This window comes from Flavobacterium luteum, from assembly GCF_008806775.1.
In the GTDB taxonomy this organism is placed as follows: Bacteria; Bacteroidota; Bacteroidia; order Flavobacteriales; family Flavobacteriaceae; genus Flavobacterium; species Flavobacterium luteum.
The window spans coordinates 459,981-575,323 of sequence record NZ_WAEM01000001.1; the positions used below are offsets into that span (position 1 = coordinate 459,981).

The 115,343-nt window shown below is 31.0% G+C and carries 83 protein-coding genes, 2 tRNA genes, 1 other RNA gene and 1 pseudogene (2 of these 87 cut by a window edge); 51 read left to right on the forward strand and 36 right to left on the reverse strand.

From position 1 onward, the window contains the following. The 10 genes from F6464_RS02180 to F6464_RS02225 form a co-directional block, all read right to left on the reverse strand. On the reverse strand, positions 1-1,592 hold the 5' portion of the coding sequence (locus F6464_RS02180; RefSeq protein WP_151106109.1) for a discoidin domain-containing protein. It extends 166 nt beyond the left edge of the window; only the first 1,592 of its 1,758 coding nucleotides appear in the window; it begins with the start codon at positions 1,590-1,592; its stop codon lies off the left edge, out of view. A 12-nt stretch (positions 1,593-1,604) separates the two neighbouring features. After that, positions 1,605-3,704 carry a glycoside hydrolase family 97 protein gene (locus F6464_RS02185; RefSeq protein WP_151106110.1) on the reverse strand — a complete coding sequence of 700 codons (2,100 nt, stop codon included), beginning with the start codon at positions 3,702-3,704 and terminating at the stop codon, positions 1,605-1,607. A gap of 106 nt (positions 3,705-3,810) precedes the next feature. Beyond that, entirely contained in the window at positions 3,811-6,105 is a 2,295-nt protein-coding gene (gene bglX, locus F6464_RS02190) for a beta-glucosidase BglX (RefSeq protein WP_394349386.1), read from the reverse strand. A 15-nt stretch (positions 6,106-6,120) separates the two neighbouring features. Beyond that, positions 6,121-6,819, reverse strand: a complete 699-nt coding sequence (locus F6464_RS02195) for a carboxylesterase family protein (RefSeq protein WP_151106111.1) — start codon at positions 6,817-6,819, stop codon at positions 6,121-6,123. A gap of 159 nt (positions 6,820-6,978) precedes the next feature. After that, positions 6,979-8,361 carry a glucoamylase family protein gene (locus F6464_RS02200; RefSeq protein WP_151106112.1) on the reverse strand — a complete coding sequence of 461 codons (1,383 nt, stop codon included), beginning with the start codon at positions 8,359-8,361 and terminating at the stop codon, positions 6,979-6,981. A gap of 71 nt (positions 8,362-8,432) precedes the next feature. Then, positions 8,433-9,338 carry a LamG-like jellyroll fold domain-containing protein gene (locus F6464_RS02205; protein WP_151106113.1) on the reverse strand — a complete coding sequence of 302 codons (906 nt, stop codon included), beginning with the start codon at positions 9,336-9,338 and terminating at the stop codon, positions 8,433-8,435. A gap of 23 nt (positions 9,339-9,361) precedes the next feature. Then, a complete protein-coding gene (locus tag F6464_RS02210) occupies positions 9,362-10,819 on the reverse strand; it encodes a RagB/SusD family nutrient uptake outer membrane protein (protein WP_151106114.1) in 1,458 nt (485 codons plus the stop codon). 21 nt (positions 10,820-10,840) lie between these two features. Next, positions 10,841-13,858 (reverse strand): SusC/RagA family TonB-linked outer membrane protein, encoded by a 3,018-nt coding sequence (locus F6464_RS02215; RefSeq protein ID WP_151106115.1) that lies wholly within the window; start codon positions 13,856-13,858, stop codon positions 10,841-10,843. A 218-nt stretch (positions 13,859-14,076) separates the two neighbouring features. Next, positions 14,077-16,854 carry a helix-turn-helix and ligand-binding sensor domain-containing protein gene (locus tag F6464_RS02220; RefSeq protein ID WP_225318017.1) on the reverse strand — a complete coding sequence of 926 codons (2,778 nt, stop codon included), beginning with the start codon at positions 16,852-16,854 and terminating at the stop codon, positions 14,077-14,079. A 22-nt stretch (positions 16,855-16,876) separates the two neighbouring features. Continuing rightward, the gene (locus tag F6464_RS02225; RefSeq protein ID WP_151106116.1) at positions 16,877-18,076 is read right to left on the reverse strand and encodes an NAD(P)-dependent oxidoreductase; all 1,200 of its coding nucleotides are present in this window, start codon (positions 18,074-18,076) and stop codon (positions 16,877-16,879) included. Positions 18,077-18,274: 198 nt separating this feature from the next. Here F6464_RS02225 and F6464_RS02230 point away from each other — a divergent pair, with 198 nt between their 5' ends. Beyond that, positions 18,275-19,471, forward strand: a complete 1,197-nt coding sequence (locus F6464_RS02230) for a serine hydrolase domain-containing protein (protein WP_151106117.1) — start codon at positions 18,275-18,277, stop codon at positions 19,469-19,471. A 122-nt stretch (positions 19,472-19,593) separates the two neighbouring features. Then, positions 19,594-19,989: a transfer-messenger RNA gene (gene ssrA / locus F6464_RS02235) on the forward strand. Between the two features lie 574 nt (positions 19,990-20,563). On the opposite strand, the pseudogene F6464_RS14755 reads toward ssrA, so the two are convergent. Together F6464_RS14755 and F6464_RS02250 are read right to left on the reverse strand one after the other, a co-directional pair. Next, a pseudogene (locus tag F6464_RS14755) lies at positions 20,564-21,499 on the reverse strand (recombinase family protein); the annotation flags it as partial. A gap of 216 nt (positions 21,500-21,715) precedes the next feature. Next, a complete protein-coding gene (locus F6464_RS02250) occupies positions 21,716-22,630 on the reverse strand; it encodes a hypothetical protein (protein ID WP_151106118.1) in 915 nt (304 codons plus the stop codon). Between the two features lie 266 nt (positions 22,631-22,896). Here F6464_RS02250 and F6464_RS02255 point away from each other — a divergent pair, with 266 nt between their 5' ends. From F6464_RS02255 to F6464_RS02315, 13 genes are all read left to right on the forward strand, one after another. Then, complete coding sequence (locus F6464_RS02255) at positions 22,897-23,337, forward strand: hypothetical protein (RefSeq protein ID WP_151106119.1); 441 nt, start codon at positions 22,897-22,899, stop codon at positions 23,335-23,337. After that, positions 23,327-23,671, forward strand: coding sequence for a hypothetical protein (locus F6464_RS02260; RefSeq protein WP_151106120.1), 345 nt, complete (start codon positions 23,327-23,329; stop codon positions 23,669-23,671). Before F6464_RS02255 ends, F6464_RS02260 begins: the two co-directional genes overlap by 11 nt. Before the next feature lie 1,198 nt (positions 23,672-24,869). Continuing rightward, positions 24,870-25,427: a restriction endonuclease subunit S gene (locus tag F6464_RS02265; protein WP_151106121.1), complete on the forward strand. Its 558-nt coding sequence runs from the start codon at positions 24,870-24,872 to the stop codon at positions 25,425-25,427. Positions 25,428-25,432: 5 nt separating this feature from the next. Then, entirely contained in the window at positions 25,433-26,965 is a 1,533-nt protein-coding gene (locus tag F6464_RS02270) for a type I restriction-modification system subunit M (protein WP_151106122.1), read from the forward strand. 1 nt (position 26,966) lies between these two features. After that, positions 26,967-28,199 (forward strand): nucleotidyltransferase domain-containing protein, encoded by a 1,233-nt coding sequence (locus F6464_RS02275; protein ID WP_151106123.1) that lies wholly within the window; start codon positions 26,967-26,969, stop codon positions 28,197-28,199. Beyond that, on the forward strand, positions 28,183-28,629 hold the full coding sequence (locus tag F6464_RS02280) for a hypothetical protein (protein ID WP_225318018.1): 447 nt from the start codon (positions 28,183-28,185) through the stop codon (positions 28,627-28,629). Before F6464_RS02275 ends, F6464_RS02280 begins: the two co-directional genes overlap by 17 nt. Positions 28,630-28,695: 66 nt before the next feature. Further along, complete coding sequence (locus F6464_RS02285; RefSeq protein ID WP_151106124.1) at positions 28,696-29,511, forward strand: hypothetical protein; 816 nt, start codon at positions 28,696-28,698, stop codon at positions 29,509-29,511. A gap of 15 nt (positions 29,512-29,526) precedes the next feature. Continuing rightward, the gene (locus tag F6464_RS02290) at positions 29,527-30,768 is read left to right on the forward strand and encodes a restriction endonuclease subunit S (protein ID WP_151106125.1); all 1,242 of its coding nucleotides are present in this window, start codon (positions 29,527-29,529) and stop codon (positions 30,766-30,768) included. Further along, positions 30,765-31,895 (forward strand): SAVED domain-containing protein, encoded by a 1,131-nt coding sequence (locus tag F6464_RS02295; protein WP_151106126.1) that lies wholly within the window; start codon positions 30,765-30,767, stop codon positions 31,893-31,895. Before F6464_RS02290 ends, F6464_RS02295 begins: the two co-directional genes overlap by 4 nt. Positions 31,896-31,915: 20 nt before the next feature. Further along, the gene (locus F6464_RS02300; protein ID WP_151106127.1) at positions 31,916-35,140 is read left to right on the forward strand and encodes a type I restriction endonuclease subunit R; all 3,225 of its coding nucleotides are present in this window, start codon (positions 31,916-31,918) and stop codon (positions 35,138-35,140) included. Beyond that, positions 35,140-35,850 (forward strand): M48 family metallopeptidase, encoded by a 711-nt coding sequence (locus F6464_RS02305; RefSeq protein WP_151106128.1) that lies wholly within the window; start codon positions 35,140-35,142, stop codon positions 35,848-35,850. The genes F6464_RS02300 and F6464_RS02305 overlap by 1 nt, the downstream gene beginning before the upstream one ends. 60 nt (positions 35,851-35,910) lie before the next feature. After that, positions 35,911-37,488, forward strand: coding sequence for a hypothetical protein (locus F6464_RS02310; RefSeq protein ID WP_151106129.1), 1,578 nt, complete (start codon positions 35,911-35,913; stop codon positions 37,486-37,488). A 2-nt stretch (positions 37,489-37,490) separates the two neighbouring features. Then, entirely contained in the window at positions 37,491-40,304 is a 2,814-nt protein-coding gene (locus tag F6464_RS02315; RefSeq protein ID WP_151106130.1) for a phospholipase D-like domain-containing protein, read from the forward strand. Between the two features lie 258 nt (positions 40,305-40,562). Here the strand turns inward: F6464_RS02315 and F6464_RS02320 are convergent, their stop codons facing one another. Then, entirely contained in the window at positions 40,563-40,979 is a 417-nt protein-coding gene (locus F6464_RS02320) for a hypothetical protein (RefSeq protein WP_151106131.1), read from the reverse strand. A gap of 1 nt (position 40,980) precedes the next feature. Then, positions 40,981-41,961 (reverse strand): helix-turn-helix transcriptional regulator, encoded by a 981-nt coding sequence (locus F6464_RS02325; protein ID WP_151106132.1) that lies wholly within the window; start codon positions 41,959-41,961, stop codon positions 40,981-40,983. Positions 41,962-42,136: 175 nt separating this feature from the next. Between F6464_RS02325 and F6464_RS02330 the strand changes: the two genes are divergently transcribed. The 9 genes from F6464_RS02330 to F6464_RS02370 all read left to right on the forward strand — a co-directional run bounded on the left by F6464_RS02330 (position 42,137) and on the right by F6464_RS02370 (position 47,561). Next, the gene (locus tag F6464_RS02330) at positions 42,137-42,352 is read left to right on the forward strand and encodes an HTH domain-containing protein (protein ID WP_151106133.1); all 216 of its coding nucleotides are present in this window, start codon (positions 42,137-42,139) and stop codon (positions 42,350-42,352) included. An 84-nt stretch (positions 42,353-42,436) separates the two neighbouring features. Then, on the forward strand, positions 42,437-42,898 hold the full coding sequence (locus F6464_RS02335; protein ID WP_151106134.1) for a hypothetical protein: 462 nt from the start codon (positions 42,437-42,439) through the stop codon (positions 42,896-42,898). Positions 42,899-43,032: 134 nt separating this feature from the next. Continuing rightward, on the forward strand, positions 43,033-43,419 hold the full coding sequence (locus tag F6464_RS02340) for a hypothetical protein (protein ID WP_151106135.1): 387 nt from the start codon (positions 43,033-43,035) through the stop codon (positions 43,417-43,419). Between the two features lie 17 nt (positions 43,420-43,436). Beyond that, a complete protein-coding gene (locus F6464_RS02345) occupies positions 43,437-43,907 on the forward strand; it encodes a hypothetical protein (RefSeq protein ID WP_151106136.1) in 471 nt (156 codons plus the stop codon). Positions 43,908-43,916: 9 nt separating this feature from the next. Next, the gene (locus F6464_RS02350; protein ID WP_151106137.1) at positions 43,917-44,420 is read left to right on the forward strand and encodes a hypothetical protein; all 504 of its coding nucleotides are present in this window, start codon (positions 43,917-43,919) and stop codon (positions 44,418-44,420) included. Next, complete coding sequence (locus tag F6464_RS02355) at positions 44,417-44,671, forward strand: hypothetical protein (protein ID WP_151106138.1); 255 nt, start codon at positions 44,417-44,419, stop codon at positions 44,669-44,671. Before F6464_RS02350 ends, F6464_RS02355 begins: the two co-directional genes overlap by 4 nt. Before the next feature lie 444 nt (positions 44,672-45,115). Further along, positions 45,116-45,697 (forward strand): Zn-dependent protease, encoded by a 582-nt coding sequence (locus tag F6464_RS02360; protein WP_151106139.1) that lies wholly within the window; start codon positions 45,116-45,118, stop codon positions 45,695-45,697. Between the two features lie 173 nt (positions 45,698-45,870). Continuing rightward, the gene (locus F6464_RS02365) at positions 45,871-47,133 is read left to right on the forward strand and encodes a DUF2130 domain-containing protein (RefSeq protein WP_151106140.1); all 1,263 of its coding nucleotides are present in this window, start codon (positions 45,871-45,873) and stop codon (positions 47,131-47,133) included. Positions 47,134-47,156: 23 nt separating this feature from the next. Then, on the forward strand, positions 47,157-47,561 hold the full coding sequence (locus F6464_RS02370; RefSeq protein ID WP_151106141.1) for a 5-fold beta-flower protein: 405 nt from the start codon (positions 47,157-47,159) through the stop codon (positions 47,559-47,561). A gap of 455 nt (positions 47,562-48,016) precedes the next feature. On the opposite strand, the gene F6464_RS02375 is transcribed toward F6464_RS02370, so the two are convergent. The 15 genes from F6464_RS02375 to F6464_RS02445 form a co-directional block, all read right to left on the reverse strand. Next, positions 48,017-48,544 carry a hypothetical protein gene (locus tag F6464_RS02375; RefSeq protein ID WP_151106142.1) on the reverse strand — a complete coding sequence of 176 codons (528 nt, stop codon included), beginning with the start codon at positions 48,542-48,544 and terminating at the stop codon, positions 48,017-48,019. A gap of 47 nt (positions 48,545-48,591) precedes the next feature. After that, a complete protein-coding gene (locus tag F6464_RS02380) occupies positions 48,592-50,604 on the reverse strand; it encodes a penicillin-binding protein (protein ID WP_151106143.1) in 2,013 nt (670 codons plus the stop codon). A 32-nt stretch (positions 50,605-50,636) separates the two neighbouring features. Further along, on the reverse strand, positions 50,637-51,080 hold the full coding sequence (locus tag F6464_RS02385; protein ID WP_151106144.1) for a hypothetical protein: 444 nt from the start codon (positions 51,078-51,080) through the stop codon (positions 50,637-50,639). A gap of 210 nt (positions 51,081-51,290) precedes the next feature. Further along, positions 51,291-51,665, reverse strand: a complete 375-nt coding sequence (locus tag F6464_RS02390; RefSeq protein ID WP_151106145.1) for a hypothetical protein — start codon at positions 51,663-51,665, stop codon at positions 51,291-51,293. 12 nt (positions 51,666-51,677) lie between these two features. Then, entirely contained in the window at positions 51,678-53,750 is a 2,073-nt protein-coding gene (locus tag F6464_RS02395) for an Lcl domain-containing protein (protein ID WP_151106146.1), read from the reverse strand. Positions 53,751-53,779: 29 nt separating this feature from the next. Beyond that, positions 53,780-55,672, reverse strand: coding sequence for a BACON domain-containing protein (locus F6464_RS02400; RefSeq protein WP_151106147.1), 1,893 nt, complete (start codon positions 55,670-55,672; stop codon positions 53,780-53,782). Between the two features lie 9 nt (positions 55,673-55,681). Further along, positions 55,682-56,674 carry a coiled-coil domain-containing protein gene (locus tag F6464_RS02405; RefSeq protein ID WP_151106148.1) on the reverse strand — a complete coding sequence of 331 codons (993 nt, stop codon included), beginning with the start codon at positions 56,672-56,674 and terminating at the stop codon, positions 55,682-55,684. A 16-nt stretch (positions 56,675-56,690) separates the two neighbouring features. Beyond that, the gene (locus F6464_RS02410) at positions 56,691-57,611 is read right to left on the reverse strand and encodes a hypothetical protein (protein ID WP_151106149.1); all 921 of its coding nucleotides are present in this window, start codon (positions 57,609-57,611) and stop codon (positions 56,691-56,693) included. Next, complete coding sequence (locus tag F6464_RS02415; protein WP_151106150.1) at positions 57,598-60,117, reverse strand: hypothetical protein; 2,520 nt, start codon at positions 60,115-60,117, stop codon at positions 57,598-57,600. The genes F6464_RS02410 and F6464_RS02415 overlap by 14 nt, the downstream gene beginning before the upstream one ends. Positions 60,118-60,121: 4 nt before the next feature. Beyond that, positions 60,122-61,474, reverse strand: a complete 1,353-nt coding sequence (locus tag F6464_RS02420) for a hypothetical protein (RefSeq protein ID WP_151106151.1) — start codon at positions 61,472-61,474, stop codon at positions 60,122-60,124. Between the two features lie 11 nt (positions 61,475-61,485). Then, the gene (locus F6464_RS02425) at positions 61,486-62,451 is read right to left on the reverse strand and encodes a hypothetical protein (protein WP_151106152.1); all 966 of its coding nucleotides are present in this window, start codon (positions 62,449-62,451) and stop codon (positions 61,486-61,488) included. Positions 62,452-62,471: 20 nt separating this feature from the next. Then, positions 62,472-65,300, reverse strand: coding sequence for a S8 family serine peptidase (locus tag F6464_RS02430; RefSeq protein ID WP_151106153.1), 2,829 nt, complete (start codon positions 65,298-65,300; stop codon positions 62,472-62,474). Positions 65,301-65,303: 3 nt separating this feature from the next. After that, positions 65,304-68,138: a virulence factor SrfC family protein gene (locus F6464_RS02435; protein ID WP_151106154.1), complete on the reverse strand. Its 2,835-nt coding sequence runs from the start codon at positions 68,136-68,138 to the stop codon at positions 65,304-65,306. 17 nt (positions 68,139-68,155) lie between these two features. Beyond that, on the reverse strand, positions 68,156-71,254 hold the full coding sequence (locus tag F6464_RS02440; RefSeq protein WP_151106155.1) for a virulence factor SrfB: 3,099 nt from the start codon (positions 71,252-71,254) through the stop codon (positions 68,156-68,158). Positions 71,255-71,660: 406 nt separating this feature from the next. After that, the gene (locus tag F6464_RS02445; RefSeq protein ID WP_151106156.1) at positions 71,661-71,843 is read right to left on the reverse strand and encodes a hypothetical protein; all 183 of its coding nucleotides are present in this window, start codon (positions 71,841-71,843) and stop codon (positions 71,661-71,663) included. 977 nt (positions 71,844-72,820) lie between these two features. Here F6464_RS02445 and F6464_RS02450 point away from each other — a divergent pair. The 25 genes from F6464_RS02450 (at position 72,821) to F6464_RS02565 (ending at position 105,740) form a co-directional block, all read left to right on the forward strand. Next, positions 72,821-73,579: a hypothetical protein gene (locus tag F6464_RS02450; RefSeq protein ID WP_151106157.1), complete on the forward strand. Its 759-nt coding sequence runs from the start codon at positions 72,821-72,823 to the stop codon at positions 73,577-73,579. Between the two features lie 451 nt (positions 73,580-74,030). Then, on the forward strand, positions 74,031-74,516 hold the full coding sequence (locus F6464_RS02455) for a thermonuclease family protein (protein ID WP_151106158.1): 486 nt from the start codon (positions 74,031-74,033) through the stop codon (positions 74,514-74,516). Between the two features lie 164 nt (positions 74,517-74,680). Further along, the gene (locus tag F6464_RS02460) at positions 74,681-77,854 is read left to right on the forward strand and encodes an Eco57I restriction-modification methylase domain-containing protein (protein WP_151106159.1); all 3,174 of its coding nucleotides are present in this window, start codon (positions 74,681-74,683) and stop codon (positions 77,852-77,854) included. A gap of 10 nt (positions 77,855-77,864) precedes the next feature. Beyond that, positions 77,865-78,890 carry an HNH endonuclease gene (locus F6464_RS02465; protein ID WP_151106160.1) on the forward strand — a complete coding sequence of 342 codons (1,026 nt, stop codon included), beginning with the start codon at positions 77,865-77,867 and terminating at the stop codon, positions 78,888-78,890. A gap of 33 nt (positions 78,891-78,923) precedes the next feature. Further along, the gene (locus tag F6464_RS02470; RefSeq protein WP_151106161.1) at positions 78,924-80,402 is read left to right on the forward strand and encodes an ATP-binding protein; all 1,479 of its coding nucleotides are present in this window, start codon (positions 78,924-78,926) and stop codon (positions 80,400-80,402) included. A 438-nt stretch (positions 80,403-80,840) separates the two neighbouring features. After that, positions 80,841-85,688, forward strand: a complete 4,848-nt coding sequence (locus F6464_RS02475) for an AAA domain-containing protein (RefSeq protein ID WP_151106162.1) — start codon at positions 80,841-80,843, stop codon at positions 85,686-85,688. A 314-nt stretch (positions 85,689-86,002) separates the two neighbouring features. Then, positions 86,003-86,269 (forward strand): phospholipase D-like domain-containing protein, encoded by a 267-nt coding sequence (locus tag F6464_RS02480; RefSeq protein WP_191963309.1) that lies wholly within the window; start codon positions 86,003-86,005, stop codon positions 86,267-86,269. Further along, positions 86,266-91,068: a RecQ family ATP-dependent DNA helicase gene (locus tag F6464_RS02485; protein WP_151106163.1), complete on the forward strand. Its 4,803-nt coding sequence runs from the start codon at positions 86,266-86,268 to the stop codon at positions 91,066-91,068. Before F6464_RS02480 ends, F6464_RS02485 begins: the two co-directional genes overlap by 4 nt. Before the next feature lie 270 nt (positions 91,069-91,338). After that, positions 91,339-91,842: a DUF1905 domain-containing protein gene (locus F6464_RS02490; protein ID WP_151106164.1), complete on the forward strand. Its 504-nt coding sequence runs from the start codon at positions 91,339-91,341 to the stop codon at positions 91,840-91,842. A gap of 424 nt (positions 91,843-92,266) precedes the next feature. Continuing rightward, a complete protein-coding gene (locus F6464_RS14760; protein ID WP_394349387.1) occupies positions 92,267-92,491 on the forward strand; it encodes an alginate export family protein in 225 nt (74 codons plus the stop codon). A 396-nt stretch (positions 92,492-92,887) separates the two neighbouring features. Continuing rightward, the gene (locus F6464_RS02495; RefSeq protein WP_151106165.1) at positions 92,888-93,955 is read left to right on the forward strand and encodes a sensor histidine kinase; all 1,068 of its coding nucleotides are present in this window, start codon (positions 92,888-92,890) and stop codon (positions 93,953-93,955) included. Further along, on the forward strand, positions 93,948-94,643 hold the full coding sequence (locus tag F6464_RS02500; RefSeq protein ID WP_151106166.1) for a LytR/AlgR family response regulator transcription factor: 696 nt from the start codon (positions 93,948-93,950) through the stop codon (positions 94,641-94,643). The genes F6464_RS02495 and F6464_RS02500 overlap by 8 nt, the downstream gene beginning before the upstream one ends. Before the next feature lie 61 nt (positions 94,644-94,704). Then, positions 94,705-95,268: a MepB family protein gene (locus F6464_RS02505; protein ID WP_151106167.1), complete on the forward strand. Its 564-nt coding sequence runs from the start codon at positions 94,705-94,707 to the stop codon at positions 95,266-95,268. Between the two features lie 99 nt (positions 95,269-95,367). Next, entirely contained in the window at positions 95,368-95,622 is a 255-nt protein-coding gene (locus F6464_RS02510; protein WP_151106168.1) for a hypothetical protein, read from the forward strand. A 55-nt stretch (positions 95,623-95,677) separates the two neighbouring features. After that, on the forward strand, positions 95,678-97,105 hold the full coding sequence (locus tag F6464_RS02515) for a C1 family peptidase (RefSeq protein ID WP_151106169.1): 1,428 nt from the start codon (positions 95,678-95,680) through the stop codon (positions 97,103-97,105). Between the two features lie 47 nt (positions 97,106-97,152). Further along, positions 97,153-99,564: a TonB-dependent receptor gene (locus F6464_RS02520; protein ID WP_151106170.1), complete on the forward strand. Its 2,412-nt coding sequence runs from the start codon at positions 97,153-97,155 to the stop codon at positions 99,562-99,564. A gap of 11 nt (positions 99,565-99,575) precedes the next feature. Next, positions 99,576-100,400 carry a DUF4249 domain-containing protein gene (locus F6464_RS02525; RefSeq protein WP_151106171.1) on the forward strand — a complete coding sequence of 275 codons (825 nt, stop codon included), beginning with the start codon at positions 99,576-99,578 and terminating at the stop codon, positions 100,398-100,400. A 98-nt stretch (positions 100,401-100,498) separates the two neighbouring features. Then, complete coding sequence (locus tag F6464_RS02530; RefSeq protein WP_151106172.1) at positions 100,499-101,176, forward strand: DUF4386 domain-containing protein; 678 nt, start codon at positions 100,499-100,501, stop codon at positions 101,174-101,176. Between the two features lie 130 nt (positions 101,177-101,306). Next, positions 101,307-102,170: a CPBP family intramembrane glutamic endopeptidase gene (locus F6464_RS02535; RefSeq protein ID WP_151106173.1), complete on the forward strand. Its 864-nt coding sequence runs from the start codon at positions 101,307-101,309 to the stop codon at positions 102,168-102,170. A 172-nt stretch (positions 102,171-102,342) separates the two neighbouring features. Further along, positions 102,343-102,537 (forward strand): hypothetical protein, encoded by a 195-nt coding sequence (locus F6464_RS02540; protein WP_151106174.1) that lies wholly within the window; start codon positions 102,343-102,345, stop codon positions 102,535-102,537. A 207-nt stretch (positions 102,538-102,744) separates the two neighbouring features. Next, a complete protein-coding gene (locus F6464_RS14610; protein WP_151106175.1) occupies positions 102,745-102,843 on the forward strand; it encodes a universal stress protein in 99 nt (32 codons plus the stop codon). Continuing rightward, the gene (locus F6464_RS02550) at positions 102,801-103,418 is read left to right on the forward strand and encodes a universal stress protein (RefSeq protein ID WP_225318026.1); all 618 of its coding nucleotides are present in this window, start codon (positions 102,801-102,803) and stop codon (positions 103,416-103,418) included. Before F6464_RS14610 ends, F6464_RS02550 begins: the two co-directional genes overlap by 43 nt. Continuing rightward, a complete protein-coding gene (locus F6464_RS02555; protein ID WP_191963311.1) occupies positions 103,327-104,292 on the forward strand; it encodes a SprB repeat-containing protein in 966 nt (321 codons plus the stop codon). The genes F6464_RS02550 and F6464_RS02555 overlap by 92 nt, the downstream gene beginning before the upstream one ends. Before the next feature lie 17 nt (positions 104,293-104,309). Further along, positions 104,310-104,657 (forward strand): T9SS type B sorting domain-containing protein, encoded by a 348-nt coding sequence (locus F6464_RS02560; RefSeq protein WP_151106178.1) that lies wholly within the window; start codon positions 104,310-104,312, stop codon positions 104,655-104,657. Between the two features lie 12 nt (positions 104,658-104,669). Continuing rightward, positions 104,670-105,740, forward strand: coding sequence for a PorP/SprF family type IX secretion system membrane protein (locus F6464_RS02565; RefSeq protein WP_151106179.1), 1,071 nt, complete (start codon positions 104,670-104,672; stop codon positions 105,738-105,740). Between the two features lie 307 nt (positions 105,741-106,047). On the opposite strand, the gene F6464_RS02570 is transcribed toward F6464_RS02565, so the two are convergent. From F6464_RS02570 to F6464_RS02590, 5 genes are all read right to left on the reverse strand, one after another. After that, positions 106,048-106,121: transfer RNA gene (locus F6464_RS02570), tRNA-Arg, on the reverse strand. A gap of 36 nt (positions 106,122-106,157) precedes the next feature. Next, a tRNA-Pro gene (locus tag F6464_RS02575) sits at positions 106,158-106,232 on the reverse strand. Positions 106,233-106,501: 269 nt separating this feature from the next. After that, positions 106,502-108,517 carry a protein-disulfide reductase DsbD family protein gene (locus tag F6464_RS02580; RefSeq protein ID WP_151106180.1) on the reverse strand — a complete coding sequence of 672 codons (2,016 nt, stop codon included), beginning with the start codon at positions 108,515-108,517 and terminating at the stop codon, positions 106,502-106,504. Beyond that, positions 108,514-109,827 (reverse strand): tRNA lysidine(34) synthetase TilS, encoded by a 1,314-nt coding sequence (gene tilS, locus F6464_RS02585; RefSeq protein WP_151106181.1) that lies wholly within the window; start codon positions 109,825-109,827, stop codon positions 108,514-108,516. The genes F6464_RS02580 and tilS overlap by 4 nt, the downstream gene beginning before the upstream one ends. Before the next feature lie 27 nt (positions 109,828-109,854). Continuing rightward, positions 109,855-111,150 (reverse strand): anthranilate synthase component I family protein, encoded by a 1,296-nt coding sequence (locus tag F6464_RS02590; RefSeq protein ID WP_151106182.1) that lies wholly within the window; start codon positions 111,148-111,150, stop codon positions 109,855-109,857. An 819-nt stretch (positions 111,151-111,969) separates the two neighbouring features. On the opposite strand from F6464_RS02590, the gene F6464_RS02595 reads away from it, so the two are divergent. Then, a complete protein-coding gene (locus tag F6464_RS02595; protein WP_151106183.1) occupies positions 111,970-112,344 on the forward strand; it encodes a DoxX family protein in 375 nt (124 codons plus the stop codon). 69 nt (positions 112,345-112,413) lie between these two features. On the opposite strand, the gene lpdA is transcribed toward F6464_RS02595, so the two are convergent. Beyond that, positions 112,414-113,817: a dihydrolipoyl dehydrogenase gene (lpdA, locus tag F6464_RS02600; protein ID WP_151106184.1), complete on the reverse strand. Its 1,404-nt coding sequence runs from the start codon at positions 113,815-113,817 to the stop codon at positions 112,414-112,416. A gap of 276 nt (positions 113,818-114,093) precedes the next feature. Here lpdA and F6464_RS02605 point away from each other — a divergent pair, with 276 nt between their 5' ends. Continuing rightward, positions 114,094-115,161, forward strand: coding sequence for a T9SS type A sorting domain-containing protein (locus F6464_RS02605; protein ID WP_151106185.1), 1,068 nt, complete (start codon positions 114,094-114,096; stop codon positions 115,159-115,161). A gap of 101 nt (positions 115,162-115,262) precedes the next feature. Here F6464_RS02605 and F6464_RS02610 read toward each other — a convergent pair whose 3' ends face one another. Next, positions 115,263-115,343: the end of an amino acid permease gene (locus tag F6464_RS02610; RefSeq protein WP_151106186.1), read on the reverse strand. Its footprint extends 1,599 nt past the window's final position; 81 of the gene's 1,680 nt are visible here — the last part of the coding sequence; the start codon falls outside the window, past its right edge; its stop codon occupies positions 115,263-115,265.

Sequence of the window (115,343 nt, forward strand, 5' to 3'; positions counted from 1 at the left end):
ATAACATAACCATCAGCATTAGGTTCTTGTTGCCATTTGAACCAAACATTTCTTCTTTCTCCTTTTACTTTTGGACCTGAACGCAAGGGGACGAAATTTTGAACTGTTTTTGGTTTTTCTCCACTTCCTTTTCCAAAAACTCTAAAACCGCTAATTGCAAATTTCCCAGTTGGCATTTCAATATTTTCTAGTTTCAAATACCTTGCTATTGATGGATTTTGAAGTTCAATATAATCATGAGGAACATCAGTTATTTTTTTACTTTTATCAATTAAAGTCTTCCAATTTTTTCCATCACTAGAAGCGTAAATAATATACTTGTGACCTAATGTAGTTTCAGGTTTTCCCATAATTTCAACGTCTTGATCCGCATAATTAATTTGAATTGCATTAATGGTACTAAGCTCTCCCAAATCTGAAATCAAATATTCTCCTTTATTTGCAGTTTTTGCTGACCAATAGGTTTTTATATCTTCATCTACAGCATAATTTGCCTGATAGCCTCCAAGAGAAGATGAAACTTTAATGGGTTTGTTGTAATTCAACAACATCCAACCTGAAAAGTTTTCATTAAGATGATTCTTTTTTTCTGAGGGTAAATACGTTGGATAATCGCCATAAGCTGTATTACTATATAAAATATCATCTTTATCAAAACCAGCTGGCCAAATGCCAATACGTCTTTCGAAGTTGTTTTTAGTACAAATTCCAATAGTTGAAACATGCCAATATTGATTATTCATATCCTGAAAAGTAGCACCATGCCCTGCTCCTCTTGCAAATCCTCCTGGTTTATAGGAGAAAGGATTATGAGACTGATATTCAAAAGGACCTAACGGATTTTTACCAACATATACACCATCTGCATACCCACTGAATTCGGTTCCAGGTGCTCCGTATTGCAAATAATATTTATTGTTGTACTTAGTCATAAAGGCGCCTTCAGTAAAAGGTTGCAAAAAGGTATTGTCATTATGTTCGCCAAAACGTTCCCAACCGTGTTCATCATCATTTAAAGCTAAAATTGGAATGCGTTCTCCTTCTGGCTGAAAAGTCTTTCGATTGAGTTTTACTCCGTAAAGTGGATACAAATTACTGGAACCATAATATTCATAGACTTCATCTTTTTCCTTATCCCAAAAAATCTGAGGATCCCAAGCAGCAGTTTCAGATTTATGAACTAGTTCCTTCCATTCGTTTTTTTCTGGATTGGTACTCATCCAAATGGGAAATTCTTTGCCTTGAGTAGAACCAACCACTAATAAAGTATCATTAACAAATGACAATGATGGTGCACACAATTCATCGTATACTTTATGTTCTGGGCGAAGGAATTTTCGGGAGGTAAATTTCCAATTTAGCATATCTTTACTATGCCAATACCCCCATTGATTGGTAGAAAAAAGAAAATATTCTCCTTTAAAAAAAGTGATTACCGGATCAGCAGTAGCGCGGTGTTTTCCTTGGGTTATAAAATTGGGAATTGGGCAATAGCCATAATCAATATTAATGGGATTACAATAGGTTTTTTGTTGGGCAATTCCATAAGTTGAATTGATTAACAGTAAAAATAGTGCAATCCGATATTTCATTTAGATGTAGTTTTAATTAATTGGAAAAAAGCTTATTGCTGTTCCTCCACCAGCGGCTAATACTAATTTTAATTTTGTTTTTGAGGTTACTAACAATGATTTAATTTCATAATTAATTGGATTCTTTTGCCAATCAGCTGTTTTCCCATCCTGATAAATAGTCGCTTTGTATTTTTTATTTGGTGTTAAAAAATCTAATTTTATTTCTGTTTTTCTAGAATTTTCATCAGTAATTGCTCCTAAAAACCAATTTTCTGTTCCTTTTGCTTTTCTGGCAATCGTAAGATAATCCCCAGGTTCAGCTTCTAAATATTTACTGTCATCCCAATCAGCGGCTACATCTTTTATAAACTGAAAAGCATCTGGATATTTCTCATAGTTTTCAGGTAAATCTGCAGCCATTTGCAATGGAGAGTACATGGTTATATAAAGTGCTAATTGTTTTGCTAAAGTAGTGTGAACCTGCTCTTTTTTTGAAGCATTATAGTAGCTCATCTTAACTTCAAAAATCCCTGGTGTATAATCTAATGGCCCACCCAATAGTCGTGTAAATGGCAAAATGGTTTCATGCATAGGAGGATTTCCTGTACTCCAAGCGTTAAACTCATTTCCACGAGTAGCTTCGGCTGCGATATAATTAGGATAGGTTCTGTTATAACCAGTAGGTCGAGAACTTTCATGCGAATTGACCATCATTTTATAATCGGCAAACCGTTGCGCTACAAAATTATAATGATTGACCATAGTTTGCCCGTCATGAAACTCTCCTCTTGGAATAATTCTTCCTACATATCCCGTTTTGGCTGCGGTATAGCCATATTCTTTCATTAAGTTTAATGACCGATCTAAATGCCTTTCAAAATTGGCTACAGAACCTGAAGTTTCGCTATGCATGATCATTTTAATCCCTTTTAATTTAGCGTAATCATTCACTTCTTTTAAATTAAAATCAGGATAAGGAGTTAGAAAATCAAAAACATTTTCTTTCCAATTGCCAAACCAATCTTCCCAACCTACATTCCAGCCTTCAACCAGTACACCGTCAAAACCATGTTTAGCAGCAAAATCGATATACCGTTTTGTATTGGCGGTTGTTGCACCATGTTTTCCTGAGGGTTTCAACTCTTTATCTAATGCATTTTGAGCATTTTGAGAACCTGCATAATCCCAAGTCGATTTCCCGACATGCATTTCCCACCAAACACCAACGTATTTCATTGGTTTTATCCAAGAAGTATCATCAATTTTTGAAGGTTCATTTAAGTTTAATATCATTTTAGAACTTACAATATAACGAGCATCATCACTAATCATTATGGTTCTCCAAGGAGAAACACATGGCGTTTGCAAATAGGCTTTATCTCCCAATGCATTTGGTGCTAAACTGGATTTCAATTTATATGTTTGCGTTTCTATATCCAGCTGCATGACTGGATAATTGACAACGGCTGCTTCAAAAACATTTAAATAAATTCCATCAGAAGATTTCATCATTAATGGTGTTTGCACCATAAATTTTTTATTGATTGCTTTAAAACCAATTCCATTATTTAAATTAACTTTATCGGTATTTATTTCTGAAAAAAGAGTTTCCTCATAAATGTACTCGTTGGTATCAAAATCACCAGGCAACCAAAAAGTTTTATGATTTCCAGTTAAATTAAATTCAGAAACTTCATCAGAAATGATAAAATAATTCAGTTTTTGTTGTTTTGGAAAATCATACCTAAAGGCAACTCCTTCATCAAAAACTCTGAAAATAATATTTACTTTAACGTTAACTTTAGTTTGAGAAAGAGTAATTGTTAGCTCATTATAATGATTCCTAATTGTAGCTTGCTCACCCAAAACAGGTTTCCAAGTTTCGTTGAAAGTACTTGTTTTTACAGAGTCAATTTTAAAATTGGAAGCCAAATCAATTCCGCCTTTTAATTTTAAACCTTGAAAACTTTCTAGAATTATGGGTTTGTTTTTATAGGTTACAGCGTAATTGGGTTTTCCGTTTTCTGAAAGTTTAAAATTTAATGTTATAGCTTTTGATGGAGATTGAACACTCTGAGAATTAATATTTCCCATTGCCAAAAGGAATACTAAAGAAAAAATAAATTTCATATGTTTTGTTTTAAGAAAGTATAAAAGTAATTAAATTAGTTTGGTATTTAAATAACCCTTCATTTAAATCATGAAGGGTTTTCAAACATAAACACCAAAAAAAAAATCAATTTACTAATTCAAATTTTTCTTTTAATTGGGTATCCGAATTTCCTCCAATAAAAACTTCAAATTCACCAGTTTCAGCAACAAATTTTAAATCAGAATTATAAAATTTTAAATCCTCTTGTGAAATTTGAAAAGTTACTGTTTGCTTTTCTCCTTTTTTTAAAGCAATTTTTTGAAAACCTTTTAATTCTTTTAAGGGTCTTGTAACAGTGCCTACTAAATCTCTTATATACAATTGTACTACTTCTTTTCCATCATAATTTCCAGTATTAGTAACATCAACTGATACTTTCAATTTATCATTAGTATTCATTTTTGAAGAAGAAAGTTTCATATTACTGTACTCAAAAGTAGTGTAACTTAATCCGAAACCAAAAGGAAATAATGGTTCATTTCGTTCATCAATATAATTAGATTTGAACTTTTCAAATTTTCCTTCAATGTTTCCTAACGGTCTTCCTGTATTTTTAGAAGCGTAATAAATGGGTACTTGACCTAAGCTTCTTGGAAAAGTGGTAGTTAATTTTCCTGATGGATTTTCATCGCCAAACAAAACATCTGCAATAGCAAACCCAGCTTCGCTACCTGCAAACCAAACCTCTAAAATAGCAGGAACGGTTTCGTTTTCTTGCTTTAAAACTAATGGCCTTCCGTTAAATAGAACTAAGACAACGGGCTTACCCGTTTTTAATAATTCTTGTAATAAATCTTTTTGGGCTTGAGGAATTTCAAGATTGGTTCTACTACTGCATTCACCACTAAATTCAGCTGATTCTCCTAGTGCAGTAATAATTACATCTGATTGATTGGCAATTTTCAAGGCCTCAGCTATTAACTCTGCTGCAGTTCTTTTATCTCTGTGTAATGTTTTTCCAAACATAGTCCCTTTTTCTTCAAGAATAGGGTCATAATCGAGGTTACTTCCTTTTGCATAAAGTACATTAGCAGAAGTTCCTACCACCGCTTTTATACCAGCTATCAACGAAATGGAATTTTCTTGTTTAGTAGCAACACTCCAAGTTCCCGCCATATTTTCTTTAGCATCGGCCAATGGACCAATAACAGCAATAGTTCCAGATTTTTTTAAGGGCAACAATTGATTCTGATTTTTAAGTAGAACTAAAGATTCAGTGGCAATTTTTCGAGCTTCACTCCTATTTGAATTAGTGAAAATTTCTGTTTTTGCTCTATTACTATCACAATATTTGTAAGGGTCTTGAAATAATCCTAAATCGTATTTTGCATTTAAAATTAATCGAACGGCGTTGTCTATTTTGTCTATAGTTACTTTTCCTTCTTCTAATGATTTTTTTATGGTGTTTAGGAATCCCTCACTAACCATATCCATTTCTACACCTGCGTTTAGTGCTAAAGCTGATACTGTTTGCAAATTGCCTATACCATGATATTCCATTTCCATAATTGCGGTATAATCTGTAACTACAAAACCTTTAAATCCCCATTGCTTTCTCAGAACATCGGTCATTAACCATTTATTTGCTGTAGCTGGAATTCCATCTACTTCATTGAAAGAAGCCATTACCGAACCTACGCCAGCATCAATAGCCGCCTTATAAGGTGGAAAATAATCGTTGTACATTCTAATTCGGCTCATATCAACTGTATTATACTCTCGCCCTGCTTCTGGAGCTCCGTAAAGCGCAAAGTGTTTTACGCAAGATAAAATAGTACTGTTTTTAGATAAATCATCGCCTTGGTAACCTGTAACCATTGCTTTTGCAATTTGACTTCCTAAGTATGGGTCTTCTCCGCTACCCTCAGAAACTCTGCCCCAGCGCGGATCACGAGAGATATCTACCATTGGAGAGAACGTCCAATTTATCCCATCTGCACTGGCTTCTTGGGCTGCTATTTGCGCACTTCTTTTTATTAAATTCATATCCCAAGTACAGGATAATGCAATCGGAATTGGGAATGTGGTTTCGTAGCCATGAATAACGTCCATACCAAAAAGTAATGGAATTTTTAATCGCGTTTTTTCAACAGCTATTTTTTGTACTTCTTTTATTTTTTGAACTGATTTGATGTTGAATAATCCTCCTACTTTTCCTTGTTCGATATTTTTAGCAACGTTAGAACTATTGGCTTGACCAGTTGTAATATCTCCAGAAGTAGGCAAATTCAATTGACCTAATTTTTCTTCTAGAGTCATTTTAGCCATTAAATTGGTGACAAAAATATCTTTAGTCTCAATTATTTTATTTGCTTTTGATTTTTGAGAATAGGTGGAGATTACTCCAAATAAAATTAACGGTAGTAGTATATATTTAATTTTTATCACTTTAATTTATTTTTTTACTTGAAGAAACATCCAATTGTATATTTCAGGATTATTATACACTCTTGTCCAAGAGTCGTGACCAGCGTCGTCAAAAATAGTCAGTTTAACAGTAGCATTACAAGATTTTAATGCTTTATATGCAGAAATTGCAAAATCAACATTTACAACATCATCTAATAAACCATGAAAAATTTGAGTAGGTATTGTTTTTATTTTACAGATATAATCCATATCATATAAATCAACATAGCCTGAAATTGGAACTACTGCTGCAAATAATTCAGGATAAGCAATAGCCAAATTAAATGTTGCCCATCCTCCTGAACTTAATCCAGTGACATAAATTCTATTAGCATCTACATTATTCTCTTTTTGAATTTTTAAAATCAATTGATAGATTATATTGACATCCCAATCTTCATTTTCTAAACATTGAGGTGCTAGAATATAAGCATCTAATTCGTTATTTTTTAAATATTTAAAAGGACCATTTGTTTTTACTTTTTCAATATCTGTTCCTTTTTCTCCATCACCAGATATAAATACAATTAATGGCTTCTTTTCTAAACTATTTTTAGGAATGTGCAATGCATATCGTACTTGTTTTTTTACAATAACTTCGGTTTTAAAACTTCCTTTTTCATCTGATTGTGAAAAACAAAATTCGGTGATAATAAAAAATAGCAGTAATACGATTTTATTCATTCAAATAACTTTATTAATCTTAATGATTGTGAAATTATTATTCGAAGCGTTCTCGATACATTTTTTGTTCCTCGTCTCTTCGAGTTTTTCAAAATTGTAAATTTTGAAAAGTATCGAGAAGTGCTAAACAAAAAACACTCGAACTGACGTTTTTAATTACTAAAAACCATGTTGAGTTGATTTAAAACCTAAATCAATTAAACCTGCTTTTACTTCGGGAGCTTGCATAAATAAATTCCATAACATTCCTGTTCTATAATTTTCAATCATTGGTGCAATTGTTCCTTGATCGATTGATAAATAGCGTTTAGTTACCCAATTGTAATGTGGGGAAATAGCATCATAAGGTCCTGCAACACCAACATATTTTGCTTTATTTTCTTCATACAAATAGCGCAAAAATTTCATTGATTCTACTGGCGTATAGGGAAAGTTAGATAATGCTGCTGTTGGTGAAATTACTCCTCTGTCATTTCCAGGCTTATGATCAGTATATCCAACTGAACCATTAGAATTTCTGGTATAACTTGCTGTTAATCCCCAACATTTATCACCGTATCCTTTCCAAACCAATGGATTTGAAACACAATACTGATACATAATTTTAGCATGATTTTGAGTTAGTTCCCAATAATTTGCATATTGATCTGATAATCCTCGAGGATCAAGACCTAAATAAGAATAATGAGACCAAAACATAGGGCCTACATTTCCTGACGCACCGTTGTAATTAAATACTACTGGAATATTATATCGTATAGCAGCGTTCTTAATAGTTCCGTTTCTTGTCCAACCTTTATTGTAACATGCATTCGAAATAGGATGTGTTGGCGAACTTTTAGCCATTATATAAGTAATTAAACATTCATTATACCCTTCTAACTTAAAATTCTTTTTCCAAGCATAGTTAGGTGACCAATGCCAATATAAAACCTCTTCGCCTTTAGTATACCAATCCCATTCTACGCCTTTCCATAACCTATCTGCTTGTTCAGCTAAGGCAATTTCTTCGGGAGTTCCGTTTTTAAAGTACTCTCTAACACAAATTAAACCTTGACATAGGAAAGAAGTTTCTACTAAATCGCCTCCATCATCATCAGAACCAAAAGGAATTACTTTTTTTGTGTTTCCATCTATCCAATGTGGCCAAGCTCCGTGAAAACGATCGGCTTTTTCAAGAAAATCAAGCATTGTTGTTAGTCGACTAACGGCATCGGTTTTACTTATAAAATTTCGTTCTATTCCTACTAAAAGTGTCATTAAACCAAATCCTGAACCACCAATTGCCACAATATTGGCATCATTACCAGTATCGTCTACATGATAGCGCTCTCGGGCTAACTTAGAATTAGATTGTGCATATTCTACAAAATATTTTAATGCATCTTTTTGAGCCATATTCAATAATACTTCTTCAGATAATGGAGGATCTACCACTACGGGAGGATCTACAATAACCACTGGATCTGGAGTAGTGCTATTATCACAACCAGAGCAAGAGACGAATAAAAAAAATATAAGAAATAAACGAATGATTTTCATTTTGAAAAAATATTGTTTTAAAAAATATAACACCTAATACAACAGCATTAGGTGTTATGAATTACTACTATTTATCTTCCTGCTTTTTCAAGCTCGTATAAAGAGTTTATATCAGCTGCTGTTAGAGCTTTATTCCAAATTCTAATCTCATCTAATTGTCCAGTCAATGGTTTATTCCAAGTATCACTTGTTGTTGCAACATTACCAAAAGCTCCAATTACAGGATAGGTTGGAGTAAAGAAACTCAATGGTAAAGAATCACCACCATTTCTAACTTCCCATGCATTATTAGAAATTTCAACTCCATTTACCCAAATTTTGAAAGTTCCAGCGGTGCCGTTCCAAACAATTACATATTGAGCCCATTGACCACCAACTTTATTTGGAGCCCATGAATGAGCATCATCCATCCATGGCTCTTGTTTGATCATGTTTACAACATCTTGACCATTTTCAGAACCGTCTTCTTTTTTAATTTTTACCAGTCCTTTTACTTGAATTGAATCATTTGATGCTTCACGTTGACCTGTTTCTAAAATTAAGTTTACATTCCCTGCCCAATCACTTCCTGGACGAGTTAAAGTTAAAATACATGAAGCAGAACTTGAAACATCTGTTTTATTATTAGAAATTTTACCCCAAGCACTTATCGTCATACTTCCTGATGAAGTAGCAAGTGCTGCTATTGAAGGATAAACCATATACCCAGCTGCAAAATTAGCTGCTTGACCTTTTGCTCCAGCAACAAATGTTGTTCCAACTGTGGTTGTTGGTGCTGTACTAGATTTACTTTCAGTTCCATTTCCGTCTAAAGGCCAATAGGCTACTAAGTTAGATGCGCCTACTTCGTTTGCATTGTTATACCCACCAATTGGAGGTAGTGGTGCTGGTGCATCGTCATCTGAACCGCAGCTCGTTAGTAAACCAATGCTTAAAGCTAGTGCTAAAGCGAAACCTGATAATTTAATTGTTTTCATAGTGTTTAATGTTTAAAATTAAGTTAATTGTATCCGTTATTTTGAGTTAATCGTCCACCACTTGCGGTAATTTGTTGTTGTGGTATAGGAAAGACTTCGTGCGTGCCGACAATAAATGTTTTTCCGTTGGCAGCCATTGCAGCTTGTGCCTGACCAGTTCTTACGATATCAAACCAACGGTCGTGCTCCATTGCCATTTCTAGTCTTCTTTCTTTTAAAATAGATTCTAGCGTTACATCAGTCGCATCTGCTAGACCCGCTCTTTTTCGGATCACATTAATTTGTGCAAGTGCTTCTCCAGAATTTCCTAATCTAAAAGCCGTTTCTGAACGTATCAATAAAATATCACTGTATTTTAATACTCTTAAATTTTTAGCAGTATCATCTCTATTTCCGTTCCAAGGTTCTAGAGTTTTACTTTGATAAGCTTTGTAGTTGTATCTTGGATTGTTTAATGTATTTGGAGCCACGAATCCATCCCACAGAGTGGATGGGATAAACATTATGGTAGCTGCTTTTCTAACATCGCCAGGCTCATAGGCATTGGTTAAACTTAAAGAGGGTGTATTAAAACCCCAACCCAAATCTGGTGTTCCTCTTGGTTCTTGAACATAAGAATATACTTTTAAACCGTTATCGAATGTGGCTTGTATTTCAAAAATTGATTCTGATTTGTTTTCTCCTACTTCTCGCCAAACATCAGCATAATTATCTAATAAGTCATATTGTAAGGAGTTTATTACTTCACCACACAAATCAAAGGATTCTTGCCATCTCTCTTGGTACAAATACGATTTGGCTAATAGTGATTGCGCTGCTCCTTTTGTTGCTCTGCCCACATCAATAGATTGATATTGTACTGGCAATTTTTTAATGGCATCTTCTAAATCTAATTCGATTTGAGTATACACTTCTTCTTTGGTTCTTCTGGTAAACACCACACGGTTTACAGTTTCAGTATCATTAAGATCAACTTGAGATACCACAATGGGAACTCCACCAAAACATCTTACCAAATCAAAATACCACAAGGCTCTTAAAAATTTTACTTCGCCAATTAGTCTGTTTTTTAATGCCGTATCAATAGAAAGTTGTCCGAGATAAAATAAGGCCTTATTGGCTCTACCTATACCTTGATATCTTGCTTCCCAAACATCTAAAAACGAAAGTCCAGAAGCATTAAATGTTAGGGCATCTAGTTTGTCTTTGTCGGCACCCGAATCACCGGGAGTTGATCCTTTATCGGCATCATCAGAGGTAATACTTGTGATTCCTATCCAAGAAAATGAATTAGTATTATAATCTAGATTTTTATTGTAAACCCCATTTACTAATTGAATTGCATTGCCGGGATTGTTTAAAAAATCAAGTTCACTTTGAGAATCTTGAGGTAGTACTTCCAAATCAGATTCACATGAAAAATTAAATAAAGAAAGTAATACTACTCCTAAAATTAATTTATATGGGTTAAAATTTTTCATTTTATTCTTTTTTTAATTTTTTTAAAAACTAGCATTTACTCCAAACAATAACGACTTATTTGTAGGATAGGCATCCAGTTCAATACCAGCACCTTGCAAAGGATTTCCGTTATCACTACCTGAAATTTCAGGAGAAAATCCTGAATAATTCGTAAAAATGAAAGGATTAGTTGCCGTAATATAAATTCTAACTTTATCTATTGTATTCATGATTTTAGGAACTGTATAGCCTAAAGTAATATTGTTTATTCTAAGATAACTTCCGTCTTCAATATAATAGGTTGATGGTCTTGGAACAGCGTTAAATGGTTTTGGATTTAACGCGTTGGGAGTTGAAGGTGTCCAGAAATTATCTAAAACTGCTGATTCAACATTTTCACCCACAAAACGTTGGGCTTTCTTACCGTTGTAAATTTTGTTGCCCCCTACACCATACGTATCAACAGAGAAATCAAAATTTTTGTAGTTCATTCCTATGTTTATTCCATAGGTATAAGTAGGTATATAGGAACCTGCATTTATACGATCGTTATCGTTTAAACCCGCAATACCGTCTACCATTTCATTAAAAATAGGTTCTCCATCAGAATTGTACCCTAGTAATTCGAAAACGTAAAAGCTTCCTAGTGGCGCTCCCAATTTTACTAGTTTCGTATATTCACCATTGTTAGTATTACCACTGCCAGGGAGATTTCTAAAATAGGGACTTGTTATTTCTGAAACTTCGTTTTTGTTGGTAGAAAAATTACCGCCTACATAATAGTTGAAATTATCTCCAATTTTGTTGTCATATCTTACCGTAAACTCTAAACCTTTGTTCGTAACTACTCCAGAATTGATAAATACATTTTCCTCTGAAAGCACTTTGGGAATGGAAAGTGGCAATATTATATCATCCGCTTTTCTGTTGTAATAGTCAATGGTTCCAGTTAAATGATTATTAAGTATTGTAAAATCAAGTCCAAAATCAAATTCTTTCATGGTTTCCCAAGTTAAATTTGGATCTACTGCATTTCTAACATAATTTCCTGGTTGGCTTACAGGATTTATTCCGAATGGGTATTGAATATTTGAAAAAGTAATATTATTAAAACTTGGACCATTTCCATTCCCCACTTCACCATATCCGGCTCTAATTTTTAGAGAATTAATAATCTTTACATCTTTTAAAAAATTTTCATTACTTACAATCCACCCTGCAGAAATAGCTGGAAAAACGCCCCACTTTTTATCGCCTTGAAAAACACTGATTCCCTCTCTTCGAATAGAACCAGAAAGTAAATATTTGTTGTTGTATTCGTATTCTAATCTTGTAAAATAAGCAATGGAAACTCTAGGGTTACTATGATTATTGGAAACTACTGATCCAGGAGCAATAATATTATTTTGATTAGAAATATCTAAATACCAATAGTTCGTTTGCTCAGGAACATTTAAACGGGTACCATTTAAAACTTCACCATTGTTACTCGTAGTCCTAGACATTCCTGCAACAACAGTAAGGTTGTGCAGCCCAAAATCTTTTTTATAGGTCAAAAAATTATCCCAGTTCCAGATATACGAATCGCTGCGTCTTTGTTGTAAGGTGTTGATTGGATCTTTTGGCCTTTGAATAGCATAATCATCTGCATTTAATGAAGGGTTTTGTGTAAGATACAACTCTCTGTTAGGAGTAAATGTATAGCCTTTTCCCCAATCGGCGGTTGCCCCAAAATTAGTATTGAATTTTAGATTGTTAATTAATTTTAATTCTGCACCTAAGGAACCAAATAAAGTTACATTTTTATTTTTCTCATACGTATTAAACAATTGCGCAACAGGATTTCCTACATTATTCATTACTTGACCGGTAATATCATTCAAGCCCGTTAAAGGGTTTACTAATGGAGCGCCGAATCTTCCGTTCGCATATCTTACTGGTACTATTGGCGATTGCTTGTAGGCATTTGTAAATGCACTTAAAGGCTTAGGAGTATTGTCGGCAATAGACAAACTTACAAATTGTGTTACTTTAAATTTTTCTGAAAACTTGTATTCGTTTTTATTTACTATGTTATTTCTTTTAAACTCTGTACCCAATAAAATTCCTTTTTCAGTATAATTAGAAACACCTAAATAATAACTTATCATATCATTAGCGCCAGAAATGGAAATGGCATTATTGGTCACTTCGCCTTTTCTTGTAATTTCGTCTAACCAATTTGTATTTACGGGTTGGTTAAAATTATAGAAACTTGAAGATCCTAATGCTGTGTTGTTATAATAAGCATATCTATAAGAATCCGCCATTTTTACTTTTTTAAGAATGTCTTTTTGACCGTAAAAGGCATCGTAAGAAATAGTTACTTTTCCTTTTTTCCCTTTTTTGGTGGTTACAATGACAACACCATTTGCACCCTTTTGTCCATAGATTGCTAAAGAGGAAGCATCTTTTAAAATATCAAAAGAAGCAATATCATTGGCGCTCAACCCATTTAGGCTGGTTGACTCTACTCCATCGATTACGTACAGAGGACTTCTTGCTCCTAATATAGTTCCCAAACCTCTAATAACAATTGTTGGGTTTGCACCTGGCTCATCATTAGTAACAATATTAACTCCCGCCGCTTTACCTTGAATGGATTGAATTGCAGATTGCCCAGGATTTTTTAAAATATCAGCTGATTTTATTTGAGAAACTGAACCTGTAATAGCTCCTTTCTTTTTGGTTCCATAACCTACGACCACTACTTCATCTAATATTTTAGAAACCTCTAATAATGTAACATTTAAGAACGAAGTTGAAGCGAGCAATGTAATTGTCTCAAATCCCACCATTGAGAATTTTAATTTATCTCCAACCTTAGCTGAAATGCTAAAGCTACCATCTAAATCAGTGGCTGTTGAACTTTTCGAATTTTGGTTAACCACATTTACACTTGGAATAGGAAGTCCGTCATTATCGATTACTTTTCCTTTTGCTTCTTGAGCATTTATTTGTGAGAAAAAAATAGTAGTAATTAAGAATACAATAAAATGAATGTAATTTTTCATGTTCATTAATTAATTTTTGGTTTCTCAAATTTAGCACATTACAACGATATAGTTTCATTATGAATAATACTACAATTGTACATCATTATAATTTTATGACAATAAACCTAAAGAAATTCAGATATAGACTAGGTTTTAAGTAGTTTAAAAACTTTTAAATGATGTAGTAATGATGTAGTAGAAGCGAGTTTCGAAAACGTAATAGTGATGTGTTTTAGACAAATTTAGATTTCAAGAAGAAATTTATTTAGGTTTTTGTCTTGATTTAGTGCTAATTTTTTTCTCAATCGGTAACGATGAAGTTCTACACTCCTAAAAGATATGTTCATTAATGGAGCAATTTCCTTTGATGAAAGATTCATTTTTAAATAGACACAAAGTTTTATGTCTTTTGAAGTGAGTAATGGATACTTTGTAGATAAAGATTTTATAAATTCATTGTGAATTTGATTCAGATTATTTTCGAAAACTTTCCACTCTTGTTTGTTTACTGCATTTATTTTAATTGCCTTTTTAATTTCACTTTTAAGTTTATTAATATCAAATTCATTATCTAAAATTTGCTGAATGTTTTCAATCATTTCGCTTTGCTTTGCAATAGAAAGTGATTTACCCGCAACTTCTGATGATTTCGTTTGAATTTCTAATTCTAAAATATGTTTTTCATATTCTTGAACATTCAATTCGTTTTCAGCTTGTAATTCAATTTCTAAAATTCTTTTTTGATGGCGCAATTCCTCTTCTTTCAAGGCTAATTTTTGATTGTATCGTATTTTATTCCATTTATAATATAAAAATAAGATTATTGCTATGGCTAAAAGATAAAAAGCAATCATCCAAAATGAAAAATACCAAGGCTTATCTACTTTAAATTGGTAGTTAGAAACTTCATATAAGGTTATACCATCGCTAAAATATATTACTATTTTATGTGAACCACTATTCAAATTATTTAAAATTATTGTTCCATCTTTAATAGGGATTAATTCCTTTTGATCGTTTATTTTATAAAATAAATTGGGTTTATCCGAACCATAAATTCCTGAAACCACGTGCAGTTCTATTTCGGTATTGTATTTAATACCCGATTTGTTTGAGACTAATTCTTTATTATTATAGGCTTCAACTTTTATAACTGGAATTGCTTTATTGTCTTTCTGTAGTTGCAAAATAATGAACCCATCGTCAAGATTTAATAAATATTGATCATTATTCCTGAAAATTTTAAGGTTATCATTGATGAGTTTTCCTCTATAATATTTTTCTTGTATTAAATTCCAAATGAATTTAGTATCGCTTGAATGAATAACATATAACAAGCCCGATTTTAGTACTAAAAAATTGTTGTTGTCAATTGCTACTATGTCAGAAATATTTTTGAAATAAGAATTAAAGAGACTGTTTCTTTCTAATAAATTGGTAATTGAGTTATAGGTATACCAAGTGTTATTTATAAAAAATAGAATTTCATTTCTAAACTCAAAAATTTTAACTCCAAAATCATTTGAAATATTGTTTTGTTGAGCAACATTTATAATTTTTTTGGTATTGTACTTTTCATCAAATATAACCCGATACAATCCTCTATAATTATCGGCAGCCCATATTTCATTCATTTTATTTTGAGCGACATACTTAATAGGCTTATAGAAATCTTTAATCTGGGTATATTGAGAAAAATCATTTTCGTTTTTATAAATGGTAACTCCACTGTATGAAGCTTGTAAAAAATTGGTATATAAATTACTTTTTGTAAAATTCCAACCACCATTAATAGCATTAATTTTTGTTAATGTTTTATTTTTATACAAAAAGGTACCTTCATTATGACCTATCACATATTGATTATTAATTTTTGAAATATTCCAAGCTTGTCCTTTAGAATTTGGCAATAACGTCAAACTATTGTTTTCATAATTAAAAATACCATGATTAGAAGCCAATAGAAACCCGTTATCTTTTGCAGCAACAGAATAAACAGATCCTAATGTTCCTGTATTATCTGTAAAAATAGAAACAGGAGAATTGATCTCTACATGAGCAACTCCATTATCTAATCCTAACCATAAATCATTTTCTTTATCAAAAGCTATACTTAGTACTGAATTATTCATTAACATATTATTCCTATTGATATTAATATAGGAATTGTTTTTCATGTCAATAGAATAAACCCCTTCGCTGGCGGTTCCAACTATAAGTTTATCTTGATTTATAAATTTTGCGCAATTAATAATAGCGCCTTTTAGTTTGGAATTTAAAGCATTATCCCAAAGGCGTATTCCTGATTCATCAGCTACATAAACGCCATTTTTTTGAGTAAAAATGTATGTATTATTTCCGTTTTTTTCAATAGAATGAACAACATTACCTTTAAGAATACTCCAGTTTTCTATTTCTTCGTAACTAGTTCCATTCATCTTAACTATGCCTTCATTAATTGTTGCTAAAAGCAATTCGCCATTAATAGGAAAGCAGTACGAAATTTGAAATGGTAATTTTACATCCGTTATTTGTCCGTTCTCAAGAATATAAATTTCATTAAATGATTGGAAGTATATTTTATTGTTTAATTGTACTATTTTCCAGATTTCTTCATTTCCAGTATCTTTAAATATCTTATTGCTTTTAGAAATAGAAAAATAAATCATTTTGCCATTACTCCTATGCCAATATCCAAATTCTTTATAAGACCCTGTATAAATTTTATTGCCTACAACAAGTACCGATCGAATGATGGTTTTGTTAGGGAGCATATATTTTTCCCATTTTACACCATCATATCTTAAAAAATAATGATTATTCGCAAAATAAATAGCATTATCTTTTCCTTGAGATAAGCTCCATATTTGATTGTCTCCCTGATAATTATACTTACTATAGTTCTCGACAAAAGGAAGTAAATCCTGAGAAAAAGTATTCAAAGAAAAGAGAATAAAAAATAAGATTTTAGCTGATTTATATTTCAAAATAATAGTATTATTTATCAAATATAATCTCATTTTTTATAAAATCAATATTTTACTACAAGGAAACAAAATCTTGAAGATATTGAAATCGTTCCGTTAGTTTCCCGTTTTCTGTCATTTTGGCTCGTTGAAGGACTCCGTCTTTATCACCATTAAAAAAAGCCGGCACTACATGTTGCATAAACATTTCTCCAAAACCTTCACTTGCGTCTTTAGGCAATTCGCAAGGTAAATTATCAACAGCCATAACAACAATTGCAGCAGGATGCGTATAAGGTACTTCTTTGTTTTCTATGGGTAAATAGCCATAGAATGGTTCTGCTATTGTTGAAGATCGTAGCGTACAAGCAACTGGGCCGTTTACATCGCAAGAGATATCAGCCACCACTTTTATTTTGCAATCTTTAGATTGAAGCATCTGCTGAGTAAGGATAACTGGAGCATCATTTCCGTAAAAATGAGCTGCAATATAAATATCGGACACTTTTGTAAAACGTTCAAAATCGGAAATATAATCAGTTGGGTTTTTGTAGAAATCACTATTTCCAAGCACTTGCCCATCTTTTCTCTTATTGTAATCTAAAACATCAATTTGAACATAAACGGGTTCAGAATATATTTTAGTTAGATAATTTTCGATAGAAACTTGCTTGATTTTGATTCCATCAAGAACTTCTTTAACACCAGAACCTGCTTTACCGCATCCTGTAACAACAATTTTTATGGGTGGCAAAATTTGTCTTTTCAGCTTTTCTATTAAAGCTTCTTTTCCAGAAAGTGTTTCTGCTTTAGGTAGATTGAATAATTCAAATTTAATTCCAAAGGCTCTAATCGCATTATAAGCACCTACTAATCCCGCATATTTTCCAAAACCAATTAGTCGATTACCGTTTTTATCTACAATCGTTTCGTGGTCATACAATTCAATATTTTTGGCTAAGATTGCCTGAAGTAACTTTCTATTATGAGGCTGTTTTTTGATAGTGTGAGAAAAGAAAAAATATTTTTTATTAGGTAGTAAAGCATCAATTGGCACTTCTTTTATACCGAAAAAAATATCACAGTCTGATATGTCATTTGTGACTTCAATACCCAAATCTGCGTATTGCTTATCTGAAAAAACTCTATTGTCTGAACTTTCTACTTTTATTTCAACATTTGGATAGGTATTTTTTAATCGGACTAATTCCTCTGGAGTAAAAACAACTCTTCTATCAGGTGGATTTTTTCTTTCTTTTATAATTCCGAACTTCATTTTCTATTTAATTATCTATATTTTGAGACCAAATGTACATCTTTACTATATCGTTTTCAAAACTTTTTAATTAAAATTGACTATTGATTATTGAAAACGAATAGGAAGAAAAAAGTTAATAAATAGTGTATAATAGTTAACAAAGCATTATAATAATAAAATATAACTTTGATTATATTTGTTTTAAGCTAAAAAACAATGACTTTAAAATATTCCTTATCAAATTATATCTTTCTCTTTTTATGCACGCTAACCATTGGCTGCACCAAACAAGATAAAACGGATACTTTAGATTCAGAACTGTCTGAAAGCGGATTGCCTATGATGCAACCATCTAAAGTAGATTATCCGTCAGTTAACGCTAATTATAAATCAACAAAAAAAGCAGCTATAGAAAACTATTGTCAAAAATACTGGCGAAATGAAAGTAGCAATTTGAGTTTTCTGGTAGCAAAAAATGGCCAAATTTTATATGAAAGATACCAGGGAATTGGTAATAGAAGAACACAAGAACCGATAACTAAAGATACTCCTCTACATATTGCGTCAGTGAGTAAAGTACTAACAGCAACTGCCGTTTTACTATTAATTGATACTGGTAAAATTGATTTGGATCAGAAGGTAAATACTATTTTAAAAAGTTTCCCTTATCCAGATATTACCATACAGACCTTATTGAATCACCGAAGTGGGTTACGGAATTACGCCTATTTTACAGAAGATAAGGGAGTTTGGGATCGTAAAAAAACATTGACCAATCAAGATATTTTAAATCTCTTTACAGAAAAAAATATTGAGTTAGAATCTCCAACTGATAAAAGATTCTGTTATTGCAATACCAATTATGCCATGTTGGCTTTAATTATAGAAAAAGTAACAGGATTAAACTATCGTGAAGCTATGCAGCAAATGATTTTTAAGCCTTTAAAAATGAACAATACTTTTGTTTTTGACATTGATAAAGACAAAGAAAGGGTTACTCCGTCCTACAAAGGAAATAATATGGAGCTAGCCTTTGATTATTTAGATGGTATTTATGGTGATAAGAATATCTATTCCACACCAAGTGATTTACTACAATTTGATTTAGCCAGAAATGCGCCCTCTTTTTTAAACCCTGATTTGAGAGCAAAAATTTATAAAGGGTATAGTAACGAGCACAAAGGCACAAAAAACTATGGATTGGGCATTCGCATGATAGAGTGGGAAACGGGACAGAAATTTTATTTCCATAACGGATGGTGGCACGGAAATACTTCTTCCTATATTTCACTAGGAAAAGAAGGAGTTACCATTATTGCATTGTCTAATAAGTTTACTAAAAATGTATATTCGGTTCGAAAATTGGCACCGCTTTTTGGAGATTATCCTTTCGAATTTAATGATGAAGACTAGTTTGGATACTTGTTAATTTTTATTACTACATTTTACGATTTCGTTAACCTAGAAATCTCGTATTTATACTTATATTTGCACTCCAATTGATAATTATACCTTTGTAATTATGAATTGTAAATGGGGTCGACTGGTTTTGACAGCAAGTCGAATTGAAAAGTAAGCACGTCGAGAACTGGGACAATTCTCGTTAATAAAAGGTTTCAAAACACATACACGGCGAAGGAAACTACGCTCTTGCTGCATAATCTGAATTAAAGTAAGATTAGCCACGTCCTACAAGGTAGGAAAGTGAGATTTCTCTCAAAAGCCTTGGTTTGTGGCGGTTGGTTAAGAGGAATCGTAAAAATAAACCTAGATTTCCATAAGCTTCGGGTGGATTTCGAAATTAAGAAGCTAAGCGTTTGGTGGTTGTTTCTGTCCTAGCCCAACGTCGAAAACCTAAACAGGAACTAAGCGTGTAGAAAGTTTTTTAGTTGCTTGTTTGGACGGGAGTTCGACTCTCCCCGACTCCACTAGAGTGGACAACTCGATTTTTTTCGATAATTGTCCACTTTTTTTATTTTTTAAATCATTGTTAATCAACAAGATATACCTTAAAACATCGTTGATTCTAGTAGTTCGACATTTTTTTCCATCAAATTCAAATTTTTCGGGGAATATCGAACTAATTAGTTGTTGTTTATCTCTAATTGCTGCGTTAGCATAGTGGACTTTTAGATTTGACAAGGCATCTACCCCATTTTTTAGCCAAGTCAAATAATCACTATTCATCTTTTTAATGTTATTAATTTCATCAGTAAGACTAAACTTTTGCGCAGTATATCTGGCCATTGTATCACTATATTGCTTGTGTTCAATTTTACCGTCTATAAATAAATCTTGTAATTTTTCAATACGTTCTAAAACATCATTTAAAGTTTTGACTAATTGAGTATGTTTTAATTTGGAATCTTTTGCATCAACCGATAATAAATCTTTAACCATCAACTGATAAATTTCTTTTGACTCTTTAGTGAAAGTAAAATCATCTAATATGCTTATAAATAAATTATTAACTAAATCCTTTGGATAACGCTCATTACTACAATAATTACAATGGTAGTAGAAATAATGATTCCCCGTTGCGCTTTTAGAACGACTTCCAGTTAACTTTTCGCCGCATTTAGAACATGAAAGTAAACCTCGCAAAGGCAATTCCTCTCTTAGTGACTTATAAACAGGTAATTTTCTAATTTTCTTATTGTCCGACAACATTTGCTGCACTTCAAAATATAGATTTTCGGGAATAATTGCATCATGAATACCCTCAATAATCATCAATGGTTCATCTTCGCTTTTGGGAACAATTATTTTACCCATGTAAATTGGATTTCGCAATAACTTTGAGAAATTACTTCTACTTATCTTAATTCCTTTTTTATAAACTTCTTCCCTTAATTCACTTTGCAATTTACCTATAGCTATCTGCTCAAAAATATATTTAATATGATGTGCTTTAGAAGAAGGAACAATTATAGGTTTATTATTTTGGTCTCTTATGTTTTTATATCCTAAAGGTGCAATCCTGCACCATCGACCAGCTTTTAATGAGCCTCTTATACCACCTTTTATTTTGATAGACCTTCTATCGTTATCAATTTCTGGTATAGCAAGAAAAATAGCGAGCATGGCTTTATTTTCTGGAATACTCATATCGATTGGTTGCTCTACTGCTTGAACTTTTACACCATACTTTTCTAGAGTTCTTAACATTACTAAAGAATCTGTTAAGTTGCGGGAAAATCTGTCCCACGAAGTAATTAATAACAAATCAACTTCCCCTTTATTCTTTTTTACAAATTGTAAAAAATTTTGAAATTCTGGTCTATTAAAGTCTTTTGCAGAATGGTCTTCTCTGTAGTGTTTAACTATCGAAATACTATTTTTATCACAATACCTAGTAAGTTGTTCAAATTGAACATCTAAACTATACCCTTTAGCTTGTTCTTCGCTACTAACCCTGCACATTATTACCGCTTTCTTCATATTTGTTAAGAATTATTATAACTTCTTACTGTTTGTTTTGCTACTAGCTCCAAGAACTCCAAAATTTTTTCAATTTCCTCATTCGTAAGTTTAGGATTTCTTTTTAGTAAAATTTTTTTATATTTTTCAAATAATACCACATTTTATTTAATGTGCTTCACTTTCGGTTTTTCCGATAAGCTTACTATGTAACTTAAAATCTGAGTTCTTCAGTATTTATAATTTTATTTTTTGTGTATTCTCAAAATTAACAATTTTTCCATCAACCGTATCAATAGAAATGGTTTGATAATCTCCTTTCTTAATATGCTCTAAAAGTCTACTTTCCAATTTTACTTTTTTTAAAGTGGTCACTTCAATCATTTCCATTTGGTCATTTTTAAATCTTATTTTGATACTTTTTACATCATTGTACCCTTTTCTAATCTGTTTCAATAATTTATGCTCATTTTTAGTTAATATAGAGATGGTTCTTTCTTCATAAGAATTTTCGCCATCAACTAAAAAATTGGATATGATGTCACTTAAAGAAACACTAAGGAAAGTTTTTGATAATAATTCCATTGGAATCCCAGGCTTATTTATTAGATCAAAACCTCTGAATGCTTCTGTTGAAATAGGAAAGTAAAATCCAGGCATTTCTTTAAAAAAAAGGAAAGACCATTTCACACCACTTATTATAGCACTTGCCATAATAGTTTCAAAAATACTAATCTCAATATTCAAGTTTTCATCATAGTTTGAATCTGAAATCGCATTTAATTCTTCAATAGCTTCAGATCCAAGTTGCTGTTTTACATTCTTGCTATCGACTTTACTTGCCTCTATTAGTTCCCCTTGTTTTACAAGCTTAAATATTTCAGTTTTACACAACAAAATTTCATCATAAGTAAATCCGTATTGCCTTAACTCCTGGATAATTTTAACCCAAGTATATTCGATATAATTTAATTTCTTCCAATCGCCCTTATCAGAATCTCCCCCTATAGATAGTAAATTATATCGCTCCCAATTGACTAAATCTGAATAAACGATGTCAATTTCCGTTTTTAAAAAAACACGTTCATTAAGTACATTTAGTAACTTTTCAACTTCAGATGGGTTATTTTCAAAACTCACTCTATTAATCATATTCTATTTTTTTTCAAAGATATGTAAAAAAGATTGTAATATTAATAACTTTTATTATTTTTGTTTTTTTTAACAATAAATTCTTGTGAAAAAAAACTATCTGAACAAAAATATCGAAGTCACGACTTCAAGTATTTGAATTGGTTATCCAACCAATCGATAATAAAGCATAGTGAGAAAGAAATTTTGATTTCACTAGATCAGGAGATATTTAGGTGGTACAGGAATCATTTCTCGAAAAAATATTAACCAATAATAAACTTAAAATGAATCAGAAAAAGAATATTTTAAAAAAGAGGGTTTCAAATAGACGTTACCCTTTACGTAAGTGTAAAAAACCAGATTGTCAAGTAAATTATGTGCCTACAGATGCTCGGCAAATTTACTGCTGTGAACAACATAGGGTTGATTTCAATAATGATAAGCGAAAAGAAAAAGAAGCAGTTACTTTATTATTTTTAAATAAGGTAAAAAGCAATGAAGCCATTTTAAAGAAAGTTAAAACAAGTGACCATTATACTAAGTACAGATGTGTAAAAAAAGATTTACTTGATTACGAAGGATATGACTTTACTTATTACCATCAAATATTGATTAACAAGAAAACGGGTTGTGAAGGTCATGTTTGCTTTGACTATATTCTAGAATTAGTAGACCCTATTGAACTTTTATTTATAATTAAAAAAAAATCAGAAAATGAATTATAGAGAACCAAATTTTAACGAATTATTTCTGTCGTCCTACCACAAAAAGTTGATAAATATACAGTCTACTCACTTTGTAAACAATTCACTTGCTAAAGGAGGCATTACATCCGGTTTTGAAGGTATACCAACAAGCGTGCCTATTAGCGAAACATTGGATAATGATTTGCTTAAAATTAAAATTGCAGAATCATTAGTCGGAACCTATTTTAAAAACAACTGGAAAGTAATGCTAACTTGCGCAGCTCTTGGAGCAGCAGCAATTTTTGTGCTAATCAAAATTGACGAAGAAAACCAAAAAAAGAAGAAGCAAAAAATAATTTTTTACAAAAGCTAAAAAAATCAATACACTTCAAATTGTATCAGTATACATCGATATTTGTCGATATTTATAGTTACAAATCAAAACAAATCAATACGTAATTATTTGTAAATTAAAGTGTCAATTTTCAGCGATAATTTATAGATTATCTTTACTAAAATAATGACACAATCTACTGCAATAACAAAATTCTACTTGAAGCAGTATTCATGATTATGTATGATTTGTTAGGAGATTTGAACTTTGAGCATTTGGGGCAAATACCAGATGCTGATAGCAATCTTGTAAGACTACATGAACTGCAATCCAACATCGAACAATTCAACAAAAAAAGGTATTTCTAAAAATTCAAAAAAACTAAACTGTTAACAAAAAAATTAATGCCTACAAGCATCTGTTTGTTTATGCCCTACTTTTGAAGAAAACATATAACAATGAAAAAAATAATCATTACCGCCCTTCTAATTCTCACGATATACAACGTTCATGCGCAAACCATGCTAACTGGAACGGTAGTGGGTGTTTAAGATGGTGACACCGTTGAAGTTCTCGACGACCAAAACAAAACCACCATTTTATACCGATTATGTATTCAATATAGTCCAATAAAGATGGTCTATATTCATACTATACAGGCATTACACCATAAACTATTGGACTATTGGACTATTTTACAAATGTCATTGGTATTACTTGCTTAATGCGGCAAGGAAAACCAGTCTACGCAGTTAAAGAATATAGTTACGAAGAAGTCGATGCAAAAAACAAAGAAGTTGAGGAATAAAAGTCAACTAGAAAGTGGAGCTGAAAAGTTCCACTTTTTTCTTTTTACTCATAAAAAAACTTATCATTAAAGACTATTTACTTTTCACTAAAAAGCACCATTTTACTTCAATTTTAGGGTGTAAGGTGGTGTAACCAAATTTCAACACAAACATTTTTTATTTTTTTAAAAAAAAACTTTCAGGCTACATAAGACATAAACAAGGCAAACTAATAAACCACTCGTCCCAATTTGCACCAAAAATCCCATATAAATCGGATGTTTTAGTGGTGTAAAAAATAAAAAATGTTTTACACCTTTTTCCCTTACACCCTACACCCTAAATTAAAATTCACACTTTTGAATAACTCTACAATAAAATAAATTTGCATATTTCATTATTTTGCGTATATTTGCACCAGAAACGAATAACATTACAAAAATAATCAAATGCAGGTTAAATTAAAAGAAATTGCAAATATTCAGTTCGGTTATTACGGAAAACCTAGTAAAGACGGTACAATACCATATTTACAAGCCAAGCATTTCAATGAATTTGGACAATATATTGGAGAGAATGACACTTTTTTAGAAGAAGACCCAAAAGCAATGGCAAACCTACTGCAAAACGAAGATATACTTTTCGTAGCAAAGGGCTTTCGTTTTTATGCTACATTATACAAAGAAGAGTTTGGAAATGCCATAGCATCTTCAATATTTTTTATTTTACGGACAGATAAAACAAGAATTATACCCGCATATTTGGTTTCGGTACTTAATCTTCCTAAAAACTTACTGCACTTTCAACAGTCTGGAGCAGGAAGCACAATTCCTTCTATTCGAAAAAACGAGTTAGCCGACTTTACTTTTAATTTAATACCATTAGAACAACAACAGAAAGTGGTAGTATTACAAGAACTATATCTAAAAGACATTGAGCTTACAAATAATATAATCAAAGAGAAACAAAAACTATTTCAAACAACTATTTCAAAAATTATAAATTAGGAACTATGGCAGAGAATAAAATTACACAAAGGGAAATCAACAATATTGTTTGGAAAGCTTGTGATACTTTACGCCCAGTAATGGGAAGCGAACAATACAAGGATTATATCCTTACACTATTATTTGTAAAATACTTGTCTGATGTGTGGAAAGATAAGGTAGAGCAATACCGAATTAAATATCCAGGCAATGAGGAAATGGTACAACGCCAATTGCAAAGAGAGCGGTTTATATTACCAGAAATATGCAATTTCGATTACCTATATCAAAACCGTAGTGAAGCCAATATAGGTGAAATTATTGATATTGGCTTAACGGCTTTAGAGGATGCCAACCGTGCTAAATTAGCAATGGTATTCCGCAGTATTTCTTTTAATTCTGAAACTGTCTTTGGTCAAACAAAACAGCGTAATGCAATTATGAAAAACTTATTAGTTGATTTTTCAGCTTTAGATTTACAACCATCACATTTAGAAGGGAACGACATTATTGGAGATAGTTACGAGTTTTTAATTTCAAAATTTGCTGGGGAAAGTGGTAAGAAGTCTGGCGAGTTCTACACGCCAGGTGAAGTTAGTACTTTATTAGCCAAATTAGTTGACCCACAACCCGGTAATAGAATATGTGATCCAACAGCAGGATCGGGTTCTTTATTGATAAAAGTGGCTAATGAAGTGGAGGGAAAAAACTATTCGCTTTACGGTCAAGAAAACAACGGAAGTACTTGGGCATTGTGTCGTATGAATATGTTTTTGCACGAACAAGACAGTGCAACAATTGAATGGGGTGATACTATCAATAATCCAAAACTATTAGAAAAGGACAATCTAATGAAGTTCAACATTGTTGTAGCAAATCCACCATTTTCTCTTGATAAATGGGGTGCAGACACAGCAAGTTCAGACCAGTTCAACCGTTTTCACAGAGGCGTTCCTCCAAAAAGCAAAGGAGATTATGCTTTTATCAGTCATATGATAGAAACCACCTATGAAGATGTTGGAAAAGTTGGGGTTATTGTTCCTCACGGCGTATTGTTTCGTAGCAGCAGCGAAGGTCAAATTCGTAAAAAACTAATTGATGAAAACCTTTTGGAAGCAGTTATCGGCTTACCTGCCAATCTCTTTTTTGGCACAGGAATTCCAGCAGCCATATTAATTTTCAACAGAGGAAAAGGAGCAAATAGAGACATTTTATTTATTGATGCAAGTCGTGAATTTGAGAGTGGCAAAAATCAAAATAAGTTAAGAGAAATCGACATTGAACATATTGTAACAGCTTTCAAATCTTTCAAAGTAGCTACACCGCTTACTTCAGAAAAAGGAGCTATTGTAGAAGATAAATACAGTTACCGTGCTACAATGGCTGATATAATTGAAAACGATTACAACCTTAATATTCCTCGTTATGTAGATACGTTTGAGGAAGAGGAAGAAGTAGATATCAAAGCCACACACACCAATATTACTGAACTAAAAAAACAACTAACCGAAGTAGAAAGCCAAATGGAAAACTACTTGAAAGAACTAAACTTAATCTAGTATGCTAACAACACAACAAAAACAACAATTCAGCGAGATACTTGATGAATTAGGACAAACGCTAGACATTTCTGAAACAGAATTTAATGCAGCCGTTACCAGTTACAATGCAGTAGGAAACTGGCTATCTAGTGAAAATTCAGCATTAGCACCATACAAACCAGAAATCCTTCCACAAGGTTCGTTTTTATTAGGAACAGCTATTAAACCGATTTCAGATAAAGATGATATAGATATTGATATTGTATGCAAGCTAACAGGTAAAAATTCCAATTGGACACAAGCCCATTTAAAGAAGATTGTTGGAGATCGTTTAAAAGAAAACGATACCTACAAACAAATGTTAGACAAAGAAGGTAGAAGATGTTGGACTTTAGAGTATAGAAAATATTCTCAAAAGAACGACCAATACCATATGGATGTGCTTCCAGCTATAATTGCTAGTGGATATAGTATTCTATTAGAAAAAGCATTTTCTAATATGCAGGACACCAATGTAGATGCTCTTGCAATTCGTATTACGGACAATTTAGAAACAAACTATCCATACGAAACAAATCAAGATAATTGGTTAAAAAGTAATCCGTTTGGTTATGCGAAATGGTTTATCAATCAGGCAACGGTTCCAACTACAAAAATATTTTCATTAAACGAGAGCGTAAAACCAGTTCCTAAATACCAGTCAAATAAGTTGCCATTACAACGTGTAGTCCAAATTCTGAAACGTCATAGAGATATTATGTTCAATGGTCACGACGAAAAACCAATTTCTATTATTATTACAACTTTGGCGACAAGAGCTTACAAAAAACAAACTAATATTTTAGAAGCTTTAGTAGATGTTATTGATAATATGCACAATTATATCTTAGACAAGCAAGACGAAAAAACAGGGAAGTGGTATAAATTTATTGGTAATCCTGTAAATCCAGAAGAGAACTTCGCTGATAAGTGGAGAGAAAATCCTAACAAGCAGAAAAGATTTTATGATTGGTTAGCAGCAGCTAAAAAAGACATTCAAGATGCTACGCAGCAAACAGGAAGTCATAATATTATGGAAAGACTTTCAACCTCATTTGGAGATAGAGAAGTTAGAAAAGCATTTAGTAATATTGGTGACAGAGCAAGACTTTTAACAGAACAAGGCAACAATCGTTTTGACACAAAAGTTGGGTTGTCAACAGCAGGAGCAAGTACAATTAAACCACATAAATTTTATGGCTCAGAAGATTAAACCTATTTCAATAGCAATTCAGGCACTTAACATAAAAAAAATGTTTCCTGATACAAAAGTTATTAATCAACGTGACCAATTACTAACTTGGACACATTCCTTGACGCCTTCACCGTTAGGGGATAATTATGATATAAAATTAGTGTATCAAATAACGGATAAACCCAAAATATATGTAACAAAACCTAAACCTTTAGCATTAGCAATTGATGAAACAAAATTGCCACATTGCTATGACCAAAAATTACAATATTTGTGTTTGTATTATCCTGATGGTACTGAATGGAATAAATCAATGCTTATAGCTACAACAATAATTCCTTGGGCTTATGAGTGGTTGTATCATTACGAAATATGGTTAGGCACTGGAGAATGGACTGGTGGCGGTGTTCATCCAATTAAAAACAGACCAAAAGTATCCGACAAATAGAAACCATTCAAGAAACAAAAAAATTAGCCTATCAATTTATTGGGTTACTAAAAAACTAAAATTACTATGAGTAATAAACCAACCGCAGAAACAAAAAGAGATATTGTTTCGGAAGTACAAGAATTAATTAAAGAAGGACTAAAGAAAGGATATTTAGAAAACATATACTTCACGCAAAATTATTCTGATTTACAATCAAGGGTAATCGAATATTTAATAGTAGTTAATGTAGCACAAAAATTAGAGCATTTTGGTGTTCAAAATAATATTTTTATCAATTTAGAATATTCGTTAAATGATTTTTACAACAATGCATTTCCTTCTTTTATTTTTGAAGGGGAGATTTTTGCCCAACAGCATAAAAGCAGAAAACAACATTCGCCAAAAGACAGCAAATCAAAAAGAATTGATATAGCATTAACTGAAGAGAATAAATCTAAAGGGGAATGGTTTATTACTCAAAAATCGTTAATAGGTATAGAGATTAAATCAATTAATCAATCTGATAAAAAAATCCAGAAAGATATTGAGCGAATGGCTAAAGCAATTACCTTAAAAGATGATATAAGTCAAAATAATATTCAAGCTTGCTTTGCCTGTTTTTTTAAAAGGTTTGATAAAGACAATACAACCTTGACAAAGCCACAGATTGAGAAGAAAACATCTGCCGAAAAAAAGAAATGGGAAAAACATTTTGAAGAGATAAAAGATATTTATCCTGACTTGATTTTTGAATTAATTGATACAAGTATTGTTAATATTCCAGCAGAGGAATTTAAAAATATTTCTTTTGACCCTGAAGCTAATTATGAAGATTTAATAGCGAATACAGGATGCATAAACGCATATATGATTAAAATTACTAGAAAAGTATTATCCTAAACAAAAATAATAATTATGAAAAATGATGCTTTAGGTTATAAACAAACTTCATTTGGTTTTATCCCAATTGATTGGGAGGTTAAAAAATTAGGTGATTTAGGAAAAGTTATTTCAGGCTTAACGTACAGCCCTGATGATATTTGTGAAGAAAGTGGAACTTTAGTTTTGCGTTCATCAAATGTTCAAGATGGTCAAATAAAATTGGGTGATAATGTTTATGTAAAAGTAAAAACAGGCGAATATAATCCTGTAAATAAACAGGATATTTTAATTTGTGTTAGAAATGGAAGTAAATCTTTAATTGGAAAAAATGCCTTAATAACAGAAGAAGCAGCAGGAATGGCTTTTGGAGCTTTTATGGCAATTTATAGAAGTGATTTTAATAATTATTTATATCAAATATTTAACACAGATATCTATTATAGAGAAATTCACAAAAATCTAGGTGCAACCATAAATTCAATTAATGGCAGTGATTTAAAAGAAATTAAAATTCCTATTCCTCCTCTTCCCGAACAAAATAAAATAGTATCAATACTATCTACTTGGGATAAAGCAATTGATAACTGTAAAGGGATTGTTGATAATTTGAAAAATAGAAATAATGGCTTAAGTCAACAATTACTTTCAGGAAAAATGAGAGTTAAAGGGTTTGAAAAAAGTAAATGGACACTTGTTTCAATAAATAGATTTGCAAAGGATAGTTCTACAAAAAACCCTATTGACAAAGAATTGATTGTTTTGTCTTGCACAAAACATAATGGGCTGGTCCCTTCATTAGAATATTTTGGCAGAAAAATTTATAGTGATGATCTTACTACCTATAAAATTGTTTCAAAAGGTCAATTTGCCTATGCTACAAATCATATTGAAGAAGGCTCTATTGGTTATCAATCAGAGTATGACGAAGCATTAATTAGTCCAATGTACACCGTTTTTCAAACAAACGAAACGGTTAATGATAACTTCCTTTTTAGAGTTTTAAAATCCAGTAATTATATACACGAATATCAAAAAAGAATGGAAGGTTCTATTGATAGAAGAGGTGGATTGCGTTGGAATGAATTTTCAAAAATAAAGGTTCCAGTTCCTGAGATTAAAGAGCAAATTGCTATAAATGAAATTCTCGATAAAGCAACAGAGGAATTAAAACAATACCAAGATAAACTACAAACCTTGCAATTACAAAAGAAAGGATTGATGCAACAATTATTAACAGGTAAAGTGAGAGTAGAAACCAATAACTACAAACAATGAGTGTAACAAGCATAACAGATAAAAATAAATATTTGCTTTGGGTAAAATCTGGAGGAAGGTGTCAATACAGAGGATGTAATTGTTCTTTAACACAAGATATTTTAACAAAAAGAAATTTTAACAAAGCATATATTGCTCATATTGTAGCTGATGTTCCTGGTGGTCCACGAGGAGATGCTGTTCGTTCTCCTTTGCTAAAAGATGACATTACTAATTTAATGTTGCTTTGCGATGCACATCATCGGTTAATTGATAGAGCTGATGTTGCTGGTCATCCTGAAAAGCTATTACTTGAAATGAAAAAAGAACACGAAAATCGTATTGAAACAGTTACTGCGATAGATCAAGATAGACAAAGTTACATTCTAACTTATAAAGCCAATGTAGGTGTGTTTACACCTGAATTAAGTTATCAAACGGTTAGTCAATATCTACAACCAGATTATTTTCCTGCGATGGCTGATACTATCGATTTGAGTTTATCAAACAGCATACAAAAAGATAGCACTCCGGCTTATTGGACAACAGAAGTTGAAAATTTAGAAGCACAATTTAATAAAAGACTATCACAAAATTTTGCTAAAGGTGAAATTAAACATTTGTCTGTATTTGCCTTCGCTCCAATTCCATTGCTTATAAAATTGGGAACATTAATTAATGATATTTATACTTGTCAAATTAACCAAAAAGTACGAAACCCTGATACTTGGAAACTAGATGATGATATGACTGAAGTAAAATATACAGTTGTAGAACCTGAAAATAATCACAAAACGGTAGCATTAAATATTTCATTGAGCGCTAGTATAACTAATGACAGAATAACTGAGGTTTTGGGTGATGAATGTGATATTTATACGATTAAAATTGATAATCCATTCAATGATTATTTAAAAAGCAAAAGGCATTTAGAAGATTTTAGTATCACAATTAGACAATTATTGAATAAGGTAAAAGCGCAATATGGAGAAAAAACACCTTTGCATATTTTTCCTGCAATGCCAATAGCTAAAGCAGTCGAATTAGGAAGAGTTTGGATGCCAAAAGCTGATATGCCTTTATTTCTTTACGACCAAAATACTGCTAATAGTGGATTTTCAAAAGCTATTGAAATAGTAAATAAATAACTTCAAAAAGTTAAAAAAAAATGCAAATACCATCTTACATAGAAGACCACATCAGTCAAATTCCGGCATTGCAATTACTCATCAAAATGGGTTATCAATATTTATCGCCAGACGAAGCAATGGAGTTACGTGGCGGTAGAACAAGTAATGTATTGCTGGAACCAATTTTAAAAAAACAGCTCGAAAAGATAAATAGCATTCAATACAAAGACAAAGAGTTTTCTTTTTCAGAGAGTAATATCAATGCAGCAATTATTGCTTTGCGAGAATTACCAATTCAAGACGGTTTTATAAAGGCAAATTTAGCTTTTTATGACTTAATAACTTTGGGTAAAAGTTTAGAACAAACCATTCAAAACGATAAAAAAAGTTTCTCTTTTCAATACATCGATTGGAAGAATATAGAAAACAATACATTCCACGTTACTGAAGAATATGCTGTATTGCGAAGTGAAAGAAATGATACCTATCGTCCAGATATTGTTTTGTTTATTAATGGTATTCCAATGGTAGTAATCGAATGTAAAAGCAATGTAATAAAAGATCCAGTTAACGAAGCCATTTCTCAACATTTACGCAACCAACAAGAAGATGGAATAAGAGGGTTATACCAATATTCTAATATAGTGTTGTCATTAGCAGTAAACGAAGCAAGATATGCCACAACAGCTACACAAAAGGAGTTTTGGAGTGTGTGGAAAGAAGTATTTCGTACCAAAGAAGAAGGAATGCATTATGGTGATACAATTAGGCAATTAAAAAATAGTGAATTACCCAATACGGAGCGAACAGCCATTTTTAAACAACGATTTTATAATGTATTGCATTATTTTAATCAACTGGAAAAAGAAGAAGTAATCGTAACCGAACAAGATAAGTTAGTTTTTAGTTTATGCCAAAAATCAAGGATTTTAGACCTTATTTTCAATTATATAGTATATGATGATGGTGTTAAGAAAATAACCCGATACCAACAATATTTTGCCATCAAAGAAACACTTAAAAAAATCAGTGTTGCCGATGCTAATGGTAAGAGAACTGGTGGTGTAATTTGGCATACTCAAGGAAGTGGTAAATCATTAACAATGGTTATGTTGGCCCAACTAATTGCAACCCAAAAAGACATAAAAAACCCAAAAATAATCCTGGTTACAGATAGAATAGATTTAAACACACAAATTACAGAAACATTCCAAAAATGCCACGTTGATGTTGAAGAAGCACAAACAGGAAAACATTTAGTAGAATTAATCAACAGCCCAACAGATGCAGTAATTACGACACTGATACACAAATTTGAAGCGGCTATAAATCAATCAAAAGACGGTTTTACTTCACCTAATATTTTTGTATTAATTGATGAAGGACACCGCAGCCAATACGGTACGTTTAATGTAAAAATGCAAAAAGTTTTCCCGAATGCTTGTTTTGTAGCATTTACGGGAACGCCTTTGATGAAAAAAGAAAAAAGTACTGCCAACAAATTTGGTGGTTTAATAGATGTTTATTCTATAAACGATGCCGTAGAAGACAAGGCAGTTGTTCCATTATTGTACGAGGGACGACACAATGTAATTGAAGTTAATGACAAGCCATTAGATACATATTTTGATAAAGTTGCGGAACCTGCTACACCTTATGGAAAGGTGGCATTAAAAAGAAAATTTAGTTCAACCAATCAAATTAACAAAGCCGATCAAGTCGTGTATGCAAGAGCTTGGGATATTAGTGAACATTTTGAAGCCAATATTCAAGGAACAGGATTTAAAGGGCAGTTAGTCGCTCCAAATAAAACTACAGCTATAAAATACAGAGAATATTTGAAAGAAATTGGTAAAGTAAGCTGTGAAGTGTTAATCTCTGCACCCGATACAAGAGAAAATTACGAAGATGCTTTTGAAGAAAACGAAGATGTAGTATTGAAGTTTTACAAAGCTATGATGAGTAAATACGGTAAACAATCCGATTATGAAAAATCAGTAATTAGTGCCTTTAAAAAACAAGAACATCCCGAAATAATTATTGTTGTAGATAAATTACTTACTGGTTTTGACGCTCCAAATAATCAGGTTTTATATGTAACTAGAGCATTAAGAGAACATACTTTGCTTCAAGCTATTGCAAGGGTAAATAGAGTAGCGCCAGATAAGGAATATGGTTTTATCATTGATTACTTTGGGAATTTGGAAAACCTAGATAGTGCTCTTAACACATACAGTGGCTTAAATGATTTTGAACAAGAAGAATTATCAGGTACTATTATAAATATCAATAAAGAAATTGAGAAATTACCACAAGCTCACAGTGAGTTATGGGAAATTTTCAAAACAATAAAAAATAAATACGATGCAGAAGCTTACTCAGAATTATTAAATGACGATAGTATTAGACATCCATTTTATGAAAAATTATCTGCTTTTGTTCGTTTGTTTAAATTAGCAATGGCTTCAATTGAGTTTAATGATAGTAAGAACGAAAAAACCATTGACAAATACAAAAAAGACTGTAAATTCTTCTTGCAATTACGAATAGATGTTAAACGTAGATACTATGATGATATAGACATTTCAGCTTTCGAACCACAAATCCAAAAATTAATTGACAAACATATTACCACAGAAGGCGAAGTATTAAAAATAACGGAACTAGTAAATATTTTTGATAAAGACAAAAGAGAAGCAGAAGTAGAAAAAGTAATGGGTAAAGCTGCTAAAGCCGACCATATTGCTACTCGAACTGTTAAAGCAATTAATGTTAAAATGAATGAAGATCCAATCTTCTACAAAAGTTTATCCGCATTAATAAGAGAAGCTATTAACGATTACCATCAGCACCGTATTGATGAAGCATTATATTTACAAAAAGCCAAAGAATACGAAAATCAATTCCTAACCGGAAAACAAAACAATGTTCCAAATGCTATTCAAGAAAAACCTAATGCAATTGCTTTTTACAATTTGATAAATGCAGTATTAGAGAATAGTTTTAGTAATGCACCAGAACCAAAAGAAGTACAAGCTAGTACAGCATTAGAAGTAGAAGATTGTATCAAAAATATTGTTTATGAAAACGGTACATTAATTATAGATTGGCAAACAAATACGGAGATTGAAAAAGAATTAAAAAACTGCTTGGATGATTTACTTTTCGAGAAACAGCAACAATACGATACGCAATTCTCATTTGATAAAATTGATGAATTGATAGAAGAAGTAATAAAAATTGCTAAACTAAAATACGTTTAATGCTACATTCAATCCAACAAGTTAATTACGGAAGCAAAAGCATCAAATATAAATTGTCTTTTGCTACAAGAAAATCATTAGGCATAAAAGTATTGCCTGATGGTTTAGTAAATGTTATTGCACCCAATGATACAAGTATAATAGACATAAATAAAAAGGTAAAATCTAAAGCCAATTGGATATTAAAGCAACGAGCATTTTTTTGTAGTTACAAACCAAATACACCAGAGCGTAAGTATGTTAATGGGGAAACACATTTGTATTTAGGTAGACAATATAAGTTGCAAATTATTGAAGATACTATAAATGAAATAAAGATTTATAGAGGCGCTATGATTATGAAAACTAAAAAAACCAATCCCAAATATTTAGAAAAAAAACTAAATGAATGGTACAAGGAAAAAGCAATCATTCATTTTGAAGAATTGATAAATAGTTCATTAGAAAAATTCAATAAATATAAAATTGAAAAACCAGTTTTAGATATAAGATTAATGCAAAAACGCTGGGGCAGTTGTACTAAATCTGGCAAAATAATTCTAAATACAGAGTTAATAAAAGCACTAAAAGGAAGTATTGAATATGTAGTAATTCACGAACTATGTCATTTGATACATTACAATCACAATAAGGATTTTTATGATTTACAAAATAGATTATCTCCCAATTGGGAAAAATGGAAAGAAAAATTAGAACACGCACTTTCATAGATTTTTTAAAATTATAAATGTAATTGCAAACCATAAAAAAAAGATAAAAAGAGAAGTGAAATGAGCGTTCAACAATTCGAGAAAAATAAAATAGCAGCACCATTTTTAGGAGAGCCATTAGTTCATATTGTTGGGCAGGATCCTTTGGGACTTTTAAATACAGGTGGCAAAACTTTTGATTTAGTACTACCAGGATTAAACAACGTAACCGACCGTATTAGATATTACTCTTTTTACTGTTGGTTTTTTCATTGTTATGCAAAGTATATCAGTAAACCTAGTAAGAAAGAACAGTTTGACCACTTGCGAAGAGCAGAATTTATTTTGTCTTTATTAGCAGCTAAAACTGGCGTTCAAGGCATTGGTGGTATAACCAAAGCTTTAGAACTTTATAACACTTCACAAAACGCATTTGATTTAACAATTGGCACAGGCGAAGAAAAACAAGCCAAAGACGGAACCTATTGGAAAAACCCACGAGGTATTTTTGGACAAAATTATGTCAGTTCTTTAAAGCAGCTCAATCTAATTAGAGAGTATGAAATCAATAGTGAATTTTTTATAAGAACAGAATTTGAAATTGAAAATAAAATTTCAGGGTATCAACTAGCAATAGCATTTGAAGAAAATTTAGGTTCAGAAATTGCTCAATTATTTGTTGAGATAATGAAGAAAGGAGTTATTACCCAATCAGAAATTGATAAACTTATTGGACCTTTCAATATGCTTAAAATTCCAACAAATACAACCGAGCATAGTTTAATTTGGCAATTAATAACAGGTAATGATGAGCCAAAACAAGATAATTCAAATTTATTCAGAAAAAGAACAATTCAATTAGTATTAGAGAAAGTAAAAAAGTATGATGATGCTTTTTTTGATTATAGATTAACTTTTGATGCCTACCATTCTAAAGGTTTAATTGACAATGAAATAGACGAAACATTTTCATTGTGGTACTTTTATCAGTTAGAGCAATTCTGGCATATGGCGTGTACAGGTTCATTATCAACATTATTAAAAATTTTAAATAAAGAAAGTAATGGTAATTGGATTGACGAAGAAATACTAATTGATGATATTGCAAAACAAGTTGAAGGGTTTTTAATAAAAGAAAATTTTATTGCTAAAAATCAAACGTTCAAAGAACTAAAAATTATTGATTTATCGGAGGAAGAAGTAGTTGAAGAAACCAAAAAAACAAATAACAACTTTGAAAAAGTTGGTTACAATATACTCTTGGTTAAAAAGTTGATATTCAATAATAAATCCGAACTTGAAAGACTTGTTCGACTTACTAAAACCTATGAGTTAAATTCAAATAGTAGTTTCCTTTCTTCAATAGTTGCAATGCAAAACAATGAAGAATTATCAATAAAAGATTTTGTAAAATATTATTTAAAAAAATATGTAATTATAAGACATCAATGGGTTTCACTAAAGAAAATGAATAACACACAATCAACTGAAAAATTCATTCGTGAAGATGGATTAATTCGTTTTATAGATGATGTAGATTATGCTTATTCTTCTCCAAGATTGAATACATTGATTGATTTTTTAAGGGATATGCAGCTCATAAATGAGGATAAAAAAGACTTAACAACAATTGGTCTAGAACTTTTTAAAACTCTTTAATTATGATTGATAGACATAATATTTTAGACTTATTAGGTGGTGATAAAAGAAAATACCATAGCTGTATAATAACTTGTTTCTCATTCGATTTTATATTTTTTGAGCAAAGAGTTTTACCAAAATTAAGACAAGCAGGAATAACAAATATCAATATCTATGTAGATGCTTATCAGTTTGAAAAGCAAATAAATAGTTTTGTGGGTAGTGAATTACTGGATAACAAAGCTGGTTATAGTATTACGCCAATCAAAATGATTGGAGCTTTTCACCCCAAAGTATTATTAGCAGTAGGTAAAACAAAAGGTTTTTTAGCTATTGGCTCTGGCAATCTTACAAGTTCCGGTTTAAGTTCCAATGAAGAAATTTGGGGAAGTTTTCATTTTACGGAAACAGATAAAATAACAGAGCCATTTTTTAAAGAAACAGCCAAATATTTAAAGAAATTAGAAGCTTTTGTATTTGGAACCAACCTATTAAAATTAAATTGGATAAAAGAAAATTCAAATTGGTTCAATAATTTATTAGACAATGATAATAATACTAATGCAGTTGTAAATAAAGACGAAACTTTGGAAATGCTATTTACCTATCAAGAAGAAAGTATTTATAAATCAATTGTTGATAAATTACCAAAGAAACCTAAATTCATAAAAATACTATCGCCATACTACAATACTAATGGTTCCTTTTTAAATAAATTAATCCAAGATATCCAACCAGATAAAATACATTGTATCGTTGATCCTCTTTATGGTTCTGTTCCTTATAAATATGAAAACAAACATAAAATTGAGTTTTCAGATTGGAATAATTTGATAAGAGCTGAAAAGTATAGTAGTAACAGGTTGCACGCTAAAGCAATTCAATTTGAATATGAAAATGAAACGTATTTTCTTTTTGGTAGTGCTAATGCAACAAACGAAGCCTTTGGAAGTAATACAAATAATTTAATAAATGCAGAAGTTTCAATTCTTACACACAACAAAAAATCAAAAGATTATTTCAAAGAATTGGGTATTAATTTTCCAAAAAAAGGGAATTATTTAATCCAAGATTATGATTTCAAAGGTCAAATTGCATCTAATGAAAACGAAAAATTTAAATATATAGTTTTCATAAATAATGTTGAAATCGATGGTAATGAAATAACTATTTATGTTGAAAGTAAACTCGATACAAAAGTAAATATTTGCATTGAAGATGCTAATGGACTAAATATTTTCAGTCAATATATTGATTGTTTAAATGAAAAAAACATCATAAATATTGAAAACTTAAATCTTATAAAACCCTTTAGATTAGCAATATTTAATTCGTCAGAAAGAATATCTAATTATGCTTTAATTCATCAAAAAGCATTTCTATTAAATACCAATCCCGACGCTAGGATTGCACATTTCAACTCATTATTAAATTCTGACTTCTTTGGTGATTTTGAATTAGAAGAATTGATTGATTTTATTTCTTTAAAGTCTGATTTTAGTGAAAATAAAAATTCTAAATACGTTCAGAATAATAAAAAAGAGGAAGAAGATATTGAAGAAGTTGAAGCAATATCAGAAGAAGAATTCAATAAAAATAGTGCTAATTTTATTGGGAACGAAAGCTTTAATAATTATACAACTTCACGGATTGAGGAGTTTCTTAATAGTTTAAATTTTGAAGCAAATTCTGTAGAAGATGTTTCTGAAAGTATTGAAGATGCTGCTTTAGTTGCTGGAGTAAATGGTTTAGACGATGAAGAACAAAGTATTCAAACAAAAAGAATTGATATACCATTTGAAACAGGTTTGAGAATTGGATATAAAATTGAAAAAACTATAGAAAAAATCACAAAATCATTATATCCTCAAAAAGCAAATCATTTAAAAATAATAAAACTTCCAGAAGCTAACAGCTTAGCTACATTGCATCAACTAAATGCACTATTAATTGGGTTTCACATTATTTTAAAGAAAAGGCACGAAAGCTATTTTGAAAATAGATCATTGTTAAAATTACAATATTCAGATAGTAATATTTTGTACACTATAGAAAAACAATTTTTAATTGAAAAGCTTGAAAAACAAGTGGGTAATCTTAAAAATGAGGTCAGTTATACAATCAATGAAAATAAGGTTAATGCGCTCAAAGAATATGTAAAAGACAAAGCAGCTATTAAAATTAAATATGTTGACGAAACAGCAAGCCAAACACTTACACACTCTTATTTTTCACCTAGATTTTGGAGTAATGAGAGCAATCATCTTTGTATAAATGATTATCTAAAAGACGGTTTAGGATCTTATTTATTACTTCTTACAAAACAAATTGAAATCAAAGACGACAAGGAAAATGTCGTTTGGGTTGAGAAAAAAAGAAGGTTGAAATTATTAAGTATTTGTACTATTTTAAATTACAATTGGACCACAATACATCAAGACACTAAGAAATTATTACTCTTAAACATTTTCCATTATCTTGGTAACAAAGAAGATTTTGAAACACTTTCAAAAGATTTAGATAATTATATTGAAAAACTAAATTTGAATTCATATGTAAAGCCGGATAGCATTAAAGAAGTCATTGATTTATATAAACAATATTTTAAATGGCTAAATCAGTACAATTCCGATTTAAAAGTCTTAAAAAGAGAATTAAATAACTGGAGTGAGAATAACATTATTTATAGTAAAACCTATGGTTTTTCAAAAATTGCCAATTTCTATAAAAGCAAATTAGTAAATCTTGAAACACCTCTAGGAATATATGATCAGGAAAGGAATGTATTTGGTTTTGTAGAAGTATTTGTCGGTTTGCAACCTATATTCTTTTAAAAGTAGTGTTAAAATATAAACTCATTATCTCATTCATCTGCACAAAATCCTCGTTTAGTCCAAGTATTCCTAAACTCACATCTTTGTTTGCTTCATTTCGCTAATTTCATTTCCAATAGCGAGAATATATTTTTTCATTCGGTGGTAAAAAGGAAGTTTTACATTTCAATTGCCACTCCTTCGCCAACGCTCCAAAAAAATGTACTTATTTAAAACTATCGAAAATTAATTAGTTGTAGTTCAACAACAAAAAAATGATTATAAAATTTCTACCCCCTCGCCCATTTTCATATCCACATTGTAATAATTAAAGTCATTTGGAGTGCCATTTTCAACTTCAACTATACTCAGCACACAATCTTTTTGAGGAATTGGAGGAAAATATAACGAAAAATATTGCCAGTCTTTTTTAGACTCAAAATTTCGCAGTTCAGGTGCAACTGTTATTCCTACAGCTTTTGTCATGGTATAACGCTCTTTATAAGCTACATTTTCAATAAAAGTATCAGGAGCTATTTTAATCCAACCTCCGTTATCGTATAGTTCAGTTGTACTGTATCCAAAATCAACTTTTGTAAATTCTGGAAATAAATTAATTCTAAGCAATATTGGATTAGACGGACCATGTCCTAGCATGTTTAAATGAAATACTAGTTTTTTGTTTTTCTTTGTCATATTACAATAATGTTTTTGTATTTTCTCTTAACCATTGTGGATTAATAACTTCAAGGTTTTTGCCGTAAGAACGAAATAAGCGAATTAACTCCACACTAGGAACCACATCGATTGTAAAAAAACAAGAACCTGATTCGTTTTTCTCAGACTTCTGACTACTGTGAATTGGATAGGCTTCAAAGTAGTTCGTTATTTTTATGGATGTTAAAAATGTGATGGATTGCTTGGGTTGATTCTCAATAGGATAAACTCCGTAAATATCATTACAATAGCTTTCAACCTCTTTTTCATCACTATCAACATATTTCCTTTTTAGATGCAATGGCTCATAAATTCTATCCAATCCAAAGGTTCTGATTGATTTATCAGATTCTGAATAACCTACTAGATACCATCGGTTTTCAAATTCTTTTAATGAAATAGGATGCACAATAGCTACTTTAAATTCTCTATTGGTGTATGAGTAATGAGAAAATGATACTGGATACTGATTCTTACAAGCGATAAACAATGTATTAAAATTATCATATCCTTTAGCTCCTTCTACATAATCGGTCAGGATTATTTTTCTTTTAGTATCGCTGTCTGGAAATTCTTCTTTGTAGGTAGCTAATATCTTTTGAATAGCATGACTAAATCGTTCATTTACCCTATTTCCTCCTCCAAGATTTTCAACTAAATCAAGAGCTTCCTTAATGCTTGATATATCACTTTCTGTTAATGGAATAGAATTGATGGAGTATTTGGGATTTGAATAATAATAGCCTAGATTTTTTCTACAAAAAACTATTGGAGCATCAAAAACATCCGAGTGCTTCATGTTTCTAATATCCTTTTCAAGTGTATGTAAAGAAAAGTCTATATCCAAGTTCCTCTGACAAGCTTCTTGAATATCCAATAAACTTGGATAGGGCCTATAAATGTTTTTCAACATTTTATCTATAACTCTATACCTACTGTAAGCAGATTTTGAAATATCCATTGTTGATTTTTTTTATAAAAATACAAAAAAAAATCATTCCGCATAAAAATTACGGTTTGGTTGTAAATCTTTACTCGATGCTATGAGTAAAATAAAAATAGTATAAAAATTATAAATAAGAGGTATTCCTACACTGAATTTCAGTTTCAGTTTTGTGTACTAAAATTGCAATAATTTGGATATACGAATTATCATAGAATTAGACAACCTTATTAATAAGGAGATAACAGGAAGCCCAAAACAATTGGCTTCCAAACTTTCTATGACTGAAAGAACCGTATATAATTATATTTCATTTATGAAAAAAACCTTGAATGCTCCTATTGTTTATGATTACCAAAGAATGTCTTATGTCTATAATAGTGATGGGGAGTTTAAATTTATTAGATAACAAAAAGTGGAGTTCAGAACCCACTCAAAAAAACGAGGCGGAACCGAAAAGCCATAAGAGTAGGAATAAATAAAACCAAAAAAAATGAAACAAATTAAATTTCTAACTTTATTGTTATTAGCATTATCTTTTATCTCTTTATCGAGTTGTAGTAAAGACGATGTTGTGGAGCAAGATGTAAGAGACCAATATGTTGGAACATGGAGTTCTACATCAATAGGTAGCTTAACCTTATTTCAAAATGGACAAAGTGTAATAACAAAACCTGTAAATGAAAGTGGTTCTATTTCAATTACAAAATCTGGAACTAATGCTTTAATAATTGACGGTACAAGTTACATTGTTAATGGAACTAATTTAAGTTCAAATCCAACGCCCGTAAATGTAAATTCTGATGGAGTTAATATTGTTGGTACAGCACTCAGTAATGGCACCTTAAGTTCGAACATTATTTCATTAAATGATGCAATAACAGGTACTTGGAATGAAACTAATGGAGCTTCAGGAAATCTATCTGGGAATATAATTACAACTTTGACAAGATAAAGAACTTTTAATTATCTATAAAAAAATAATTATTTAAAAAGACTATCAATAAAAGATAGTCTTTTTTTATTCCGTATATATAATACGGAATGTAGATTTACATTTGCTTAATAATTAAAAAATTACAATAAATTATGAAAGCCATTAAAAGAAAATTCCTAAATTTTAATGAAAAAATTATACTTAGTAAGATAAACAATTTTCAAGTAAGTAGGTATTTCAATCCAAGTCATTTTAATTTCGAGGATTCATTAAATCTTCATTTTGATTATTCAGAAGGTCGCGGTACCGATTACATTCGAATACTAGCAGTATATATTGATACTTCAAAAAGTATGGAATCTTATGAAGGATTAGATTTTACCGAAGATTTCAAGTTGCCGTTTCCTGAAGGTGGTATAACCAAACAGAATGAACTATCAGTTTCGCTGAAGTTAAAAGAAGATTCTAAATTACTCTGGAAAATTGGGATTCAAATTTTCCCTAAACTCGAAACATTACTCCATTTATCAGTATCATAATTTAAAAAATTAACAATATGGAAATTAAAATTGACGAAAAAACCAAAGAGGTATTACTAATTGATATTGAAACGTATGTATTCATAAATCCTGTTTCAGAACATGTTCCAGAGGAACATGTTGGGATTGAGTCTATTAGTTTTGATGATGAACTAACCCGAATCGATTTTGTTTATATCGCAAAACAGGAACATGGAAATGTTAGTTGGGTTCATATCGAACGAAACTCATTCATAAGACCTGTAGGGTCAGATGTAAAATATAAATTAATAAAAGCAATTAATATTCCTTATGCGCCAAATAAACATTTTTTTAATTGTTCAGGACAAGTATTAAGGTATACTTTGTTGTTTCCGGCTTTGCCTAAAAACACAAAAGAAATCGATATAATTGAAAAACTAGCTCCTGGCACTTATTTCAATTTTTTTAGGGTACAACTCAATAATAAAAAACCTTTATTAGTTTCAGTAGGAAATAATTTTAATTAATACAAAACCATGCAAAAATTACCTGACATTGGAGATGTTGTTATGATTAAAAAGAACAACACTATTTGGGCTGACGAGAAGGATTGTTTTATAATCTCAAGACTTGATAAATACAATATACCTATTGAAATCATAGCGTTGACTAAAAGTAAATTACACCAAGTTGGCGATATAATTAAGAACAAAAAACTAATACCCTATATTTATCCTGTAAAACTCAATGCGGCTTATTTAATAAATAAAGTGTCTTTATTGATGGTTAACAACAAATTTGAATCATTGCCTATTGTTCATTTTCTAGGTAATAATAGAACTATTGAATTTGTATGTTATGAGGGAAAAATGGTGTCGAATGTTGAGTTTGAATTTTTTCAATTCCCCAACAATTTGTTACAAGGTAGATTAGTTTTTCATTTGACTCAACCGCCCGAAAAAAAGTGGAATTTTAATTTCATAATTGAGCAATTTAAAAACAGTTCTTTTTTCAATAAACTTAATCAAATATTGCAATGAAAATAGGAACTTTGCTACTTAAATACTACTTAATTGGTGTAATTATAGCATTATTACTAATCGTAATTATCCATTTATACAGCCTTATTACCGAAACCTATTTTAGCTATGCCGAATGGGACAATATTCTTCTAACTGCAGTGATAAGTGGATTCCCTTTTGGGGTTACAATTTGGGCTTTTGCAACTTTAAAACTGCAAAATGACACCAAAACAAAATATAACTGCAAAGCAAATCATCAAAGAATGTGAAGAATTGTATTTTGAAAAACTTATCAAAGTGGATATAGGAGAACGAATAATTTAATTCCAAAAAAACGCACTTATAATTCATCCACACTTTAAAATTATAAACAATGATATTATTTTTTTGGTGATGGAACCGAATATACCGATCATGGCGTGTGAGTAATTGGGGCAAAAGTAGATTTAGTTTTGATTTGTATTTTGTACTATTTAAAATAGAGTTTAAATGACTTAAAAAGTTTGTTGCTAGAATGAAAAAGGTTGCAACAAAGTATTTATCACATAAATGATTTGTAAGTATTAATTTTTATATTTGAAAAAGAATAAAACCCAAACAATGCTTCACCTATTAACGAAATTTTGGGTAAATTGAAGATTTTTTTTTCGCAAATAATCTAGTTAGTTATCGATAAGCTTGGGAAATGAATTTAAACAACAAATTAGCTATAAATGAAAATCTTCTTTTGGTTATTTTTATTGACACTTTTTATCAATTGTATTCCGATCAGTCGCAACAAAGTGATTGTTATTCAACCTTTCGGAAATTTTTCAAATGTTGAAGCTAAACTCGTTTTTAAGGAAATTCAAAAAATTAATCCTAAAGTAATTTTAAAAAAGAACATTCCTTTTCCACTTAAAACTTACTACAAACCAAGAAACAGATATCGAGCAGATTCAATAATTAGTTTTTTGAGTTCAAAAATTGGTAAAGATTCAGTAATGATTGGATTGTGTGAAAAAGATATTAGCACAACAAAAGGCAAAATCAAAGATTGGGGGATAATGGGACTTGGTTATCGTCCCGGAAATGCTTGCGTTGTTTCAAGTTATAGATTGTCAAAAAAAAATAAAACTGAACAGTTTTATAAAGTTGCATTACACGAATTGGGACATACAGAAGGTTTACCCCATTGCAAAAATAAAACTTGCCTTATGAGAGATGCAGAAGGTGGGAATCCGCTTAACGAAGAGAAAGAATTTTGTATATCATGTAAGAAGTATTTAAAAGGAAAAAAATGGAAAATTTTATAAAAGCTTATCGCTAATAGACAACAAGTTCCATTACTAAATTTTCGGTTTTGGGAACGTTTATTTCCTTAACTTCGTTCTCAGGTAATCGAGAAAACAATTTCCATTAGCCTAAACGATGCCTTTTGGCGAAACGTTATCTCTCATTAAAAGACAACACAACAAATTAGTAATTTATGAACGAAATTATTTGCCCAAATTGCAAAAAAGCCTTTAAAGTTGATGAAGCTGGTTTTGCAGATATTGTAAAACAAGTTAGAGACCATCAGTTTCAAGAAGAGCTTGAGAACAGATTAAATTTAGCAGAAAAAGAAAAGGAGAATGCTGTGAAGTTGGCTGAGGCCAATTTACGAAACTCACTTCAAGATATTTTGTCCAAAAAAGATCAAGAATTACTTGAGGTAAAAGCCAAAAACGAACAACAACTAACTGAAAAGTTGACTAATAAAGAAACTGAAATTGCTCAAATAAAAGCTAAACTCGATAACGCTGAATTAGAAAAAAAAATATCCGTTACTGAAGCTGTTCAAAAAATAGAGAAAGAGCGAGATGCATTGGCCAATGATGTAAAAACAAAAGAATTAGAAAAACAAAATTTGGAAAGTTCTTTAAAACAGCAATTTTCAACTGAACTACAAGCTGTAAAAGATATTGTTAAATATAAAGATGAAGAAATTGCACGTGTTAAAGATATGAAAGCGAAGCTTTCTACGAAAATGATTGGTGAATCACTGGAACAACATTGTGAATTAGAGTTTAACAAATTACGACCAATAGCTTTTCAAAAAGCCTATTTTGAGAAAGACAATGATGCTAGGTCTGGAAGCAAAGGCGATTATATCTATCGTGAAAATGACGAACACGGCAATGAAATTATTTCAATTATGTTTGAAATGAAAAATGAATCAGATACTACTGCCACTAAAAAAAGAAACGAAGATTTTTTAAAAGAATTAGATAAAGACCGAACTGAGAAAAAATGTGAATATGCTATTTTGGTTTCTTTACTTGAGTCTGATAATGAATTATATAATACAGGTATTATAGATATTTCACATAGACATCCTAAAATGTTTGTTGTTCGCCCACAATTTTTCATTCAAATAATAACACTTTTACGAAATGCCGCATTAAACTCAATGCAATATAAAGCGGAACTTGCTTTGGTAAAGAGTCAAGATGTTGATATTACCAATTTTGAAGAAAAAATGAACAAGTTTAAAGAAGGCTTTGCAAGAAATTATGATTTGGCAAGTCGAAAATTAAATGATGCAATAGAGGGAATTGACAAGACAATAAAAGAATTAGAAAAAACCAAAGCAGCCTTATTATCATCTGAAAACAATCTTCGCCTTGCAAATGAAAAAACTGATGACTTAACCATTAAAAAATTGACCTACAATAACCCAACAATGAAAGCAAAGTTTGATGAGTTATAGATTAGACGAAAATAAAAAAATTTATGAAAAAATTATTCTTAGTACTATTAATTGCTAGCTTTGGGTTGTCCTATTCCCAAACCATTCAATCCAAAAACCACGCCACCACGGGCTTCATAAAGCCTGACGGAACCATTCAAAACCAAAACCATGCAACGGTTGGTTTCATTAAAAACGATGGAACTATTCAAGACAAAAACCATAGCACAATTGGTTATATAAAATCTGATGGGACCATTCAAGACAAAAATCATTCAACGGTTGGGTATATAAAAAATGATGGAACGGTCCAAGATAAGAACCATGCAACTTTAGGTTTCATCAAAAATGATGGTACGGTGCAGGACAAGAACTATTCAACCATAGGTTATGCCAAAGGAGTTGATATGTACTGGTCAGCTGTTACATTTTTCTTTTTTGATTTCTGACTTCACTCAATTAAGTTAGAAATCAGTTCATAATTAATCTCTTTGAACAAGATATTTATTACTAACTGCTCATAAGTATTAGTTTCTTTAATGAATTCAAGATACCGAATTTCAGAATAATGAGCAAATTCAAAAAACTAATTTTACTGAAAATAATTTCACCCAAAGGGTATATATGATTATGTTTATAGAATTTAATCCCATTTATTATCAAAAAAATAGCAAATGGGATTGATTATTTGTACTATTTGCTATTATTGGTTTACAATTTGACTGTATAATCAGCAATTCCATATTTAATGCAATCTACATTGTTAGAATCGAATAGGTTTTGAATTGCCTGAAGCATCCATCAGTATTTCAAATCATATCGAGTTACCAGTTCATATTGATTATTTGTATAAAAACAACGGAAGAAAGATTTAAATATTTTAAAAAAAAATGTTTTTTTTGCTCTAAAACGAACGCCCTCGCTCCATTTTACCAAACTCATCATCAGGATATAACCACTTATTTTTACTCGTTTGAATAATTAATGCTTTTTCATTTTCAAGCCTATCGAGTGCTTCATTTGATTCGTTTAGTTCATTTATATTTTCTTTTAATGAACTTTCATCTACTGCTTTATGATATTGGTCAATATCAATGATAGAAACACAAGTTATTTTATCAGAACTATTAAAATCCTCGCTACCAAGTTCGTTTAAGTGGTTTATACTATTCGAATTATTTAGATCTTGATGAATTGAATTAGCTCCAGCGTCTTTGATAAATCCTTCATCAGGATATAGGAACATGTTTTTAGATACTTCAGGATAAGATGGTAATTGATTATCTAAAATATTGGCTTCTTCATTACATTTATCAATTTCAATGCTATTTTCAACTGATAATTGATTATCAGCGTATGCTACCTCATGTTCCTTTCTATTGCTATTCTCTAAGTTATATTTAGGTCTAGTATAAAAATATCTAATGACCATTAAAATGACGAATCCGATAACAAAATAATTATTCATACATTTAAACTTTAATTCAATTCTAACTTTATCTCAGATTGCCTAATCAAATGATTTCCAGAATTTAGAGATTGACTTTTAACTTTTCCTACCCCCTTGCCTTTCAATTTCACTTTTAGCCCCATATTTTCTAATAGCGCAACGGCATCCATTGCTGACATTCCTTTTACGTTGGGAATTATATTTTTTTCGATTTGAGCTTTTGAAAAATAGCCATTATATTGTTTTTCTTGATTAGTATTCTTTTTATTTAAATTCTTAATTTCATTAGTTGAGGGAGAATCTGTAAATATCTTTTGAGCTATTCTCTTAAAAACGGGACCGGCAACATCAGCACCATAGTAAGAACCTGTTGCAGTACTTGGCTTATGCACAACTACAATACAAGTATACTTGGGCTCATTCACTGGAAAAAAACCGACAAAAGAAGAGATATAATGCTTGTCAGCTCCTCCATTTATTCCATAATTACCCTGTGCAGTTCCTGTCTTTCCTGCCATAGGAAAATCTTTTGAATAAATACTTTTGGCAGTTCCTCTTTTCACCACATTTTCCATTACAGCCTTTAATTTCTTGATAGTAGTTTCAGAACAAATTTTTGGATTAATTACTTCCTTATCAAATTTCTTTATGGTCTTGTTCCATTCTTTAATTTCTGAAACAAATTGTGGCTTTACCATTTCTCCATTATTGGCTATAGCATTATACAAAGTCAGGGTTTGCATTGGTGTAACTTCTATACCATATCCAAAAGCCATCCAAGGCAATGACAAGCCATTCCATTTAGGAGTGCCAGGTTGCGGAATTATTGGTATCCCCTCCCCTTTTAGAGATAAACCTAATGGTTTATTTAGCCCCATTTTGTTTATGCGGTCTACGAATTGTTTTGGATTGTTTTTGTAATTTTCATATACGGCTTGAACCATAACCGTATTTGATGAAATTTCAAATCCTTTGGCCAAAGAAATCCTTTGTTCACCTTCTCTATGCGAATCTACAACATCATTTCCAAAATAAGTTATAGAACCCCCTCTCCTATTATATACTTTACTGGTATCCAATTTATTGTCATCTAATAAAGCAATCATATCTACTAGCTTAAATGTTGAGCCAGGTTCGCCTTGCTCTCTGATGGCATAATTAAGCTTTTCCTTATAAATCGAATCTTTTTCAGTTCTTCCTAAATTAGAAATGGCTTTGATATGCCCTGTTTTAGTCTCCATCACTATAACGCAACCATGTTCTGCTTTATTCTTTTGTAGTGATTGCAATAAGGCATGATGCGCAATGTCTTGAATGTATACATTCAGTGTTGAAACAATATCATGGCCATCTACAGGTTCAACTACATTCTCATCTCTTATAGGTTTATATTGTCCTTTAGCTATTTTTTGTTTTATAACTTTACCATCCTTACCATTCAAATACTTCCCAAAAGCCCCTTCTATTCCAACTCCATTTTTATTGCCATTTTTATCTAGTCCAATATAACCTATAGTTCGTTCAGCGATTTCTCCAATAGGATGCTTTCTAACTTCTCTAATGCTATCCATACGGCCGCCTTTGTAAATTCCTAATTTTAGAATTGGAAATGACTTTAATCTGGCATATTGTGTATAACTCAAATCTTTACCTAGGAGTAAAAATCGATTTTTATTTCTACGAGCTGCTTTTAATTTGTTTTCAAAAAAACTACTGTTTTTTCCAAACAAAAGTGCTAATGAATCTGATAAAGCATTTAAATTTTCATTAAACACTTTATCTGATGGTGAAACCGCATCAAACCGAACTATATAAATTGGGACAGAAACAGCCAATAAACTACCATCTGAAGAATAGATACTACCTTTATTTGCAGGTACAACAAATGTCTTTAGACTATTTTGTTTAGCTAATTTTCTGTAATGTTCACCATGTACCCATTGAATGTTGGTTAATTTAAAAACTATTACCATTGCAAATAAGAACATTGCAAATGCTACAAAATAAATACGGTAACTGATATTTTTATCGTTCAATAGTATTGATATTAAAGTAGTAATTAGTGAGTTTTATGCTAATTATTATTATTTTCCTCTTTTCTTCTCATAAGTTCTGAAATTACAAAAACAGGGTCGTCATCAGTTTCAATCAAATTTGAAAAAGCCCAAAAACAATCTAGTGTGATGTCATAATGTACCCTTAAATCTGAACGGATTTCACCAGGAAACAACATGTAAGTTACCAAATCGCCATAATAAACAAATTCTACGCAGTTGTATTTCGTATTTACACTTACTTTTCCGAAGTTTAATAAACTGTTTAAATGAGATGCTAAAACCATTATATCGGTAGTTTTGTGCTCATCAAAACTGTCTAAAATAAATGTGTGATATTTTAGGTTATTTTGAGTAACTTCATATCTGAATTTTTGTTCTTTTTCGACTTTAAGATTAAATGTAGTTAATATGTATTTTTCATTATCAAATTGACCAAAATGCCAATTTTCATTTTTATGCATTTTGATTAATTCTTCCCATACTATTTTTGAACGTTTTTTAACATTTAATACTCTATATATTTTCCTTATTTTTTCCGTTAAACTGTAATAATATTTTGAAAATTGAATTCTAATAACTTTAAAAAAAGAAATTGTGATAGAGAACATTATAATAGATATTAAAAATTTGAGGATAGCCAATGTATGTGGTTTTGAATTAAAATTTTTTCGTTACTTAGAATTTATTAGCCCTCTAAAAAATTGTATACCGCCAAATAAAATAGCACCCCAAAAAATAAATCCAATATGAGCTGCAGTTGCAATTATACCACCTATGCACCATAAAGCACCGTAAAGCATGTCATTTTCAGCTTGCTTTTTTTGTGCACTTATTAATTCTTGTTTACTTATTTCATTTTGAAATGCCATGATACTAGACATTGGATATTTAACTTCAAGATCATTTATATCAATAATTATTTTTCTATCAATTGACTCCTTAATTGCTGCATCAACTGCTATATCCTGATATTTGTTTCTATTGCTCAATATTTCAATCAATTTTTCATCTGAATTATTAGACATGACATCTTTAAAACTTCCCATAAACTATTATTTTTAAAATTTTCTTATTGCTCTTACATATAATGAACTGGTTTTAGTACTAGAAATAGTAGCGCCAGTAGTAAAACTGATACCATATGCATTTGTAGAATTATATTGTGAAGAACTCCAATAAGATACATTATTAAAACCACCTATTAAAGAACGATTAATATACAATTTTTCGAGCTCAAAATAACTAGGTAGGTACCAATCTGTATAACCTCCAAAAGATAAATTATAACATATACGAGCTGCAGTATTTGATGTTAAACAACTATTTATAATAGATGTTGTATTACTTTGACCTGTTCCAAAAAATGTACTAGTACCGATTGAATTCCCAGAGCAGCCCCAAGTGACACCTGCGCTTTGGTTCACGGAAGGAGTTATTATACCATGAATTTGTCCAGAAATATAACCTGAATCACCAGATTGAAAAATATATGCAATTATACCTCCTTGATAACTTTGACCTACAGCAATTGCAGGAACTAAAGTTGAAAAAGTTCTTGCTGGTCCATAAGCTGTACCTAAACTATTTGTTGCATAAGCTCGAACATAATAAGTTACTCCAGGTAGTAAACCCGACATTGAGCTATTAAAGCTACCAATACTTGAACCGTCTGTAGTTTTAGTATTGCTAATAGTTGGGTTTGAATTTGTATTACTCCAACAAATACCTCGAGATGTAATTGCAGCACCACCATCACTTGTAATTGTTCCTCCGCTATTTGCAGTATTTTGAGAAATAGAAGATATGCTTGTAGTACTAATACCTGTAGGAATTGTTGCCGATGAGGTTACAAAAGTTCTTGTTGTGCCGTAAGCAGTACCTACGCCATTAGTGGCATACGCTCTTACATAGTATGTTTTGTTTGCAGATAAACTTGTTAATGAGCTAGAAAAAGCACCAATACCAGTACCGTCTATAGTTTTAGTATTTGTAATATTTGGATTTGAATTGGTGTTACTATAACATACACCACGAGAAGTAATTGTAGCGCCGCCATCTGTATTTATATTACCACCACATATAGACGAGTTTTGAGTGATTGAAGAAACACTATTAGTAGTTATACCATTTGGAATAGTAGCTGCAATAGTATTAAAAGCAATGGTATTTCCGTATGCTGTTCCAACATTATTTGTAGCATAAGCTCTAACATAGTACGTTGTTCCTGGTGTAAGAGATGTTAAAGCACTAGTATAAGCTCCAACTCCTGAGCCATTAATAGATTTGGTGTTAACTATTGTTGGGCTTGTAGTTGTAGTACTCCAACAAATCCCTCTTGATGTAATTGAAGCACCTCCATCATTACTAATAGTACCACCACTCGATGCCGATGTTAGTGTAATTGCTGACGCAGTTGTAGTTATAATTCCAGTTGGAATTGTTGCCGTTGTTGTTGAAAATGATTTTACATCCCCATAAGCCGTACCGATACCATTTGTTGCATAAGCTCTTATATAGTATATGGTATTGGGAGTTAAACCGTCTATTAAACTGATAAACGACCCTATTCCTGTGCCGTTATTTGTTTTACTATTTGCAATTGTTGGCACTGCTGATGTGCTACTATAACAAACTCCACGACTTATAACATTTGAAGCGCCACTATTTGTAATAATACCACCCGTTTTTGCTGTAGTTGCCGTAACTAAATTTGCAGCCGTAGTAGATGAAATTATCGGCACTGTAGCTTTTAATGTAGTAAATGTAATTGATACACCATAAGCAGTGCCATAACTATTAGTGGCATAAGCTCTTGCATAGTAAGTGGTACTTGGTTCCAAATTATCTATGGTACAAGTAAAATTTCCTAACTCAGCTGTATCATAAAGTTTCTTTGGACCAGATATAGTTGGATTATTATCAATTCCATAGCAAATACCTCTAGAAGTTATGCTTGCCCCATTATCAGTAATTATGTTTCCTGAAACATTGGCTGTTGTTTGAGTGACATTACTAAATTCTAAAGTTTTGACGGCATTTATTATTTTGCCATAATCAAACTCATTGGTACAACTAATAAAATGTATGGTTATTAAAAATATTATTATTTTTAATAAATTTAATTTTTTCATTTTTAATGCTTTTTATTAATTAAACCAATCTAATCCCAGATATTAAATGATATACCAAAGGTCATTTCTGGTTTATCATATTCTATATCAAAATTTTCAAAAGAGAAACCTGCATTTATATTAATAACCCTAGAAACACGGAACATAATACCAGCATTAGCCGTAAAATAATCATCTGTACCAAGATAATTGTCATTTGAATAACCATAATCATAAATTCCGTAACCAACTCCTAAATTTAAGTAAAGCCGGTTACTCATTCTAAAATTAGGACCTAATGCTAATTCACTTCTATTTAAAATTAATTGGCCATTTATTATCGTTTCTTCTTTTAAACTGGTTCTAGCAGAAATATGAAAACCAGTTACTCTACTACCACCGGTTTCATAAAATAGACCATATTTTGCATTTTTCCCACTGTAAAAGCCTAAGCTAGAAAATGATGACAAATTGCTTTTGTAGTTTCTAGATGATACGCTTTTTCGTTTCTGTTGAGATTGTGATGAATTTATTTCACTGTCATTCTTGTTTTTGAGATTACAGGAAATACCAAACGTTATCTCGGGTTTATAAAAATCCTTTTCAATATCCATAAAGGATGCTCCTCCATTAATATTTATAGCTCTTGATATTCGAAACATTAATCCAGTAGTTGCTACTGAATATCCTGTTTTTTCTAAAAAAACATCACCAGCAAAATCATTATTTAATAGCCTTTCATAATATCCATAACCAAAACCTATGTTCAAATAAAGTCGATTTAGTATCCTAAAATTGGGACCTAATTCTATCTCTGTCTTATTTTTTTTAGCAATGCCATTTAAAATATCTTGTTCTGATGTTAGGCTTGTACGTGAAGAAAAACGAAACCCAACTGTTTTTCTTCCTCCATGCTCATAAATGAGCCCATATTTCGCTATTTCACCACTTTGTAAACCAAGACTTGAAAAAGAATATAGCGTTTTTCTGTTTTTTTGCTTTATATCAACAGATGGTATTTCATTATTATTATTTGTTCCTGATTGTTCGACATAAACTTTGACCGCCTTATTACCTGCTATTATCTGAAACCAATTTGAACGAGATTGATTATTATTATACAAGCATGTAACAATAATACTTGTTGAAAATTTTTGTATTGTGCACCATGATGGAATTAATGCTACTGAAAAATTGTTATCATTTGTTGTGACTGTAATATTTTCATCACCTCCATTCTTCGAAAAATAGAGGTTCGTTTTTGATAAACTTAAACTTGTTTCTGCTTTTTGAGTAACACCTTCTTGAGATATATTAATTCGAATATTTTCAACACCATTTTTAACATAGAAATAATCGACTCTTTTACTAATTTCCTTATTTACGTTGCATATTACCACAAAATAATTGTTATATTTTTGAACACTGCACCAAGAAGGTAACATATCGACAGTATATAAATTTAAATTTGAATTAATATCGATATAATTACTACCACCTGATGATTTAAAAGAAATTTCAGTTTTTGAAATACTTAATTTAGTAGGATTTGAGGGTGATTTTGTTTTGGGATTTAAAGGTTTTTGGATAGGTGTACTCAATAATTTATTTATTGATTCTAACCTCCCTTTTACAAATACATCTTGTGGGTTTGAATCTAAAATAACTAAATAAAATTCTTTTGCTTTCGTGTAGTTTTTACCATTAAATGCTAAATCGGCATTTTTTAAATTTACAATACAACGTTTTGCTCGTTGTATTTTAATTTCAGCTATTTGCTTGTCTTTACCTACAGCGGTTTTAAATACATCTTTATATTTAGCTTCTGCACAAATATAGTCGCCCTTATTAAAGCATTGGTTACCTTCCTCCAAATTGCTTACTTGACAATAAGCTGATAATGATGAGATAAATGCAAAAAACAATATAATTATTTGTTTCATTATACGATACTAAATTTTTTTTAATAAATCAGAAATATCTTCATCGGTATTAGATTGCTTTCGTTTAATAACATCTAACACAATATCAAATAAATAGGGGTAATCATTATATTTTATGTCATAGTCAAAAACATAAGGCAAGAGTACTGAAAATATCTTATCTAGTTTTTCTTGTCTTGTAGTTTTGTCTATTCCTTCACCAACCATATTTTTTTTACTTGATTTGTCGTCAAATACATTAATATTTATAATTGTTTCTTTTAATTTTAAAGATAGTGTATTATAATTTTCCAGATGTTCATTTAAACTTTTTATCAAAACAGATTCGCGTTTTATCTGATTTAATTTGTTTTTATTAAGATTTATTTGATTTATGTCAATTTTTTTATTTAGTAATTCTTTCGAGGTAAAATATGTTTCTAAATCTAATAATAATTCAAAAATTTCGGAATTATTTCCGATAAGTTGTTCGTCTTTTTGAACTGAGGCTTTTGTAGAACAAATAATTAATTCATCAAATTTTCTGTTTTTATATGTATTAATTATAGTTGTAATAATCTCCTTTTTACCAGTTTCTTTTTCTCTAATAGCTACATCTTTTATTTGAGTATCTTTATCAGTAATTAATCTAATATTTTTTTCGTTTATTAAATTAAGAAAATTGTTTTTTTCAGTAAGTAACTTAATCTGGTCTTGTAACTTTATATTTTCTAGTGTTATTTTATTTTTATTTAAATCAGCAATTTCTTTATTAAGGTCTAAAATCTTTTTCTGAAATGTAATTGTATCTTTCTCCAAAGCATTTAATTTCACTTTTAAGATTGAAATTTCATTTCTATTTTTTTCAATGGATTCCTTTAATTCAATTTTGAGAGGTTTTATAATTTGACTTTTTAAACTATCATTTTCTAAAGTTAATTTTTTTAACTCTTTAATTAAATCCTGAGATTGTGCGGAATAAGTACCACACAAAATCATAAAACAAGTTATTAAATTTTTCATAGCGTTCTTTAATTTACTAAGGTTTGGCGAAATATGATTTAGCGTTAGAATTGTCTTCGTTTAACTTCTCAATCAAATTATCATATTCATTATCAAAGTTAGAAACAGAATAAATATCATTGTCTAAACCATTTATTTCCTCTTTCAATTTTAAATAGAACTCTCTGGCATATTCACCATGTGAGTTATAAGCACTATAAGTTCCTGAATATGTGTTAATTTTATTATCTAGATATTTAATATGTGCATTGAACAAATATTTTGAAGTTTGATTTAGCTGGCTGTGTAATGTTGAACAATTATCCACAAGACTATTCTCCAATTTATTTCTCTTATATATTGCAGCTCTTTGAATTTTTTGCTTAATCAAATGTATCGGAAATACTGAATTAAAACTATTAGAGGAATAAGGAAATCCTCTACATGATGAGGTAAATTTAATAATTTCATCATATTTACTGAGAACTTTTTGAATTTGAATAATTTGTATATCAACTCCATTTCCTGGTTGTAGAAATGTAGACTTTTTTAATATAATACTTTCACTTTTAATAAATACTAAGTCTTGAACATTCCATTCAGATCTTCTAAAGACTGAATTTGCTAGATTTATAAATTTAACAGCATATATTGAATATAGATTTTTTGAAAGTCTCTCTCTTGATTGATTGTTCTCTGCTTGATTTTTACCTAAACGATTTTCACCATAATAATCATCAATATCAAACTTAACATCATCATTTGATGTTTTTAATTCATTAAAACTAGTAACAGTTTTTCTTTGTAATGCATTTATTTCCTCATCAATAATTTTTGTGAATTGATTCACAACTGGTGGAGTTGGAGGTGGCGCAACTAAAGTTATTAATGAATTTACAACAAAAAAAGCAATTAATCCAATTACAGCAATAGCTAAACTTATTTTAATTATTTTCATTTGATATTTCTTTTAAAGTTTTCATGTTATTCTTTTTAATAGTTTCATCTTTATTTATTATTTTTTTAACAAACTGATTTAATTTACTATCTATCAAATACCTGTTATTTTCAATTTGGTTGAGATAATCTTTTTTCTTTTTGGGGTCTTTACCATCTAATTCCCATAATTTTAATGCAATCAAAATACTTTCTTTTATTTTGGGATCAGATACCGTATTTTTGTATTCTTCTAATTTTATTTTTTTTATTTCATCTCCTTTTAAATACTTTTTGATTTCTAGAGAAATATCTGATGATGGACTTGCAGAATTTCCGTCATTATCAGTATGAGCTTTTCTTTCAGATGTTCCAATAGTATTTTCACCTGTTTTCTGAGGACCTTTGTTGTCTTTTTTTCCGGCAATTACAGTTGTAACACCTTCAGAGCTTTGTTTTTGCCCTGTATCTTTAGGTGGTGATTTTGAACCTTGATCAAAAGGTAAATCAGTGCTACTTTGTTTACTTTCCTGTCCATCTATAATTCCTTTTATTTTAGATTCAATTTCAGGTAAACTTAAACTTGAAATATCAATATCCTTAAGCTTTTCTTTAAGTAATTTGCATTTAGTTTTACTTAAATTATGGATAGTTTTTTCAAAGGATTCCTGATTATTAAAATGTACTTCTTCTCTCAACTTTTCAAAGTCCTTTTTATCAATAAGTTCTCTTTTGGTTATTGCACTAACAATACTATCACTTATTTGATTCCAATTATCTGTTTCTTCAAATGAATTTTGATTTTCATCATTATGGAAAATTGAGCTCCAAAATCCTTCGTCGTTAGTATTGTTTTGTGGATTTTGCATTTCCCAATTTGCTTTATAGGTAATTAATTTACTTAGAATAAGTGCATCACCTTCTAAGTATTCATTAATTATCTCAGCAGTAATTTTTTCTTCTGGATTTTCTTGTTTACCAACGTAATGACTCAATCCCCATATCCCAATGCTTAATATCAAAACACTTACTACTGAAAAAATAATGAATTTTGGTTTTTGATACCAAATCGTATAATCTTCATTTTCGTTTGATACTAAATCAATTTCATTTTCGATGTTATTTTTGTACTTGCTTCCAATTGATGTGTCTGGTTTTTTAAGATGAAAATATAATGATTTATTCCCATCATTTAAAGGATGATATGATTTAACTTCTGAATCTTCATAACCATCACTTTTAACATTTATATTATAAGATATATTTAATTCATTTTCTTCAAATTCAATTTCATTTTCGTTAGAGTAACCTCTTCCTTGTATCCAAACCTTAAAATTATAGATCGGTTCTTTTGGTTCTTCCTCTTGAATTGCAATTATTTTTACTTTTCTTTTCTCATTAAGAATTAATTTAATTGGACTAAGACTGTCTTTTTCAAAATCAATTATGTGACTGTTTGAAAAAAAATTGTCGCCTATTTTAGCTGATGCTGACCATTTTTCATTTAAATCTTCTCCACTAAAATCAACTTGATTATTTAAAGCCTGTTTTTCAGGTTGATAATTATTTTTACATGTTATAACAGCATCCATAACTCTAGAGCCATCTTTTTTTACAACTTCAAAACTGAATGTTTTTACTTCTGATTCCAACTCAACTTCTTTAAATACATCAATTTTATTATCAGTGCTTACGTTCAGAAAATTTCTTATTTCTTCACTATTTAATAAACTTCCAAATATCTTTTTTTCTTTATAGTTTTTTTTAGAATAGACTACTGTTAGTTCATCTTTTCTAAATATTTTGTCTTTATTGTTAAGTTGTCTTCCTTTTGAATTTTTAATTGTAATTGAGACACCATTTTTTGCATTACCATGAAATTCTCTCAATTTATAAGATGGATTTTCCAAATCAATTTGTCCAGTTAAATCAACTCCAGAATTTCGTATAGCATTAAGTGGATTTTCAGACTTATCTTTAAATTCTTTATTTATTAAATATACTTGTCGATATGGTATATATTCTTCTTGGTTTGGTTGGTCGAAATATTTGTGAAGTTCACTATTATTGAAAAAATATATAAATGCATCATCCAAATCACCTGATTGAATATTCTCTGATTCTTCGATAGAAACTTTACCTATTTTATTCTTGTATTCATTTGATAAAAGTTCTAAAAAAGTCCAATCTTCATTAACTTCATTTAAATTATTTTCTATTATATATTTTTGACAATATTCACCTGAAACTTTATCCAATAATGCAATGATTTCAGAACCAGAAAGTTTTTCATTTTTTGAAAGAAATATTGAAAAAGCTATAAAACCAGTTCTTTTGTCGCCACGTACATCTCTAATTATTTTGTATTTTGAAAAAATAGTACTATTTGAAATAAATCGAATAGCGTAAGCACTTTGTCCAATAGCACTCGTTTTTGGGCTATCTGAAGTTACATCAAATAAACCACTTAGTTTATTTGATGTAAAAATTTTGCGACCTCCTTTTGTTCCGTGTATTACAATTTCCATCTGCTTATCTGTTAAAAAAGTCTTTAAATCTATTGTTGCTTATTGGCTTAACTCGATCAAGTAAATCATTAATGATATTTATTGAAGATGCTCGGTTAATTTTACATATTCTTTTAAAATAAACCTTCCCAATAGAAAATAATTTAACCTCTAAATGAACAGAGTTTCTATTACATTGATTACTCAATACATCCATAAAATTTCCAAAATTTTCTTCCAAAAACAATTTAGCTTTTTCTGCTCTTTGTTTATTATTATCAGCTTGAATCTCGTCAGATTTTGTTACCACCACATAAACAGCGTCAGTTTTTTTCTTAAAAATATCATTATTGTCTCTAAAATAGGTTGTTGCTGCCTCTAAATAGTCATATTGAGTTAAACCTGTTTCTATGTCAATAGAATTTTTTGTCTCTTGGTTGTAATCAATAAAGAAAAAATGAATTTTTTGATTACTACTATTTAATAATAATTCAAGCGTTTTGAATGATTGCTCTATACCATCTCTGTCTTTATCTAAAATAATTTTAGTATCGTTTACTTTTTCATAAAATGATTTAAAAACCTCACCACTTAATTCAAAAAATGATATTCTACGTTTATTTTTTTCTCCACGTTTATAAAATAAAAAAGGCATATATTGCGTTCGATCTTCATTAGTACGTGGAGGAAGATAACCAATTTCTGTGTTAAATATATTAACCAAACTTGTGCGATATGTAGCACCAAATTTAATATCACAATCAGGTGCTTCCATTGAATAATCATTTTTAATAGTACTTAGAATTGCAGACAAAGCACAAGTTTTACCTGAAGAAGGTATTCCCCAAAAGAAGACATCAGTATAGCCTTGTGGAACCTCATTTTCTTTTTTGGGTATAGCATTAAATGTTATAGGTGGCTCTTTAAAATTTTTTATAATTTGAAAGTCAATCTCCAAATCATTACATAAATTATATAAATCACTATCACTTAGTTTATCAATTATTTCATCAATAGTATTTTCATTGATACTATGTTTTATTTCTCGTAACATTCTATCTCGTTCTTCCTGTTCCTTTTTAGTTCGATTTATTTCAGCTTGTATTTCTTTAATTTTTGTATTTACTTCGGTAATATGATTTCCTTCTGGAAAGTCTTCTAAATAATTCTGTAATTCAGAAATTGAATTCGCGGCAGAAAAAGCTACATCGTATTTTTCATTCAAAAGTGCTTTTATTTTTTTTTGTCTTGAATGATCAAATTCTCCAGTTTCTTGTAATTTTTTAAAAGATACTACTCTATTTATTATTGCTTCAACAATTTGGTCATTAGAATGTTTATCATTTCCTATATTATCTAAATAATCGCTTTCTTTCATTGTAATTATAATTAATATTTAATAGTATATTCGTTAGTTTTATTTGTTTTCTTTGAAAATATAGCACGAAAACCAACATCTGATTTTGTACTTCTATTACTAAAAATATATGACAACAACATCAGCACATACACCAATATTGCATAAACAAGAGAAAGTAATGGTGGATTTCCAATTTTTGTAAAATACGTTTTTACTTCATTTGTAGTCAGATTATATTTAAAATCTTCAATATTGTCACCTTCACAAGTCTCTCTAATTTTGGAAATATTAATTAAATCAGATTTCCAATTATTAGAATTATTTTCAATATTATTTATAAAATCTACTATACCAATTGGTTTCCATTTATCAATATCAATTTTTGAATTTGCTAACCATTTAGAATTATGACTTTTCATTGCAATAAAGCTAGAGGGCACCAAGTCAAATCCAATTTTTCTAATTTTTCTATCGATTTGTTTTGGATTAGTTAAACTACTATTTGATTTAAAATCAAGGCAATTAAAATCAACATCACTAACTCTATTTTCCTTTAATAAAACAGCACTTTCTAATTTAGTTTTGTAATTATTTTTTCTATCACTTACATATAGTTCATATTCAACATACATATTTTCAGCTTGAGTAATACTCGAATTTAGTTTGCTTTTAATTTGGATTTCATTCTCAGAAACGGAAAAATAATGCGAGAAAGGAAAAAAAGTAAAATAACCTATTAACGCAGTAAATAAAACCAATAAAACTATTTCCCAAATAAATCGGCTTTTGAAATTACGATGCGTTTGTTTTAACAACTTAGCGCCAAGTGAAGTTCCTATTAAAAATAGGGTAATAATTACAGCCACAGCGATACTTTTTCCTTTATCTCCCAAGGTATAAAAGTTGGCCCCTAGAAAGCAAAAATATCCAAATGTAAGTGCTGCTAATAGATTAATGACAACTGCTAATGACAATTTTATTTGTTTTAAATCCATAGTTTTAAATGTTTGTTTTTTTATTTACGATTTCTAATTTCTTTTAATTCTCTATCTATCCTATCTAATTCTTGTTGGAACTTCTTTCGCTGCTGTAATAACGAATTTGTTTGCTCGCTGTTTGGTGCATTTTGAGTAGTTGGACTGCCTAAAGTAAAAGAACAAATATGTAAAGACTTATCTTCTTTCTTTATAATGCCTTTATATACTTGATTTTTACCACCATATTTTACATTTATTGTATAAGGAGTACTGTAAATATATGGCTCATGATTTTTGTAATTTATGAGGTATATTTTATAAATACCATTAGGAGCTTTGCCTTTGGGCCAGAATATATTTTCAATTGGAGTAATGCTACCTGGATAATTAACGTTCATGTCAACATCCAATTGGCCACCACTTGAAACAACTTTATTGTCACACCAGACTCTTTCATCTGTTGGGTCTATACAGTATAAATCTAAATCATTATAATTATTCCAATTTAATGTTATTTGCACATCTCCTGATGATGGTTTTTTTGAACAATCAATTGTTTGACCAGCCTTTACTATTTGCATGGCTTTATCCAACTGAATTAACTTTCCAATCTTATCATTAACGGGTAAACCAGTATTTTGTAAAATACAAATTATTTCTTTAGTCGATAAATTGGGTTTAATGCTTTTCATTAGCGCAACAGCCCCTGAAACAATTGGTGCTGCCATACTTGTTCCGTCCATTATTTGATAACTATTAGCACCCACTGTACTATAAATTCCTACACCAGGAGCTGATATTTTAGAATAAGGACCATAATTACTAAAATTGGCTTTATTAAGACTAGAGTTGTTTCGGTCAATTGCCGAAACTGTAATAAATTGGTCAGGACGTTGCAAAGCATCAATCCCTGCAAGTATGTTGTCATTTCCTGCAGCTACTACAATTGTAGCATTATGTTTTGCTGCAATTCTCATGATTTCAAGCCATAACCGTTCTTCTTCTTTAAAATGATTTTGTATTAAATCAATTTGTTCACGTTCAGGAAATTGAGCAAGACCTTTAAATTGACCACCTAATGAAACATTTATCACATCAGCCCCTTGATATAAGGCATATAATATTCCATCTAATACAGAGGTAGTGGTCATTATGCCCTTTTCGTTAGCCACTTGAATAGGCATGAATTTACAGTTGGGTGCAATACCGCAAAGACCTAGGTTATTATCGGCAATAGCTAATGCGGTTCCAGCAACATGAGTACCATGGTCTACTTTTTGAGGGAAAATTGTATTAGAATGAGTCCAAACATTATAAGGCTGTACCACTTTACTTTTTAATTCAGGATGGCTTAGATTGAAACCATTGTCTACTATTGCAACAGTGATTTTATCTGAACCTCGACTAACATCCCAAGCTTCTGGTACTTTTATTTTTTGAAGATACCAATTCTTGTTGTTATCTTTAAAAGCTGGGTCATTAGGACTATATTCTCCTTCTAACAAAGCTTCATCAAATACAAAAAGTTTGTAAATAGGAGAAAATTTAGTTGGTATTTCTTGTTTAATTTTCTCTCGTTCTTGCGAAGGAATTTCAATTTGCATTCGCTTTACAACATTGTCGTAATACACTACCTTATATTTATCATCAGGGTATTTAACTTTAAAATCTTTAGCTAAATCCATAATGGATTTATCCTCATTTTCCATTAAAATATTTATCCGATTACCTATAATACTAGGATTTCCAGGGATTATTTCAGGATTTCCGTCTATTGGAGGCAATACACCTTGTTGAGGAGGCAATATATCTTTATAAGCTGGTGGGGTTGGCACAGGAGTATAGGGATCGTGTGGGTCATAAATCCCACCACCATCTCCAACACGTGGGTCTTTTTTAACCCAAGTAGAATCATTATCGCTTAAAGCTGCACCGCCTGTTAAGTTGTGCCCACTACAGTTTCTGAATAACCATGAAAATAAGAGAAGTAAAAGCAGGATGAATATTAACCATAATAGCCATTTTAAACATCCATTTCCAGTAAATAAAGCTTTTAGCCAATTCCAAAAACGCAAGTACCAAGGTAATTTATTCTCAATAGATGGATTGTGATTGTAAGGTGGGACAGGTGACTCATGTTTATTGTACAGTGCCGTAAATTCCTTATCTCCTGTTACTTCGTGTCCATTTGGATTTTCATCCCAACCAGCAAATTCATAACCATCATTAGCTTCTACTTGAGGTATTTCATTGTTTGAAATATATTCGCTTGTTTGTTTGGTTACACTAACATTACCATACAAATTACCATTATCACCAGCATTATAATTAATCGTGAAAAAAGTTGGTTCTGGTATTTGAACTGGTTTGGGGGCCTTTACAAATTGAGTCTTGCAAATTTCACTAATATCTTCTCTTACATTATCACGTAATTTCATACCCCAAACGCCTAGAACTACAATATCATCGTAGCAATAGATAAAACGGTCATCAATATACTTAATTGCATCCGCTAAAAAAACGGCTTCAACTGTTTTACCTGAATTTTCAAGATTGTCTATTACGCCATTATAATGAGAAATTGTTTCATTTTTAATGTTTGTATATCTAGACAAATCTTCTCCCTGTAGCTCTTGAAATATTTGTGGTGTTTCATTATATTTAATACCGTGAAACACAATTGCATCACCATCTACAACCGGATATGCTAAAAAATGCTGGTATTTAGTATCAATATTTTTATTTATAATATTTGACTCAGCCAACTTAAATCTATCAAATAATGTTTTCCCACCAATACCTTGTAATGCTTTAAAATATTTCAAATCAGTACTGAGTAATTGCTTTTTACCTATTACTATCGCCATATTTTAGTATTTTACGGTTTCAGATTCTTTGATAATTACACTTAATCTTTCATTAGCTGCTATATCATAATTTGGAATATCACAAACCGATACGAAAGCAATTTTGAGACGATCGTACCATAATAAATAATTTCGATAGCTAGGTAACGACTTCATTTCTTCTGGATTAGATTGTATAATATCATTCCAATGTTCAATTTTTTCAAAGAGTTCTGCAACGGATTCTTCTCTAGGATTTGATTGATGCTCTAATACTAAACCCAAGTTATTATTATCGTTGGCAATTATCAAATCATTGATTTCTGATTCGTCAAAAAAGTCAAATCCAACAGAATTGATGCATTTATTTAATAGTTCGGCACTTATATCAGCTATAATCTCATAGGGTAAATTGCTTTTATTGTTTCCTTCAACGTAAAAGTGGATTTTTTTGGCAATTTTATTTGGAATATTAAACTTCTTGAATAATTTTTGGAACATATCTGTAATGTCCTGCAATGAAGAAGAACCATTATTTCCTAAAATCTTTTGTATAGTTTGCTTATCATTTAAATTAATATATAAAAACCAATGTTCAATTAGTTTTTCAGCTAATTGCAATGCATTATTTTTAATGAGTTCAGAATTCCCATTAATGAGTTCACTTAATTCAATTTTGTTTAAATCGAGCTCATTTTTAAATTGTTTTTTTTGTTCTTCAGTTATCTTTTCGTAATGTACACATAACCTTTCAAAATAAGCATCAATAGTGTCATTTTCAATAACAGGAACTTGTATTCTATAATTACTATAAATATCCATATTGATAACTTCTCTGTGCTCAATGTCGTCAATTTTTTTACGGAAGAGTTCAAGAACAACACTTTCGTCTATCATAAACTCTTTCATCAATTGCCCATATAATTTTATACCATCTGCACTAAAAGCTACATCAAGTTTATGTTGAATCTCACCAGCAGTAGATTTTGCTTTAATTAGGACATCATCCTTATCATTACTATGAAAATATTTAAGTAATTCAGATAAGATATTTACTGAAATCTCATTAAGTTCAAAACGCATTTTTTCAATACGTGCTTGATTTATATTATTTGCAGCAATAGTCAATTTATCAATAATTAATTTTGTTCCATCTTCATTTATAGATGCTGCTCTGTCCCATGATTCAGAAGGGTTTTCAAAGTGTTTAATTACAAAAGGGTATTCAATAAACGATTGACGAAGTTTCTCCCGTAAATTCGGATAATTTGAATGATTAATCTCTTCAATTTCCTTTTTTTGTTCGAGATAACCTTTAAATAATTGACTTTTTGATTCAGAAAAAACAAAATCACGCAAAAGAAAGATATTTTTAAAATCCTTATCTGTTATTGTCCAATTATTAAACCATTGGTAAGTTTTAGTATCTAAAACTTCATTTGACAAGGATTTTTCAAATCTTTGTTCCCATCTATAGTCTAAAGAGGATGAATTATTTAATCTATCTTGAGTTGGATTGTATTCTAAATTTACATTGAAAAAAGTACCAACTATAAACAAAGGAGGAACTTTTGCATTATTTACAAAGATTTCACGTTTTTCGGGTGTATCACCAATAAATTTATTTATCCAGTTGTTAAGCATAAAAGGCATAGAGCGTTGAGCTGCTTGGTCATGCTTTGCACACAAAACAAAAATATTAATTTTACCATATTCTGAATATTTATTGAATAGATAGGCAACCTTACCTCTTAGAAGTAATTCCGGTATATTTTCGTTATTAATATCATTTTGAGGTAAAGTCATACGTCCTCTAGCACCAGGAAAATCAAGTAAATCTGTTTCTTTTAAAAAAGGTTTACTTGTGAGTAACGAATCCTGCTGACAAAATACTAATTCAGCTGCTAATGCACACAAATAAGATTTTGGAAATTGAATTTCTTGATTATTTACAGGTACTAAAATCATCGTATCTGATTTGTATTCAGATTCGATTTTATTAGGCGCTGCATAAATTTCTTTCAATCTCTTTACATCAAGCAATGTTCCATGTTTGTATAAAACAGATTCTAATGGTAAATAAACCGTAGATGAAAAATTTAATTTTTCATATTCGTTAATTAGCGAAGCAAAAAGGATTGTAATTTTTTCATTTTTATTCCATAATAAAGAAAAAATATCTTTCCACTCATTTGGTTTAGCTTTAGATATAAGTAAAGATATTTCTTCAAAAAAGTTTGAAAAAATCACATTATTTGCTTTTGAAGAAAAATTTTCTCTGAAATAATCTTGCATATCTAATACATCATCTTCTTCAAAAACTTTTTGAATAGTTTGTCGATTATTATAATTTTCTTTTAATATTTCAATTTCTGAATTAATTTGATCAGGTTGTAAAATAAAATTATGGTCTGCTTTTATATCGTTATAAAAACTATCGCATAGCACTAGAACAATGTCAGCAGGTGATAGTAAAATAGCTTTTACAGGAAACTTTGGATTTATTGGTTTATAATTTACTGAAAACCTTGAGACCAAACTTGTAGATTCATTTCCCCCACCTGGTGGATTCATTTCTTCTATAAAATTATAAAAAACACCTTCTTCATTGGTTGTGCCAAAAGGTTTCCCGTCTTCAGACAATAAACTACTAATTAGATATGATTTTCCTACTTGACTTTCACCATACATTGCTGCTGCTGGATTGCTTTCTAATGCAAATTTCTTTTTGTTTAATTTGCGACGGCAATCGACCATTTTACGGTAAGCGTTTTTTTGTTTTTCGCCATTTAATGAACTTTTAATCCACTCGTTTGACTTTTCTATAATTTCAAGTTGAGCTAGTATCGTTTTTTCCATTGTTGTGCCTTTTTAATTTACGAATTATTAATATTTAATGAAAAAATACCTGAATCAAGCCAAAAATCATCCACTTCACTCATACTTTGTACTTGTAAATTGAAGAAAGTATTTTTAATTGGATTTCCATCTTTATCTAAAACTTCTTCAATACGTAATAACTCTATATCTTCATTTATATCTCTACTAATTGTTATTTTTAATGGCATATTTCGTAAAATCTTCGATTTTTCAGCTCTAATACCAGTTTGGATGGCATTAAAATCGTTTTCATCTACTAATCGACCTTTAACTCTATCTTCCAATTGAAATTCATTAAAATCTAAGGTGTAAAATGGTCGAGAAGGATAAGCAGCAACGTCAATTTGTCTTACACCAATTCTTAATGGCAAAGTGAAAACCTCTATAGAGTTTTGATTGTTATCAGGAGAAATAAAAGTTTCTGTATATTCAAATTGATTATTGAGTTTGCCAAAATAATTAGTTTTAGAAACTAGTTTTTCTTTAAGCTCTTTTAAGTTCAAAGTAAAACCATTTAAACCTCCATTATCAGCAATATGTCCTATCATAGCACCTGTAGTAATAATTGATTTTGGATTTGTGAATTTTCCATTCCCATCAATAAATTTGTAGCGCTTATCCTGAGGATACCATCTTCCAACTCTATAATCGTTCATTGATTTCATTCTATTAGGAGAAATAGCATAATATTTTAAAAACACATCTGTAAGTGGTTTTAGTGATGCTGGTCGTCCTGAGATTAATACAATATCACAATCGTAATAAGAAAATAAAGAAGAAATTTTCCCGACTAAAGAATCAAATGTTTTTTCAATTATTGATGAAATGACTTTTCTCTCATACTGCCATTGTAAAGATTCAAATTCAAATCCAAAATGTTGTTGAAAATGATTCAGTACATTTTTAGGTGGTAAGTCATTACTGAAAATATCACTGAAAGATAAAATTTTACTTTCTGAATTATTTTGTTTTATTAATTCAAGAAAAAACGAGACAATAGGTACAGAAACTTGTACGTTAAAATCTGCACGTAACTGCTTATTTTTGAAAGACATTCCTGTGTCACCACCAAAAAAATCATTATTTTTTTCAATAATAACATCTGGAGATAAACCTAATGATTTCATTTTCTTTTCAATAGGTGAGTATTTACCTTCTATAACAAGTTGATGAATTAGCTCTTTAACTAAATCATCGCCTGCTTTATAAAAACTCTCCCAAAAAAGTGGAACTGGTGCTAAAGAACATTGCCCAGCACCATCTTCATATTTGTAGGCTGCTATCATTACATCGGTTGTACCAGCACCAAAATCGACAGAACCAATCGTAAGTGATTTTTTGTTATACTCTGCTAAATCATTTCTAACTTTACCGTAGAAATCAAAATAATCTTTTACCTTTTTTAAATACCGTTCTCCAATCTCCGCATAAAGAAATACAAATTGTGCCGCAGTTGCTTCATCATAAATCCATTCTGCTTTTTCTCCCTTATTTGAGAGATTAGTTGAAGAAGGAATTACTTTAACTTCTGAGCGAACTTTTTTCTGATCAATTTCAGAATAATATTCATCATTATAGAATCGTTCCAGCATAATTGCTGCATCTTCTGCACATTTGCGTAATGCAATTTGTTCAACACGTGACATTGCTGTAGGGCAAGTAACAATTATTCGATTTATTCTTCTTGGCATTGATTCATTACCCCAATGACTGCGTTGCTCATAACTATTGATTTGCATTTTAGCTTGAGCTAAAATTTCAAGGAAAGCAAAAGTCATCAATGCTTTACGAGAATAATGATTTATTATCCCTCCATTCCCTTCAGTATTTAATGAACCATCTGAATTTAACTGCTCTGATATACCTTCTATGTAAATTGGCTTTGCTTTTTCTCCTTCAAACTGAACAAATTCCCATTCTTGTTTTTGAGGAATAGTGTCCCATAAAAAACGCTTTGGACTTGAAAAAGTGCTTATTTTTTCAGCTCCAGTATTCATGTTGGTTGCTTTGTGTATAAGCTTATTCGCTTCCTTTCCTAAGCGTATCATACTTGGATAGACAAACTGTCTGCTGTTTACAAGCCCGAATTTACCTCCAAAATCTGCTTCGCGAAATGCTAAACGCATATCAAAAGATTCTCGATATTTATTTAGTTTTCCATCTAAAATTAGTTCTGTGAAATCTTGTAATTCAAGAGGACTTGCTTTTTTAAAGTCACCTTCATCAAATAACACAGCACAAGTTCGAGAATTACCAATGTCGACTACTAAATCTACATTCCCATGAGCTACATTTTTATTGGAAAACAAAGTAACTTTAGGCAAAATATTGAGTTGCTGTATATAATTAATAAAACAAATGTATTGAGAGAGATAATTTAATTTAGGTTTTTGACCTTTAAAATCATTAATATCTTCTAAATTGTGAAAATGTTTTAATAAATATTTATCCACCCAATCGCAATTAAATGCCTCTGAACAATATCCGACTAATTTATATTCATTATTGCAAAGTGCATATTCTTTTGATTTATCGTAATCATTTGTAAAAACAGGTGTTTCATTTAAATCTTCGTCTTCAAAACTATCATTTTCAAAACTAGCTCTGGTGTCGAAAGCTACTACTAAGTTGTATTTTTTTGATTTTTCAGTTGTCTCTGTTGGAATCAATTTGCAGCGACACCAATTTGTTGGACCAAATTCTGATTTCTTACCATTAAGTAAAAAAAAAGGCAATGGAAACCATGTGTTTTCAAATTTACTCCAATTTAGTCTACTAATAGACTCCTGAAAACAGCCTGAATCCTTAGGATCTTCTGTATCAACAGTAATAGTAATTTTATCGTTATCTTTAAAATCGAGTTCAATATCCTCCCAACTTTTATCTATTTTTCCATTTATAGCATAGCCTAGTTCTGACAAGTCACTTTTTTTCACCCAAACATCATCTCCAGAAAATAAGTGAGCAATTTCTAATTTTAACTGTTTTTCTTCAACATCAAACCATTCATGAAAGTACATCCTGAAATTATCAGAGGTGTTGATTTCTAGAGGAAATGTCAAATATTGTATACCAGTATTTGCAATTAAATTCATATTTATATTTTTTAAATCAAGTTATAGGGTCTTTCTAGCAAAATCTAAATTGATCTTAGCTTCAAATTTATGATATTGTATACTGGAGTTAGAAATAAGAGAAATTCTTTGTCATTAATAGCATTTTGTAAAATCCAAATTTAACAATTTTTAACAAATAACCTATTCATTTTTTAACAACTAATTTTTTTAATTTAAATTGTTTTACATGTATTCCAAAGGTTTATATTGTTGTTTTTAAACATAAAAATAAAATCAACTCGTTAGTTGTAATTAATAAAATCAAAAAAATATTTATTTTTTAATAAGTAGACTTAGCTGTAATAGTAAATGACTTTCTTGTCATTATCAATTGTTATTTTATTTGTTTTTATTTCTTATTTTTTGTTCGTTCGCTATTATTGACTCATTGCAAATAAGGTTTCATAAATTGTATCCAAATCATTGCAATAATTGGCATAAAAAAGCCAAAAACCCCCCATCCACTTGCGCTACGGTTCAGCTCTGTTGCTTTTCTAGTACATACTACTAATCCAATAATTCTTAGCACTAACCCCAATATCATAATAAACCCCGATGTATTTTCCATTTATTTTATTATTTACTTGTATTTAGTCATTCATTTGCATTTCTACTTTATCTATTCCAGATTTTTTTTATTCAGCTACACACGCAATAGTATGATGTCTATTATTTCAAAATTTGTTTACAATTTTAACATTTAGGTCTGCAACTAGAATGCAGAGCATAAGATTTTATTAAAAAAAATGATAATATTTTTTAAGTAATTTGAACAAACATAAAGTGAATTAAATTTAATCCATTACGGGAAATCGTAAAATGAATTTTTTTTTCACAAATGTTACACTATTTGAACTTTTGAATATTTTTTGAAATGCTATTTATTTGTTCCAAATCAATAAATTATTAATTATTCTTAAAATAGGGTTTGCACCATCTGCTGATAACTTCTAAGAACTTAAAATAAGCTTCGGTAAAGAAGTATTTTGGACTTCACCATCAACTATTTTTGTGTAAGAGATAGCGATTTATTTACAGATGGTGCTTGTTTTTTAAATAACAATATTACTACTATGGACAGATTACTCCAATCAAGCAAGTTGGAGTACTAAATCAAAAGTGTATTTATTGTATTACGAAGTTGAATAAATATAAAAACTAGACAACTATAACTAACTATTTTACCTTTTGACAACTCAATAAAAGTCGTAAATCGGACTCAAAGAAGTTCGAAACAACTCCCCTCTTTTCCACTTTATTTAAAAATAGTAGCCCCTTATTTAGGGGCTATTTTTTTGCATTACAATTTAAACTACAATTTTATGTACACAACATCTTACTTTTGTGGATTTTAAGAGTAATGCAAACGGTTATTTCCCTGTCTTTTTCCATCGTTTATCATTATTTTAAATTAGTGGAATTGCTTGTTTATTTATGAATGTAATATATATAAGTTACTATATAGTTATTATAAACTTGTTTTATACTTATTTTAAATATACTATTATTTTTATTTTAGAATACACTATTTTTGTTGCTTACACAATGATATATATCCCTATGGCAAAGGTTAAAAGTCTTTTTGAGTTAACAGGTACACTAGGCGGATTGAATTTTTATACTCGCAAGGGTGTGGCTGTGGTAAGAACTGCAGGTGGTGGTTTTAATGGTAAGGCTATACGGACACAGCCTAGCATGGTGCGCGTGCGGGAGAATGGCAATGAGTTTAAGGGTTGTATGCAAACGGTGCGCTTTTTTAAACAAGGTTTGAATCCTTTTTTGAATACGTTTAAAGATGGGACTTTGCACCAACGCTTGGTGAGTTTGTTTACCAAAATTAAAGATTTAGATGCGGTAGCCATTCGTGGGGAACGAAGCGTTCATGGAGGTATGCAAACGGCAGCCGGACGCCAACTTTTGGAAACCTATTTGTTGACTTCGGGGATTCGGTTGAATGGTTTGTTGCACCAGCGAGTGGTTTTTGATTGGGCTGTTGGCTTGAGTGTGCCTGATTTTGATGGTGGATTGGTTTCGTTTCCTGGTGGTGCCAGTCATCTTACTTTGAGGGTAGGATGGTTGACTTTTGATTTTGGCAGTTATGCTTTTTCTTTTGGTGGCAGTGCGGTTTTAGCTGTTTCTGCTACTGATAAAGGGACTCTAGTTATCCCCGCTCCTATTTTGAATCCAGCTAATGGTGTGCAAGTGGGTGTGGTCTTGGCACGCTTTGTTCAGGAGGTGAATGGCGTCTTTTATCCTTTGAAAAAGGAACAAGAGGTGGTTCTAGAAGTTATTTATGTGGGGTAAAGTCTTTCAGCGAGGGTTGAAAAATAGTAATGGGATGCTGAAAGGAGATGCTGAAACGAGTTCAGCATGACAAAAGGGTTGTGAGTTCAGGATGACTTCGTTCATGTGAAAATACCCCTGTTTTTTTGTGTATTGCTAATTAATTATAAGACATATTGAAGTGGGCACGGATTGCAACCTTAAATCCGCGCTATCCTACTCAAGAACTATTTTATATATCCGAGCGATTGGGGAAAAATCTATGGTGGAAGATTTGAACTTTGTACTGTTGGGACAAATTGCTGATTGTGATAGTACTCTTTTAAGACTGTATGAACTGCAATCCGACATCGACCTATTCAACAAAAAAGTTATTTCTAAAAATTCAAAAAAAACTAAACTGTTAACAAAAAAATCAATGCCTACACGCATCTGTTTGTTTATGCCCTACTTTTGAAAAAAACACATATCAATGAAAAAAATAATCATTACCGCTCTTCTCATTCTTTCGATATGTAGCGTTCAAGCGCAAACCATGCTAACTGGAACGGTAGTGGGTGTTAAAGATGGTGATACCGTTGAAGTCCTTGACGACCAAAACAAAACTACCATTCTACGCCTTGCGGAAGTTGATTGCCCTGAAAAAAAACAACCCTACGGCAAGGCTGCCAAACAATTCACCTCCAACGCTATCTATCGCAAAACCATACATTACTTTGTGACTGACAAAGACCGTTACGGGCGTTCGGTAGCAAAGGTCTTTTACAAAAACAAATACCTAACTGCTGAAATTATAAAAAACGGCATGGGATGGCACTACAAAAAATATTCTCGGTCACGAGAACTGGCTCAGCTCGAACAAAAAGCCAGAGCTCAAAAAAAAGGTCTTTGGGCTGATGCAAACCCTATATACCCGTCCGATTGGCGAAAAGCGAGGAGAGCAAAGAAAAATTACTAACAATAGGGAACTTTTACATTGGTGCATTCATTTTTTAATAGGTTTATTTTTTGCAGTTATGGCTAATTACATTCAATAATTAACTAAATTTAAAATCTGTTTTTCCTATGTAATTTTATTCAGAAAAATATTGCTAATTTAGTAATCTAAATAAAGCGTTGCCAATGTCCTTATTCCAGCCCTCAGTTCTCAAGAAATACTTGAGCCAACAAGATACTGCCTTAGTCCAGAAAGCCTATAAAAAATACGCCAAGTATTTTCACAATGCGGCTATTCAGGAAAACATCCGCAACAGCAAGGAGGAACAATTCCAGGAAGGATTCTTGCGCGAATTATTTGTGGATATATTGGGCTACACACTAAATCCGGCAGCTAACTTTAACCTGACAACGGAACTAAAAAACATAAAGGGAGCCAAAAAAGTGGATGGTGCCATCCTCAAAGACGGCTTCGCCTTGGGTGTAATCGAACTCAAGGGAACCAACACCAAAGACCTCGAAAGCATCCGCCAGCAAGCCTTTGATTACAAAGCCAACCAAACAGGCTGCATCTATGTCATTACCTCCAATTTCGAGAAGTTGAGGTTCTACATCAACAATGCGGTGGACTTTGAGGAATTCAACCTCTTTACCCTTACCCACGCTGAATTCGAAATCTTCTACCTCTGTCTGGCCAAAGAAAATATCTTGGCCAACAAACCGCTCAGTATAAAAGAAGCTTCGGTGGTGGAAGAAGAAAATATCACCAAAAAATTCTATGGCGATTATTCGGTATTCAAACGTGAATTATACCGGGATTTGGTCAAACAAAACCGCAATAATATTCAACTGATTGGCTTGCCTGAAAAGACCTCCAAACTCATTCTTTTCAAAAAGTCTCAAAAACTTATCGATCGTTTTTTGTTCATTCTCTTTGCCGAAGACCGCGGACTGCTGGCCCCAAACTCCATCAATACCGTTCTCAAAGAATGGAAAGCCTTGGCTGATTTGGACGTGGAAGTGCCACTTTATGACCGCTACAAACAATACTTTGGTTATCTTGATACGGGTCGCAAAGGCACCGACAAAAAAGAAGAAATCTTTGCCTACAACGGCGGACTTTTCCAACCCGATGCCATTCTCGATGCGGTAATCATTGATAACGAAATGTTGTACCGCCATACCTTGAAGCTTTCGACCTACGACTTCGAAAGTCAGGTCGATGTCAATATCCTGGGACATATCTTCGAACATTCCTTGAACGAAATCGAAAGTGTCAATGCCGAAATTGAAGGAACCGATTTCGACAAGCAAAAAACCAAACGTAAGAAAGACGGCGTTTTCTATACTCCAAAATACATTACGAAGTACATAGTCGACAATACCATTGGTAAACTTTGTACCGAGAAAAAACAGGAATTGGGCATCCTTGACGAAGAATATGCCAAAGGTCGCAAGAACCGCCAAACCAATACCATTATAAAACTGGACCAGCGACTCAAGGACTACCGCGAATGGCTTTTGGACCTCACTATTTGTGACCCCGCTTGTGGCTCGGGTGCTTTCTTGAACCAAGCCTTGGATTTCCTGATTCGAGAACACGCCTACTTGGACGAACTCAACAAACAACTCTTTGGAGGTTTCTTTGTCTTTCCCGATATCGAAAACCAAATCCTAGAACACAACATCTATGGCGTTGACCTCAACGAGGAAAGCATCGAGATTGCCAAACTCTCTTTGTGGTTGCGCACTGCCCAACCCAAACGTAAACTCACTAGCCTAAACAACAACATCAAATGCGGTAACTCGCTTATCGATAGTAAAGCCTTAGCCAGTGACAAAGCGTTCAACTGGAAGGAACAATTTCCGGAAGTATTTACCAAGGGAGGTTTTGATGTGATTATTGGAAATCCGCCTTATGTGAATATGAATACTTTTCCAAAAAACATTCATAATTATTTTGAAAAAGAATATAATTCTATTCACACTGGTTACAATGATTTAATGTATTATTTTCTTTATAAAGGATTGGATATTCTAAATGATAGAGGAATTTTTGGGGTTATTACATCCAACTATTTTATTGGTAATGAATATGCTAGAGGAATTAGAAAATTTTTATCAGATTTTGTAACTCAAATTGTAAACTTTGAAAATTATCATATTTTCAAAGAAGCAAATGTACATACTGCAATAATTTTAGCAGAAAAAAAACCCGTTTTTAATACAGTATTATTTCAAACATATCCACTAAATAAGCCTTTAAATGAAATTATTATAAATTCTGATATATATAAAGAATCGAAAATTTTAAGAGAAGATTTAATTGATAAATGGATCATTGCTGACAATTCTAATCTTTTATTAATTAATAAGTTAAAAGAAAAAAACATCACCTTAGGGGAAATTTCAGAAATAGCAAAAGGATCAGAAACAGGAAAAAATGAAATTTTTACCCTGAGTAAAGAAGAAACAATTAAATATAAAATAGAAGAAGAAGCATTAAAAAAATGCATCAAAAACAGTGATATTGATTCTTATACAATTTCATTTGATGAAAAATATATTATTTATGCGGATAATAACTTTTCAAATATAAAATTCCCAAATGCTTTTCATTATTTAGAATCTTATAAAGAAAAACTTCTTGATCGAAGAGGGCCAAAAACTGGAGAATATAATTGGTGGAGATTACATAGGCCATCAATCAAAGAAGTTTTTGATTCAAAAGAAAAAATACTTGTACCTTATAGAGCTGATAAAAACAGATTTGCTTATGATGATAACCAATATTTTAATAATGGAGGCGATGTTCGTGCAATAAAAATAGTTATTGATGATTATCAAACTAAATTTATTGTAGCATTACTAAATTCAAAACTAATCAATTGGTTCTATGGGTTTATAGGAAAGCCTAAAGGCAACTCAAGAGAATATTTTAATATACCATTATCACAAATCCCTATTCCCAAAACTGACCCACAAATTCAAAATAACTTAATTGTACACGTGAACAATTTAATAAATACTAAAAATAATTTTGAAAAAATAAATCAAAAATTTAACAGCTATTGTGCAGGTAATTTAAAAATAGAAAAGTTAACCAAAAAACTTGAAAACTGGAGCGAATTAACCTTTACTGATTTCATTACAGAACTCAATAAGGCCATTAAAACAAATGGACAAACGCAACTCACCAAAAAAGACGAATTCGAATGGCTGGATCTGTTTGAAGAAAACAAAACCAAAGCCCAAAACCTAAAATCACAAATAGAAACCACCGAAAAAGCTATTGATAAAATGGTGTATGAATTATATGGTTTGAGTGAGGAGGAGATTGGGATTGTGGAGAATAGTTAATTAGTTTTATATGAGTAAAGGAACTGAAAGAAAAGAAAAATTATTTAAGATTTATTCAGACAATTTAAAATGGATAAGTGAAAAGTCTTCCTTAAAAAGGATAATTATAGACCTAGATTATGGTTGTTTATGTCCTATTTGTCAACGTTATTTTGATAAAAAAGATAATTCTCTCTTAACTTTTGACCACAATCCACCCAAATCTTTAGGTGGAAAAGATGGGGTATTGACTTGTGAAACTTGTAATAATGAAGCAGGACATAAAATAGATAAAGAATTATTAATTGCTTTAAGCGAGATTGATATAAATTGTTTTAAACCCAACACAAAATTCAGAAAAAAATTACAAAATGAAAGTACTTTAAACGGAACTGTTTCTGCCGATTTTACAATTGGACATAATAAAGAGTTGACAATTAATCTAATTAAAAAGAATAGTAATCCAGTTGCTTTTGATAATTTCATTAAAAGCGAAAATATTTCATATACAAATCCAATTTTTATAAATAATGATCCGTTATCTGGTGGGTGGCACAAAGAATATAAATTTACATTTGAAAAAGAAAATAAAACCGATGAAAGATTAGCTTCAATAGGTCTCTTGAAAATCGCTTACTTAATTGGATTTCAAAAACTAGGACATACTTTTCTGTTCAATAAAAATTTAGAAAATATTAGAAAACAAATAAAATCTCCTGAAGAACATTTTATGAACCATCCATTTTGGATTCATTTTAATTTTCCTGATGAGTATTTGGGTTTAAATATGATAATGAAACCAAAAGAGTTAAGATGTTTTCTTGTGATTTTTGATTTAAAAACAGATGCTGACAAATATAGATTTGCCATTGCATTACCAGGTTATAATGAGGGAGATGAGCAAATTTATGAGAATATTAATCGTCTATTATGCAAAGGAGATGGATTTCTTAATTTAGAGTTAAACAATTACATTAATAACGTTTATGATATTAAAGACGAGAAAAAAGTTTTCGCCCCTGCAAAATTATGGGATGAATTGATGAAATTAGAATAATATAAGGAAACTTTAAAGCAAAAAATATAGGTTATGGCAAAAAAACAATATACTGATAAAGAATTAATGCAAATGGCCATTGATGTAATGAATAAAAGCATCAACGAGCCAAGACCTGATGGTAAAGTACCTCCCAAGGTTGGAGCCGTTTTATTGTTCCCTGACGGTAGAATTGAAACCGCTTTTCGTGGCGAATTACGAGAAGGTGATCACGCTGAATTTACGCTTATGGAGCGAAAACTAGCTAATGAAAATCTAGAAGGCTGTATATTGTTTACCACATTAGAACCCTGTGTAGAACGCAATCCACCTAAAGTGCCTTGTTGCAAAAGAACTACAAATGCCCGAATAAAAAAAGTATTCGTCGGTATAGAAGACAGAGACCCAACCGTTGATGGAAAAGGAATCAAACATTTAGAAAAACATCTGGTTGAGGTTAAAATGTTTGATCGAGAATTTCAGCGAATTATTGAGCAAGAAAATAAAGATTTTTTGAAGCAGGCTTTAGAGCGAAAAATAGAGAAAGAAGAGGAAGATTTACTTTCCCCTATTGAGATTGCAATACCAAATTATGACCGCTCCAAACTTTCCGATAAAGCACTTCAAAAATTTATTGATGAGGCCAAATTGGATTATAAAATCAATGATGACCATTTCCTTGAGTATTTGTCTGATTTTGGCGCAATGGAATGGGATAAAGATAAAAAGCACTTTGTACCTACCGGATTTGGAGTTTTACTTTTTGGTAATAATCCTCGAGCAAAATTTAAGAATGCAGTGTTGAAAGCCCACGTCACTTATGGAGATGAGAAAATAGAACCAAAAGACTTTGATGAAGCTTTGGTACTATTGCCAGACCAAATAGAAGATTGGCTGAAAAAAGTACTGCCCTTGGCAAAAGACACGAGCAGCTTCAAGCGTAAAGACGTTCCGGATTTTCCGACAAATGTTTTGCGTGAAGCGATTGTAAATGCTTTAGTACATCGTGACTATGAGCTTGCTGAGGCAAAATGTGAAATCAAAATTGATACTAACAAAATTATAGTTACAAGCCCAGGAAAACCTTTACCTGCGATTACTTTAGAGGAGTTAAACTCTTTTGAAGCACCATCGTTGAGTCGAAACCCAATTATCACTTATGTTTTCAGCTTGATGGATTATGTTGAAGAAAAAGGATTTGGTATGAAAACTTTCAAGACACTGAACAAAGAGTATGGTTTGCCTATTCCGAAATATACATATAAAAACCCTTTCTTAACACTCACTTTTCCGCGTACTACTGAAGCAATCAAATATGTAATTGACAAAGGTTCTATAAATGAACTGAATAAAGACGAATTGAAAGCTTTTGAGACTTTCAGGTCAAACAAACCTGTTACTAAAGCTGAATTTGTGGAGTACTCTGATTTAGCCACACGAACGGCCGAAAGACTTATTAAAAAATATGTTGACCTAAACTTAATAAAAGTTCAAGGTTCTGGCAAGAGTACTAAATACATCATCAATGAATAATTTGCTCGCCATATACGCGTCACCTTGGCGAGAAAAAAAGCTTTTTTTAAAACTAAAATTATATTGCTCGCCATTTTCTCGCCATTTTGGCGAGCAAAAGATTAAGATATACACAAAAGATTTCAAAAATTCAATGGCATTTTTAAAAATTACAAAATGGAAATATTTTCAAAATTGATAGAAGTTCAAATTAAAAGAATTAAAGCTATTTTTGGGATTCAGGCATAATTGAATACAAAAATATTGTCTCCCCCCCGCTCACTCCCGAATCCTTTCGGGTGTTTACCCTGAAAGGCGCGGATTTGTAAAACAGAATATTAATCTCAAAAAAGGGGATTTGTTTTGACTGCAATAGGGAACTTTTTAAATGATTGTAGGAATGAATATTTAAATCAAGAGGATAAAAACAAAATTTACACAATGCTTCAATAAACAATTATGGAATTAACTGAGAAATTATTATCCGAATTACAAAGAAGACTTAAAATAGGAAATCGCAGAGGTGTTCATTTAAATGCTATTCCTGCAAATTCTAGATATAAGTTTGACTTAAATAGGCTTTCTCATATTGATAAAGACCTTCCTAATAATTTTATTAAATCATTATTGACAGAATTGCCGCTTAAATTTAGAATAAGTTGGAAAGACAATGTGCCTGATTTAAACTCTCTTTTTCAAGAAGACCAAACACAATTAGTTAGAATTACCAAAGCATTTGAAAACCTCATAAATCAAACAGATGCAATTGAGTCTGAAAAAGGGATTAATACTTTTGGATTTGGATATCCAATTTTAGCAAGACGTGATAGAGCTGACAATAAATTAACTGTTTCACCTATTCTTATCTGGTCATTACGCATTAGACGAACCAAAGAATTTAATACCTGGGAAATACTTAGGAATGAAGATGACCCTATTTATATAAATGAAGTTTTAATAAATCATTTACAAAGTGATTCAGAAATTGAGATAGAACAAATTCCAAGTGAAATGCTTGATGATGGCTTAATCAATAAAGCTGAACTTATTGAAATTTGTAGCAATCTTATAAAAGCAATAAATACAAAGTCTCCAGAAGATTTAGAAGAAACTTTTAAAAAGAAATTAGATACTGTTACTTCAATTGGAGATAAGGCACATTATGAACAATTGCCTTTGAACTCCACCAATTCCTTTATTGATTTTAGTGGTTTATTCTCCATTTTTGAAGTTCAAAAACAAAATATAATTAATGATTATGGGGATTTAATGGAACTTGAAGGAGTAGATTTAGACCTTGAAGATATGGAGAAACATTCATTTCAATCCATTTCATCGGTAGAAACGGATCCTTCACAACAAAGTATTTTGCATTCATTAGAAGCAACAAGAAATGTTTTAATTCAAGGTCCTCCGGGAACTGGTAAAAGTCAAACCCTTACAGCTATCCTTGTAAATGCACTCGAGAATAATAAAAAAACTATTGTCGTATGTGAAAAAAGAACGGCACTTGAAGTACTCCATAACGCCCTGATAGAAAAAGGTTTAAATTATCATTGTGTCTTGATTAGAGACATTGTAAAGGACAGAAAAACGGTTGTTGACTCTGTAAGAGATCGTGTTGACAATTCAGAATACAAACGCTACAGATACAATTATTCAAAAGAATCTTTAGACATCTTAACTTCAAAAGCAAAAGAATTAATCTCCAATATCAATAATAAACATCAAAAACTTGATAAAAAACTTATTGGGAACAAATCTTGGCCTGATGTAGTAGGGAATCTATTAAAAGAACTAAAAGGAAATGGTGATGATAATAATCTTGACATTGACAAAACGCTCTTTAATTATACATCCCAGGAATTAAACTCCTTACTCGACCTTGTTCATAAAGGTCAAATTTTGTATGATGATTTTTTGCCAATTTTATCAACTTCATTTATCAATCCTTCCAAATTAATTGGAGAAAATCCATACTTAATTGAACAAAGTATTAATGAAGATTTTGATATTTATGTAAAACAACTTGCCGAAATTCAACAACTTTTAGAAGCAAATAGAAATGAGTTTTTTGGTTTAAGAAAAAGTGAATTGAAAACGCAGCTTGCATTTGTCAATGAAGCAATAGAAAAGGTTTTTGAAAAGGAAAAAGAACTGGAGCATTTAATTTATAAAAACCAAGTTGAATATTACACATTTAGAAAATCAGAATTACACCAACAAGAAAACAGCTTTTCGAAGTTGATTACAGAAATTGATTCGATTTTTGAAAGCAATAAGGGAAATGATGATTTAACAAACAAAGCAAAGATTGACAGTTTTGGATTCAAAATAGCATCTATTTTCTCAAAAAGCAAGAAACAAACCATTTCAGATCATCTAAAACTGCAAAACAATTTTAAAAGACTCGAAGAATGTATAGAATCCTCTAAAGATTACGACACTAAAGAATTTGATGGAGATTTAGATTCAAAGAAAAAATCTTTACACACATTCAAAAGTGATGCAGTAAGGCTAAAAAATGGCTTTGACAACAAAATTGAAGAGGAATTTAATTCATTCAATTTAACTTCCCTACTGGATGCTGCTGACACTAAAATTTTATTTCAACCTATTAACTTCAAAATAAACGATTTAGAATGTTCTGAAAGTTTTGTATTAAAATTGCAAACTATAAAAAATGATTTTGAAACTTACTTTGACGATCTTAATACAGTCTTCAAAGTGCTGTCGAAGACAATAGCTGAAAGTAATGACTTGGAATTACAATATTCATTCATTGGTTCATTCAACAATAAAAAAAGCATTGTATCTAGTCTAATTGCTGATTTAGAATCGGTAAAAGAATCATTTGACTCTAAAATTCGAACAGAGTTTCAAAAGATTAGTTTACTCAAAGCAAATCCGAATGAAATTGAAATAAAAAGCCTTTCATTACTTCAAGAAAAGTCAAATGCTTTAGCCTATAAAATCAAAAATGACAATTGGACTATTGAGAAAATTAAGTTAGCAGAATTTTACAAATTCATAATGGATATAGAAACTCTTATCCAGAAGAAAGTTGATTATTTCCAGGCGGAAAAAGATTTATTCACAATTGAATTCAAATGGTTTCAATTTTACAATATCCAATCTGAAACAAATAAATCAATACTCAATGAATTAAAGCCTAAATCAAATTGGAACAAGTCCTTTTTGATTCATTATCTTAATTCGATGCTTCTAAATTCAGCGAATATGGAATTGCCAACTGATGATGGTGAACATAATGAACTTGATAAGGCGCTAAACGGAATAGAAAATGAGCAACTAAAATTCATTAAAGAATTTTGGTATTCGAAACAGATAGACACAACAAGAGAATTTGAGGAAAAAAACATAAATCTTTCTGTTGAAAATCTTTATAATAAAAGAAGTAGTACCCGATTCAAAAGACTTTCATTAAGGCAAATTGTTCAATATGATGCCGACCTCTTTTCATCCTTTTTTCCAATTATTTTGACATCTCCAGATGTTGCGAGTAATTTATTCAAGGGAATGAATGGGTATTTTGATATTGTGATGTTTGATGAAGCCAGTCAATTAAGACTGGAAGATAATTTACCGGCAATATTAAAAGGAAAGCAGATTGTTATTGCTGGGGATGAACATCAAATGCCGCCTTCAAATTATTTCAGTAAGGTGTTCGATGGAACTGTTGAAGATGAAGATGATATAGAAGAGGAAAATGACAATAAAGTTAGAATCGATAAAGATGATATGTTGTTGTCTTGTGAATCGCTGCTTGATTTTGGTACTGAATTAAACTTCCAAAGAAAGCATCTTGATTTCCATTATCGTTCACGGCATCCATTTTTAATTGATTTTTCCAACTATGCTTTTTACAATCAAAGACTAAAGCCTTTGCCAAATAATTTTGAATATGTTCCCATTAAATATATTCAGGTAAACGGCACTTTTTCAGAGCACACAAATGAAGCGGAAGCCGAAATGGTTTTATCAATAATTGAGAACAACATTAACCGATTACCAAACGGAGAATATCCAACTGTCGGAATAGCAACATTCAATATTGCTCAAAGAAATCTAATAAAGTCAAAAATTGAAGAGCGGAAAAAGTTTGAAAAGTTTAGTGATTTTAATGAAAAAATACAAGAATTAGAACTTGACAACCCTAAGAGTAATAAATCATTCATAAAAAATTTAGAAAATATCCAAGGCGATGAAAGGGACGTAATTATTCTTTCAACAACTTATGGAATAGGTAAAGATGGAAAATTTGCCCAAAGATTTGGACCAATTAATCATTCAAAAGGGTATAAACTTTTAAATGTAATTATTACTCGAGCCAAATTTAAAGTTTATGTATGTTCATCAATACCAGAGCAAGTATTTATGAATTATAAGGAGTATTTAGCGACTGAAGGGTCAAATAATAAGAGAGCTGTTCTGTATGCATATTTGGCTTATTCTAAAGCTGTAAGCGAGAATAGCAATGATTTAAGGCTTTCTGTTTTAACTTCCCTATCTGAAAATACAACTAAAAGTGTAAGTTTTGATTCATTCGTTGGAGGTGATTTAGAGTCACCATTCGAAGAAGAAGTATATCAAAGTTTAGCAGACAAACTGGGTATTGAAAAATTAATTCCGCAATTACAGTTTGCTGGTTTTAGAATTGATATTGTTTATGACCCTAAAAGAATTGGGGTTCCTAAAATTGCAATTGAATGTGATGGTGCAAAATACCATTCCAGTCGAGAAGCCTATTTACACGACAGACACAGACAAAAAATATTAGAAAATAACGGTTTTGTATTTCATAGAATTTGGAGTACAAATTGGTGGCGCAATTCAAGCCGGGAAACAACAAAACTAATTGACTTTATAAAGAGTGTTGAATCAACAGGTGTTTCAAAATTAAAAGATCATTCAAAGACAGCATTGGCTTTTACGGACGAAATAGAAATAATTGAAAAATATATTTCTAAAGTATCTCACATTGATATTGAGAAAGATGTTGCAATTATTCAAGCAATTGAAAGAAAGGTACCGGTGCAAACCCATCTATTCCAAGACGAAATCAAGCTAAATAGTAAGGTAAAAGTAAAATATGTGAATAATGGTAAGGACATAAGTGTTCAAATAGTTGAATCCACTAACAACAAAGGTGAAATTGTAAATGGAGTCCAAAAAGTCTATATCAAATCACCATTGGCAGTATCAATACTTGGGCGTTCTATCGGTGACATTGTAAAAGTTGGAGATTTAGACAATTTTGTTGAAATTCTTCAAGTGGCAAATTAAATTATTGTGAGCTTTCACCATTGTCGATTGTAATGATTTATAGGCTCATTAAATTCAATATAAATAATCAATAATATGAATCAAGCCAGTTTCAAAATAAAAAAGTCAAAACTTTTAATTGAGATTAAAAAATAGAGAATTAAATTAAAGATAATAAAAAAGTACATTAAGAAAATTATTGCTTCATTATTAACCTAAAATTATTCGATTATTAATTCTAAAATCAAACAAATCGAAAAATATCATCTTAGAATTTCTTAAAAAGGAAAAACTATTAAATGCTAAAACTATTTATTAAAAGTGAAATATAAAAAATGAAAATTATACCCCCTTACCAAATCACTAGTGAAATATTAACTTTAATTCATGAAGCAGAAGAGTATTTAATATTGGTATCTCCCTATGTAAATTTCAATAATTGGGAAAGCATTAAAGTGGCCATAAAAAATGCTTCAAATAGAAATGTTAAGGTCAAGTTTTATTGCAGACTTGATAATGAAAATTTTAAGAGTTGGGAGCAAATTGAGGCTTTGGGTATTCAACCTAAATTGGTTAAAAATGAGTATTTTAGTCGACTATGAATTCAATAGCCTTTATAGATACAGAGATTGAGCAAAAGAGCGGTAAAATTCTTGATATGGGTAGTATCAAGGGAAACGGCGATTCTTTTCATTCTAATTCTACTACCGATTTTATAAAGCACCTTTATGGTACCGCATTTATTTGTGGTCACAACATTCTAAATCATGATTTACTTTACATTCAGAAAGCCATTTCTGATGCGCAAGTACATCCTGCTAATAGCATTGACACCCTGTTTCTCTCTCCCCTATTGTTTCCGTCAAAGCCCTATCATGCCTTACTTAAAGACGACAAACTACAAACAGAGGATTTAAACAATCCCCTTAACGATGCTATAAAAGCAAAAGACCTTTTCTTTGACGAAGTTTCTAATTTTAATCAGCTAGACGATAAACTAAAACAGATTTTCTATTTGCTATTATATGAAAAAAAAGAGTTCAACGCCTTTTTTCGATTCATTGAATATACCAGTAGTGTCACACAAACAGAAAAACTTATTAGCGAAAAATTTGATACTACAATTTGTAGTAATGCTGACCTTTCAAAAATAATTTTAGATCACCCTATTGAATTGGCTTATTGTTTAGCACTGATAGCTTGCAATAATAGATACTCCATTACTCCGCCTTGGGTTCTAAAAAACTTTCCGAAATTTGAAAGGATAATGTTTCAACTTAGAAGTAAACCTTGCCTTACTGGCTGCGAATACTGTAATCAAGCCTTGAACATTCACAAGGGACTGAAAAATTATTTTGGCTTTGACGCTTACAGAACTTATGCGGGTGAACCTTTGCAGGAAAATGCGGTTCAGGCTGCCGTTGACAACAAATCTTTATTAGCTGTATTCCCAACAGGTGGTGGAAAGTCAATTACCTTTCAAGTTCCTGCTTTAATGGCAGGTGAAAATGCAAAAGGGTTGACTGTTGTGATTTCTCCCTTGCAATCACTAATGAAGGACCAAGTGGACAACCTTGAAAGAATAGGAATAACAGATGCGGTTACCATTAACGGTTTACTTGACCCTATTGAAAGGTCAAAATCCATTGAAAGAATTCAAGATGGTAGAGCATCTATTCTTTACATTTCTCCTGAATCACTTCGTTCAAAAACCACAGAAAAGTTACTCTTAGGTAGAAAAATTGTCCGCTTTGTAATTGATGAAGCCCACTGCTTCTCTTCTTGGGGACAAGATTTTAGGGTGGATTATTTATACATTGGTGATTTTATTAAATCCCTTCAGGAAAATAAAAATCTTGAAGATCCAATTCCTGTTTCTTGTTTTACTGCTACGGCAAAACAAAAAGTCATTGAAGATATTTGTGAATATTTCAAAGAAAAATTGGGGATTAAATTTGAAATCTTTCCTTCTAAAGCGTCACGAACAAACCTACACTATAAAGTTTTTGAAAAAGGAGATGACGATGAAAAATACAACACTGTTCGAGATTTAATAGAGGACAAAGATTGCCCAACTATTATTTATGTTTCCAGAACAAAAAGAGCAGCAGATTTAGCCAAGAAATTAAATGTTGACGGTTTTAATGCTAGGGCTTTCCACGGCAAGATGGAAAGTCAAGAAAAAACAGAAAACCAAAATGCTTTTATAGCAGGAGATGTTCAAATAATGGTGGCTACTTCCGCTTTTGGAATGGGAGTCGATAAGAAAGATGTTGGAATGGTTATTCATTATGAAATATCAGATTCGCTTGAAAATTATGTACAAGAGGCAGGACGTGCAGGACGCGATGAAAGTATTACTGCCGATTGTTATGTTTTATTTAATGAAGAAGACTTGAGTAAGCATTTCATACTGTTGAACCAAACTAAGATAAATTTACATGAAATAAAACAAATTTGGAATGCCATAAAGTTCATTACCAAATTCAAATCAAGTGTTCAAAAATCTGCATTAGAAATAGCAAGAGCAGCAGGTTGGGATGACAATTTAAAGGAAATTGAAACACGGGTTACCACTGCCGTTGCTGCACTGGAAGAAGCTGGCTATTTAAAACGAAAGCAAAACATGCCACGAGTGTTTGCCAATAGTATCCTTTCAAAAACCGCACAAGATGCCATAGATAAGATAATGCTTTCGCAAAAATTCAGCGAAGAACAAAAAGTAACTGCCACTAGAATTATAAAGAGCCTGTTTTCCAGTAAAAGCAGAAAGCAATTACAATCTGACGAAGCAGAAGCAAGAGTTGATTATATCGCTGATAATTTAGGCCTTAACATTCAGAATGTAATTTCTGTTGTTAATCTATTGCGTGATGAAAAGATATTAGCAGACTCAAAGGATTTAACTGCATTCATTAAAAAGGGAGAGCATAAAAATCGTTCCCTTGCCATTACTCAAAGTTATGGATTGATTGAAAATTTCCTTTGTCCATTGTTTGATACAGAAGAAAAATCATTTCACATTAAAGAACTGAATGAGCAAGCAGAAGAAAACGGATGCAAAGAGGTGTCTCCAAACAAAATAAAAATCATTTTAAATTTTTGGTCAATAAAGAATTGGATAAAGCGGTTTAACAAAGATTATTCAAAGAATCATATTGTGGCTATCAGTTGCCAAACCATAGAGGAATTGAAAGAGAAATTAGAAAAGCGTCACTCATTAGCCGAGTTTATTGTTAGCTACATGTATGACAAGAGCAATCAAATTCTTCAACAAGGGGAAGAAGATAAAGACGAAATTTTAGTTGAATTTTCTGTTCTTGAGTTGCAAGAAGCTTTTGCTAACCAAGTTCAATTGTTTGAAGTGAAAGCCTCCATTGAAGATATTGAAGACACCTTGTTTTATCTATCACGTATTGAAGCCATAAAAATTGAAGGTGGTTTTCTTGTGCTTTATAACAAATTGACTATTGACCGGATTGAGCAAAACAACAGAGTACAATACAAGGAACAAGACTATCAGAAACTAAGCCAATTTTATGACCACAAGGTTCAGCAAATTCATATTGTTGGAGAATATGCCATGAAAATGATTGATGATTATTCTGGTGCAATAAAATTTGTTGATGATTATTTCAATTTAAATTTTCCTTCATTTATAAACAAATATTTCAAAGGAAGTAGAGAGACTGAAATAAAAAGAAATATAACGCCAAAGAAGTACAAGCAACTTTTTGATTCTTTATCTGATGTTCAGCGAAGAATCATAGACGATAAAGATTCAAGATATATAGTTGTGGCTGCTGGTCCAGGCAGTGGTAAGACAAAAGTTTTAGTTCACAAGTTAGCGTCATTGCTTTTGATGGAAGATGTGAAGCATGAGCAGTTGCTGATGGTCACTTTTTCTAGAGCCGCTGCAACCGAATTTAAAAAGCGTTTGATTGAATTAATTGGAAATGCCGCTCACTATATTGACATAAAAACATTCCACTCTTATTGTTTTGACTTATTAGGAAAAGTGGGGACACTCGATAGATCAAGTGCCATTATTAGAAACACTGTCGAGAAAATAAAGAACAACGAAGTCGAAACCAGCAGAATAACTAAAACTGTTTTGGTCATTGACGAAGCACAAGACATGGACGAGGAAGAATTTGAATTGATAAAAGTGCTCATGGAGAAGAATGAGGAAATGAGAGTGATTGCAGTTGGTGATGATGACCAAAATATTTATGAATGGCGGGGTGCAGATTCAAAATACTTATTGAGTTTTATTAAAGACAAGAAGGCAACAAAATACGAACTGATTACAAACTATAGAAGCAAAAGCAATTTAGTTTCGTTTACCAATCAGTTTTTAAAGACGATTGATAAGCGTTTAAAAGAAATTCCGATTGTTGCCAATCAACTCGACAATGGAAAAATTAGAATTATTCATTATCACAATGGAAATCTTATCACCCCATTAATTGACGACATACTTTCAACCGGACTTTCAGGAACAACTTGCATCTTGACCCATAGTAACGAAGAAGCTTTTCAAGTGGCTGGACTCTTGACAAAAAACGGACACCAAGCAAAATTGATTCAGAGCAACGACAGCTTTAGTCTATATAATCTTGAAGAGGTTCGCTTCTTTTTGAATGAACTGAAATTAAGCGATGATGTTTTTATTATCAGTGATGATATCTGGGGAAATGCAAAAAGAAAATTAATTGACCGATATAAACTAAGTTCAAAGTTTGAAATCTGCAATAACCTTATCAAAGATTTTGAAGGGACAAACACTAAGAGAAAATACAAATCAGACTTTGAAGTTTTTATTCGAGAATCTAAAATAGAAGATTTCATAAGTACCAACGGAGAAACCATTTTTGTTTCAACTATTCATAAAGCTAAAGGGAAAGAGTTTGATAATGTGTTTTTACTTCTTGATCACTTTGATGCAAGTACTGATGAGAAAAAAAGACAGTTGTATGTTGCAATGACTAGGGCAAAAGAAAATTTAACTGTTCACTTGAATGGTAATTATCTTGACCATTTAAAAACTGAAGAATTAGATCGAATTGAAAACAATGGCATATTTCAACCCCCAAGTGGATTGGTAATGCATCTTTCACACAAGGATTTATACTTAGGGTATTTTGAGTATATTCAGAAGCGAGTAAACGTACTCACAAGCGGAGATTCGATGATAATTTCTGATGAAGGCTGCAAAAACGACAGAGGAGAATTGGTTTTAAAGTTCTCCAAGAAATTTCTTGAAAGAATAACAGCGATGAAAAATAGTGGTTTTGAATTGAAAGAAGCCAAAGTAAATTTTATTGTTCATTGGACAGTTGAAAACAAGAAGATTGAAGTAAAAATTGTTTTACCTGAATTACTTTTTGAAAAATCATAGCATTTAAATTACTAAACTTTCTGGTTGATTAAAACCTCGAGACCTCGTATCATCTAAAAACAATACAATTATGAAATTTGGATTACCAATACTATCAGTTACTAAAAGAAAAGCGGCGCGTAAGTAATTAAACCCTCGATGGATAGTGGAGCCTTTTATGTATTGGAAAGATGCTGAAACGAGTTCAGCATGACAAGGGAATTGAGCTCAGCATGACAAAGGAGACAAGTTCGTAATGTACTTGATTTTTGGTTTTTAATAGCAAAAAAAATGAAAGAAAAAATCCCGTTGGTTGATAAGCAATACTTGCTCGAAAAATTTCAAGGTAAAGGCGGTTGGACATTTGCAAAAATTCCTGAAATAGAACAAAGCAAAAATACCCCTTTTGGTTGGGTAAGAGTTCGAGGTACAATAGACAATTTTGAAATTAAAAATTACAATTTACAACCCATGGGAAATGGCAATCTGTTTTTGCCTGTAAAAGCTGAAATAAGAAAAAAGATAAATAAAAAAGAGGGCGATTATGTACACATCATTTTATTTTTTGATAATTTACCAACTGAAATTCCAGAAGAATTAAAACTATGTTTGATAGACGAACCAAATGTTTATGAAACATTTATAAACTATACAAATGGAGGAGAACAAAAAACGTTTATAGAATGGATTTACTCTGCCAAAACGGACGCAACAAAAGTAGAACGAATTGCTAAAACGATAGACAAAATAATAAAAAATGAACTGACTGTAAAAATGGCAGCAAATAACAGCTAGCAAGTTAAAATTATTTGTACTCCAATACCATTATTAATAGCAATTTAAATACTCCATTTTGTAAAATGGTATTCAACCCGTTCACGCGGATTTGCAATCCGTACCCATCCCAATAAGTATCTACAGTCTATAAATTAACCCTCCCCTAACTCCGTATACATAGATTTATTTACCAATCAAAGCCTAAATCATCTAACCCCAACACAACCAAACTCCCCGATACCGAGAGAACAATGTCATTAAGTTAAGGAAAAACAGTCTCGGCCTTGTCATTCCGATGAAGGAGGAATCTCATATGTTACTCACGTTATGTGATTTCTCCCGATGGTCGAAATGACAAAAAAACCTTAACTTAATGACATTGACCGAGCGAATCCTTTCGCGTGGTATGTACATCCAATAAAAAATTATATTTAAAAAAGGGATTGTTGGTGATGTAGCCAATGTAGCTTCAGGAGATAAAGACAATAGCGACAACAAATTAAACACCTATAATTTATTGTATGCTAAACCAGCTTATGGTTTCGCAATTCCTATTGGTGCAACAAACATGATAAGTTTATACCCCTACATTAAAATAAATCCTATTGAAAAGCTAAACATTCTAGCACAAGTATTTTTATGGCAAGAAATAGCAAACAAGACGTAACCTATTCGCCTGGAGTGATTGAAAACAAGCCAAAACCAAATGCTCTTTTGCTTCAGACGAAAAAAAAATACTGGGTTAATTTTATGTTTTAGAAACAACATACCAACAAACAAAAAATGTATCGTTCTCTTTTGATGCAGGAAGTTATCCAAAGCTACAGAAAAGGGTAAAGATGTTACGTATTTGTCATTTAAATCAACATTTAATATTAGTAATGAACTTTATTTTTATTCCAACTAAAATTAAGGAAGCACTTCCATTGGGAGTGTTTTTCATTTTGCCTCTGCATAACCCTTTACTAATTTTGCAGACGAATATCCCCATTTGGAATACTATATTTTCTAAAGACATTAAAATCATTGAATTTTGTTCTTCTAAATCCCTAAATTTGAAGTTATGAAAAAATCAATCGTTATTTTGTTGCATATTGGTTTTTGGTTATGCTATTTGCTACTAATAGCAATTATGCTTGCTGTTTTTTACAGAAGTAATAATCAAGAAATCGATCAAACAGCACGAGTTTTAAATGCCTTTAAATCACTATTCCTTTTTGCTTTTCTTCCATCATTCCTGACATTTTATGGCTGTTATTTAATCGTATTTCCAAAATATTTACAACAAAAAAAGTTTTTCCGTTCCTTTATTTTTGGTATACTGATTTCAATGGCTGCGTCAATAATAGCCTATATGCTGATGCGCTATTTAATTGAATCTGGGCAACTGATTGATATGGATAAAGGAGGCATAAAAGGAAGGTCTACCGCCATGAGAACAATACTATTTATGAGTTTTATTGCTTCCATTTCGGGTTTAGCAGCATTAATAATAAAAGGTTTTATCACATGGGTTAATGAAATAAAATTGAAAGAAGAGTTAAAACAAAAAAATCATGAGACCGAAATGGCATTGATAAAATCTCAGTTGGACCCTCATTTTTTATTCAATACGCTGAATAACATTGATGTGCTTATTTTAAAAGATGCAACAGAAGCTTCCAACTATTTAAACAAGCTGTCGGACATCTTGCGTTTTATGCTTTACGAAACCAAAACAGATGAAATTTTACTGAGAAAAGAAATTGAGTACATCGAGAAATACATCGAATTGCAAAAAATAAGAACGGCAAATGCTAATTATGTAAGTTTTGAAGTAATAGGTACTCCAGCCAACATAACAATTGCTCCAATGGTTTTTATTCCATTTATTGAAAATGCTTTCAAGCACAGCACCAATAAAAAAATTGACAATGCCATTACTGTTCAGCTCTTTATTAATGATGAAAACATCTTATTTTTATGCGAGAACAAATTTGATCCCAATCGAAAAGTGATTAAAGAAAGTAATGGTTTAGGAAATGATCTTATTCAAAAACGGCTACATTTGATCTATCCGGAGCAACATTTATTAGAATTAGAGAAAAAAATCAACTTGTACAGTGTAAAATTAACAATCAAAAATGGATAGCTATTCTTGTATCATTATAGAAGATGAACCTTTGGCACTTGAGAGAACCAAAAGTTTTGTCGACAAAATACCCTTTCTGCATTTATGCGGCACGTTCGAAAATGCGCTTGATGGGTTGGCATATTTAAAAGCTAATAAAGTTGATTTACTTTTTTTAGACATTAATATGGATGAATTATCCGGTATCGAATTACTGGAAAGTTCAAAAATAGAAAGTCAGGTTATTATAACGACTGCCTACCAAGAATATGCTATAAAAGGATACGAACTCAATGTAACCGACTATTTATTAAAACCATTTACATTTGATAGATTCTTAAAAGCGGTAAACAAAGCACAAGAAAATAGCATTCAACCCTTACCAACTACTCAACAGGACTTTATTTTTGTAAAGACTGAAAACCGATTAGTAAAAATCGATTTAAGCGATATTTTATTTATTGAAGGAATGAGAGACTATAGAAGAATTCATACTGTTAGTAAAAGAATAATGACGCTACAAAATTTTAGCGAGCTGGAACAAACTATACCTTCTCATTTGGTTTGTAGAGTGCATAAATCTTATATGGTCGGGATTAACAAAATAGAATCTATAGAGCGCATGAGAATAACAATTTCAAATCAAATAATTCCAATTTCTGAAACCTATAAAGAACTGTTTTTTAAAATGATAAACAACAAAATATAATTTTTTAATTAATACCTAGTAGACTTAAACAATGTCAAAACACAGAACCAAACAGTAAAATATGACAATAGAAAACATATTGACTGAAATAGACTCATCACATGACGATCTTAAAGCTGCAAAAGTATTATTTTATGACAAATGTGACTTTGACTTTACAGAACTTAAACTGAATTCTGAAAGCAAAGAATATGGCGCTTGTTCATTTAAGCTTAATGGAAAGACAATTCAACATCGTTGTTCTAAAATTACACCAATAAAAAAGGGACAATTTGTAACAATTTGGAAAAGAAATCAAGAAGGAGTAACGGAGCCCTTTGATATTTCAGACGACATAGATTTTATTATAATCACATCTAAAAATGAAGACAAATTTGGACAGTTTATTTTTCCAAAATCTGTTTTGGATGTAAAAGGAATAATATCAAAAAATGGTAAAAATGGTAAACGTGGAATAAGAGTTTATCCACCTTGGGACATTGTTACAAATAAACAAGCGGCGAAGACTCAAAATTGGCAATGTAAATATTTTGTGGCTTTCAGCAATGACAATTCAAATGACTTTTATTTAATTAAAAAATTAATACTAGAATATAACTTTTCAGCAAATGTCTTGCAGACTTAAAATACTTGTTTGCAGACATTTTTCCCTACTTCGCATAATAATATTGTAGACCTAGAGCCATTCTTGGACTTTTGTATAAAATTATACATAAGAACAATTATGGAAAAGCTTATTTATACCAATTTACTACTGTCTATACTATCTGTATTACCTTATTTTCTTTATTCAATTTTTATAGAAGCTAAAATTTCTAATCTAATTAATAAAGTGCAATTCAACTTGAATAGTGATTCAAGAAAACAACTGATTACAGCTCAAATTATTGATAATCAAATAAAACTTTACAAAAATCCTATTCAACTTCATTTTTGTCCTACCCTACAATTTACTTCTAAAAGTACTTTTGTGGAATGAATTATTTGAAGATACAATTATAAATTTCTAGTCAATTTTTTAAAATCACTTAATTATGAAAACAAAAAATACAATTCTAATTATCCTCCTATTTATTGGATTTCTAGTTAATGCGCAGAATAAAAATCAAAAACCATTTGAAGGTTCTTGGATGGGCAAAACGATTACCAAAGACTTGTCTTCATCTGAATTAGTACTTTTTAGATTTGAATTGAAAAACAATGAAATCAAAGGTTTTATGGATTTTCCTGATAAAAGATTAAAAGACATTTCACTTGATAAGGTATGGATTGTTAAAGATAGCGTTTTTACAGATGCAAGAAAATCGTTAGGTTGGCCAGAGTCTGCTCCATTAATCTTTAAAGGTGTAATGATTCCTGGAGATTCTATTATTGAGGGAATGTGGGGTGGCAATACACCATTAAGATTAAGCAAAACCAATTATGTGTTTCAACTAAAAACAAATCTAAATCCAAAAATTGCAGGTTTTAAAATCATAAAATTAATACAGAGTACGCCTATAAAAGACCAGCAATTGACTGGTGATTGTTGGAGTTTTGCCACTACCTCCTTTATAGAAACAGAAGCTTTAAGACTTGGTAAAAAACCTAATGTTCTTTCGGCTATGTTTTTTGTTAGACCCACTTATATTAATAAAGCGGAGAATTATATAAGAAGAAATGGAGCAAGTGCTTTTAACGAAGGTGATTTAACTTTTAGTGTTTTGAAAGCCTATACAGAATTTGGTGCCATTCCAGAAAGTGTGTATTCCGGAAAAAATGATTCGGATAACAAACACGACCATGCTGATATGAATAAAGCCTTATTAGAAAAGGTTAAATTTTATGTGAATTCTCATGGTGATTTAACACCTGAACTTTACAGAAAACAAGTAGATGATATCTTAACTCAAACTTTAGGCAAAGTTCCAGAAACTTTTATTTACGATGGAAAGCAATTTACTCCAAAGTCATTTGCCAAAGAAAGGATTGGAATCAATCCTAATGATTATGTAGAAATTACTTCCTACACCCATCACCCTTTTTATTCCAAATTTAGTTTAGAAATTGAAGCCAACTGGAACAACAATCAGTATTTGAATTTACCAATAACTGACTTCACCACGGTAATTGACCATGCCATATTGCATAATTATTCGGTTTGTTGGGATGGTGATATTTATGAAGGATTTAAAAATGGTTTTGCCGTATTAGACAATACTAAAAACATTACACAAGAAATTAGACAGGCAGCATTCGATAATCGTACTACCGAAGATGTACATAATATGCACATTATTGGTATAGCAGAAAACGAGAAAGGCAATACGTTTTACATTATTAAAAATTCATCAGATAATAATGATTGCGGTGGTTATCTCTATATGTCTAAAGAATATTTGCTCATAAAAACAATTTCTGTAATGGTCAATAAAAATGCCATTCCTAAAGCAATAAGCAAGAAAGTTGACAGAAATCTGTAATGCTTTTTACCAATTGAAATTTAAAAATCCTTTAAAAAACAAAAAAAATGAATGTAAAATTAATTTATTTCTTAACTGCCACATTGCTGCTTTTTTTTAGCAATATGTTTTCACAAGGCAAGATTTCAAGTGAACTGACAAAGCAAAAATTCACCTTAAGTGGTACCATTTCGGATGCAAAAAGCAACGAAACCATAATTGGGGTAAACGTGTATTTTCCAGAATTAAAAACCGGAACAATGACCAATGAGTATGGCTTTTATTCCATAACAATTCCTAAAGGCAACTATACCGTGGAGTTGAGTTTTGTGTCTTTTCAAACACTTACTGCAAGCGTGGATCTCAACAAAAATACCAAAGCAAACTTTCAACTTTTCAGTAGCGAAGAGCAGTTACAAGAAGTTATTGTCACAACCGAGCGAAAAGCAACTTACATCAGAAAAGCAGAAATGAGCATCAACAAACTTTCTATTGCTACAATAAAAAAGATGCCTGTAGTTCTTGGAGAAGTTGATGTTATCAAATCGCTGTTACTTTTACCAGGAGTAACCAATGCTGGCGAAGGCGCTTCTGGTTTTAATGTTCGTGGTGGTGGTGCAGACCAAAATTTGATCCTTTTGGACGAGGCCACTATCTTTAATTCTTCACACGTTTTTGGATTCTTTTCGGTCTTTAATCCTGATGCCATAAAAGATTTGAAATTGTACAAAGGAGGTATCCCAGCAAGATTTGGAGGAAGAGCTTCTTCTGTTTTAGATATGTATCAAAAAGATGGGAGCAGTTCTGGTTTTCACATGAATGGTGGCATCGGATTAATTTCTAGCCGATTATTAGCTGAGGGTCCAATAGTCAAAGACAAAGGTTCGTTTCTTATTGGAGGTCGTGCATCATATGCCCATCTATTTTTAAAACTATCCGAAGAGCAAAAAAACAACTCCGCTTATTTCTATGATTTGAATACAAAGTTATCTTACAAACTAAACCCAAATAATAGTTTATTCTTATCGGGTTACTTTGGTCGTGATGTTTTTAGTTTGGATAAAAGTTTTACCAATACCTATGGAAACTCCATTTTAAACTTACGTTGGAATCATTTGTATAATGACAAATTATTTTCAAATCTATCAGTAATATATAGCGATTATTACTTTGGATTGGGTCTGGATTTAGCTGATTTCAAATGGGATTCTGGCATAAAAAACTACACTGTAAAATATGATTTCAAGAATTATATTTCGGATACATTCAAAATGAATTTCGGTATCAATAGCATTTATTACGATTTCAATCCAGGAACCATATATCCAACAGGTTCGAATTCTGGAATCAATTTTAAACAATTAGATAAAAAATACGCTTTTGAACCTGCAATTTATCTTTCAGCAGAGCAAGAAATCTCTAAAAAAATCTCGCTATCTTATGGTTTGCGATACAGTATGTTTTATAGATTGGGTCAATCCAACATTAATCTATATGCCAATAACGAACCAGTATCTTTTAATCAAGATACACAGACGTACCAAAAGGCAACACCAATTGGAACCCAATATTATGATAAAAACAAAGTAATTCAAAGCTATAATTACTTGGAGCCTCGTTTTTCTGTTGCTTATGAATTGAATAAAGATCAATCCATAAAAGCAAGTTATAATAGAATGGTGCAGTATTTACAATTGGTTTCCAATACCTCATCTCCAACTCCATTGGATGTTTGGATGCCCAGTGACAATTTTATCAAACCACAAATTGCTGACCAAGTGGCTTTAGGCTATTTCAAAAATTTCAGCGATGAAAAATATTCTTTTGAGGCTGAAACTTTCTATAAAAAAATCCAAAATAGAATGGATTATATTGATGGTGCCGATTTGATTGCCAACGAAGCTATTGAGCAGGTAGTTCTCAACGGACAGATGCGTTCCTATGGTTTAGAATTAATGTTACGCAAAAACGAAGGCAAATTGACAGGCTGGATTTCCTACACTTTATCAAAATCAGAACAGCAAACTTCTGGAAGAAATAGTTCAGAAATTGGAATCAATAATGGGGAATGGTACAATTCCGCTTATGATAAATTACACAATCTTGCCGTTACAAGTTCCTATAATTTAACTAAAAAATGGAGTTTTGGTGCCAATTTTATTCTTCAATCAGGTCAACCGGTAACTTATCCGAATGGGCAATATACCTATCAAGATATTTTAGTTCCTAGTTATGGATTGCGAAATGAAAACAGATTGCCAGTTTACCACCATTTAGACCTTTCGGCAACCCTAACGCCCCATAAAAATGACAATCGAAGCTGGAAGTCAGAGTGGGTTTTCAGCATTTATAATGTATACAACCACAAAAATGCTGCTTCTATCAATTTCAAGCAAAATGCCGATACTGGAAATAATGAAGCCTTACGGACTTCCATTTTCGGAATGGTTCCTGCTGTTAGCTATAACTTTAAATTTTAATTACAAATAAGATGAAAAATAAAATAAATCTAATACTCGTACTATTCACAGCACTCTTTTTTAATAGCTGTCAAGATGTAGTTGACATTCCTTTAAATACGGACAAACCTAGACTCGTAATTGATGCTTCTTTAATTTGGCAAAAAGGAACAGCGGGCAGCAACCAAGTGATCAAACTGTCAACTACAACTGATTTTTATACTAATACAATACCAGTTGTTTCAGGAGCTACGGTTTTTGTAAAAAACAGTTCAAATGTTGCATTCAACTTTACAGAAACACCTAATACGGGAGTATATCTATGTAGTAATTTTATGCCTGTACTAGATGAAACCTACACGTTGACGGTTATTGATAACGGACAGACTTATACAGCAACAGCAACCTTGAAATCTGTTGCGGCAATCACTTCGGTAACGCAAGAAACTCAAAATGGTTTAGGAACTGACTTTCTTAAATTAAAAACATTTTTCAATGATCCAGCTGAGGCAGAAAATTATTACTTATATAAATACAAGTTTACAAAAAATCTAAAACCAGAATACTCTGTTGATGACGATCAATTTTTTCAAGGCAATGAATTCTTTAGTTTAGTACTCGAAGAAGGTACAAAACCCAGTCAACAGGTCGAAATTACCCATTATGGCATTTCAAAATCCTATTATAATTATATGAGTATCTTACTAAACGTGGCAGGAACTTCTGGCGGTGGACCATTTCAATCTCCACCAGCTAATGTAAAAGGAAACATAAAAAACGAAACGAATTTTGATAATTATCCGCTGGGCTATTTCAGAGCAAGTGAAGCGGATACAAGAAACTATACCATTCAATAATTTTAGTTCGAAAGTTAGATTACTAAACAAAGTAAATGATATTGTACCTGAAAGGCTGATTAAGCTACCATTATAAACAACAACATTAAATATATAAAATGAATTTAATTAGAAAGAACGCAATCATTGTGGGAACATTATTTATACTTGCAGCCATTACAGCAATAATAGGTTTAGTATTGTATCAACCTATCCTAAATGATCCAAATTATATTATCAAAGGGTCTGTAAATAATATTCAAGTTATATGGGGAGCATTTTTTGAATTGATTCTTGCCTTTTCAGTAATTACGATCTCATTTATGATGTATCCCATTTTAAAAATGAAGAACGAAAATATAGCAATTGGCTATGTTTGTTTTAGACTTCTTGAAGCCACTATTATAATCATAGGAATAATAAGTCTATTATCAATAATAACTTTAAACCAAGATTTCTCAAAAGTATCAAATCAAAATGTAGCTTCTTTCCTTATTGCTGGCAAACTATTGGTTGCTGTTCATAATTGGACATTCTTGTTTGGCCCTAATTTTGCTTTAGGACCAAGTACTCTTTTGATGAGTTATTTTTTGTATCAATCAAAACGCGTTCCTCGCTATATCTCTATACTAGGTCTAATAGGAGGACCTCTCATTTTTATAAGCGCAGTGCTTGTTATGTTTGGAGTTTTTCTTCAAGTTTCTGTTTGGGGTACTATTCTTGCAATTCCAGTATTTGCATATGAAATGACTTTGGCAATATGGCTGATTACTAAAGGTTTCTATTCAACTCAATAAGTAAAAAGGAATGAAAAAGTAAACCTATTTTGACAACTACCATTTAGTCATTTCAGAGTAAGCGAAACAGATACAAGAAATTATACGATTCGATAAAAACAATTAAAAATAACCCACATATTTTAAAATTATGAAAACAATTACCACCAAACAACGTATTTTAAATGCTTCTTTAACTAGAATCCTCCTTGGACTTTTAGTATGTTTTATTGCCTTTATTCTTGCGCAACAACTAACTGGAAAAATCCTTGATTTCTCTTCATTAGACAAAAATTACAGAAATTTGATAAAAGGTATCATTTCATCTATAGCCGTCATTGCAGCCTATATCTATTTTTACAGAAAATATGAAAAAAGAGCCATAACCGAATTTTCAAATAAAGAAATAGCTAAATATAGTATAACTGGAGTGATAATAGGTGTGTTATTACAATGCCTGACAATATTAGTAATTATCCTTAATGGCAGTTTTGAAATAGTATCAATCAATCCTGTTTCCGATATGATTATTCCATTCACGGTAGCATTATCAGTTGCCATTTTTGAAGAAATTTTAATTAGAGGTATTATTTTTCGAATAGTGGAAGAAAAATTGGGCAGCTATATTTCTTTATTCATTACAGCAATTATTTTTGGAGCCTTGCATTTATCAAATCCAAATAGCACTTTATTATCCGGATTATGTGTTGGTATTGAAGCAGGATTCTTAATGGGTGCCGCATATATTTATGCTCGGAATCTATGGTTCCCAATTGCCATACATTTTGCTTGGAATTTTATGCAATCAGGAATTTTTGGAGCAATAACATCAGGTAATGAAAAAACATCCAGCTTACTAACTGCAAAAATAACGGGTAGCCAACTATTTACAGGTGGTGAATTTGGGCCCGAAGGAACCATTCAAGCTGTTATATTTTGTTCATTGGCTTCTATCTTATTACTAATATTAAGTGGGAATAAAATAATCAGTCCCTATTGGAGAAAGGAATATTAATTTTTATATTTTTAAATAGAGTAATTAATTATGAATTTGTATACAATCTAAAACTTAAATGAAAAAAATCTACTGTCTATTTCTTTTTTTGTCTACAGTATTTTTAGCAGCACAATACAATTCAGATGCGCCTTGGATGCTAAATCTGTAAAATCTAAACGGTACAGCAAGCATGTCCCAAATGAAGGATGCCTTCAATATATATTGGAAAACACAGGATAGAACTTTAAAAGCAATCAATAAAGTTCTGGAACTCCGTTTCCAGTTTATGATTGAATTGGAAGAAGCATTAAAAGCATTTCAATTGATGCTAATAAATACAAAAAATATAGGTCTTTATAATATAAGAGCTTCACTAGAATTGTAAATAAAAGCACTTTATTCACTACTGAAAACATTATAAGCTTTTTAAAGAATGATTGTCTTATATGGAATTATTTTCCAAAATAATGGGCGTTTTAGTCAAACTTTATAGTATACATAATTATATCCATCATCATTTTCTTTGATTTATGTCATGAATTAAAGTTTCAAAAAAAAGTAAATTTATTTCTACTAATTAAACATAAAAATCATGAAAAAAATATTATTTCCAATTGATTTTTCTGAAACATCGTTCAATGCTTTCAGATATGCTTTGCATTTTGCAAAAAAATTAATGCCGAAATTATAACATTGCATGTATATGAGTTTCCTGCAATTGTTTATTCTGAATATGGAAATTTTCTCATCGACAATTATCATGTCAATGTATGGATTGAATTTGAAAACCACAAAGACGAAGTTCCTAAATTAAGAGCTATTGCCGAGAATGAACAACTTGAACATATCAAAATCAGTCATGTTTTAAAACAAGGCAATGTGCAAGATTCTATATTAGACCTTGTTAAAAAAGAGCGTGCAGATTATATTGTAATGGGTACAAAAGGAGCTACAGGTCTCAAAGAAATATTTTTAGGAACTGTAACTCAAAGCATCATGAATAATGCTAAAATTCCTGTTTTTGCAGTCCCTTCCAATTGTGAATACCAACCAATAAAAAGAATTTTATTTCTTACTAAATATGAAAAATCGCAATTCCCTATTTTAAAAATAATTTTTAAACTTGCCAAAGTTTTTGAGGCACATTTGGATGTTTTACAGGTCTCCACTTCTTTTGACAATACTCATAAAACAATTTATTCTGAATGGGAAAAATCATTTCCAAAAAGTTATTACTGTAACTATTCCACAAGCACCTGTATTTAAAGTTACTCCAATTGTAAAAAATGTCAGTTGTTTTGGCGCTAATGATGGAAGCATCAATCTAAACTTAGTTGGAGGCATTCCAACAGTAACTTTAAAATGGAGTGATGGAAGTACAGCAGGAACAACTAGAAATAATTTAGGTCCTGGAACCTATAAAGCTGTTATAAGTGACGGAACTCCATGCTACATTACCAGAACTTTTACTATACTAGAACCACAGCAGTTAGTACTAACCGCCAATACAACAAATGCATTTGACTGTGACGATGCCAATAGTGGCCAAATAAATCTTCTCATATCAGGTGGCTCTTCACCATTTACTTATTCATGGTCTAATGGCGCAACAACAGAAGACCTTAATAATATTACAGGCGGAAACTATTTAATAACGGTTATTGATGCTAATGGCTGTTCTAAAATAGAAAAATACGTAATATCAAGACAGCTACCTATAAATATTACTGTAAATACAAAGACTGATGTTAATTGTGATACTAAAAAAATCAAACAAAGCTTTATAGCAGCTGTGTCAGGAGGTATACCACCCTATAAACTATCGTGGTCGAGTGGTACAATTAGTGGTACAAACAATGAAATTATGAATACCGATACTAATGGAACTGTTCAGCTCTCTTTAACAGATAGTTACGGCTGTATTGCTAATTATACTGTTACAATAACTACTCCAAAATTAGGGTCTGCTGATTTCACCACCGAATCCTATGGATACTCGAATTATGGTATTTATTCTATAAATGACCCTATTCAATTTACTACTACGGCAACGGGTGATTATGAAAGTGTAATTTGGGATTTTGGTGATGGCACTTTTTCTTCACTACTTGATCCCGTTCATACGTTCATACGTTTATAAATCCTAAGGACTATGTCGTGACCCAAACAGTGACGTATCCTTTTGGCTGTGTATATGAACAAAAAATTACTTTGACTATTGAAAAAGGGTATTTTTTGATGGTTCCAACAGCCTTTACACCCAATAATGACCGTATCAATGATACTTATAGACCTGTTACGAAGAGATTAAAGAATGTACGCTTAGATATTTACGACACCTGGGGTTCCCTTATTTATTCAGAGACCGGTGCTGTATTACGAGGTTGGGATGCTACCATTAAAGGTAAAAGTGCTGAGAATGGTAATTACAATTGCAAAGTCAGTGCGGAGACTTTTTATGGTACGATTATCAATGAAGCACGAACGTTTGTATTAATAAAATAAGTCACAATTCAGATGAAATTACACTATTTACTATTTATGTTATTACCCTTACTTTACTCTGAAGTTAGGGCACAAGACCCTATATTTACTCAATTTTTTATGGTTCCTGAAGCACTTAATCCTGCAGTTACTGGTTTGGTAAATACTTGGAGTGCTGGAATTATCCATAGACGACAATGGCCAGATGCTAATAGACAAATTGATACACAGTTTGGCTATTTTAACAACATGGTTGCTCTTCCTACAGGTAAATATTCAACAAACTATGATGAAAATACGATTGGTTTAGGGTGCACAATTCTAAACAATCATGAAGAATTTACGGGTTACAATTATTCTCAATTTAATGCGGTTATTTCTTATCGAGTTGAACTTGATTATGATTGGAGTTTAAGATTTGGATTAGAAACAGGGTATGGAAAGAAAAATTACAACTTTAAAAATCTGTTGCTAGAAGATCAAATAAACATCAATGATGAAACAATCAGTGGAGAAAGTATAGACCCAGATGTGCTAAATTACAGCAATACTATTGACTTTTTAGATGTATCTGCTGGACTATTATTAGTAAATGAAAATTTGTGGCTTGGAGCAGCATTTAAACATTTAAACAGACCAGATATATCATTCAAAGAAAACGGTAATGTTCCTTTAGACCTTTTTTTAACTGTCCATGGGGGATATTATTTAGGGGCAGCAGATTCTCCATTCATGGATTCTTTAGGAAGTCCTGACCTCCTAATTACAGCAAATTATATGAGACAATCGCAATACAATAGATTAGATATTGCTGGTATTTTTCAATTTAGCAGATTTTCTTTTGGAGTAGCAGCGGTTACCAATCCTGAACGAAGAAGTTCAAATAGTCACCTACTTACCTCTGTAAACCCGATAGCTACTTTTAATTTTGGTGAATTTACTTTTGGTTATTCCTATGATGCTAATACTACTAAATTTGGCAATTCACAAGGAGTTCACGAATTATCGTTGACTTGGCAGTCTAGTAGAAATTGTGATAAATGTGACAATTACAAGGTAAAATTAAAAAGAAATGGTGTGAATGGGTATCAAAAAACATGGTAAATAAAATTATTCAAATCTCCTCTAAAAAGCTTTGTGATGATGATACTGTTAATCTTTATTAAATTATAAAAAAACTTCTGAAAAGAAATTCTTGATTTTTTAACTAAATCAATTTCTTTATACTTTACAATTAACAAAAGCTATTTATTTTCTGAAAATCCTTTAGCAGTTTCATTTTCATTATCAAATAATTTTATATCTATTGTAATATGCAAAAATGTTGTTAAAAGTGTCAAATAGTGGCGGTAAAGATAATTATTAAGATAATATAAAAATAAAAAACCCACTGAAACAGTGGGTTTTAGCGTGAGCGCAGAAGGATTCGAACCTTCGACCGCCTGCTTAGAAGGCAGGTGCTCTATCCAGCTGAGCTATGCACCCATTTTTGTTTTAAAACTTAAATGGAAAAGTTTTTTGTCGGGGTGGCAGGATTCGAACCTGCGGCCTCCTGCTCCCAAAGCAGGCGCGATAACCGAGCTACGCTACACCCCGAATTCTTAATTAAAATCAAGAAATCAATTTCAACATACTTTAAAAATAAAAATTAGGATACTCTTAAAATTTGTGAGGTGCAAAAGTAATTAAATTGTATGTATAAAGCAAATTTTTTTATTAAAAGTGAATTGAAATTTTACAATAGAATTTTAAACAACACTTCTTCAATTGATTGAAATTTTTTAAAATTTCAAAACTTAGTATACCCTTTTACAAAACAACAATTTTACAACTATTTTATAGCTAATCGATATTTTTAAAAACGGCTATTTTTTAAAATTTGAAATCCCTTCTTTTAGCCAGTTTTCATACTCATTAACTGATACAAAACTTACTGTTGGTTGATTAACATTTAAACTATTACCCTGAAAATCAGTTAAAACATACAAAGGCTGAGTGTTTGTTTTGTATTTCGAAATCATAAAATCAGTCCACTTATCCCCTACTGTAATAATTTCTGAACCAGTAGTTTTTGAAATAAATTGTTCACTTTTAGGCAAATCAATATCTTCATCAACATACAAAGAAATCAGTACAACTTGATTTTTCAATATATTAAGTATTTTTTTGTCTGACCAAACCGTATTCTCCATTTTTCTACAATTTACACAAGCATGGCCTGTAAAATCGAGCATAATGGGTTTATTAACACTTTTAGCATACGCTACTCCTTTTTCATAATCGTGAAAAACTACTAAGCGATGCGGACCGCTTTTAGCTCCATCAGGCAAAATCGATGCTTCTACTGAACTTCCAGCACCAACTCCAAAAGGACTTTCACTATACTCCATTGGTGGCGGAAATGCATTTATTATTTTTAAAGGTGCGCCCCAAAGTCCAGGTATCATATAAACTGTAAATGCCAATGTAATTAAGCCTAAAGACAATCTCCCAACTGAAATATGACTTGATGGACTATCATGAGGCAAAGTTATTTTTCCGAATAAATAAAGCGACAGGGTTCCGAAAATAGCAATCCAAATCGACAAGAAAACTTCTCTTTCTAGCCAATGCAACTGCAAAACTAAATCGGCATTAGAAAGGAATTTGAATGCTAAAGCCAATTCTAAAAAGCCTAAAACTACTTTTACCGTATTTAACCAACCCCCAGATTTTGGTAAAGAATGCAACCAACCTGGAAACATAGCAAATAACATAAATGGCAAGGCTAAGGCCAAGGAGAAACCAAACATTCCAATTATAGGTGCAATTCCTCCCTTAGAGGCTGCCTCTACTAACAATGTTCCAACAATTGGACCTGTGCACGAAAAAGAAACAATTGCCAAAGCTAATGCCATAAATAAGATACCAATTACCCCACCTCGATCTGCTTGACTGTCAACTTTATTAGCCCAAGAATTTGGTAGCATGATTTCGAAAGCCCCAAGGAATGAAGCTGCAAAAACAACTAATAAAATGAAGAATATAATATTAAACCAAACATTTGTTGATAATGCATTTAAAGCATCGGCACCAAAAATCCAAGTTACTAAAAACCCTAATAGTACATAAATTACAATAATTGAAATACCATAAAAAATAGCATTTCTAATTCCTGCGGCTTTAGTTTTGCTTTGTTTCGTGAAAAAACTTACTGTCATTGGAATCATCGGAAAAACACATGGGGTTAGTAACGCAGCAAATCCAGATAAAAAAGCAATAAAAAATATAGACCAAAGTCCTCGATGTTCATTTGGTTTAGAAGTTTCGATTTTGCTAACTGTAGGAATAGCTTGCTCGATTTTAGAATTGACACTCTTTTTACTTATTGTATCCGTTGTAGATGAATCTAAAGCAATCTTTTTCTCAACAGCTTCTGTAGTAGAAATAGCTGAACTTGGAATAATAAACCTTAATTTCTTTTCTAAATTAATACAAACGTCTTTACAAACTTGGTAATTTAATTCTGTTTCAATTGTTTTAATTTTAGGATTTAGCAGCTCAATTTCCTGGGTAATTTGGGCTTTGTGTTCGAAGAAAGTTTCGTTTACTTGAAAAATATCATTGTATGCAGTTTTGGTTTTGCTTTCTTTTGATTTTCCTATTAAATTAAAATTGCCTTTTTGGTTTTTAAAATTAATTTCTAAAGGTAATGGCCCACCATCAGGTGTGAATTGCGAATACATATGCCAGTCTTTTTCAATTACACCATTAAAAGTGAGAATAAAATTTGTTTCTGATTTTTTTTCAATTGTAGTAGTCCATTTTACTGGATCTAGAATTTGTGTGTTTCCTTTAACAAAGACTAAAAGAGTTATAAATATATATATTAATTTCTTCATTGTATTAGTTGTATTTTAAGAATATTTCTTGTTGTTGTTTCAATTCTATATCGTTCATCTTGTCGAATGCCTATTACCCAAACTATTTGATTATTTGAACATAAAAGCCAAGTATTTTCTTTGTCAAAAAGCGATAGTTTTTCATCTTTAAACAACTTACTTATTTTTTTTTCTTTTCCATTCATTCCAAAAGGTTGAAAAAAATCACCCGTTTTCCATTTTCTCAAAACCAAAGGAAATTCCAGCAAATCTTCATCGACAAAGATACTTCTATCAGAACCTATATTAATGTCGGATACTTTACAAATGACTAATTTTAGGGGAATCTTAACTTCTAATTGGCCTTTTTCTATAAAATATTCATCAATTGTATCTTCCTGAATTAAAGGACTTAAAATTAAATGTTTTCTGTCTTTTAGCAATCTAAATTCATTCGAAAATACTTGTTTTCCTGACTGACCATCTACTAAATCATATATGTCTTTCCAAGCTGAAAAACCAAAATCTTTAAGCCATTGATACAGATAGGATTTATAATTTGGTAATTTACCCAACTTTTTTATGTTAAAATAATAAGCATCGCCTTTTTCTTCAACTGTTTGACTAAATAGTATTGAAGCAGCATCATCAACCATTTCGTTGGCTTGTTGTAAATACTGTTGTGTTTTTTGAAAAGAAGCTAAAAAATTTGGATTTATTTCCTTTAAAATCGGAACTAGTTGATGACGAATTTTATTTCTAACATACTTTTCTGAAGCATTGCTGCTATCTTCTCTCCATTTGATGTCGTGCTCTTTAGCATAATTTTCTATCTCAACCCGATTAAAAATCAAAAGTGGTCGTAAAATTTTATCATTTTGCTCAGGAATTCCTATTAATCCATCTAATCCTGTTCCTCTAGATAAGTTAATAAGAAATGTTTCTAAATTGTCATCAGCATGATGTGCTGTTATAATAAAACTATAATTTTGTTCTTCTAGTTGCTCATAAAACCAGTTATATCGCAATTCACGAGCTGCTACTTGTATCGAAAATTTATAATCTTTTGCAAAAGATTCTGTGTCAAATTGAGTAAAAAAAAATGGAATTGAATTCACATTAGTATATTCCTGAATAAAATTTTGATCCTGAAAACTTTCTATACCTCGAAGTTGAAAATTGCAATGTAAAACAGCAATATCGTATTGCAATTGTTGAAATAAATGCAATAAAACCATGCTATCTAACCCTCCGCTTACTGCAAGAAATAGTTTTTCATTTTTTAAAAAAGGAAAATTTTGAGCAATATGGTTTTGAAATTTCTCTATCATATTCAAAAGTAATTATTTCTTTTGATTTTAGCTTAACACTTCGCACATTGCTTTTGCTTTTAATAGGCATTCTTCATATTCTTTCTCAGGAATTGATTGAGCAGTAATAGCACTTCCAACTGAAAAAGAGACATACTTATTGGTTTGATTGTATAAAATACTCCGAATTACAACATTAAAATCAAAATCGCCATTTGGTCTAAAATAACCAATGGCTCCGCTATACAAACCCCGTTTCGACTCTTCAAGTTCCTCGCATATATTCATTGCTGAAAATTTGGGAGCTCCTGTCATACTTCCCATTGGAAAAGAATATTTAATTGCTTCTATAATAGAATATTGACTGTCTAAATTTGAAGTAACAGTAGAAATCATTTGATGTACTTGTTCAAACGAATATACTTTACATAATTCCAGAACTTCTACGGATTTTCGCTGAGCTGTTCTTGATAAATCATTACGAACCAAGTCGGTTATCATAATGTTTTCGGCACGCTCTTTAGGATCTTTTGCTAATTCGCTTTTTGAATTTTCATCATCATTGGCATTTAAAAAACGTTTTGCGGTTCCTTTTATAGGTTGCGAAATGAGTTGCTCTCCTTCTTTTTTTAAATAACGTTCTGGGGAGGCACACAGTAAAAACTGTTTATCATTTTTAAAATAGGCTGAGAAAGGCGCCTTGGAAATTTTATTAAGTTTTAAGAATATTTCTAGTGGATTTATAGCGGATTTTTCAGCAAAAAACTCCATACAAAAATTAGCCTCATATATAGCTCCGTGATGAATATGCTCGAGCATTTTAGAAACTTTTTTAATGTATTTTTCTTTTGAAATTCGTTGCTGAATTTCAACTACTTGAACTCCATCAACATCTGACTTTTGAATTGCATTTATTGCTGAAAAATCTTCATCAATTTCATCATCGCACATGTTAAGATACTGAATTTCAAGTTGATTCCCTTTTAATAAAAACAATTTCTTAGGTTGAAAGAAAAATAAATCTGGAAAATCCAATCCGTCAAAATTGTTAGATTGTAAAACTTCAGTATTGTTTTTTAAATCATAAGTCAAATAGCCAAATAACCAATCTCTGGTAGTTTGCTGGTATTGTTTTAAATCTTCGAAAGCATTGTGAAAATCAGTTTTTATTGATGTAAAGGCATCTACAGCAAGTAAACAATCATAACTGGAATATTTTTGATTGTTATTGAATTCTGAATTACTATCTAGAAATACGATTTCTCTAAATTGTTGGGACCAACATAAGAGTTGTTCTTTGAAAACAATTGGATTGGAAATCGATTTAAAAATTGAAACTCTCAAAAACGTAAAAATTTAGACTTCAAAATTACAATAAAAAAAGTCCATCAATGAAGACAACTTAAAAAATTAATGGCACTATTTTTATATTACATCAAATAACTCGTTTTAATAAATTGATTCCTATGTTGATAGAAAATTACTTATTGCATTTTATTATTTCTTTAAGTAACTCATTTATTAATCAATACTAAAATCGTTTATTATGAAAACAATTGCAAAATATTGAAGCTAAAATAAATCAAGATAGTACTTTAGAAACCATAAAATTTTCTGTCGAAAATAACATTTCCATTCCTGTACCAAACACAAAAATCGATACAGTTACTAAGACAATAGCATGCAAATTGATTATTTAGATTATCGAGTTATTACAGCTGGTGATGTTTATTAACAAATGCTTTCGAACGAATTAGCTAAAAAAGAAATATAATTAACGAAAGGAGGATTGAAAAAGTAATTGCTTTAAAATACAAAAAGTTAAATGATATTATTGCTGCCGAAATTAATTTTGGTTCACAAATTTTAGATGCTTTAAAAAGTGGTTGGTACATTCTGCAAGATATAATTGTATTTCTGTTTCAATTGTGGTGGTTAATTGTATTAATTAGTATTGGAGTTTTTGTTTATAAAAAACACACCATTAAACAGAACATGAAATCATGATTATCTATTGGTTAAATATTAAAAAATATGATTATATTTGATAAAGGATTAAACATTTTTTACATTCACTAAAGTGATAATTTACTAAGATTAAGTAAAATTTTAAAATAATATTGCATTTCAAAGTTGTATTTAACCAATAAAACCAATTATATTATGAAAATTGTTACTATTGTTATCCGAACCTTAATGGGGTTATTGTTTCTGTTTGCGTCAATTAGTTTCTTTTTAAAATTAGTTCCAGAACCTGTAACTACTGGTGATTTTAAAGCTTTTCAAATTGGGTTAGTAGCCTCTGCCTATTTAATTCCTTTAGCTAAATCAGTCGAATTACTTTGTGGATTAGCTTATGTTTCCGGACGTTTTGTTTCACTGGCAAATATTGTAATATTACCAGTTTCCATAAATATATTACTCATTAATTTTTTTCTGACACCTGAAAGTCTTCCAATAGCCATATTTATTTTTTTAGGAAATCTATTCTTGATTTATAGATATTGGGCCAATTATAAAAGTGTATTCACCATGTAAATGGAATAGAATCAAAAAAACCCGTTTCACTTTAAAATGAAACGGGTTTTTTTATTTTTAAGATCACTTTTATACGTGCAATGCTCTATTATCAGTAGCAGCTAATGCAGCTTCCTTAATTGCTTCAGCAAAAGTAGGATGAGCGTGACTGATTCTAGAAATATCTTCGGCAGACGCTTTAAATTCCATAGCAGTTACAGCTTCAGCAATCAAATCGGCACAACGAGCTCCTATCATGTGAACACCCAGCACTTCATCGGTTTTTGCATCAGCAAGAATTTTAACAAAACCGTCTAAATCGCCTCCAGCTCTAGCTCTTCCTAATGCTTTAAAAGGAAAACTTCCTGCTTTAAAAGCAATTCCATTTGCTTTTAGTTGCTCTTCAGTTTGCCCAACAGCAGCTACTTCTGGCCAAGTATAAACAACACCTGGTATTAAATTATAATTGATATGTGGTTTTTGACCCGCTAAAATTTCAGCAACCATAGCACCTTCTTCCTCAGCTTTGTGAGCTAACATTGCTCCACGCACTACATCTCCGATTGCATAAATATTTGAAACATTGGTTTGCAAATGATCGTTTACTTCTACCATTCCTCTATCTGAAATCTTTACTCCTGCTTTATCCGCATTTAAACCTTCAGTATACGGTCGACGACCTACGGAAACTAGAGAATAATCACCTTCTAAAGTAATGGTTTCTCCTTTTGAATTTTCGGCTTGAACTGTAACTACATCTCCCTTTCGCTCTACCGATTTTACTTTATGAGAAACATAAAATTTCATGCCTTGTTTTTTCAAGACTTTAGTCAGCTCTTTAGATAATGAACTGTCCATTCCTGGAATAATTCTGTCCATAAACTCCACGACTGATACTTGCGCTCCAAGACGTAAATAAACTTGTCCTAATTCTATTCCTATTACTCCACCACCAATTATAACTAAGTGTTTCGGTACTTCTTTGAGCTTTAAAGCTTCTGTAGAAGTAATGATTCTATCTTTATCGATTTTGATAAATGGTAATGACGAAGGTTTAGAGCCTGTAGCAATTATTATATATTTGGCTTCAATAGTTTCTGAAGCTCCATCCGCTTTAGCAATAGCAACGTGGGTAGCATCTATAAAAGAACCCAGACCTTCAAAGACTGTAATTTTATTTTTATCCATCAAGAATTTTACTCCTCCCGAAGTTTGATCTACAATAGATTGTTTACGAGAAATCATTTTCTCTAAATTTACTTTTACATCACCAGAAACTTCAATTCCGTGATCAGCAAAGTGTTGCAATTCTTCATAATGATGTGAAGAGGCTAGCAATGCTTTAGAAGGAATACAGCCTACATTTAAGCAAGTTCCGCCTAATGTTGAATATTTCTCGATAATGGCTGTTTTAAAACCCAACTGTGCACAACGAATAGCAGATACATATCCGCCGGGTCCAGAACCTATGATGACTATGTCAAATGAACTCATAATATATTAATTTTTGTGTTGCAAAATTAGGAAATAAAGTTTTGTTTAATACTTATATTTTGAGGTTTTTTAAGACTAAAATAAACAAATAAAATAAGACTTTATTTAACGTGCTATTTGTAAGAAATACATTTCATTAATATTTTGTTCATCGGCTTTAATTACACATTAACGAAAAAGAAAAAATATTGAATTGTATGATTCATAATAGTATTAGGTTTGCTTCATAAAATTGACACTTTTTAATTACTAACCCCCAAATTAATTTTTATTGTCATGAAAAACCTATATGTAACCTTGCTTCTCTTATTAGCGAATTTTTCACTATCTGCTCAAAATGTTTCGATTCCTGATTCTAATTTTAAGGACAAACTTATTGCTCTTGGTATAGATTTAAACAACGACGGATCAATTCAAACAAGTGAAGCACTTATGGTCGAAGAATTAGACATTTCAAATGCTTCAATAATTTCTCTATCAGGAATTGAAAACTTTACAAATTTAAAAAGATTAAATTGTAATAATAATTTAATAACTAATTTGTCATTAACTGCATTTGAACTTTATGAGTTAAGATGTAGTAATAATAAGTTAACCGAATTAAACGATATTAGTTCTCAAACTACTGAACTTGATGTTTCATACAATAACTTAAATGCTTTAAAATTACCTGAATCTGTAAATTATAATTATTTAGATATTTCAGGAAACAATTACACTTCAATAGAATTTAATGATGTTAAGTTAAATTTTTTCTCTTGTAATGACAGTAAATTAACTGCATTAGATTTTTCGAATGTGAGACAATTGAGTGAGACAATTTCTATTAAAAACAACCCTAATTTAGAAGCCATTAATTTTAGAAACGGGAAATTTGATTTGTGTTATGTAATGTTGGGTGGTTGCCATTTTTATTTAATTTTAAATAATAATCCAAGTTTAGAATTTATCTGTACTGATGAATTTGAATACAAGGGACCAACTATAGTTACAGAAACTGAGTATTTTCAATCGTATTATAATTTACCTAATGTAAAATTTAATTCCTATTGTACCTCAAATACAGATCGTGCATTGAGCGTAGAAAATTCTATTAATAAAGCACAAAACTTTACATTTTATCCAAACCCAGTACAAGACAATTTAACTATTGAAATGGAGAATCTTACTACTGTTTCATCCATAAATGTATACAATACTATAGGACAATTGGTTAAAAATATAGCTAAACCAGCTTTGTCAAAACAAATAGGAGTTGCATTATCTGATTTAAAAACTGGAAGCTATTTTATAGAAGTGGTTTCAAATCAAGGAAAATCAACAAAAAAATTATTGAAGTTATAATAATCACCAATTATTATTGAACCGCTCTAATGAGCGGTTTTTTTTGTTCTACAAAATGCTATATTTTTTCTTAGAAGAATCAAGATTATAGTTAATATAAACTATTTGGATAAATTTAACTTACTATTTTTATAACCATATACAAAATAGAAAATCAAACCAATAACCAACCAAATCCCAAA

Bases quoted from the DNA above. Each gene is read 5' to 3' on its own strand.
- F6464_RS02185 (WP_151106110.1), bottom strand. From the start codon at position 3,704: ATGAAATTTATTTTTTCTTTAGTATTCCTTTTGGCAATGGGAAATATT.
- F6464_RS02195 (WP_151106111.1), bottom strand. From the start codon at position 6,819: ATGAATAAAATCGTATTACTGCTATTTTTTATTATCACCGAATTTTGT.
- F6464_RS02200 (WP_151106112.1), bottom strand. From the start codon at position 8,361: ATGAAAATCATTCGTTTATTTCTTATATTTTTTTTATTCGTCTCTTGC.
- F6464_RS02205 (WP_151106113.1), bottom strand. From the start codon at position 9,338: ATGAAAACAATTAAATTATCAGGTTTCGCTTTAGCACTAGCTTTAAGC.
- F6464_RS02210 (WP_151106114.1), bottom strand. From the start codon at position 10,819: ATGAAAAATTTTAACCCATATAAATTAATTTTAGGAGTAGTATTACTT.
- F6464_RS02215 (WP_151106115.1), bottom strand. From the start codon at position 13,858: ATGAACATGAAAAATTACATTCATTTTATTGTATTCTTAATTACTACT.
- F6464_RS02220 (WP_225318017.1), bottom strand. From the start codon at position 16,854: ATGAGATTATATTTGATAAATAATACTATTATTTTGAAATATAAATCA.
- F6464_RS02225 (WP_151106116.1), bottom strand. From the start codon at position 18,076: ATGAAGTTCGGAATTATAAAAGAAAGAAAAAATCCACCTGATAGAAGA.
- F6464_RS02230 (WP_151106117.1), top strand. From the start codon at position 18,275: ATGACTTTAAAATATTCCTTATCAAATTATATCTTTCTCTTTTTATGC.
- F6464_RS02250 (WP_151106118.1), bottom strand. From the start codon at position 22,630: ATGATTAATAGAGTGAGTTTTGAAAATAACCCATCTGAAGTTGAAAAG.
- F6464_RS02255 (WP_151106119.1), top strand. From the start codon at position 22,897: ATGAATCAGAAAAAGAATATTTTAAAAAAGAGGGTTTCAAATAGACGT.
- F6464_RS02260 (WP_151106120.1), top strand. From the start codon at position 23,327: ATGAATTATAGAGAACCAAATTTTAACGAATTATTTCTGTCGTCCTAC.
- F6464_RS02265 (WP_151106121.1), top strand. From the start codon at position 24,870: ATGCAGGTTAAATTAAAAGAAATTGCAAATATTCAGTTCGGTTATTAC.
- F6464_RS02270 (WP_151106122.1), top strand. From the start codon at position 25,433: ATGGCAGAGAATAAAATTACACAAAGGGAAATCAACAATATTGTTTGG.
- F6464_RS02275 (WP_151106123.1), top strand. From the start codon at position 26,967: ATGCTAACAACACAACAAAAACAACAATTCAGCGAGATACTTGATGAA.
- F6464_RS02280 (WP_225318018.1), top strand. From the start codon at position 28,183: ATGGCTCAGAAGATTAAACCTATTTCAATAGCAATTCAGGCACTTAAC.
- F6464_RS02285 (WP_151106124.1), top strand. From the start codon at position 28,696: ATGAGTAATAAACCAACCGCAGAAACAAAAAGAGATATTGTTTCGGAA.
- F6464_RS02290 (WP_151106125.1), top strand. From the start codon at position 29,527: ATGAAAAATGATGCTTTAGGTTATAAACAAACTTCATTTGGTTTTATC.
- F6464_RS02295 (WP_151106126.1), top strand. From the start codon at position 30,765: ATGAGTGTAACAAGCATAACAGATAAAAATAAATATTTGCTTTGGGTA.
- F6464_RS02300 (WP_151106127.1), top strand. From the start codon at position 31,916: ATGCAAATACCATCTTACATAGAAGACCACATCAGTCAAATTCCGGCA.
- F6464_RS02305 (WP_151106128.1), top strand. From the start codon at position 35,140: ATGCTACATTCAATCCAACAAGTTAATTACGGAAGCAAAAGCATCAAA.
- F6464_RS02310 (WP_151106129.1), top strand. From the start codon at position 35,911: ATGAGCGTTCAACAATTCGAGAAAAATAAAATAGCAGCACCATTTTTA.
- F6464_RS02315 (WP_151106130.1), top strand. From the start codon at position 37,491: ATGATTGATAGACATAATATTTTAGACTTATTAGGTGGTGATAAAAGA.
- F6464_RS02320 (WP_151106131.1), bottom strand. From the start codon at position 40,979: ATGACAAAGAAAAACAAAAAACTAGTATTTCATTTAAACATGCTAGGA.
- F6464_RS02325 (WP_151106132.1), bottom strand. From the start codon at position 41,961: ATGGATATTTCAAAATCTGCTTACAGTAGGTATAGAGTTATAGATAAA.
- F6464_RS02335 (WP_151106134.1), top strand. From the start codon at position 42,437: ATGAAACAAATTAAATTTCTAACTTTATTGTTATTAGCATTATCTTTT.
- F6464_RS02340 (WP_151106135.1), top strand. From the start codon at position 43,033: ATGAAAGCCATTAAAAGAAAATTCCTAAATTTTAATGAAAAAATTATA.
- F6464_RS02345 (WP_151106136.1), top strand. From the start codon at position 43,437: ATGGAAATTAAAATTGACGAAAAAACCAAAGAGGTATTACTAATTGAT.
- F6464_RS02350 (WP_151106137.1), top strand. From the start codon at position 43,917: ATGCAAAAATTACCTGACATTGGAGATGTTGTTATGATTAAAAAGAAC.
- F6464_RS02355 (WP_151106138.1), top strand. From the start codon at position 44,417: ATGAAAATAGGAACTTTGCTACTTAAATACTACTTAATTGGTGTAATT.
- F6464_RS02360 (WP_151106139.1), top strand. From the start codon at position 45,116: ATGAAAATCTTCTTTTGGTTATTTTTATTGACACTTTTTATCAATTGT.
- F6464_RS02365 (WP_151106140.1), top strand. From the start codon at position 45,871: ATGAACGAAATTATTTGCCCAAATTGCAAAAAAGCCTTTAAAGTTGAT.
- F6464_RS02370 (WP_151106141.1), top strand. From the start codon at position 47,157: ATGAAAAAATTATTCTTAGTACTATTAATTGCTAGCTTTGGGTTGTCC.
- F6464_RS02375 (WP_151106142.1), bottom strand. From the start codon at position 48,544: ATGGTCATTAGATATTTTTATACTAGACCTAAATATAACTTAGAGAAT.
- F6464_RS02385 (WP_151106144.1), bottom strand. From the start codon at position 51,080: ATGCATAAAAATGAAAATTGGCATTTTGGTCAATTTGATAATGAAAAA.
- F6464_RS02390 (WP_151106145.1), bottom strand. From the start codon at position 51,665: ATGGGAAGTTTTAAAGATGTCATGTCTAATAATTCAGATGAAAAATTG.
- F6464_RS02395 (WP_151106146.1), bottom strand. From the start codon at position 53,750: ATGAAAAAATTAAATTTATTAAAAATAATAATATTTTTAATAACCATA.
- F6464_RS02400 (WP_151106147.1), bottom strand. From the start codon at position 55,672: ATGAAACAAATAATTATATTGTTTTTTGCATTTATCTCATCATTATCA.
- F6464_RS02405 (WP_151106148.1), bottom strand. From the start codon at position 56,674: ATGAAAAATTTAATAACTTGTTTTATGATTTTGTGTGGTACTTATTCC.
- F6464_RS02410 (WP_151106149.1), bottom strand. From the start codon at position 57,611: ATGAAAATAATTAAAATAAGTTTAGCTATTGCTGTAATTGGATTAATT.
- F6464_RS02415 (WP_151106150.1), bottom strand. From the start codon at position 60,117: ATGGAAATTGTAATACACGGAACAAAAGGAGGTCGCAAAATTTTTACA.
- F6464_RS02420 (WP_151106151.1), bottom strand. From the start codon at position 61,474: ATGAAAGAAAGCGATTATTTAGATAATATAGGAAATGATAAACATTCT.
- F6464_RS02425 (WP_151106152.1), bottom strand. From the start codon at position 62,451: ATGGATTTAAAACAAATAAAATTGTCATTAGCAGTTGTCATTAATCTA.
- F6464_RS02430 (WP_151106153.1), bottom strand. From the start codon at position 65,300: ATGGCGATAGTAATAGGTAAAAAGCAATTACTCAGTACTGATTTGAAA.
- F6464_RS02435 (WP_151106154.1), bottom strand. From the start codon at position 68,138: ATGGAAAAAACGATACTAGCTCAACTTGAAATTATAGAAAAGTCAAAC.
- F6464_RS02440 (WP_151106155.1), bottom strand. From the start codon at position 71,254: ATGAATTTAATTGCAAATACTGGTATACAATATTTGACATTTCCTCTA.
- F6464_RS02445 (WP_151106156.1), bottom strand. From the start codon at position 71,843: ATGGAAAATACATCGGGGTTTATTATGATATTGGGGTTAGTGCTAAGA.
- F6464_RS02450 (WP_151106157.1), top strand. From the start codon at position 72,821: ATGATATATATCCCTATGGCAAAGGTTAAAAGTCTTTTTGAGTTAACA.
- F6464_RS02455 (WP_151106158.1), top strand. From the start codon at position 74,031: ATGAAAAAAATAATCATTACCGCTCTTCTCATTCTTTCGATATGTAGC.
- F6464_RS02460 (WP_151106159.1), top strand. From the start codon at position 74,681: ATGTCCTTATTCCAGCCCTCAGTTCTCAAGAAATACTTGAGCCAACAA.
- F6464_RS02465 (WP_151106160.1), top strand. From the start codon at position 77,865: ATGAGTAAAGGAACTGAAAGAAAAGAAAAATTATTTAAGATTTATTCA.
- F6464_RS02470 (WP_151106161.1), top strand. From the start codon at position 78,924: ATGGCAAAAAAACAATATACTGATAAAGAATTAATGCAAATGGCCATT.
- F6464_RS02475 (WP_151106162.1), top strand. From the start codon at position 80,841: ATGGAATTAACTGAGAAATTATTATCCGAATTACAAAGAAGACTTAAA.
- F6464_RS02480 (WP_191963309.1), top strand. From the start codon at position 86,003: ATGAAAATTATACCCCCTTACCAAATCACTAGTGAAATATTAACTTTA.
- F6464_RS02485 (WP_151106163.1), top strand. From the start codon at position 86,266: ATGAATTCAATAGCCTTTATAGATACAGAGATTGAGCAAAAGAGCGGT.
- F6464_RS02490 (WP_151106164.1), top strand. From the start codon at position 91,339: ATGAAAGAAAAAATCCCGTTGGTTGATAAGCAATACTTGCTCGAAAAA.
- F6464_RS02495 (WP_151106165.1), top strand. From the start codon at position 92,888: ATGAAAAAATCAATCGTTATTTTGTTGCATATTGGTTTTTGGTTATGC.
- F6464_RS02500 (WP_151106166.1), top strand. From the start codon at position 93,948: ATGGATAGCTATTCTTGTATCATTATAGAAGATGAACCTTTGGCACTT.
- F6464_RS02505 (WP_151106167.1), top strand. From the start codon at position 94,705: ATGACAATAGAAAACATATTGACTGAAATAGACTCATCACATGACGAT.
- F6464_RS02510 (WP_151106168.1), top strand. From the start codon at position 95,368: ATGGAAAAGCTTATTTATACCAATTTACTACTGTCTATACTATCTGTA.
- F6464_RS02515 (WP_151106169.1), top strand. From the start codon at position 95,678: ATGAAAACAAAAAATACAATTCTAATTATCCTCCTATTTATTGGATTT.
- F6464_RS02520 (WP_151106170.1), top strand. From the start codon at position 97,153: ATGAATGTAAAATTAATTTATTTCTTAACTGCCACATTGCTGCTTTTT.
- F6464_RS02525 (WP_151106171.1), top strand. From the start codon at position 99,576: ATGAAAAATAAAATAAATCTAATACTCGTACTATTCACAGCACTCTTT.
- F6464_RS02530 (WP_151106172.1), top strand. From the start codon at position 100,499: ATGAATTTAATTAGAAAGAACGCAATCATTGTGGGAACATTATTTATA.
- F6464_RS02535 (WP_151106173.1), top strand. From the start codon at position 101,307: ATGAAAACAATTACCACCAAACAACGTATTTTAAATGCTTCTTTAACT.
- F6464_RS02540 (WP_151106174.1), top strand. From the start codon at position 102,343: ATGTCCCAAATGAAGGATGCCTTCAATATATATTGGAAAACACAGGAT.
- F6464_RS14610 (WP_151106175.1), top strand. From the start codon at position 102,745: ATGAAAAAAATATTATTTCCAATTGATTTTTCTGAAACATCGTTCAAT.
- F6464_RS02565 (WP_151106179.1), top strand. From the start codon at position 104,670: ATGAAATTACACTATTTACTATTTATGTTATTACCCTTACTTTACTCT.
- F6464_RS02580 (WP_151106180.1), bottom strand. From the start codon at position 108,517: ATGAAGAAATTAATATATATATTTATAACTCTTTTAGTCTTTGTTAAA.
- tilS (WP_151106181.1), bottom strand. From the start codon at position 109,827: ATGATAGAGAAATTTCAAAACCATATTGCTCAAAATTTTCCTTTTTTA.
- F6464_RS02595 (WP_151106183.1), top strand. From the start codon at position 111,970: ATGAAAATTGTTACTATTGTTATCCGAACCTTAATGGGGTTATTGTTT.
- lpdA (WP_151106184.1), bottom strand. From the start codon at position 113,817: ATGAGTTCATTTGACATAGTCATCATAGGTTCTGGACCCGGCGGATAT.
- F6464_RS02605 (WP_151106185.1), top strand. From the start codon at position 114,094: ATGAAAAACCTATATGTAACCTTGCTTCTCTTATTAGCGAATTTTTCA.